Source organism: Nonomuraea sp. NPDC003709 (genome assembly GCF_040610775.1).
Lineage (GTDB): Bacteria > Actinomycetota > Actinomycetes > Streptosporangiales > Streptosporangiaceae > Nonomuraea > Nonomuraea angiospora_A.
Genome location: NZ_JBEXMW010000034.1, coordinates 1 through 112,642 on the forward strand (window position 1 = coordinate 1; position 112,642 = coordinate 112,642).

At 71.2% G+C, this 112,642-nt stretch carries 102 protein-coding genes (1 of these 102 cut by a window edge); 59 read left to right on the plus strand and 43 right to left on the minus strand.

Annotated features, from left to right (window positions below; all coding sequences use genetic code 11):
• Positions 1-288: 288 nt before the first annotated feature.
• Positions 289-528, plus strand: a complete 240-nt coding sequence (locus ABZX61_RS57275; RefSeq protein ID WP_355209487.1) for a hypothetical protein — start codon at positions 289-291, stop codon at positions 526-528.
• A gap of 146 nt (positions 529-674) precedes the next feature.
• Here ABZX61_RS57275 and ABZX61_RS57280 read toward each other — a convergent pair whose 3' ends face one another.
• Positions 675-1,205, minus strand: a complete 531-nt coding sequence (locus tag ABZX61_RS57280; protein ID WP_355209490.1) for a YbhB/YbcL family Raf kinase inhibitor-like protein — start codon at positions 1,203-1,205, stop codon at positions 675-677.
• Positions 1,206-1,269: 64 nt separating this feature from the next.
• A complete protein-coding gene (locus ABZX61_RS57285; RefSeq protein ID WP_355209493.1) occupies positions 1,270-3,270 on the minus strand; it encodes an AAA family ATPase in 2,001 nt (666 codons plus the stop codon).
• A 488-nt stretch (positions 3,271-3,758) separates the two neighbouring features.
• On the opposite strand from ABZX61_RS57285, the gene ABZX61_RS57290 reads away from it, so the two are divergent.
• Positions 3,759-4,094, plus strand: coding sequence for a hypothetical protein (locus ABZX61_RS57290; protein WP_350738530.1), 336 nt, complete (start codon positions 3,759-3,761; stop codon positions 4,092-4,094).
• Between the two features lie 217 nt (positions 4,095-4,311).
• On the opposite strand, the gene ABZX61_RS57295 is transcribed toward ABZX61_RS57290, so the two are convergent.
• The 3 genes from ABZX61_RS57295 to ABZX61_RS57305 form a co-directional block, all read right to left on the minus strand.
• A complete protein-coding gene (locus ABZX61_RS57295; RefSeq protein WP_355209496.1) occupies positions 4,312-5,958 on the minus strand; it encodes a DNA repair helicase XPB in 1,647 nt (548 codons plus the stop codon).
• A gap of 136 nt (positions 5,959-6,094) precedes the next feature.
• Positions 6,095-6,445 carry a hypothetical protein gene (locus ABZX61_RS57300; RefSeq protein WP_355209499.1) on the minus strand — a complete coding sequence of 117 codons (351 nt, stop codon included), beginning with the start codon at positions 6,443-6,445 and terminating at the stop codon, positions 6,095-6,097.
• 93 nt (positions 6,446-6,538) lie between these two features.
• The gene (locus ABZX61_RS57305) at positions 6,539-8,017 is read right to left on the minus strand and encodes an AMP-binding protein (protein WP_355209502.1); all 1,479 of its coding nucleotides are present in this window, start codon (positions 8,015-8,017) and stop codon (positions 6,539-6,541) included.
• A gap of 352 nt (positions 8,018-8,369) precedes the next feature.
• Between ABZX61_RS57305 and ABZX61_RS57310 the strand changes: the two genes are divergently transcribed.
• On the plus strand, positions 8,370-9,797 hold the full coding sequence (locus tag ABZX61_RS57310; protein ID WP_355209505.1) for a hypothetical protein: 1,428 nt from the start codon (positions 8,370-8,372) through the stop codon (positions 9,795-9,797).
• Positions 9,798-9,955: 158 nt separating this feature from the next.
• On the opposite strand, the gene ABZX61_RS57315 is transcribed toward ABZX61_RS57310, so the two are convergent.
• Positions 9,956-12,307, minus strand: coding sequence for a helicase-associated domain-containing protein (locus ABZX61_RS57315; protein ID WP_355209508.1), 2,352 nt, complete (start codon positions 12,305-12,307; stop codon positions 9,956-9,958).
• 45 nt (positions 12,308-12,352) lie between these two features.
• On the opposite strand from ABZX61_RS57315, the gene ABZX61_RS57320 reads away from it, so the two are divergent.
• Positions 12,353-13,192 (plus strand): hypothetical protein, encoded by an 840-nt coding sequence (locus ABZX61_RS57320; RefSeq protein ID WP_355209511.1) that lies wholly within the window; start codon positions 12,353-12,355, stop codon positions 13,190-13,192.
• Here the strand turns inward: ABZX61_RS57320 and ABZX61_RS57325 are convergent.
• Positions 13,185-13,802: a helix-turn-helix domain-containing protein gene (locus ABZX61_RS57325; RefSeq protein ID WP_350738510.1), complete on the minus strand. Its 618-nt coding sequence runs from the start codon at positions 13,800-13,802 to the stop codon at positions 13,185-13,187. The two genes, ABZX61_RS57320 and ABZX61_RS57325, sit on opposite strands and share 8 nt — an antisense overlap.
• A gap of 55 nt (positions 13,803-13,857) precedes the next feature.
• The gene (locus ABZX61_RS57330) at positions 13,858-14,253 is read right to left on the minus strand and encodes a hypothetical protein (protein ID WP_350738507.1); all 396 of its coding nucleotides are present in this window, start codon (positions 14,251-14,253) and stop codon (positions 13,858-13,860) included.
• A gap of 101 nt (positions 14,254-14,354) precedes the next feature.
• Between ABZX61_RS57330 and ABZX61_RS57335 the strand changes: the two genes are divergently transcribed.
• Positions 14,355-14,975, plus strand: coding sequence for an HAD family hydrolase (locus ABZX61_RS57335; protein ID WP_350738505.1), 621 nt, complete (start codon positions 14,355-14,357; stop codon positions 14,973-14,975).
• Positions 14,976-15,064: 89 nt separating this feature from the next.
• Positions 15,065-15,460, plus strand: a complete 396-nt coding sequence (locus tag ABZX61_RS57340; protein WP_185068960.1) for a cold-shock protein — start codon at positions 15,065-15,067, stop codon at positions 15,458-15,460.
• A gap of 11 nt (positions 15,461-15,471) precedes the next feature.
• Here ABZX61_RS57340 and ABZX61_RS57345 read toward each other — a convergent pair whose 3' ends face one another.
• The gene (locus ABZX61_RS57345; RefSeq protein WP_355209516.1) at positions 15,472-16,986 is read right to left on the minus strand and encodes an MFS transporter; all 1,515 of its coding nucleotides are present in this window, start codon (positions 16,984-16,986) and stop codon (positions 15,472-15,474) included.
• A 125-nt stretch (positions 16,987-17,111) separates the two neighbouring features.
• Here ABZX61_RS57345 and ABZX61_RS57350 point away from each other — a divergent pair, with 125 nt between their 5' ends.
• Together ABZX61_RS57350 and ABZX61_RS57355 are read left to right on the plus strand one after the other, a co-directional pair.
• Complete coding sequence (locus ABZX61_RS57350) at positions 17,112-17,915, plus strand: DUF3027 domain-containing protein (RefSeq protein WP_350738500.1); 804 nt, start codon at positions 17,112-17,114, stop codon at positions 17,913-17,915.
• Between the two features lie 56 nt (positions 17,916-17,971).
• The gene (locus ABZX61_RS57355; RefSeq protein WP_355209519.1) at positions 17,972-21,004 is read left to right on the plus strand and encodes a hypothetical protein; all 3,033 of its coding nucleotides are present in this window, start codon (positions 17,972-17,974) and stop codon (positions 21,002-21,004) included.
• Positions 21,005-21,068: 64 nt separating this feature from the next.
• Here the strand turns inward: ABZX61_RS57355 and ABZX61_RS57360 are convergent, their stop codons facing one another.
• Together ABZX61_RS57360 and ABZX61_RS57365 are read right to left on the minus strand one after the other, a co-directional pair.
• On the minus strand, positions 21,069-22,517 hold the full coding sequence (locus tag ABZX61_RS57360; protein WP_355209522.1) for an alpha/beta hydrolase: 1,449 nt from the start codon (positions 22,515-22,517) through the stop codon (positions 21,069-21,071).
• Between the two features lie 93 nt (positions 22,518-22,610).
• The gene (locus tag ABZX61_RS57365; protein WP_350738492.1) at positions 22,611-22,820 is read right to left on the minus strand and encodes a DUF2530 domain-containing protein; all 210 of its coding nucleotides are present in this window, start codon (positions 22,818-22,820) and stop codon (positions 22,611-22,613) included.
• A gap of 83 nt (positions 22,821-22,903) precedes the next feature.
• Between ABZX61_RS57365 and ABZX61_RS57370 the strand changes: the two genes are divergently transcribed.
• The 4 genes from ABZX61_RS57370 (at position 22,904) to thpR (ending at position 26,773) form a co-directional block, all read left to right on the plus strand.
• Positions 22,904-24,346, plus strand: a complete 1,443-nt coding sequence (locus ABZX61_RS57370; RefSeq protein WP_350738489.1) for an NCS2 family permease — start codon at positions 22,904-22,906, stop codon at positions 24,344-24,346.
• Between the two features lie 117 nt (positions 24,347-24,463).
• Positions 24,464-24,916 (plus strand): MarR family transcriptional regulator, encoded by a 453-nt coding sequence (locus ABZX61_RS57375; RefSeq protein ID WP_355209525.1) that lies wholly within the window; start codon positions 24,464-24,466, stop codon positions 24,914-24,916.
• A gap of 23 nt (positions 24,917-24,939) precedes the next feature.
• Complete coding sequence (locus ABZX61_RS57380) at positions 24,940-26,163, plus strand: MFS transporter (RefSeq protein WP_350738484.1); 1,224 nt, start codon at positions 24,940-24,942, stop codon at positions 26,161-26,163.
• A gap of 52 nt (positions 26,164-26,215) precedes the next feature.
• A complete protein-coding gene (thpR, locus tag ABZX61_RS57385) occupies positions 26,216-26,773 on the plus strand; it encodes an RNA 2',3'-cyclic phosphodiesterase (protein WP_350738481.1) in 558 nt (185 codons plus the stop codon).
• 95 nt (positions 26,774-26,868) lie between these two features.
• Here the strand turns inward: thpR and ABZX61_RS57390 are convergent, their stop codons facing one another.
• The gene (locus ABZX61_RS57390) at positions 26,869-27,837 is read right to left on the minus strand and encodes an aldo/keto reductase (RefSeq protein ID WP_350738478.1); all 969 of its coding nucleotides are present in this window, start codon (positions 27,835-27,837) and stop codon (positions 26,869-26,871) included.
• Positions 27,838-27,925: 88 nt separating this feature from the next.
• Between ABZX61_RS57390 and ABZX61_RS57395 the strand changes: the two genes are divergently transcribed.
• Positions 27,926-29,194, plus strand: coding sequence for an MATE family efflux transporter (locus ABZX61_RS57395; protein WP_355209530.1), 1,269 nt, complete (start codon positions 27,926-27,928; stop codon positions 29,192-29,194).
• Here the strand turns inward: ABZX61_RS57395 and ABZX61_RS57400 are convergent.
• Together ABZX61_RS57400 and ABZX61_RS57405 are read right to left on the minus strand one after the other, a co-directional pair.
• Complete coding sequence (locus ABZX61_RS57400; RefSeq protein ID WP_355209532.1) at positions 29,191-30,339, minus strand: hypothetical protein; 1,149 nt, start codon at positions 30,337-30,339, stop codon at positions 29,191-29,193. The two genes, ABZX61_RS57395 and ABZX61_RS57400, sit on opposite strands and share 4 nt — an antisense overlap.
• Entirely contained in the window at positions 30,336-30,863 is a 528-nt protein-coding gene (locus tag ABZX61_RS57405; RefSeq protein ID WP_355209535.1) for a SigE family RNA polymerase sigma factor, read from the minus strand. The genes ABZX61_RS57400 and ABZX61_RS57405 overlap by 4 nt, the downstream gene beginning before the upstream one ends.
• An 89-nt stretch (positions 30,864-30,952) precedes the next feature.
• On the opposite strand from ABZX61_RS57405, the gene ABZX61_RS57410 reads away from it, so the two are divergent.
• The 4 genes from ABZX61_RS57410 (at position 30,953) to ABZX61_RS57425 (ending at position 35,183) form a co-directional block, all read left to right on the plus strand.
• Positions 30,953-32,002 (plus strand): hypothetical protein, encoded by a 1,050-nt coding sequence (locus ABZX61_RS57410; protein WP_355209537.1) that lies wholly within the window; start codon positions 30,953-30,955, stop codon positions 32,000-32,002.
• A gap of 123 nt (positions 32,003-32,125) precedes the next feature.
• Entirely contained in the window at positions 32,126-33,364 is a 1,239-nt protein-coding gene (locus tag ABZX61_RS57415; RefSeq protein WP_355209540.1) for an MFS transporter, read from the plus strand.
• Between the two features lie 2 nt (positions 33,365-33,366).
• Entirely contained in the window at positions 33,367-34,254 is an 888-nt protein-coding gene (locus tag ABZX61_RS57420) for an SDR family oxidoreductase (RefSeq protein WP_355209543.1), read from the plus strand.
• Positions 34,251-35,183 (plus strand): superoxide dismutase, encoded by a 933-nt coding sequence (locus tag ABZX61_RS57425; RefSeq protein WP_355209546.1) that lies wholly within the window; start codon positions 34,251-34,253, stop codon positions 35,181-35,183. Before ABZX61_RS57420 ends, ABZX61_RS57425 begins: the two co-directional genes overlap by 4 nt.
• A 6-nt stretch (positions 35,184-35,189) precedes the next feature.
• Here the strand turns inward: ABZX61_RS57425 and ABZX61_RS57430 are convergent, their stop codons facing one another.
• Positions 35,190-35,588 carry a hypothetical protein gene (locus ABZX61_RS57430; RefSeq protein ID WP_355209549.1) on the minus strand — a complete coding sequence of 133 codons (399 nt, stop codon included), beginning with the start codon at positions 35,586-35,588 and terminating at the stop codon, positions 35,190-35,192.
• A gap of 117 nt (positions 35,589-35,705) precedes the next feature.
• Here ABZX61_RS57430 and lhgO point away from each other — a divergent pair, with 117 nt between their 5' ends.
• The 6 genes from lhgO (at position 35,706) to ABZX61_RS57460 (ending at position 43,342) form a co-directional block, all read left to right on the plus strand.
• Positions 35,706-36,896 carry an L-2-hydroxyglutarate oxidase gene (lhgO, locus tag ABZX61_RS57435; protein ID WP_355209551.1) on the plus strand — a complete coding sequence of 397 codons (1,191 nt, stop codon included), beginning with the start codon at positions 35,706-35,708 and terminating at the stop codon, positions 36,894-36,896.
• Positions 36,897-36,913: 17 nt separating this feature from the next.
• The gene (locus ABZX61_RS57440) at positions 36,914-37,606 is read left to right on the plus strand and encodes a response regulator transcription factor (protein WP_225963761.1); all 693 of its coding nucleotides are present in this window, start codon (positions 36,914-36,916) and stop codon (positions 37,604-37,606) included.
• Positions 37,606-39,018 carry a HAMP domain-containing sensor histidine kinase gene (locus ABZX61_RS57445; protein WP_355209554.1) on the plus strand — a complete coding sequence of 471 codons (1,413 nt, stop codon included), beginning with the start codon at positions 37,606-37,608 and terminating at the stop codon, positions 39,016-39,018. Before ABZX61_RS57440 ends, ABZX61_RS57445 begins: the two co-directional genes overlap by 1 nt.
• 65 nt (positions 39,019-39,083) lie before the next feature.
• Positions 39,084-39,737 carry a response regulator transcription factor gene (locus ABZX61_RS57450; RefSeq protein WP_350738546.1) on the plus strand — a complete coding sequence of 218 codons (654 nt, stop codon included), beginning with the start codon at positions 39,084-39,086 and terminating at the stop codon, positions 39,735-39,737.
• Positions 39,738-39,836: 99 nt separating this feature from the next.
• Complete coding sequence (locus ABZX61_RS57455; protein WP_355209557.1) at positions 39,837-41,678, plus strand: ABC transporter; 1,842 nt, start codon at positions 39,837-39,839, stop codon at positions 41,676-41,678.
• Positions 41,675-43,342, plus strand: a complete 1,668-nt coding sequence (locus ABZX61_RS57460) for a YfjP family GTPase (protein ID WP_355209560.1) — start codon at positions 41,675-41,677, stop codon at positions 43,340-43,342. Before ABZX61_RS57455 ends, ABZX61_RS57460 begins: the two co-directional genes overlap by 4 nt.
• A 121-nt stretch (positions 43,343-43,463) precedes the next feature.
• Here ABZX61_RS57460 and ABZX61_RS57465 read toward each other — a convergent pair whose 3' ends face one another.
• The 4 genes from ABZX61_RS57465 to tdh all read right to left on the minus strand — a co-directional run bounded on the left by ABZX61_RS57465 (position 43,464) and on the right by tdh (position 47,956).
• The gene (locus tag ABZX61_RS57465; RefSeq protein ID WP_355209563.1) at positions 43,464-44,630 is read right to left on the minus strand and encodes an MFS transporter; all 1,167 of its coding nucleotides are present in this window, start codon (positions 44,628-44,630) and stop codon (positions 43,464-43,466) included.
• A gap of 42 nt (positions 44,631-44,672) precedes the next feature.
• Entirely contained in the window at positions 44,673-45,575 is a 903-nt protein-coding gene (locus tag ABZX61_RS57470) for a LysR family transcriptional regulator (RefSeq protein ID WP_355209565.1), read from the minus strand.
• A gap of 182 nt (positions 45,576-45,757) precedes the next feature.
• Positions 45,758-46,927 carry a glycine C-acetyltransferase gene (locus tag ABZX61_RS57475; RefSeq protein WP_350738437.1) on the minus strand — a complete coding sequence of 390 codons (1,170 nt, stop codon included), beginning with the start codon at positions 46,925-46,927 and terminating at the stop codon, positions 45,758-45,760.
• Positions 46,928-47,956 carry an L-threonine 3-dehydrogenase gene (gene tdh, locus ABZX61_RS57480; protein ID WP_350738434.1) on the minus strand — a complete coding sequence of 343 codons (1,029 nt, stop codon included), beginning with the start codon at positions 47,954-47,956 and terminating at the stop codon, positions 46,928-46,930.
• A gap of 231 nt (positions 47,957-48,187) precedes the next feature.
• On the opposite strand from tdh, the gene ABZX61_RS57485 reads away from it, so the two are divergent.
• Genes ABZX61_RS57485 through ABZX61_RS57495 form a run of 3 tightly spaced genes read left to right on the plus strand, consistent with a single transcriptional unit; the run spans position 48,188 to position 50,588 of the window.
• The gene (locus ABZX61_RS57485) at positions 48,188-49,357 is read left to right on the plus strand and encodes a Gfo/Idh/MocA family oxidoreductase (protein WP_355209569.1); all 1,170 of its coding nucleotides are present in this window, start codon (positions 48,188-48,190) and stop codon (positions 49,355-49,357) included.
• 53 nt (positions 49,358-49,410) lie between these two features.
• The gene (locus ABZX61_RS57490; RefSeq protein WP_350738430.1) at positions 49,411-49,992 is read left to right on the plus strand and encodes an RNA polymerase sigma factor; all 582 of its coding nucleotides are present in this window, start codon (positions 49,411-49,413) and stop codon (positions 49,990-49,992) included.
• Positions 49,989-50,588: a hypothetical protein gene (locus ABZX61_RS57495; RefSeq protein ID WP_355209571.1), complete on the plus strand. Its 600-nt coding sequence runs from the start codon at positions 49,989-49,991 to the stop codon at positions 50,586-50,588. The genes ABZX61_RS57490 and ABZX61_RS57495 overlap by 4 nt, the downstream gene beginning before the upstream one ends.
• Before the next feature lie 13 nt (positions 50,589-50,601).
• Here ABZX61_RS57495 and ABZX61_RS57500 read toward each other — a convergent pair whose 3' ends face one another.
• The 4 genes from ABZX61_RS57500 to ABZX61_RS57515 all read right to left on the minus strand — a co-directional run bounded on the left by ABZX61_RS57500 (position 50,602) and on the right by ABZX61_RS57515 (position 54,657).
• Positions 50,602-52,263 (minus strand): alpha-amylase family protein, encoded by a 1,662-nt coding sequence (locus tag ABZX61_RS57500; RefSeq protein ID WP_355209574.1) that lies wholly within the window; start codon positions 52,261-52,263, stop codon positions 50,602-50,604.
• 53 nt (positions 52,264-52,316) lie between these two features.
• Positions 52,317-53,480: a helix-turn-helix domain-containing protein gene (locus ABZX61_RS57505; protein ID WP_355209577.1), complete on the minus strand. Its 1,164-nt coding sequence runs from the start codon at positions 53,478-53,480 to the stop codon at positions 52,317-52,319.
• 63 nt (positions 53,481-53,543) lie between these two features.
• Positions 53,544-53,744 (minus strand): EF-hand domain-containing protein, encoded by a 201-nt coding sequence (locus ABZX61_RS57510; protein WP_192788314.1) that lies wholly within the window; start codon positions 53,742-53,744, stop codon positions 53,544-53,546.
• Positions 53,745-53,778: 34 nt separating this feature from the next.
• Complete coding sequence (locus ABZX61_RS57515; RefSeq protein WP_355209580.1) at positions 53,779-54,657, minus strand: LysR substrate-binding domain-containing protein; 879 nt, start codon at positions 54,655-54,657, stop codon at positions 53,779-53,781.
• A gap of 62 nt (positions 54,658-54,719) precedes the next feature.
• On the opposite strand from ABZX61_RS57515, the gene ABZX61_RS57520 reads away from it, so the two are divergent.
• Complete coding sequence (locus ABZX61_RS57520; protein WP_355209583.1) at positions 54,720-55,700, plus strand: aldo/keto reductase; 981 nt, start codon at positions 54,720-54,722, stop codon at positions 55,698-55,700.
• A gap of 60 nt (positions 55,701-55,760) precedes the next feature.
• On the opposite strand, the gene ABZX61_RS57525 is transcribed toward ABZX61_RS57520, so the two are convergent.
• A complete protein-coding gene (locus tag ABZX61_RS57525; protein ID WP_355209586.1) occupies positions 55,761-57,056 on the minus strand; it encodes a hypothetical protein in 1,296 nt (431 codons plus the stop codon).
• Between the two features lie 129 nt (positions 57,057-57,185).
• Complete coding sequence (locus ABZX61_RS57530; RefSeq protein ID WP_355209589.1) at positions 57,186-59,396, minus strand: MMPL family transporter; 2,211 nt, start codon at positions 59,394-59,396, stop codon at positions 57,186-57,188.
• A gap of 229 nt (positions 59,397-59,625) precedes the next feature.
• Here ABZX61_RS57530 and ABZX61_RS57535 point away from each other — a divergent pair, with 229 nt between their 5' ends.
• Positions 59,626-60,891, plus strand: a complete 1,266-nt coding sequence (locus ABZX61_RS57535; protein WP_355209591.1) for an MFS transporter — start codon at positions 59,626-59,628, stop codon at positions 60,889-60,891.
• On the opposite strand, the gene ABZX61_RS57540 is transcribed toward ABZX61_RS57535, so the two are convergent.
• Together ABZX61_RS57540 and ABZX61_RS57545 are read right to left on the minus strand one after the other, a co-directional pair.
• The gene (locus tag ABZX61_RS57540) at positions 60,883-61,350 is read right to left on the minus strand and encodes a hypothetical protein (protein WP_355209594.1); all 468 of its coding nucleotides are present in this window, start codon (positions 61,348-61,350) and stop codon (positions 60,883-60,885) included. The genes ABZX61_RS57535 and ABZX61_RS57540 overlap by 9 nt on opposite strands.
• A gap of 125 nt (positions 61,351-61,475) precedes the next feature.
• A complete protein-coding gene (locus tag ABZX61_RS57545; RefSeq protein WP_355209597.1) occupies positions 61,476-62,102 on the minus strand; it encodes a hypothetical protein in 627 nt (208 codons plus the stop codon).
• 62 nt (positions 62,103-62,164) lie between these two features.
• Here ABZX61_RS57545 and ABZX61_RS57550 point away from each other — a divergent pair, with 62 nt between their 5' ends.
• From ABZX61_RS57550 to ABZX61_RS57580, 7 genes are all read left to right on the plus strand, one after another.
• A complete protein-coding gene (locus ABZX61_RS57550) occupies positions 62,165-62,794 on the plus strand; it encodes a helix-turn-helix domain-containing protein (RefSeq protein ID WP_350738401.1) in 630 nt (209 codons plus the stop codon).
• Positions 62,795-62,873: 79 nt separating this feature from the next.
• Complete coding sequence (locus ABZX61_RS57555) at positions 62,874-64,043, plus strand: homogentisate 1,2-dioxygenase domain-containing protein (RefSeq protein ID WP_350738398.1); 1,170 nt, start codon at positions 62,874-62,876, stop codon at positions 64,041-64,043.
• Positions 64,025-64,798 (plus strand): hypothetical protein, encoded by a 774-nt coding sequence (locus ABZX61_RS57560; RefSeq protein ID WP_355209600.1) that lies wholly within the window; start codon positions 64,025-64,027, stop codon positions 64,796-64,798. Before ABZX61_RS57555 ends, ABZX61_RS57560 begins: the two co-directional genes overlap by 19 nt.
• Positions 64,799-64,812: 14 nt before the next feature.
• Positions 64,813-65,916 (plus strand): fumarylacetoacetase, encoded by a 1,104-nt coding sequence (gene fahA / locus ABZX61_RS57565; protein ID WP_355209603.1) that lies wholly within the window; start codon positions 64,813-64,815, stop codon positions 65,914-65,916.
• A 75-nt stretch (positions 65,917-65,991) separates the two neighbouring features.
• Entirely contained in the window at positions 65,992-67,164 is a 1,173-nt protein-coding gene (locus ABZX61_RS57570) for an Ig-like domain-containing protein (RefSeq protein ID WP_355209606.1), read from the plus strand.
• A 72-nt stretch (positions 67,165-67,236) separates the two neighbouring features.
• Positions 67,237-67,668, plus strand: coding sequence for an NfeD family protein (locus tag ABZX61_RS57575; protein ID WP_350738386.1), 432 nt, complete (start codon positions 67,237-67,239; stop codon positions 67,666-67,668).
• Positions 67,669-67,671: 3 nt separating this feature from the next.
• The gene (locus tag ABZX61_RS57580) at positions 67,672-68,748 is read left to right on the plus strand and encodes an SPFH domain-containing protein (RefSeq protein ID WP_355209609.1); all 1,077 of its coding nucleotides are present in this window, start codon (positions 67,672-67,674) and stop codon (positions 68,746-68,748) included.
• A 120-nt stretch (positions 68,749-68,868) separates the two neighbouring features.
• On the opposite strand, the gene ABZX61_RS57585 is transcribed toward ABZX61_RS57580, so the two are convergent.
• Positions 68,869-69,399 carry a hypothetical protein gene (locus ABZX61_RS57585; RefSeq protein WP_355209612.1) on the minus strand — a complete coding sequence of 177 codons (531 nt, stop codon included), beginning with the start codon at positions 69,397-69,399 and terminating at the stop codon, positions 68,869-68,871.
• Between the two features lie 37 nt (positions 69,400-69,436).
• Positions 69,437-70,030, minus strand: coding sequence for a TetR/AcrR family transcriptional regulator (locus ABZX61_RS57590; RefSeq protein WP_355209614.1), 594 nt, complete (start codon positions 70,028-70,030; stop codon positions 69,437-69,439).
• Between the two features lie 71 nt (positions 70,031-70,101).
• Here ABZX61_RS57590 and ABZX61_RS57595 point away from each other — a divergent pair, with 71 nt between their 5' ends.
• Genes ABZX61_RS57595 through ABZX61_RS57605 form a run of 3 tightly spaced genes read left to right on the plus strand, consistent with a single transcriptional unit; the run spans position 70,102 to position 73,380 of the window.
• Positions 70,102-70,830: an SDR family oxidoreductase gene (locus ABZX61_RS57595; RefSeq protein WP_350738376.1), complete on the plus strand. Its 729-nt coding sequence runs from the start codon at positions 70,102-70,104 to the stop codon at positions 70,828-70,830.
• Positions 70,831-70,839: 9 nt separating this feature from the next.
• Positions 70,840-71,607, plus strand: coding sequence for an alpha/beta hydrolase (locus ABZX61_RS57600; RefSeq protein WP_355209618.1), 768 nt, complete (start codon positions 70,840-70,842; stop codon positions 71,605-71,607).
• Between the two features lie 24 nt (positions 71,608-71,631).
• Positions 71,632-73,380: a 5'-nucleotidase C-terminal domain-containing protein gene (locus ABZX61_RS57605; RefSeq protein WP_355209621.1), complete on the plus strand. Its 1,749-nt coding sequence runs from the start codon at positions 71,632-71,634 to the stop codon at positions 73,378-73,380.
• A gap of 22 nt (positions 73,381-73,402) precedes the next feature.
• Here ABZX61_RS57605 and ABZX61_RS57610 read toward each other — a convergent pair whose 3' ends face one another.
• From ABZX61_RS57610 to ABZX61_RS57625, 4 genes are all read right to left on the minus strand, one after another.
• Complete coding sequence (locus ABZX61_RS57610; RefSeq protein WP_355209624.1) at positions 73,403-74,140, minus strand: cytochrome d ubiquinol oxidase subunit II; 738 nt, start codon at positions 74,138-74,140, stop codon at positions 73,403-73,405.
• A gap of 9 nt (positions 74,141-74,149) precedes the next feature.
• Positions 74,150-75,388, minus strand: a complete 1,239-nt coding sequence (locus tag ABZX61_RS57615) for a cytochrome ubiquinol oxidase subunit I (RefSeq protein WP_355209627.1) — start codon at positions 75,386-75,388, stop codon at positions 74,150-74,152.
• Positions 75,389-75,485: 97 nt separating this feature from the next.
• Complete coding sequence (locus tag ABZX61_RS57620) at positions 75,486-76,154, minus strand: response regulator transcription factor (protein WP_355209630.1); 669 nt, start codon at positions 76,152-76,154, stop codon at positions 75,486-75,488.
• Positions 76,151-77,278 (minus strand): sensor histidine kinase, encoded by a 1,128-nt coding sequence (locus tag ABZX61_RS57625; protein WP_355209634.1) that lies wholly within the window; start codon positions 77,276-77,278, stop codon positions 76,151-76,153. Before ABZX61_RS57625 ends, ABZX61_RS57620 begins: the two co-directional genes overlap by 4 nt.
• 51 nt (positions 77,279-77,329) lie before the next feature.
• On the opposite strand from ABZX61_RS57625, the gene ABZX61_RS57630 reads away from it, so the two are divergent.
• Entirely contained in the window at positions 77,330-77,551 is a 222-nt protein-coding gene (locus ABZX61_RS57630; RefSeq protein ID WP_350738358.1) for a hypothetical protein, read from the plus strand.
• On the opposite strand, the gene ABZX61_RS57635 is transcribed toward ABZX61_RS57630, so the two are convergent.
• A complete protein-coding gene (locus ABZX61_RS57635) occupies positions 77,520-78,446 on the minus strand; it encodes an acyl-CoA desaturase (RefSeq protein ID WP_350738355.1) in 927 nt (308 codons plus the stop codon). The genes ABZX61_RS57630 and ABZX61_RS57635 overlap by 32 nt on opposite strands.
• Before the next feature lie 189 nt (positions 78,447-78,635).
• Between ABZX61_RS57635 and ABZX61_RS57640 the strand changes: the two genes are divergently transcribed.
• On the plus strand, positions 78,636-79,520 hold the full coding sequence (locus ABZX61_RS57640) for a phosphotransferase (protein WP_355209636.1): 885 nt from the start codon (positions 78,636-78,638) through the stop codon (positions 79,518-79,520).
• A gap of 69 nt (positions 79,521-79,589) precedes the next feature.
• Entirely contained in the window at positions 79,590-80,906 is a 1,317-nt protein-coding gene (locus ABZX61_RS57645; protein ID WP_355209639.1) for an FAD-dependent monooxygenase, read from the plus strand.
• On the opposite strand, the gene ABZX61_RS57650 is transcribed toward ABZX61_RS57645, so the two are convergent.
• The 3 genes from ABZX61_RS57650 to ABZX61_RS57660 all read right to left on the minus strand — a co-directional run bounded on the left by ABZX61_RS57650 (position 80,828) and on the right by ABZX61_RS57660 (position 86,116).
• On the minus strand, positions 80,828-83,764 hold the full coding sequence (locus tag ABZX61_RS57650) for a BTAD domain-containing putative transcriptional regulator (protein WP_355209642.1): 2,937 nt from the start codon (positions 83,762-83,764) through the stop codon (positions 80,828-80,830). The two genes, ABZX61_RS57645 and ABZX61_RS57650, sit on opposite strands and share 79 nt — an antisense overlap.
• A 316-nt stretch (positions 83,765-84,080) precedes the next feature.
• Positions 84,081-84,818, minus strand: a complete 738-nt coding sequence (locus ABZX61_RS57655) for a hypothetical protein (protein ID WP_355209645.1) — start codon at positions 84,816-84,818, stop codon at positions 84,081-84,083.
• A gap of 44 nt (positions 84,819-84,862) precedes the next feature.
• A complete protein-coding gene (locus ABZX61_RS57660; RefSeq protein WP_355209648.1) occupies positions 84,863-86,116 on the minus strand; it encodes an NAD(P)/FAD-dependent oxidoreductase in 1,254 nt (417 codons plus the stop codon).
• A gap of 64 nt (positions 86,117-86,180) precedes the next feature.
• On the opposite strand from ABZX61_RS57660, the gene ABZX61_RS57665 reads away from it, so the two are divergent.
• The 5 genes from ABZX61_RS57665 to ABZX61_RS57685 all read left to right on the plus strand — a co-directional run bounded on the left by ABZX61_RS57665 (position 86,181) and on the right by ABZX61_RS57685 (position 89,038).
• The gene (locus tag ABZX61_RS57665; protein ID WP_355209650.1) at positions 86,181-86,774 is read left to right on the plus strand and encodes a TetR family transcriptional regulator; all 594 of its coding nucleotides are present in this window, start codon (positions 86,181-86,183) and stop codon (positions 86,772-86,774) included.
• Between the two features lie 35 nt (positions 86,775-86,809).
• Entirely contained in the window at positions 86,810-87,079 is a 270-nt protein-coding gene (locus tag ABZX61_RS57670) for a sulfurtransferase TusA family protein (protein WP_319707263.1), read from the plus strand.
• Between the two features lie 68 nt (positions 87,080-87,147).
• Positions 87,148-88,161 (plus strand): LacI family DNA-binding transcriptional regulator, encoded by a 1,014-nt coding sequence (locus ABZX61_RS57675; protein ID WP_355209653.1) that lies wholly within the window; start codon positions 87,148-87,150, stop codon positions 88,159-88,161.
• Between the two features lie 273 nt (positions 88,162-88,434).
• On the plus strand, positions 88,435-88,785 hold the full coding sequence (locus tag ABZX61_RS57680; protein WP_355209656.1) for a nuclear transport factor 2 family protein: 351 nt from the start codon (positions 88,435-88,437) through the stop codon (positions 88,783-88,785).
• Positions 88,786-88,822: 37 nt separating this feature from the next.
• On the plus strand, positions 88,823-89,038 hold the full coding sequence (locus ABZX61_RS57685; RefSeq protein WP_319707265.1) for a hypothetical protein: 216 nt from the start codon (positions 88,823-88,825) through the stop codon (positions 89,036-89,038).
• An 87-nt stretch (positions 89,039-89,125) separates the two neighbouring features.
• On the opposite strand, the gene ABZX61_RS57690 is transcribed toward ABZX61_RS57685, so the two are convergent.
• Positions 89,126-89,725, minus strand: a complete 600-nt coding sequence (locus tag ABZX61_RS57690; protein ID WP_355209659.1) for a TetR/AcrR family transcriptional regulator — start codon at positions 89,723-89,725, stop codon at positions 89,126-89,128.
• Positions 89,726-89,771: 46 nt separating this feature from the next.
• On the opposite strand from ABZX61_RS57690, the gene ABZX61_RS57695 reads away from it, so the two are divergent.
• Positions 89,772-90,710, plus strand: coding sequence for a beta-ketoacyl-ACP synthase III (locus tag ABZX61_RS57695; RefSeq protein ID WP_355209662.1), 939 nt, complete (start codon positions 89,772-89,774; stop codon positions 90,708-90,710).
• Between the two features lie 10 nt (positions 90,711-90,720).
• Here ABZX61_RS57695 and ABZX61_RS57700 read toward each other — a convergent pair whose 3' ends face one another.
• Positions 90,721-91,734, minus strand: coding sequence for a LacI family DNA-binding transcriptional regulator (locus ABZX61_RS57700; protein ID WP_350738322.1), 1,014 nt, complete (start codon positions 91,732-91,734; stop codon positions 90,721-90,723).
• 110 nt (positions 91,735-91,844) lie between these two features.
• Between ABZX61_RS57700 and ABZX61_RS57705 the strand changes: the two genes are divergently transcribed.
• The 11 genes from ABZX61_RS57705 (at position 91,845) to ABZX61_RS57755 (ending at position 107,858) form a co-directional block, all read left to right on the plus strand.
• Positions 91,845-93,122 (plus strand): sugar ABC transporter substrate-binding protein, encoded by a 1,278-nt coding sequence (locus tag ABZX61_RS57705; RefSeq protein ID WP_355209665.1) that lies wholly within the window; start codon positions 91,845-91,847, stop codon positions 93,120-93,122.
• Between the two features lie 8 nt (positions 93,123-93,130).
• Positions 93,131-94,033 (plus strand): sugar ABC transporter permease, encoded by a 903-nt coding sequence (locus tag ABZX61_RS57710; protein ID WP_350738316.1) that lies wholly within the window; start codon positions 93,131-93,133, stop codon positions 94,031-94,033.
• Positions 94,030-94,794, plus strand: a complete 765-nt coding sequence (locus ABZX61_RS57715) for a carbohydrate ABC transporter permease (RefSeq protein ID WP_350738313.1) — start codon at positions 94,030-94,032, stop codon at positions 94,792-94,794. Before ABZX61_RS57710 ends, ABZX61_RS57715 begins: the two co-directional genes overlap by 4 nt.
• Positions 94,787-96,622: a beta-L-arabinofuranosidase domain-containing protein gene (locus ABZX61_RS57720; RefSeq protein ID WP_355209670.1), complete on the plus strand. Its 1,836-nt coding sequence runs from the start codon at positions 94,787-94,789 to the stop codon at positions 96,620-96,622. Before ABZX61_RS57715 ends, ABZX61_RS57720 begins: the two co-directional genes overlap by 8 nt.
• A gap of 99 nt (positions 96,623-96,721) precedes the next feature.
• Positions 96,722-100,633: an Ig-like domain-containing protein gene (locus ABZX61_RS57725; protein WP_355209673.1), complete on the plus strand. Its 3,912-nt coding sequence runs from the start codon at positions 96,722-96,724 to the stop codon at positions 100,631-100,633.
• Positions 100,634-100,789: 156 nt separating this feature from the next.
• The gene (locus tag ABZX61_RS57730) at positions 100,790-102,841 is read left to right on the plus strand and encodes a sensor histidine kinase (protein WP_355209676.1); all 2,052 of its coding nucleotides are present in this window, start codon (positions 100,790-100,792) and stop codon (positions 102,839-102,841) included.
• Between the two features lie 54 nt (positions 102,842-102,895).
• Positions 102,896-103,591, plus strand: coding sequence for a hypothetical protein (locus ABZX61_RS57735; RefSeq protein WP_355209679.1), 696 nt, complete (start codon positions 102,896-102,898; stop codon positions 103,589-103,591).
• Entirely contained in the window at positions 103,588-104,475 is an 888-nt protein-coding gene (locus ABZX61_RS57740) for a LysR substrate-binding domain-containing protein (protein WP_355209682.1), read from the plus strand. Before ABZX61_RS57735 ends, ABZX61_RS57740 begins: the two co-directional genes overlap by 4 nt.
• Positions 104,476-104,546: 71 nt before the next feature.
• Positions 104,547-105,731 carry a site-2 protease family protein gene (locus tag ABZX61_RS57745; protein ID WP_355209683.1) on the plus strand — a complete coding sequence of 395 codons (1,185 nt, stop codon included), beginning with the start codon at positions 104,547-104,549 and terminating at the stop codon, positions 105,729-105,731.
• A gap of 105 nt (positions 105,732-105,836) precedes the next feature.
• Positions 105,837-106,445 (plus strand): dihydrofolate reductase family protein, encoded by a 609-nt coding sequence (locus ABZX61_RS57750; RefSeq protein WP_355209686.1) that lies wholly within the window; start codon positions 105,837-105,839, stop codon positions 106,443-106,445.
• Between the two features lie 120 nt (positions 106,446-106,565).
• Positions 106,566-107,858 carry an ArsB/NhaD family transporter gene (locus ABZX61_RS57755; RefSeq protein ID WP_355209689.1) on the plus strand — a complete coding sequence of 431 codons (1,293 nt, stop codon included), beginning with the start codon at positions 106,566-106,568 and terminating at the stop codon, positions 107,856-107,858.
• Here the strand turns inward: ABZX61_RS57755 and ABZX61_RS57760 are convergent.
• The 4 genes from ABZX61_RS57760 to ABZX61_RS57775 form a co-directional block, all read right to left on the minus strand.
• On the minus strand, positions 107,851-108,309 hold the full coding sequence (locus ABZX61_RS57760; protein WP_355209691.1) for a nuclear transport factor 2 family protein: 459 nt from the start codon (positions 108,307-108,309) through the stop codon (positions 107,851-107,853). The two genes, ABZX61_RS57755 and ABZX61_RS57760, sit on opposite strands and share 8 nt — an antisense overlap.
• A gap of 94 nt (positions 108,310-108,403) precedes the next feature.
• Positions 108,404-110,638 (minus strand): xanthine dehydrogenase family protein molybdopterin-binding subunit, encoded by a 2,235-nt coding sequence (locus ABZX61_RS57765; protein WP_355209694.1) that lies wholly within the window; start codon positions 110,636-110,638, stop codon positions 108,404-108,406.
• A 54-nt stretch (positions 110,639-110,692) separates the two neighbouring features.
• Positions 110,693-111,664, minus strand: coding sequence for a xanthine dehydrogenase family protein subunit M (locus ABZX61_RS57770; RefSeq protein WP_355209696.1), 972 nt, complete (start codon positions 111,662-111,664; stop codon positions 110,693-110,695).
• Positions 111,661-112,158 carry a 2Fe-2S iron-sulfur cluster-binding protein gene (locus ABZX61_RS57775; protein ID WP_355209710.1) on the minus strand — a complete coding sequence of 166 codons (498 nt, stop codon included), beginning with the start codon at positions 112,156-112,158 and terminating at the stop codon, positions 111,661-111,663. The genes ABZX61_RS57770 and ABZX61_RS57775 overlap by 4 nt, the downstream gene beginning before the upstream one ends.
• 116 nt (positions 112,159-112,274) lie before the next feature.
• On the opposite strand from ABZX61_RS57775, the gene ABZX61_RS57780 reads away from it, so the two are divergent.
• Positions 112,275-112,642 carry the 5' end (the start) of a TetR family transcriptional regulator gene (locus ABZX61_RS57780; protein WP_355209699.1) on the plus strand. 370 nt of this gene lie beyond the right edge of the window, so only the first 368 of its 738 coding nucleotides appear in the window; the start codon lies at positions 112,275-112,277; its stop codon lies beyond the right edge, outside the window.

Sequence of the window (112,642 nt, forward strand, 5' to 3'; positions counted from 1 at the left end):
CGGCCAAGGTGACGCGCTCGGCGCTGCAGAACGCCGCTTCCATCGCGGCGCTCTTCCTCACCACCGAGGCCGTCATCGCCGAGAAGCCCGAGAAGAACGCTGCTGCTCCGGCCATGCCGGGCGGCGGCGACATGGACTTCTAGGTCTTTTCTTCGCTGTTCATAACAAGAGCGGCCCGGTTTTCCGGGTCGCTCTTGTTTTCGTTTATCAGCCATTACGTTTCATAATTGATCCGCTACTCCGAGTGAGGAAAGGTGGTGATCACACACCTCAACGAAGGAGTAGAGGATGCTTTCCCGCAGCAAGCGTATTTTCGGCATCGCCATTCTGAGCGCGGCCGCCGCGGCCGCCGTCGCCGTCCCTGCCCATGCGTCCAGCACCCCGGTCATCACCGGTGCGCTCATGAAGGTGGTGCAGGCGCCGCTCTGCCTGACCACGGGGACGCTGGCCGGCGACTCCAAGCTGGGAGTCCCGCTCGTCGAGGAGCTGCTGCCGCAGCTCGGGGCCTCTTGCGCAGTGTTCGCCTGACGCCTGCCGCGCTCTCGGTCTCTCGGACGCCCTGCCCTTCGCGGTGGGGCGTCTCCCTTTTCCGGCCCGCCCGTTACGGGTGGAGCGGCTCCCCTTTTCGCGCCTGCCGCACCGCCCTCGGGAGGGCGGTGCGGCCGTGGGCGCGGTCAGGTGCTGTAGGTCGGGACGACGTGGCCGCGGGCCAGGGTGTTGGCGGTGATGTTGAAGCCCACCACCGCCGGGCTGGCGTCGCTGTCCACGCCCAGCTTGTCGACCCCGAGGGCGTGCACCGTGAAGACGTAGCGGTGCGGGGTGCCGGGGGGCGGGGCCGCGCCGCCGTACTCCTTGGTGCCGTAGTCGTTGCGGGCGTGGACCGCCTCCGCGGGCAGGCCCTTGAGCTCCGGGCCGGTGCCCGCGCCCGCCGACAGCTCCGTCACCGAGGCCGGGAGGTCGAACAGCACCCAGTGCCAGAAGCCGCTGCCCGTGGGGGCGTCGGGGTCATAGCAGGTGACGGCGTAGCTGCGGGTCTCGGCGGGCGCGCCGGACCAGCGGAGGTGAGGCGACTGGTTACCGCCCTTCATGCCCCAGTCGTTGAAGACGTGGAGGTCGTTCAGCCGCTCGCCGTCCTGGATGTCGTCGCTCTCGACCACGAGCGCGGGAACCGACGGCAGGTGTTCATGTGGAAGCGGTGCTGGCACGGCATCCTCCTAGGTTGAGAGCTCCTTGCCCAGCCATCCTAGAAGCGGCCGTGCCCGCCGACGATCAGCCCGTCAGCTCGGCCGGCAGCGGCTTGTCGTGCAGGACCGTCAGGGACGTCACCGCACGGGTCAGCACCACGTACAGCCTGGCCAGGCCCCTGGGTTCGGCCGCGACGATGTCCGCGGGCTCCACGACGACGACGTGGTCGTACTCCAGACCCTTGGCCAGGGTCGCGGGCACGATCAGGAGGCGGTGCTCCTCGTCCGAGTCGGGGCCGAGCACGGCGTGGGAGAGGCCGGTCAGCGCGCGGGAGACGTCGGCGACCAGGGCGTCCGGGGCGATGACGCCGATGGAGCCCTCCCTGGTGAGGACCTCCGCGGCGGCCTCCGCGATCGAGCCTCCGGGGCGTACCGCGAGCGAGCCGAGGCCGGGGCGCAGCGACCGCGGCGCGGCCAGGTCGGGGGCGATGGAGGGCAGCAGCCGGGCGGCGTAGTCGAGGACCTCCCGCGGCACGCGGAAGCCGAGCGTCAGCTCCGTCACCTCGCCTTCGCGCTGGCCCAGGTGCTGGAGTACCGACTCCCATGAGCTGGTCGACCACGGGGTCGTGCCCTGGGCCAGGTCGCCGAGGACGGTGGCCGAGCCGTTGCGGCAGCGGCGGCCGAGCGCTCTCAGCTGCATCTCGGAGAGGTCCTGGGCCTCGTCCACCACGAGGTGGCCCAGGGACGGGGTGCGCTCCATGAAGTCGCGCAGCTCGTCCAGGAGCGCGGCGTCCGCGGCGGACCATTTCGCGGACTTCCAGCTCCGGTACGGTTTCCGCCATATAAGCATTTCCTGCTCATCCGGCGACAAATCGGATTTAGCGGCCTTTGTCAGGAATTCTGGGTCGGAGAGGAGGCGATAAAGGACTTGCTCCGGCGTTAGTTTGGGCCAGACCGTATCGACGAGCTGTTTCACCGGTTTCGACCTGGCCACGGCGTCCTGCACCCGGTCGTCGGGCGATTCGCCGCGCTGCTCCATTCGTACGAGCACCATGTGGGCCAGCCGCTGCGCGAGTGCCGCCCGGCCGGGGTTGTATCGCGTGGTGCCGCGCAAGGAGGCCACGATCTCGCGTACCTCGTAGTCCGCCACCCGGTAGCGGTAGGCGCCCTTGGAGAAGACCACGCCGTCCTCGGGCTTGACGATGTGCAGCCAGAGCGCGCGTTCGAGCACCGCCGCCATCCTGGCGTCGCCCTTCAGCGCCGCCACCATCGGGTCCTCTTCTGCGGCGTACTCGCCGAGCAGCCCGCCCACCGTGGTCTGGTCGACCTTGACCTCGCCGAGCGCGGGGAGCACCGAGGAGATGTACGACAGGAAGGCGCGGTTCGGGCCGACGATCATCACACCGGCCCTGGCGAGCCGCTCGCGGTGGGTGTACAGGAGATACGCGGCCCGGTGCAGGCCCACGGCGGTCTTCCCGGTGCCGGGGGCACCCTGGACGCACACCGTCTGGGCCAGGGTGGATCGGACGATCTCGTCCTGGTCCGGCTGGATGGTGGCGACGATGTCACGCATCGGGCCGGTGCGCGGGCGCTCGATCTCGTCGGTGAGGATCTGCGACGGGCCGATCTCGCCGCCCTCGCCCAGCGGCTCGTCCTCGAACGCGGTCAGCGCGCCGCCGTGGTACCCGAAGCGGCGCCTCCGTACGACTCCCATGGGGTCGGCGGGGCTGGCCTGGTAGAACGCCTGGGACACCGGCGCGCGCCAGTCGATGACCAGGGGCTTGCTGCCGCCGTCGTGCACGTGGCGGCGGCCGACGTAGATCGTGCCGGGGAGGTCGTCGCCCGCCTGCCGGTCGAGGCGGCCGAAGAACAGCGGGGTGTCGGGGTGGTCGGCCAGCGCGGCGACGCGCTGGTCGAGGAGGGACTGGAGGATCTGCTGCGACACCCAGTCACCCGCCGCGTCCGCGGACAGCGACTGGGCGTGGGCGCGCATCGCCTTGAGCGCGGCCCTGGACTCGGCCAGGTGAGCTTGCTCGGAGGCCAGTACGTCGGAGGGTATGTCGGGGGCCAATTGGTGTCCGGGCATGCGAAAGCGCCTCCCTGGGTCGGAAACGAAGGTGGTAAGGCAGCGAATCGGCCAGTCTAATGGCGACGCGGGGCGGCCTCCAAAGCATTTACCCCTCCGGCCACCCACGCGCCGCGCCACCCACCGTCCTCGCCGTTCGCCCGCCGCTGCTCTCAGCCGCGCCAGCCACCGTCCTCGCCGTTCGCCTGCCGCTGCTCTCAGCCTCGGCGCCCAACCGGCGTCCTCTGCAGGGCTCCTCGGAGGGCAGGCACGGCGGCGGGTCGGGCGAGCGGTCATGAGGGTGATGGGCGGGGCGGATGGGCGTCGCGTCCGCTCGCCCGGCCCGGGTCCGGCGCGCGGCGGGGGAGGGCTGCTCGACTGGGCGAAACGACGTCGCGCTGGGCCGGGGAGTCCAAGCGTGGCGGTGGGGTGATGATCGGAAGGTGAGGGCGGCGGTGGGGTGATGATCGGGGCGAGTAGCGGTCTGCGGGGAGGGGTAGGGACAGGTGATGGCGCGGATTCAGCTGCGTTTTTCGCCGATCATTCCCACGATCGCCAGCTTCCTGCTCGCCGCCCTCTGGGCGTTGTCCGTCTTCGCGGGCTGGGGGTCGGAGGCGTTCTGCCAAGGCGGCGAGTCCGCTTCGACCTGCTCCCAACGTCTTGGTACGGTCTCCACGGTATCGGGGCTGTTCGCCGCGCTCGCCGCCTGCTGCACGGCGGCCGCCTGGCTCATCCCGTGGTCCAGGCAGGACCCGCGCACGTTCGGGCGGGTCATGGGCGCGGGAGTGGGCGCCTGGGTGGTCGCGGAGGGCGTGCTGTTCCTCGGCGGCCTGATGGCGCGGTAGGGCACTCCGCCGGCTCGAAGCTTCTCATCGGTAACAACCGGGAAATACCGAAAAATTCGGGCATATCAGGTGCGTTTGTCGGATCATGGGGGTATGTCGGAGGCGGCGTGATAGTACGCAGGTGAGGGGGGTGGTTCGATTGTCTTCGGCCCGCGGAGTTTCGTGGACGTGACAGCACGCTGAACATGCCTGGCCGCTCGTGACGAGCGGCCGGGCGTCACACCTCGCCGTGCACGTCGTCGGCGTCGATGATCTGGTACGCGTACCCCTGCTCGGCCAGGAACCGCTGCCGGTGCGCGGCGAACTCCTGGTCCACCGTGTCCCTGCTGACCACCGTGTAGAACCGGGCGCCCCCGCCGTCGGCCTTGGGCCGCAGCACCCGGCCGAGCCGCTGGGCCTCCTCCTGGCGTGAGCCGAACGTGCCCGACACCTGGATCGCGATCGCGGCCTCCGGCAGGTCGATGGAGAAGTTCGCCACCTTCGACACCACCAGCACCTGGATCTCCTTGTCGCGGAAGGCCTGGTAGAGCCGCTCCCGCTCCTTGACCCTGGTCTCGCCCTTGATGACCGGCGCGTTGAGGTGCTCGCCGAGCTCGTCGAGCTGGTCGATGTACTGGCCGATGACCAGCACCTGCTCGCCCAGGTGGCGGCGGACCAGCGCCTCGGTGACGTGGGTCTTGGACGGCGTGGTGGCGCAGAAGCGGTAGCGCTCCTCGGACTCGGCCATCGCGTACGCCAGCCGCTCCTCGTCCGTCAGCGTGACGCGCACCTCCACGCAGTCGGCGGGCGCGATCCAGCCCTGGTTCTCCATCTCCTTCCAGGGCGCGTCGTACCGCTTGGGACCGATCAGCGAGAACACGTCGCCCTCGCGCCCGTCCTCGCGCACCAGCGTCGCGGTCAGCCCCACGCGCCGGCGGGCCTGAAGGTCGGCGGTCATCCGGAAGATCGGCGCGGGCAGCAGGTGCACCTCGTCGTAGACGACCAGGCCCCAGTCGCGGGCGTCGAACAGCTCCAGGTGCGAGTAGACACCCTTCCGCCTGGTGGTCATCACCTGGTACGTGGCGATGGTGACCGGGCGGATCTCCTTCTTCGAGCCGGAGTATTCGCCGATCTCGTCCTCGGTCAGCGACGTGCGCTTGATCAGCTCGGTCTTCCACTGGTGGGCCGAGACCGTGTTCGTCACGAGGATGAGCGTGGTGGCCTGCGCGTGCGCCATGGCGGCCGCGCCGACGATGGTCTTGCCCGCGCCACATGGCAGCACGACCACGCCGGAGCCGCCGTGCCAGAACGCGTCCGCCGCCTCCTGCTGGTACGGCCGCAGCGCCCAGCCGTCCTGCAGCAGCTTGATCGGGTGGGCCTCGCCGTCCACGTAGCCGGCCAGGTCCTCCGCCGGCCAGCCCAGCTTGAGCAGGGCCTGCTTGACGTTGCCGCGGTCGCTGGGGTGGACGATGACCGAGTCGGGGCCGAGCCGCTCGCCCAGCATCGGCTGGATCTTCTTGGAGCGCAGCACCTCCTCCAGCACCGCCCGGTCGGTGGAGGTCAGGACCAGGCCGTTGACCGGGTCCTTCTCCAGCCGCAGCCGGCCGTACCTGGCCATGGTCTCGGCGATGTCCACGAGCAGGGCGTGCGGCACGGGGTAGCGGCTGAAACCGATCAGCGCGTCGATGACCTGCTCGGCGTCGTGTCCGGCGGCGCGGGCGTTCCACAGGGCCAGGGGGGTGACGCGGTAGGTGTGCACGTGTTCGGGAGCTCGCTCGAGCTCGGCGAACGGCGCGATCGCCTTACGGCAGTCGTTCGCTCGTTCGTGGTCGACCTCGAGCAGCAGTGTCTTGTCCGACTGGACGATCAGCGGTCCATCGCTCACTGGCTTTTCTCCGTGGGGTTCCGTACGGGGCCTCGCGCAACAGGACCATCGTCTCCCGATCCTGGCTCTCCCGCTCCGAGACTCCAACAACCCGCGCGCCCGGATTAGTCCTCGGACGGGCCAAGAGCCGCGGCCGTCAGTCGTCGAGATAGCCGGACAGGCCCAGGAAAAGGATGATGCCGGCGCTGAGCACGAAGCCGAGCCCGAACATGATCCAGCTCCAGATCACCATCGTGCGGGCGGTCTGCGGCTCCGTGCGGCCCTTGCTGAGTGCCAGGCCGGCCAGGATCGCGCCGGGCAGGCCGAGGAAGTTGCAGCAACCGACGAGCGCGAGGAGGTTGAGCACGAGGGAGACGATCGCGTTGGCGCTGGGCCCGTCGTCGCGCCGCGGCGGGGGATAACCGTAGCCATACGGCGGCGGGGGCTGCTCGCCGTAGGGGGCGCCATAAGGCTGGTACGGGTAGCCCGACGGATCTTCCTGGGTCATGTTCACCTCCAGACACGTCAACACTTATCACGGAAAGGAGGCACGCCTGACCGCGCTGTGAGATCCCACCATGGATCGCCAGGCCCAAGGCGGTCAGTCGAGGCGGGCCCGCAGCGCCTTGCGATCGAGCTTGAGCACGCTCGTCACCGGCACCGAGTCCACGAACCTCACCTCGCGCGGATACTTCACCCGCCCCACGCGCTCGCGGGCCCACTCGATCAGCTCCTCGGCCGTCACCGTCGCGTCCTGCCTGAGCTGGACGAACGCCACGACCTCCTCGCCGATCCGCGGCTCCGGGCGGCCCACGACGCCCGAGACCACCACGTCGGGGTGGCGGTTGAGGGCGTCCTCGACGTCGCGGGGGAACACGTTGAAGCCGCCCCGGATGATCAGGTCCTTCTTCCTGTCCACGACATAGAGGTAGCCGTCGTCGTCCACGCAGCCGATGTCGCCGGTGCGCAGCTCCCTTCCGATCAGCGCGGTCCCCTCGGGGTCGGGTTCGTGCTCGCCCCAGTAGCCGAGCATCAGCGCCTCGCCCGAGACGCAGATCTCGCCGACGTCCCCGGTCTCCAGCTCCTCGCCCTCGCCGTCGCGGATGGCGATCGTGTAGCCGGGCAGCGGGAGGCCGACGCTGCCGGCCCTGCGCCTGCCCGGCGGGTTGAACGTGGTGACCGCGCTCGTCTCGGTCAGTCCGTAACCCTCGAGGATCTGCACGCCCGGCACCCTGCGCTCGAACTCCTCCAGCACGTCCCTGCCGAGCGGCGCCGCGCCGCAGGTGAGGAAGGACAGGTCGGGCAGCGGGTGCGACTCCAGCGGCTCGGCGAGGAGCAGCTGGATCATGGAGGGTACGACGGTGCCGTACTGGACGTGCTGCTCGGCGGCCAGCGCGAGGAACGTCTTCGGCTCGAACCAGCGCATCAGCACCGCCTGCTGCGGCTCCGTCGCGTGCATCGAGGCGACCGAGATGATCAGCCCGTACGCGTGCGAGAGCGGCACCGGCACCAAAGCACGATTTTTCCCTTCTTGGTGGGACATGTCCCAGACGTCCTTGGCCACCCGCCAGAGGCCACCGTGGCTCAGCATGACGCCCTTGGCCCGGCCCGTGGTACCGCCGGTGTACATCAGAGCGGCCAGATCGCCGGGGTCCCTGGTCACCGGGCCGCGTTCGGGTGCCCGTTCCAGCTCAGCCGTGTCCACAAAAATCGGGATATCGACGGCGGTGGCCCGTACGGTCTCCACCAGTTCGGGCGAGGTGACGATCGCGGACGCGCCGCTGTCGAGCAGGATGTGCCGCAGCTCGTCGGCGCCCACCAGGAACACCGCCGGAGTGACCACCGCGCCCGCCGCCCACAGCGCCTGGTAGATCAGCGGTACTTCGGGGGAGTTCGCCATCATCACGACCACCCGGTCGCCGGGCCCGATCCCGCCCTCGGCGAACCCGCCGCACATCCGGCGCGCCCGCTCGGCGAGCGCGTGGCTGCGGTGCCAGACGCCCTCGTAGAACGTCGCGTCGTGATCGTCGAAGCGGCCCCAGGACTCCTCGGCCAACTGGCCCAGCGTTTGCTCGGTCACATGCCCAACCTGATGCGATCGTGGTCACGCCGTCAACCCTTGACTAGTCATGGTGGACGGGGCCCAGTTGACCGGTAAATGACAACATATCTCCCTCTATAGTCGTTCGTGTTTTCTTGTTGGCCTAGATCGTGTAATGGTGGAAGATCTAGGGGCCATGGGGCCTGCCGAGGCAAGGGAAGTCATGATCGACATGTCCGCGTCAAGTGGCCCCCGAACGCGAACGTCACGCGAAAGGCCAGGTCAGGGTGGCTTTGGTGACGCTCTGCGAGCTCTTCGTAGTAAAAGAAGAAACTTGTTAGGCGTAGTTATTTTCTGTAGAAAACTTTCCAGTCAACCCTGAGGTGAATTCGTGACCGAAACGCCTGAATCGGGCGAGATCGACCTCGATGACATAACGCTCGGCCAGAGCTTCTTAACGGTGTACGAGCACCTGCGGCCGCTCGCCGCGCCGGTCACCAGGGATCTGAAGCGACGGGACGCCGACGCGCTCCTGCGCTCCTATCTGGAGCCCGGCTGCTTCCCCGAGGCCGTACGCCGGCTCAGCGTCCGCCACCTGCTCGTCCTCGTGGGCGAGGAGGAGACGGGCAAACGACTGGGCGCCATCGCCCTGCTCTCCCGGATGTCCCTGGCCGAGAGCACGATCACCGTGCTGTCGCCCGCCGGCAGCGCCGCCGACCTGCTGTCCAGGACCGAGTACGAGCCGGGGCGGGCGTACCTGCTGCACGACTGGATCGCCGAGAGCACCGACAGGATCGAGCTGCTCAACCTGGCGCGCAAGCTGGCCGAGCTGGGCTCGTACCTGGTCATCACCAGGAACGGCGTCCCCTCCCAGGCGGCCGAGGTGGAGCAGCCGTGGGGCGTGCCGGAGCCGGGGGAGCTGTTCGACCTGTGCCTCAGGGCGTACGGACTGCGCGCGGGCCACAGCCCCGAGGAGCTCACCCGGGCCCGGGACCTGGCACTGACCCTGCCGACGCCGGCCGAGGTCGTGCGCCTGGCCGGACGGCTGGTGGGGGACGACGAGCCCTCGGGGGAGGACGTGGCGGCCTGGTTCGACACCAAGCCGCTGCTGCACGAGGTGCGGGAGGTGGCCGCGCTCGCGTTCCTGGATGGGGTGGGCGGGCCGGTGTTCGAGCGGCAGTTCGCCAGGCTTGAGAGGATCTGCCAGGCGCAGGAACGGCGGGTGCCGCGCGTGTCCCATCCGCTGGTCGCCCATGAGGAGGGCCGCGTCGTCTTCCGGGTGCCGCACCACCGCGGGCAGGTGCTCGCGGAGCTGGTCGGACGGTACGGGTTCTGGCTGTGGCAGCCGCTGCGCGAATGGGTGCGGTCGCTGGCCTGGGAGGGGGCCGACGTCCGGACGCGGGCCGCCGAGGGGGTGGCGTTGCTGGCGGCGTACTCGCTGAAGGACGCCCAGCTGGAGTTCCTGGATGTGTGGGCGCGGGGCGGGAACGCGGAGCGGCTGGCGGCGGGGGACGCGCTGTCGTACATGTGCGCCGACGACACGCTCGCCACCGAGGCGCTCAGGATCGCGCTCGCCTGGACGGCCGATCCCCTGGACCCGCGGGCCACGGCGGCGGTCGTGGCGCTGGGCGGCGGGCTGTCCGTGCGGTATCCGGCCGACGCGGTGCGGCGGTTGCGGCGGCTGGAATCCGGCGGCGGGCCCTCGGCGGGTGTGGCGGGACGGGCGTCGGCGCTGCTGGCCGAGCACGCGGGCCGGTGCCATGACGCCCGGGCCCGGACGGTCACCGCGCTGTCCGCGCCTCTCGCCACGGACGCCTGACCGCACCCCGATGACGCTCGCCGGGGCCGCGGGACCCCGGCGAGCCCCCGCACGCCGGAACCCCGCGCATCGAGACCTCAACGCTCCGGGACCCCCGTGCCGGGACCCCCGTGCCGGGACCCCCGCGCGCCGGGACTTCGGCGCGGCGGAGGCCGGGGTCAGAGGCCGGCGACGCCGGTGATGCGGTGGAGGGCGAAGCGGTGGACGGCGGCCCGGGTCTCGTCGTAGGCGGTCAGGTAGCCGCCCTCCATCCGAGCCGGCTCCAGGATGCGCGAGGTCGCGTTCCCCTGAGAGTCGAGGTACCCGATCCACACGCGTACCCCCTGCTTGATCGCCTCCTGCAGGGCCGAGATCGTGGCCGTCGCGGGCCCGCGCGGCACCTGCCCGCCCGGGGCGTCCACGGGCTCGCGCCGCGCCAGGTGCGCCGCGTCACCGGCCCGCAGCGCGCGCACGGCCGCCGTCGCCACCTCCGGGTCCAGGCCGTTGGGCGACGCCACGGCGCGGACCGGGGCCAGCCCCTCGGTACGGCGGCTGTCGAGCTGCGAGATGATCACGTCGCCGTCGAGCGACTCGGCGACGGGCGCGTACCCCATCGCACGCAGCGAGTCGACCAGCGCCGCCCTGGACGAGCGGGAGGCGATCACGGTGGGGGCCAGCCTGCGCAGCCGCAGCGCGGTGGAGCGCCGGTCGGCGGTGATCTGGTCGAGCAGCGCCGGGTCGTCGCAGCGGATGTACGCGCTGGCCGTGCCCACCCGGATGCGCCCGTGGCGCCTGGCCACGTCGGTCACCAGGTACGACAGCGCCTGCGGCACCGGCGTGGCCGAGTGGCGGGTCAACATCGACACCAGCTCCTCGCCCCCGTGCCCCGCGTCGAGCGCCCGCCGGATCGAGCTCTCGCTGAACCGGTAGACGGTGGCCCCGCCCTTCGACTCCACGTCGGCGGTGAGCGTCATCCAGCGGTTGAGCTCGCTCGTCAGCGGCCCCGGCGCGACGGCGGTGAGGTCGGCCTGGAGCAGCACGTGGTCGACGGGCTCGGGCAGCAGCGGCGCGAGCACCCCCGCGGGCTCGCCGCCTTCGAGCAGTGCCCGCCCGTGCGCCGACAGCGCGCCCAGACCCGTCACGCCGACCTGCTCGGCCTCCCGCAGCGCGAACTCGGTGAGCTGCTCGCGCAGCGGCCCCCGGCGGCGCGGCTGCTCCCAAGCCAGGCGTTCGAGGACCGAGTCGCGCGAAGGCGCGAGGCCGGGCGCGGCGGCGAGCACGCCCAGCGTGGCCGCCCTGACCCCGGGCGCGGAGGAGCGGCGCAGATCGGTGTGCAGGGCGTTGAACGGCCTGTCGCGCTCATCCCGGTCACCGACCAGGCCGGGTACGCGGTCCATGTGCAGCCAGGTGAGCGCGAGGGTGACCCACCGGTCGGCGGTCGCCCTGACCCGCCAGAGGTCGTAGCCGGAGGTCGGCAGCCACTCGCCGTCCACGCCGCCGCCCGCCGCGATCAGCCCGGCCGCGTGCGCCACCTCGATGACCAGCGCCGCCGCCCACTCGGGCAGGTCCAGCTCGCTCGTCGCGCGCTTGAGGTCGCGCACGCCCAGGCCGCCGGTACGCAGCACGCCGGGTGGCTCGACGCTCCACCGCTCGCACAGCTCCTCGACCGACCTGACGAACGCGAACGCCTGCCCGGCCGCCGTACGATCGGCCAGCTTCCGGTCGCGCGCCGTCCCTTCGAGCGGCGGCGGGAGGGCCAGCAGGCCGCGGTGCACCCGGCCGCCACGCAGGTAGAGGCCGACCTCGCGGGGGAGGGTCACGCTCTCCTCGCCGGTGGCCGCCAGCAGCCCTCTGGCCAGCAGCTCCTCGATGGGCGAACGGGCGGAGGCCACGCTCACCTCGCGCCTGGCGTTGGGCACGCGCCCGGTCGGCGGCCCCCAGGCGAGCTGGTCGAGCGCGCCCCTGGCCTCGGGTGAGACGGACCCGACCAGGGCGGCGGGCTCCGCCAGCGCGGCAGCCAGCCGTTCCTTGCCCGAGCCCTCGGTGCCCGGCGCGACCTCGTCGGCCATCTCGTCGAGCTGCTCGGGCGCGTGATGCCGGAACGCGTCGACCGCCTTCGGCCCGAGCCCGGCCGGGTCCTCGAGCACCTTGCGCACGCCGGGCCCCAGGTCGAGCGCGTCGTCGGGCCCGAAGACCAGCGCCAGCTCGAACAGCCGGTCCAGCGCGGCCGACAGCGCGGGCTCGGCGTCGCGCGCGCCGCTCTCCGCGTCATCGTCCGCCAGGGCCGCGGCCACGAGCTCGCGCAGCCGCTCCTTGGGCATCGGCCCGTCCCGTACGGCCAGCGTCTCGACGACGGCCAGCGTGAAACGGTCGAGCCGGTCGAGCACCCTGGCGATCGCCGACGGGCTGCCCGCCCGCGACGCCAGGCCTTCCAGATGCGCGGGCACCGGAGTGATCAGCTCGGGCCGCGCGGAGACGAGCGCCCGCAGCTGTTCGTCGGTGCGCCCCCTGATCCACTCCGTGAACTCCATCGTTGCCATGGTATGTCCCACCTGATTGGGGCAGCATTGCTTGACGTGATAGAGCGCGCGGACCAGCTCGTCCTGAACTACGTCTCCAAGGCGGCCGATGCCGCCCACGGCGTGCTCAGGGCCGACCAGCGGCTCGACTTCGCCAAGCGATTGCGCGCCAGGATCGAGGAGGAGCGGCACGGCAGCCAGAACGCGCGCGAGGTGTCGAAGGTGCTGGCCAGGTTCGGCGACCCGGTGGCGCTGGTGGAGCGCGAGGCACGCCGGCTCGTCGAGGCGGGCGTCCCCACCATGCGCACCCCCATGGGCTCCGCCGAGGAGGGTAAGCCGTCCGGGGACGAGAGCTCCACGCGGCGCTTCCCCACGATCGTGGACGACGCCGACGCGCCCCCTGGCGTCCAGACGTACCGGAGGATCGCCAGGGAGAGCCTCGGCAGGGGCCGGGGCCTGCCGTTCGCCGGGCTGCGCAGGATGGCCATGTCCAGCGCGAACCCCATGGCGACCGGCGGCAGGGACGCCAGGACCCTGGTCAAGGAGCATCCGCGCGACGCCGCCGCGATGGTCGTCCTCGTGGTGGCCGCGCTGCTGCTGCCGTTCGACCTGCCGCCGGTGGCGATCTTCGAGATCCCCGTGCTGGTGTGGGCGGCCGGGGCGGTGCTCGTGCTGTTCAGCGAGAGCTGGAGCCTGCGCGACAAGCTGCTCGGGATCGGGGCGCCGCTGCTCGGCTACTCGGCGGGCGGTGTGCTCGTCGGTGGCCTGCGGGTGGGGAGCGAGCCGGGGTTACAGGCGTTCTTCGCGCAGTTCTACAGCGTCAGCGGCACCATGTTCATGATCGGTACGGGGTTGGGCGTGGTGTGGCTGACCTACCGGCTGCTCGACGTCAGCTGACCGGCGCGGGGCTGGGCAGCAGGCCGACCGCCAGGCGCACCCACCCGGCGACGAACTGGTCCTTGTCCGCGTAGCCCGGCAGCTCGCCCACCGTCTCCTGGAACAGCCGGTAGTGCACCACGGAGCCGCCCAGCACCACGGAGATGCCGGCCCAGTCGACCTCGACGTCCTTGTACTCGGGCTGCGCCCTGAACCAGGTGACGATCGCGTCGAACATGGGCTGCAGCAGCCCTTCCCTGACCACGGCGACCAGCTCGGGGAACTGGCTCAGGTCGCGGAAGAACACCCGCGTCAGCTCGGACTCCTCGCGGACCTTGGCCAGCCCGGCGCGGCACAGGTGGGACAGGCGATCTTCGAGCGCCGCCGACGCCTCCATGCTGCTCAGCTCGGCCAGGCTCTCCGCCACCTGGCTCCTGGTGCGGGTGGCGTGCTCGTTGATCGCCGCGGCGAGCACTTCGTACTTGGACTTGAAGTGCCGGTAGAGCCCGCCGGCTCCGGGCGAGAGCCCTGAGGCGGCCTCGATCTCCGCCACGGAGGTGGCGGAGTAGCCCCGCTCCGCGAACAGCCGCAGGGCCTCATCGATGATCCGCGCACGGGTCGATCTGGTCATATCTATCCTGTTACCTCCGCCTTGAGAGTAGTCGCAGTGTGTGGCGGGACCGCACTTACGGAGCGGCGCGCCGGATCAGGCCCGCCAGCGCCGAGCCGATGATCAGCCAGACGATCGCGGCCAGGCCGTAGTTGACCAGCGCGGTCCAGCGCGGGTCGGCGAGCTGGAACAGGTTGGCCAGGCCCAGCGACAGCCAGCCTGCGAGCGACTCGACGAACTGGTACCAGACGTTGGCCGGGTTGGCCTTGAACACCGTGAAGACCGCGTACAGGATCACGACCAGCGCCGCCATCCGCGAGGCGACCTTGACCAGATAGGCCAGGGCCGACACGGTCCGGGTCCAGACCGTCACGGTCGGGCCGCCGGGCCGGGCGGGTCTGTGCGGGCGCGGCGGGGCGGAGGAGGCGACGAGCCGGTCTCCGGCGTGCGGCGGTTGGGGGGCGTTGGTCACGGCCGGTCCTCTCCGATAAGTAATTCCTTTCTTCCCATTCCCACGGTCCCACAACAAGAGGCCGTTACGGGTCGTTGGACGGCGTTTGGCATCCTGCACATGTGACGACTTCCGTTGGATTCGACCTTGACATGACATTGGCGGACACGCGAGAGGGCATCGCGGCCGTTTACGACGAGCTGTCCGTGCGTTTGGGCGTGCCCATTGACTCGGCCGCGGTGGTGACCCGGCTGGGGCCGCCGCTGGAGGTGGAGCTGGCCAACTGGCTGCCCGCCACGGAGGTCGCCGCGGCCGCCGACCTTTATAGGGAGATATATCCGCAAATAGGGGTGCCGGTGCACACGGCCATGGCAGGCGCGTACGACGCCATCGAGGCCGTACGCGCAGGCGGCGGCCGGGTGATCGTGGTGACCGGCAAGAACCTGCGTGACGCCATCGGCACGGTCAAGGTGCTCGGTCTCGCCGTGGACGAAGTGGTCGGTTCCGTTTTCGGAGCTGCCAAGGGATCGGCACTCGCGCGGTTCGGCGCGGCGGCTTATGTTGGTGACCATGTCGCGGACATCGAGGCGGCGCGCGCGGGCGGCGCCGTGAGCGTGGCGGTCGCGACCGGTCCATACACGGCAGGAGAGCTGCGTGAACACGGAGCCGATGTGGCGCTGGCCAACCTGACCGAATTCGCCACCTGGTTCGCAGGTTGGCGCAAGCATGATGAACTCCGGTAATTGCCCGGGATTTACCCGGTCGCCCTGGCGCGCTCCGGGGCATAACCTACATCCATCCATCTTTTCGACTGTTTGAACGAGGTCCTCCTGTGCCGAGTGGCAAGGTCAAGTGGTACGACGCCGACAAGGGGTTCGGCTTCCTCACCCGCGACGACGGCGGTGAGGTCTTCGTGCATTCCTCCGCGCTTCCCACAGGTGCGGCCCCGCTCAAGCCCGGCCAGAAGGTCGAGTTCGGCGTGGCCGAAGGGCGCCGCGGCCAGCAGGCGCTCTCGGTGCGGATTCTCGAGCAGCCGCCGACACTGGCCAAGCCCAAGCCCAAGGCCAAGCGGAAGAAGCCGGATGAGATGGTCGTCATCGTCGAGGACCTGATCAAGCTGCTCGACGACGTCTCGACGTCCTACCAGCGGGGCAAGCATCCGGAGGCGGCCCACGCCAAGAAGATCGCGCAGGTGCTCAGGGCCGTCGCCGACGACCTCGACGCCTGAGACCCCCGGCGTCAGGTGTTCGGATTGGTGAGCGGTTTGGTCGGGTCGAGCGTGTCGGTCAGCTGGAGCTCCTGACCGCCCGCCTCGGCCCGCTGCCTGCGCAGCTTGTCGTCGGTCGCCCGCACGCGCCGCCGCCTGGCGATCAGCAGCCAGCCGAGCGTGGCCGTCAGCGCGACGGCCAGCGTGACCAGCCCGGCCACGCTGCTCTCCGACAGTGACAGCACCAGCCCGACCAGGCCGCCGAACACCCAGGCGAGCTGGAGCATCGCCTCGACCACGCCGAACGTGGACGAGCGCACCTCCTCGCCGATCTCCCGCTGCACGATCGCGTCGAGCGCGAGTTTGCCCAGCTCCTGTGCGAAGGCCGTGACCAGCGAGATGGCCAGCGCGGTCCACAGGCCGAAGAAGATCGCGGTCGCGATGCTGGTCACGACGGTCACGGCCAGCGTGACCAGCACGATCAGCTGCGGCGAGTGATTACGCGTCCAGTTGGCCACGACGGCGCCGGCCAGGCCCCCCAGCCCGGCCGCGGCCGCCAGCAGCGCGATCGTCTTGGGAATGTCGAAGAACGGATCCTGCAACTGCCCGGCCGCGAGCCAGGGCACCGCCTTGTCCTGCACCAGGAACAGCAGGAAGAACAGCAGGAACCCGGAGAAGACGCGCAGCGCCACGTTGGCCCAGACGGCCTCGGCCACCGCGGGGCCCACCTTGAGCAGGGTGCGCCAGCGCGGCGCGGCTCCCTCCTCCTCCAGGTCGGGCGAGTCGATGTGGCGCGGCAGGCGTACGGCGGCGACTCCCAGCAGCAGGAAGGCCACCATCGCGACGCGCAGCACCAGCGCGCTGCCCAGCCAGGCGGTCAGCCCGGCGCCGAGCGGCACCGCGACCCCCGCGGAGACTAACGTGAACAGCGCCACCCGCGCGTTCGCCGACACCAGCGTGATGTCCGCGGGCAGCACGCTCGGCATGATCGCGGCCCGCGACACGTTGTACGCCTTCGACAGCACGAGCACGCCCAGCGCCCCGATGAACAGCGTGGGAAGGTCGCCGGGGCCCACCGCGGCCGCCATCGCGAAGCAGAGCAGCCCCCGCCCGAACAGCGTGCCCGCCATCACATAGCGCCGCCCCGACCTGAACCGGTCGAGGATCGGCCCCACGAACGGCGCCAGCAGCCCGAACGGGAGCATCGTGATGACCAGGTAGAGGGCCACCGAGCCGCGGGCCTCGCCCACAGGCACGCCGAAGAACACCGTGCTCGCCAGTGCCACCGTGACCAGCGCGTCACTCGCGCTGTTGCCCGCCGACAGCTCGATCAGCCGGCCGAGCCCGGTGCGGCCGGCGCCGTTGGCGTACGTGAGGCGCCGGGTGGCCTTGCCGACTTTTCGCGCGCCCTTTGCCGTGGCCTTGCCCGCCCTGGCCGTGCCGCCGGCCGTGGCCCTGCCCGCGCGCACGGTGGCGCGTCCCGCGTCGGCGGCCCCGCGTGCCACCCGCCGCGAGATGTCGCGTGCCCGGCCCCAGCCTCCCTCCACGCATACCAGTCTTACCTGATTCGTCCGCGATCTCGGTGCGGGATCCCCCGTTGTGGGACTCTCAGGTCCGCCCATGGGTGAGAATGAAGTGTGAGCGAACAGCACCTTTCGGCGGAGGGCCCCCGATGAGCCGCACCAGGGCCCGCGTCTCCGCTCCCGACCAGGCCTGTGTCGCCGCGGTCGATCTGGCGCGCAGCGCGGCCGAGGAGCTCGCGTGGCCGGGCGAGCCCGGTGAGCACCTCGGGTTCGAGGGCGAGGGCGACCGGATCGTCACCCATTACTTCGCCTGTCTCGACCGGGCATATCGCGGCTGGCGCTGGGCCGTCACCGTCACGCGTGCCTCGCGGGCCAAGAAGGTCACGGTCAGCGAGGCCGTCCTGCTACCCGGCTCGGGCGCGCTGCTCGCGCCCGAGTGGCTGCCGTGGAGCGAGCGCCTGCGCCCCGGCGACCTCGGCGTGGGCGACCTGCTGCCGACCTCTGAGGACGACGACAGGCTCGCGCCGGGCTTCACCGAGACCGACGACGACAGCGGCGACCATCAGGCGGTTTTCGAGTACGGCCTGGGCCGGGCACGTGTGCTCTCGGCCATCGGCAAGGACCTGGCGGCCAGACGCTGGCACTCGGGCGAGCACGGGCCGCACACGCCGATCGCACACGCCGCTCCCGCGCAATGCTCCACCTGCGGCTTCTACTGGCCGCTGGCGGGTGGCTTGCGGCAGACGTTCGGGGTCTGCGCCAATGAGTACGCTCCTGACGACGGCAAGGTCGTCGCCGCCGACCACGGCTGCGGCGCCCACTCCGAGGCCGCCGTCCTGCCGCCGACCGTCGAGCAGGCCACGCCGATCCTCGACGACCTGGGTTATGACCTGATGGAGGAGGAGGCGGGCTCGGTCGACGAGTCGGCCTCCGAAGAACTCGGCCATTCCTGACAGAGCAGGCCGCTAACCTACGCGTGGCCGTTACCCCTCTACCAGGATCGTGATCGATGACCGACACCTATGGCACTGACCGGATGCGAGCCGCCGTCCTCTCCGCGTGGACGGCCTCGCCCGCGAGGTTCCGCGAAGACGCCAACGCCGAAGAGGACTTCGCGCTCGGCGGCTACCGGGACCGGCTGATCGTCGAGCTCGCCCAGAACGCCGCCGACGCGGCCTTGCGCGCGGGTGTGCCGGGGGTGCTGCGGCTGACGCTCAGGGGCGACGTGCTGACGGCCGCCAACACCGGCGCCCCGCTCGACGCGACCGGTGTCGAGGGTCTGTCGACGCTGCGCGTCTCCGGCAAACGCGACGAGGTGGGCGCGGCCGGGCGGTTCGGCGTCGGGTTCGCCGCGGTGGTCTCGGTCTGCGACGAGCCCGCCATCTGCTCGCGCGGCAGCGGCGCGGTCCGCTGGTCGCGTTCGGAGACCACGGCCGCGGTGGCGGAGATCCCCGCGCTCGCGGGCGAGCTGGCCGACCGTTCGGGGCATGTTCCGCTGCTCAGGCTGCCGTTCGACGCGCCGCCGCTCGACGTGCCCGAGGGTTTCGACACCGTCGTACACCTGCCGCTGCGCGACCCGGTCTGCGTGGACGCGGTCCGGGTCATGCTCGCCGAGACCAGCCCGGCGCTGCTGCTCGGCATGCCCGCGCTGGAGGCCATCGAGATCGACCTCGACGGGTCGGTCCGCACCGTGGCCGCCGACGGCTGGCACGTGGTCTCGGAGTCGGGGGAGTTCACGGCCGAGGAGGTGAGCCGGCTCTTCGCCGACCGGCCCACCGAGGAGCGCGCCCGCCCCTACTGGTCGCTGCGCTGGGCGGTGCCGCTCACCGGCACCGGCGAGCCGGGGCCGCTGCCCGCCGCGGTGCCGCCGGTGGTGCACGCGCCGACGCCCAGCGACGAGCCGCTCGACCTGCCCGCGCTGTTGATCGCGTCGTTCCCGATGGCCACCGACCGGCGCCACTTCGCCAAGGGGCCGCTGACCGACTTCCTGGTCGAGCGGGTGGCCGACGCCTACGTCCGCCTGCTCCAGGAGCTGCCGCGCACGCCCAAGCTGCTCGACCTGGTGCCGTCGCTGATGGGCAAGGGCGAGCTGGACGCCAGGATCCGCCGGGCCGTGCTGGCCAGGCTGCCCTCGACGCCGCTGCTGCCGGCGCTGTCCGCGCCCGCGCCCGCCGTGCAGACCCCGTCCTTCGCCGACGCGGAGGTCTACGAGCCCGACGCGCAGTGGCAGGTCGAGCACCCCGCCCGTGAGCCCGGCGACGACGGATGGGTGGTCGCGGGCCAGGAGGCCGCCGTGGTGGCCGCCGGCTCCGCCGAGCTGCTCGCGGCGGTCGCCGACTTCGTGCCGGGGCTGCTGCCCGCCGGATGGCCCGCCAGGCATCCGGCGATGGCCGCGCTGGGCGTGCGCAGGGTCGAGCTGGCCGACGTGATCGATCTGCTGTCGGGCGAGGCCGTGGAGGCGCGCGAGCCGTCGTGGTGGCGCTCGCTCTACGAGGTGCTGCCCGCCGACGATCCCGAGTCGCTGGGCGCCCTGCCGGTGCCGCTGACCGACGGCCGGCTGGTGCGCGGGCCGCGCGGCACGCTGATCCTCACCGACGGCGGGGCCGAGCTGGACCTCAGCCCGCTGGGGCTGCGCATCGTGCACCCCGAGGCGGCCCACCCCGCGCTGCTCAGGCTGGGCGCGGCCGAGGCCACGCCGCGCACGATTCTCGAAGACCCGCTGACCAAGGCCGCCGTCGCGCAGTCGCTCGACAGCCCCGACCCGGAGCCGGTGGCGCGGGCCGTGCTGTCGCTGGTGGAGGCCTCGGCGCTGGCGCCCGGCGAGGCTCCGTGGCTGGCCGAGCTGGCCCTGCGCGGCACCGACGGCGAGCTCTACCCCGCCGGTGAGCTCATGCTGGCCGACGGGGCGCTGGCGGGGCTCCTGGAGCCCGGCACGCACCTCGGAGTGGCCGCCTCCGAGCTGGAGGAGGAGTACGGCGCGCGGGTGCTCGCCGCGGCCGGGGTGCTCGACGGGTTCGCGACGGTCCACGAGGCGGACGTGCTGCTCGACCAGGACGACTGCGACCACGATCTCGACGGCGAGGACGACTGGCTCGACCACGTGCTCGACCTGCTGCCCGAGCTGGGCGTGCCGCCGATGGTGCCGGAGTTCCTGGCGGTGCGCGACCTGGAGCTGGTGGCCGACTGGCCGGCCGCCCTCGCGCTGCTGAGCCGCCCGCCGCTGCGGGCCGCCCTCCACCCGCTGCGGGTGGCCGGCGTGGAGGTCCCGTCCTACACGGCGTGGTGGCTGGCCAACCACCCGGTGCTCGACGGCCGCAAGCCGCTGGAGCTGCGGCTGCCCGGGGCCGACCCGCTGCTCCAGGGCCTCTACGCGGACGCGCCCGCAGGGCTCGACGAGGCCGCGCTGTCGATGCTCGGGGTGCGCACGACGCTGTCCGAGCTGCTCGCCTCCCACGGAGGCCCGGAGGAGCTTCTTGACCTGATGGCCGACCCGGCCGTCGAGGTGGACCGGGCGCAGCTGCGGGCCCTGTGGATCGCGCTGGCGGGCGTGGATCCGTCCCGGGTGGCCCCGCCGTCCCGGGTCCGCGCGGTCCAGGCGGGCTCCATCGTGGTGGCCGCCGCGGAGGACGCGGTGGTGGTGGAGGCGCCCGACCTGCTGCAGCTCGTGGTGGACCGGCCGCTCGTGCTGGCCCCGTACGACCTGGCGGAGTCGCTGTCCGAGCTGCTCGACCTGCCGCTGGCCGGGGAGCTGACCTCCGGGGAGGTCACCTCGCAGGGCCAGGTGCGCCCGGTGCCCCAGGAGGTGCAGGCGCTGCTGCCCACGGCGCCCACCAGCTACGTGGAGCACGAGAAGCTGCTGGTGGACGGGGTGGAGTGCACGTGGCGCTTCTTCGAGGGCATGGTCCACTGCACGGGCCTCGACGGGCTCGCCCGCGGCCTGGCCTGGGCGACGGGCCAGTGGAACGACCGGCTGGCGGTGGCCGCGCTGCTGCGTGACCCGGAGTCGGTGCCCCTCCTGCTCGCCGAGTCCGACCTGTCCTGACCTGTCCTGACCTCGGCCTGACCGGCTCGGTGGGGAGGCGCCCCCGTGGTGCCTCCCCGGAGCGTCAGGCCGCGCAGGCGGTGGACCTGGCGGGCACCTTGCCCTCCAGCACGTACGCGTCCACCGTCCGCATGACGCACGCGTTGCCCGTCAGGTAGGCCCCGTGGCCCTCGCCCTCGTACGTGACCAGGACGCCCGTCTTGAGCTGGTCCGTGAGCCGGGTGGCCCACTGGTAGGGCGTGGCGGGGTCGCCCTTGCCGCCGATGACCACGATGGGCCCGGAGCCGGTCGCGTCGATGCGCTTGGCCGCGTCGTCGCCCGGCACCGGCCAGTGGGCGCAGGGAGCGCCCGAGCCCTCCACCGACAGGACTGGGAAGATCTTCTCCACCCGGTCGTTGACCTTGGCGACGTCGGCGGCGGTGGGCCGCTCGGCGGTGTCGGCGCAGCTGATCGCCTGCAGGCTCGTCATCATCGTCGTGTACGTCCCGTCGGCCCTGCGCCCCGTGTACGCGTCCGCCAGCATGAGCAGCGCCGTGCCGTTGCCCTTGATCGCCGCCGCGGCGGCCTGCTCCAGCACCTGCCAGGTCGCCTTGGCGTAGAGCGGGGTGATGACGCCGAGCTGGCCCAGCCCGTATGTGAGCTCCCGGTCCCCCACCTTGAGTGGCTTGTCCTTGAGCCCGTCGAGCAGGCCCACGACCGCCTTCTCGACGGCGGCGGGGTCGGCGCCCAGCTCGCAGCTCTGCGCCACGCAGTCCTCGGCGAACGCCTGGAACGCGTGGTCGAAGCCCTCCGCCTGCGTCACCGCCCGCTGCTCCCACGTGACCGTGGGGTCGAAGGCGCTGTCCAGGACGAAACGGCCGACGTTCTTGGGGAACTGGGTGGCGTACACGGCGCCGAGGTGCGTGCCGTACGAGAGGCCGAAATAGTTGAGCTGCTTGTCGCCGAGCGCGGCCCTGAGCAGGTCGAGGTCCTTGGCGGCGTGCACGGTGCCGACGTACGGCAGGAGCTTGCCCGAGTCCTGCCGGCACGCCGCGGCGAACTCCCCGGCCAGCCGGTCGCCGTCGGCCTCGGTCGTCGACGCGAGCAGCTTGGCGATCTGGCCGCCGCACCTGACGCCGGAGCTGCGGTCGACGCCGCGCGGGTCGAAGCTGACCAGGTCATAGCGGGTGCCCAGGCTCCCGAACGCCCTGGCGGCCTGCGCCATCGTGTCCACGCCGGAGGCGCCGGGGCCGCCGAAGTTGAAGACCAGCGAGCCGAGGCGGTCGCCGGTGGCCTTGACGCGGATGAGCGCGAGGCCGATCTTCTCACCGTCCGGTCTGGCGTGGTCGAGCGGGACCTGGAGCTTGCCGCACTCGACGCCGGCGGCGGGGGGCGCCGGATTGCCGTCCGGGCCCATGAGGTCGGTGCAGGTGCTCCACGCGACCGTACCCGGCTCCTGGGCGGGCCGGTCGGCCGTGCCGCAACCGGCGAGCACCACCGCGCTCAGGAGGACTGTCCCTATGGCCTTCTTCATGCTGACAAGCATGCTGAAGCCGGGATAAGCCGAGGTAGTGGGTGAAAACACCACATCCGGATGACTTCAGCGAAGCGCCGGAGATGACGAATGTCAGTTTCGCTGCCGACGGCGTACGAACCACATGCCGAAGAGCCCGAAGCCGATCCCGGTCACGCAGGTCCAGATCCACCAGGTGTTCTCGGGGGCGGGACGGAAGATCAACAGGGCGACCAGCACAACGGCCCAGACCGCGGTGCCGATGGCGACGGCGGCCGTGTCGTTGGTCTTGATCGGCTCCGGATCGGGATGCCACTGCTTCACGTTGTCCAGCCTAGCTTGCAATAGGGTCTCGATCTCATTACCGACTCTTTCCGCAGCTCATCCTGCCTGTCACTGTTCGCGTCGTGAGCGACACTCGTAACGCTATCGACCGTTTCTTCCAAATCTCCCAACGAGGCTCGACCGTCTCCCGTGAGGTGCGGGGCGGCCTGGCCACGTTCTTCACCATGGCCTACATCGTGGTGCTGAACCCCATCATCATTGCCAACGGCACGGACGTGCAGAAGCAGGTCATCGGCGACGGCACGACGCCCAACGTGGCGCTCGTCGCCGCCGGGACGGCTTTCGTGGCGGGCGTGCTGACGATCCTCATGGGCGTCGTCGGCCGGGTGCCCTTCGCGATGGCGGCGGGCCTGGGCCTGAACGCCTTCGTCACCTTCAACATCGCCTCGGTGATGACCTGGGAAGAGGCCATGGGCCTGGTCTTCCTCGAAGGCGTCATCATCGCCATCCTGGTGCTGACCGGGCTTCGGACGGCGGTCTTCCACGCCATCCCGGCCCAGCTCAAGACCGCCATCAGCGTGGGCATCGGCCTGTTCATCGCGTTGATCGGCTTCGTGGACGCCGGCTTCGTGCGGCGCGTGCCCGCCGGGCCGCCTCTGGAGATGGGCATCGGGGGCAGCCTGACCTCGTGGCCGATCTTCGTGTTCGTGGTCGGCCTGCTCGTCACGGCCGTGATGGTGGCGCGCAAGGTCAAGGGCGCCATCCTGATCGGCATCGTCGGCACCACCGTGCTGGCCATCGTCGTGGAGCTGATCACCAAGTCCGGTCAGTTCTCGGCCAAGAACCCCGGCGGCTGGCAGCTGAACGTCCCGACGGTCCCCGACCAGATCTTCGGCTTCCACAACCCGCTCACGCTGTTCACGGAGTTCGACCCGTTCGGCGCGTTCAGCAGGATCTCCGTGCTGCTGGCCGTGCTGTTCGTCTTCACCCTGCTCATCACGGACTTCTTCGACACCATGGGCACCATCGTGGGCGTCGGCCGCCAGGCGGGCCTGGTGCAGGAGGACGGGACGCTGCCGCGTACCAGGGAGATCCTGCTCGTCGACTCGATCGGCGCGGCGGCCGGCGGCGCCGGGTCCGTCTCCTCCAACACCACCTACATCGAGTCGGCCGCCGGAGTCGGCGAGGGCGCCCGCACCGGTCTGGCCAGCGTGGTCACCGGGTTGCTGTTCCTCGTGGCGATCTTCTTCGCGCCGCTCGTCACGGTCGTCCCGTACGAGGCCGCCGCGCCCGCGCTGATCGTGGTCGGCTTCCTGATGATGACCTCGATCCGCGACATCGACTGGGATGACTTCGAGATCGCGATCCCGGCGTTCCTCACCGTCGTGATCATGCCGTTCACGTACTCGATCTCCAACGGCATCGGCGCCGGCTTCATCAGCTACGTGCTGATCAAGGTCGTGCGGGGCAAGGCGCGCGAGATCCACCCGTTGCTGTGGGGGGTCACGGCGCTGTTCGTCCTGTACTTCGCGATCGGGCCGATCCGGGTGCTCTTCGGCGTCTGAGCACGCCCTCGAAGCCGCCCTGCGCGTGCGGGGCGGCTTCGAGGTACCAAGGAGGTACCAGATATTTGCTTTCGGAAATTTCTCGACATGCCGTATAGTTAGCAAAGGTAATGACACATGCTAACCAAACCCCAGCCCAAGACGGACCTGCGCAGCGACGCAGGCCTGGCTTCAGCCCTGCGCGTCTCAATGGCAAGGCTGACCAGGCGCCTACGACGACAGGCGGCAGCTCACTCGCTGACTCCCACACAGTTCGCGACGCTCGCCGCGGTGGAACGGCATTCCGGGATAACCCCCGGCGAATTGGCCGAGCTCGAGAAGGTTCAGCCACCCTCGATGACGCGCGTGATCGCCGCCCTCGAGGAGCGCGGCCTGGTCTCGCGCAGCCCGCACCCGACCGACCGGCGCCAGGTGACCGTGACGGTAACCGAGGCCGCCGAGAAGCTGCTGAAGGAGGAGCGACGCCGCAAGGAGGCGTGGCTGACGCAGCGGCTGAAGGAGCTCTCGCCGGAGGAACGGTCGGTGCTCCGCCAGGCGGCGCCGATTCTGGAGAAGCTCAGCAGGATATAGAGCCTGAAGAACCCAAGACCGGGATGTTCCGGTCGCTCAGGATTCCTAACTACCGCATGTTCGCGGCAGGTGGCATCGTCTCCAACGTCGGCACCTGGCTGCAGCGCACCGCCCAGGACTGGCTGGTGCTCGACCTCACCCACGGCAGCGCGGCGGCGCTCGGTACGGCGACCGCGCTGCAGTTCCTGCCGATGCTGATCTTCGGGATGTTCGGCGGCGTGCTCGCCGACCGCTACCCCAAGCGGCCCATCCTCATCGCCGCCCAGTCGCTCATGGCCACCCTGGCGCTGACCATCGGTGTGCTCACCATGACGGGCTCGGCCCAGGTCTGGCACGTGTACGTGATGGCGTTCCTGCTCGGCCTGATCTCCTGCGTCGAGGTGCCCACGCGGCAGGCGTTCGTGGTCGAGATGGTCGGCCGGCGCGACCTGTCCAACGCCATCGCGCTGAACAGCTCCATCTTCAACCTCGCCCGCGTGGTCGGCCCGGCGCTCGCCGGTGTGCTGATCTACGTGCTCGGCGGCACGGGGCCCATCTTCCTGATCAACGCGACGACCTTCGGCGCGGTGATCTCCAGCCTGGTCTTCATGCGCAGGTCCGAGCTGAACCCCGCCGCGCCCGTGCCCAGGGCCAAGGGCCAGCTCCGCGAGGGGCTCCGGTACGTGATCGAGCGCGAAGAGCTGCTCATGCCGGTGCTGCTGATCGGGTTCGTGTCGATGTTCTCGCAGTCGTTCTCGATGTCGATCGCGCTCATGGCGCGCGAGGTGTTCAAGGCCGGGGCGTCCTCGTTCGGGCTGGCCTCCAGCATGTTCGCGGTGGGGGCGCTCGGGGGCGCGCTGCTCGCGGCGCGCCGGGCGCGCCTGTCACGCAAGGTGCTGGTGGCCGGGGCGCTCGGGTTCGGGCTCTTCCAGATCGCCACCGGGCTGGCCCCGTTCTACCCCGTCTACCTGCTGCTGCTGATCCCGACCGGGATCGCGCTGATCACCATCAACACGGCCGCCAACGCCAGCGTCCAGATCGCCACGTCCCCGGACATGCGGGGCCGGGTCATGGGGATCTACATGCTGGTGTTCACCGGCGGGGCTCCCGTGGGCGCGCCGCTCATCGGCTGGCTGTCGGAGCTGGGCGGGCCGCGGGCGGGCGTGATCCTGTCCGGCGTGCTGGTGCTGGTCGGCACCGGGCTGGCGATGCTGGTGACGCGCCTGATCACCGCCCGCGTCGCGAGGCCGGCGCTCGCCGTCGCCTGAGCCCCCACCCCTGGGGCCCAGGCGGCAGGTGGGCAAGAGACAATCAGGTGGTATGAGGCTGTTCGCGGCGCTGGTGCCGCCCGACGAGATCCTGGACGAGATCTCGCGCGCCATCGCGCCGCACGTCGGGCAGGTGCCGGGGCTGCGCTGGCCCGACCGTGCCACCTGGCACATCACGCTGGGCTTCTTCGGCGAGGTGCCCGAGCAGGTGCTGCCCGAGCTGGAGGAGCGCCTGGCCCGCGCCGTACACCGCTACAGCGTCCTCGACCTGGCCTTCACCGGCTTCGGCGCCTTCTCCTCCGCCCGCCGGGCCAGGGTCTTCTGGGTGGGCGTCACGGGCGACTCCATGACGAGGCTGGCGGACTCGGTCAAGGCGGGCGCCCGGCGGGCCGGTGCCGTACAGACCGATGAGAAACGGTTCCACCCGCACCTCACGCTGGCCCGCGCCAAGACGGAGACGGACCTGCGCCCGCTGGTCGAGTCGCTGTCCGGGTTCAGCGGCTCGCCGTGGCGGGCGGAGCAGGTCCGTCTCGTCCGCAGTCACACAGGGCCCCAGGTGAGGTACGAGTCACTCGCCGAATGGGCGCTCGCACCCTCCGGGCAGAGCTAGGCTCCAGACCGTGGATCGTCCTCGCATGTGGCTGCTGCCGATTGTGCTCGGCCTGCTCCTGCTCATCGTCGTCGTCGGCGCTCTGGTGAGCTGACTTACCAGGCGTAGTCCTCGGGGGCCGTCTTGTGACCGGGGAAGATCTCGTCGAGACGGGCCAGCGTGGCCTCGTCAAGGTCGATCTCCAGGGTGCGCAGGCTGCCCTCGAGCTGCTCCAGGGTGCGCGGGCCGATGATCGGCGCGACCACCGCCCGCTGCTTGAGCAGCCAGGCCAGGGCCACGTACGCCGGGTCCTCGCCCAGCTCGTCGCAGAGCTTCTCGTACTGCTCGATCTTGTCGCGGTGCTTCTCGAGCTGCTTGACCATGTGCTCGGAGGCCGAGCGGCCCTTGTCGATCTTGCGCAGCACGCCGCCGAGCAGGCCGCCGGCCAGCGGGCTCCACGGGATCACACCGAGCCCGTAGTCCTCGCACGCGGGCAGCACCTCGAGCTCGACCGCGCGGGTGAGCAGGTTGTAGTGGGACTGCTCGCTGATGAGGCCGTTGACGTTACGCCGGGCGGCCGCCTCCTGGGCCTTGGCGATGTGCCAGCCGGCGAAGTTGGACGACCCCACGTAGATGATCTTGCCCTGCTGGCGCAGGACGTCCATCGCCTCCCAGAACTCCTCGTACGGGGTGTCCCGGTCGACGTGGTGCGCCTGGTAGATGTCGATGTAGTCGGTCTGCAGCCGCTTCAGCGAGGCGTCGCAGGCCCTGCGGATGTTGAGGGCGGACAGCTTCTGGTCGTTGGGCCAGTCGCTCATCTTGCCGTTGAGCTTGGTCGCGATGACGGTCTTCTCCCGGCGCCCGCCGCCCTGGGCGAACCACCGGCCGACGATCTGCTCGGTGATGCCCTCGCCCAGCTTCCAGCCGTACACGTTGGCCGTGTCGAAGAAGTTGATCCCCAGCTCCAACGCCCGGTCCATGATCGCGAAGGAGTCTTCCTCCGTGGTCAGGGGGCCGAAGTTCATGGTGCCGAGGCAGAGCGGGCTCACCTGCAGGCCACTGCGTCCGAGGTTGACGTAATCCATGACTTCAACCCTAAAGACCTGGAGCGCACTCCAGGCCATACACTAGGTCCATGATCTCCAATGGAGCGCCGGCGGACCTCCGCGCTTCATGATCGCTTTACTCCGCGCCGCCGTGCCGCTGTTCCTGGCGATGGTCGCGGGCATGGTCGGCTCCCTGGTGGTCACCTCGGTGCTCGGCAAGCATGACACAGTGACGCTGGCCGCGTTCGCGGTCGTGACCGCCGTGCTCAACCCCGCCGGCGCCGCGGTGCAGGGCGCGCTGCGCGGGCTCGGGCCGTTCGTGGCCCCGTACCGGGACGACCCGGCGGCGGCCGTGCCGATCGTGCGGGACGCGCGCTGGCTCAGCCTGGCCACCGGCCTGGTCGGCGCGCTCGCCGTGATCTGCGTGCCGCTGATCGCGAGCGCCACCGGGGTGCCCGGCGAGGTGGTGCGCGAGATGGGCCTGCTGCCGTACTTCCTCGCGGTGTCCCTGCTGGTCTTCGCCTCCACCGGAGGTTCGAGCACCATCCTGATCGCGCTCGGGCACACCCGCAGCGTGCTCTGGCCGACCCTGGTCTCCGGCGTGGTGCTGGGCGGGCTCACCGTCGTGCTGGTGCCGCCGCTCGGGCTCACCGGCGTGGGCCTGGCCTGGCTGATCTCGGGCACGGCGGCGGCGCTCGTGGCGACCTACGGCGTGCGGCGCGCGCTCAGGCGGCCCGTCGGGCAGGCCCGGCCGAGGACCGGCGAGATCGTCGCCCTGGCGAAGGTCAGCATCCCGCTGGCCGGGACCGTGCTCATCAAGTTCGGCGTGCTCGGGGTCGTCACCTTCGCGGCCGGCACCACCAGCACGCGCGACACCGCCGCCCACGCGGTGCTGACCACCCTCACCGGCTTCATCATGATGGCCTCGCTCTCCGTCGCCCAGGCCGCGATGCCGGACGTGGCCCGCGCCCCCGACCCCGCGGGTGCGCGCCGGGCCAACCGCACCGCGGCCCTGCTCGCCGTCATGGGGACGCTCACCGGGGCGGGCCTGCTGCTCGGGCTCGGGGAGCAGCTGCTGAGGCTGTTCAGCGACGACGTGGCGGTGCGGGAGCGCGTGCTGGGGCTGCTGCCGCTGATGTTGCTGGCGTCGCTGCTGGACGCGGCCCAGGCGGTGCAGGGCTTCGGCCTCACCGCGCTCAAACGCTCCGCCGCCAGCCTGTCCTACTTCGCGATCGGGTACGGGCTGCTGGTCGTGGCCGCCGTACCCGTGGCCAGGGCCTGGGGGATCACCGGCCTCTGGGTGGCCATGGCGGTGGCCAACGGGCTCCTGGTGGTGCTCCAGGGCACCGGTTTCCACCGCCACAGCGCCAAGGTCGGGCGGGTCCTCGTCGGCTAGAAACCCGGAAGGGACAGGTCGCCCGCCCAGGCCTTGTACGTGTGCTCGGCGAGCTTGCGGATCCGGCCGGTGTTGACGTCGATCGCGTACGTGACCTCGCCCAGCGTGGGCACGCCGCCCTCCTTGCCTCCCCAGGTGCCGCTGCTCGGCTTGTCACTGATCACCACTTCCGTGGAGCTGTGCCAGCCGCCGATGCGCGGGCCGCGAACGTTCTTCGGGACGTCGGTGAACTCGGCCCTGGAAAGGATCTTGCCGGTAGTGACGTCGAGGGTGACGACCGTGTCGACGGGGCGGGTCACGAGATGGTCCTTGATCTCCTCGCCGTCGAGGTAGGCCACCGTGCGCCCGTCCGCGGACAGCTCGCTGACCTGCCGCGAGGTCTTGTTCAACGGCGTCACCTTCCCGCCGTCGAACACCCCCAGCCGGTCCTCGTCGTCGCTGACCACGACCGGGGTCCCGCCGTTGCCGATCCGCCGCACGCGCCACCCCTCGGGGATCTCGGTCACCTGGCCTGTTTCCATGTCCACCACGGAGCTCGTCGCGCCCAGCAGGCCGAGGAAACGCCCGTCGGGGGAGAGCACCAGCACCATCCCGTTCTTCACCATCGTCTCCCGCGTGACGGTCTGCGGGGTGAGCCAGATGCGGCCGTCGGCCAGGTCCCGGACCGCGAACTTCTGGTCCTTCTCGCTGTAGTACGCCACCCGCTTCCCGTCCGAGGAGATCTCCAGGGGGCCGCCGGTGTTCATGTAGTTGTCGGGGGTCTGTTCGGTGTACACGCTGAGCGCCTCGGGCATCCGGAAGCTCCCGCCGGTGCGGGTCACCAGCCGCCACTGGGCGCATTCCTTGCCGAAGGTTTTGGTGTTCTTCCGGTAGTCCCACTCCCTGCCGCAGAAGTCGTAGTACGCGTACGCGGCCGGGTCCACGCCGGAGGCGGGCAGCACGTTCGCGATCTCGCCGCTCATCGTGGCGCCGCCCGGGGTGGTGATCAGGACGGTGGCCGCGAGCGCGGTCGCGACCAGCGACGCCAGCGCCGAGCCGAACGTCGCCGCCTTCCACCTGCGCGCCCCCCGCACCGCCCGCTCGGCCAGGTCGACCTCGGGCGCCTGGGCGGCGATCAGCTGGAGCTCGTCACGGAACCGGGTCATCGGTAGACCTCCTCGGGATCGACGTCGTGAAGCAGTTCGGCCAGCTCGGGGGCGAGGGCGCGTAAGCGGCCGAGCGCGTGGCTGGTCTGGCTCTTGACCGTGCCGGGCGAGCAGCCGAGCAGGTCGGCGGTCTCGTCGATGCTGCGGTCCTCGTAGTACCGCAGCACCAGCACGGCCCGCTGCCGTGGCGTCAGGCGCAGGAGAGCCCGCTGCAGCGTCATGCGGTGCAGGCTCACGTCCTCGGGGCCGGCCCCGTGCACGATCTCCGGCGGGTGCGCGGTGAGCGTCTCCTTGGCACGCCTGCGCCGCCGCCAGGAGATGTGCTCGTTGACGAGCGCCCTGCGGACGTACGCCTCCGGATTGCCGTCTTTCATCAGCTTCCGCCAGTGCCTGGCCGTCCGCATCAGAACGGTCTGCAGCAGGTCCTCGGCCTGCTGGGCGTCGCCGGTGAGCAGGTACGCGGTACGCATCAGCGCGTGCTGGCGTCCGCGGACGAACTCCCTGAAGCCCTCATATGGGTCCATGCGTCTCCTTCCACCCGCTATCAACGCGGACACGAGCGGCGGCGTTGGAGGTCGGTCTTGGGCGGCGACTCGTGGGGCATGATGTCGGAGTGGGGGATGGAGTGATGCGGGCGCTGGCCGCCGCGGGGGCTGTGGCGATGGCCACCAGTGTGCTGTTCACCGTTCCCGCCCGTGCGGCGGTGGCGGACGAGGGGATGGAGAAGCTTTTCACCTTCAAGGACCCCAAGATCACGGAGTCCAGCGGCCTGGCCGTCTCGCCGACGCACGCGGACACCTACTACACGCACAACGACAGCTCCGCCAGCCCCACCTTCTACGCCGTGGACGGCAAGGGGCGGACGCGGGCCACCTTCCAGGTGAAGGGCGCCCAGGCGAGAGACTGGGAGGCCATGGCCGCGACCAAGGACCCGGCCACGGGGCAGGCCACGCTGTGGTTCGCGGACATCGGCGACAACCTCAACGGGGCCTGGCCGGACGTCTCCATCTACCGCGTGGTGGAGCCCCAGACCATCAAGGACGCCACCCTGCCCGCGACCCGCTACCGCTTCCGCTACGCCGACGGCGGCCGCAACGCGGAAGGCATCATGATCAACCCCAAGACGGGGCGGCTCTACGTGGTGTCCAAGGAGTTCTCGGGGTCCGTCTACGCCGCGCCGAAGAAGCTCCGTACCGACAGGACGAACGTCCTGCGCAAGGTGGCCACCGCGCCTCTCATGGCCACGGACGCCGCCTACGCCCCCGACGGCTCCTCGTACGTCATCCGCACGTACTTCTCGGCCACCCTCTACCGCCCGCCGGGCGAGATGATCACCAGGGTGTCGATGCCGGAGCTGAAGCAGGCGGAGTCGATCACGTACACGGCTGACGGCAAGTCCCTGCTCACGGGCACGGAGGGGCCCCGAAGCCCGGTCTACCGCGTCACGATCCCCGGCACCGCCCAACCCGCCGCCACCGCCGCCGCCACCCCCAGCCCGACCGCGGCCGCGCGGCAGGCCCCCGCGAAGGACGCGGGCACGACCTCCCAGGCGGCCGTCGACGCGGGCGCGACCGGCTTAACGGCCAAGGACATCCTGATCTGGATCGCCGCCGCCGCGACCGCCCTGGGCACCATCACCTTCATCGCCCGCCGTACCCGCTGACCCCACCCCGTCCGGCCCCCGTCCGCCGCTCGGAATGATCGATCGTGAAACGCGATCGTTCCGATGAAAAACATGCGTTGGACTCATAGATGCTCCATCGCCCAGGCTGTCCGCATGACGGCGATGAGACCTCAAACGGACGGCCGCCTGTCGCGCGGGATGCTCCTGCTCATGTCAGTGGCGACCGGGTTGGCGGTCGCCGGCAACTACTTCGCGCAGCCGCTGCTCGACCTGATCGGCCGGGAGCTGGGCGTCGGGCCGTCGCAGGCGGCGCTGGTGGTGACGGCCGCGCAGGGCGGGTACGCGCTGGGGCTGATCCTGCTGGTGCCGCTCGGCGATCTGGTGGAGCGGCGGCGGCTGGCGGTGGCGCTCTACGCGGCGACCGCGGTGTTCCTGCTGGTGTCGGCCACCGCTCCCAACGGCACGGTGCTCCTGGCCGGTACCGCCCTGACCGCGCTGTCCTCGGTGGGAGCGCAGGTCGTGGTGCCGTTCGCGGCGACGCTGGCGGACCCGGCCGAGCGCGGCCGGGTGGTCGGCACCGTGATGACCGGCCTGATGCTCGGGCTGTTGCTGGCGCGCACCGCGTCCGGAGCCCTGTCGGAGGTGGGCGGGTGGCGGACGGTCTACTGGGTGAACGCGGCCCTGATGGCGCTGATGGCCGTGCTGCTGCGTACGTTCCTGCCCCGGCTCGGCGGGGACGGCGGCCGCCTGACCTACCTCGGCCTGCTGCGCTCGACGGTGGCGATGTTCCGGCACGAGCCGCTGCTGCGGTGGCGGGCGGGGATCGGCGCGTTGAGCCTCGCCTCGTTCAGCGTGCTGTGGACGGCGCTGACCTTCCTGCTGTCGGGGTCGCCGTACGACTGGCCGGAGTCGGCCATCGGCCTGTTCGGGCTGGTCGGCGTCGTGGGCGCGCTGACCGCCACGGTGGCGGGGCGGCTGGCCGACCGCGGATACGTACAGGTCGTGACCGGCGCAGGGACGGTGCTGCTGGTGGCGTCCTGGCTGGCGCTCGCGGCGGGGGCGCGGTCCCTGATCTGGCTGGTCGCCGGCGTGGTCGTGCTCGATCTGGCGCATCAGGCGGTGCTCAACAGCAGCCAGAACGTCCTGTTCGCGCTGCGGCCCGAGGCCCGCAACCGGATCAACTCGGCCTTCCTCACCGTCTTCTTCGCCGGGGGAGCGGTGGGGTCCGCGCTGGCGTCCGTGGTCTGGGTGCACGGGGGCTGGACCGGCGTGTTCGTCCTGGGCGCCGCCCTTTCGGCCGGGACCGTCGTGCTCTGGGCCCTGGAACGCATCACCGTCAAGCGGTCGGCGGGCTCCCCGAAGACCGTGCTCCGTACCCCCGCCACTGCCAAAGGAGAATGAACGTGTCACGCACCGTACTGATCACCGGGGCCACCGGAACCGTGTCCACCGCGCTGATCGACGTGCTGAAAGGAGCCGAGGTCGACCTCCGCGCGCTCGTCCGCGACGAGTCCGGCGCGGGCGGCCTGTCCGAGCAGGGGGCCGAGGTCTTCGTCGGTGACCTCGACGACGCCCGGTCGCTGCCGCCCGCCTTCGAGGGCGTGCAGGACGTGTGGCTGCTCACCCCGAACGGCCCGCGCGCCCCGGAGCACAGCATGAACGCCGGGTGGGCCGCCCGCCAGGCGGGGGTGGAGCGCGTCGTCCGCCTGTCCGTCGTCGGCGCGGCGCACGACGCGCCGAACCGCAGCGGCAGGCTGCACGCGCTGTCCGACCAGGAGCTCGAACGGTGGGGCATGCGCTGGACGATCCTGCGCCCGCACTGGTTCATGCAGAACCTGCTGAACGAGGCGGGCGACATCGCCGCCAGCGGCACGTTCTCGCTGAACCTGGCCTCGGCGCGGATCGGCATGATCGACGTGCGGGACATCGCCGGGTGCGCCGCCCGCGTGCTCCTCGACGACCCCGACCGTCACCACGGCGAGACGTACACGCTCACCGGCCCGCGCTCGCTGACGTTCGACGAGGTCGCCGAGCAATTGAGGCTCGCTCTCGGCAGGCCGGTCACGTACCTGCCGGTCGGCGACGACGCCAAGCGCAAGACGCTGCTCGGCTACGGCGTCCCGGCCTGGATCGTCGACATGCTGGAGGAGTACGCGCAGGCGTACGCCTCCGGCTGGGGCGACTTCACCACCGACACGGTCGCCGCCCTTCTCGGCCGCCCCCCGCGCGACATCGCCGACTTCGCCCGCGACCACGCCGCGGCGTTCACCTCGACCGGAGGCGGCAAGTGACGCGATCGATCAGGGCCCTCGGCGCGATCCTCGCCGCGCTCGCGCTGGCCGTCACCATGGGCGGCCCCGCCGGAGCGGCCGCGGACCGGCGGGCCGGGGATCTTCCGGCCTCGATCTCGCTGCCCGACGGCTTCCAGCCCGAGGGCATCGCCACCGGCACCGGACCCTTCGCCTTCATCAGCTCCATGGCCGACGGCTCCATCTACCGCGCCGACCTGCGCACCGGGCGCGGCGCGATCATCAGCCGCGGACCCGGCACGCCGTCGCTCGGCATGAAGCTCGACTCGCGGGGGCGGCTGTTCGTGGCGGGCGGCACGGGCGGTGACGCGCGGGTCGTCGACTCTCGCACCGGCCGGGTGCTGGCCTCCTACCGGCTGGTCACCGGCCCGGCGTTCGTCAACGACGTCATCCTCACCCGGAACGCCGCGTGGTTCACCGACTCCACCAACCCGGTGCTCTACAAGCTGCCGCTGCGCGGCGGACGGCTGCCCGCCACCGCGGTGCGGATCCCGCTCACCGGGGACCTGGAGTACGGCGACGGCTTCAACGCCAACGGCATCACGCCCACCCCGGACGGCCGGGGCCTGATCGTCGTGCAGTCGAACACCGGCGGGCTGTTCCGCGTCGACCCGACCGGCGCGACCCGCCGGGTGGACCTGCACGGCGAGTCGCTGCGGGAGGGCGACGGCCTGTTGCTGCGCGGCCGGACGTTGTACGCGGTGCAGAACCGGCTCAACGCCGTGGCCGTCCTGCGGTTGAACGCGACGGGGACCGAGGGCCGCGTCGTGCGGCGGGTGAGCGATCCCAGGTTCGACGTGCCGGCGACCGTGGCCGCCTTCGGGGCCCGGTTGTACCTCCCCAACGCCCGCTTCGACACGACGCCGACCCCGGACACGCCGTACGACGCCGTCGCCATCCCCCGGCCCTGACCTGCGTCAGGACGGCGAGGGACCCGCCCGCCGCCCCTGCCCGCGCATGGTCGCGGTGAAGAACTCTCCGCGCAGGGCCTGCCCGACCACCTCGATCGAGCGGGCCAGCCGGACCAGGCGCGGGCCCTCGTGCCGGTAGACGTCGAGCACGGCCTCGATCGCGGGCGGCGGGAGGTGCCCCTTCAGGTCGACGGCGGCCTTCCGGTAACCGGTCCTGGCCGCCTCCACGGCGGCGTCGACGTGATAGCGCGCCATGCTGACCAGCGCGATCGGATGGCGCCGGAGGACCTCGTGCTGCCGGTAGTCCGGCGGGAGCGCGTCCAGGAGCCAGGTCGTGGCGGACAACTCCCAGTCGGGGACGCTGGGTGGCCGGACCTCGGGTGGCCACTCCGGCGGAAGATACATGCCGCCATCGTACTCATGTTCGACTGAATGTCCTGGAAAGACCCACTGTGCTCACCGGCTCAAGTGCTGGATCGCCCGGATATAGCGGGGACGGCCAGTTAGCCGGAAAATCGTCGTGTGACGGAGAAGATCGGAGTCGTGGGGGCGGGCATAGTCGGCCTGGCCGTGGCGCGCGAGCTGGCCAAGGTCAGGGGCGCCGAGGTGACCGTGCTGGACAAGGAGCCGCACGTCGGCGCCCACCAGACCGGCCACAACAGCGGCGTCGTCCACGCGGGCATCTACTACCCGCCGGGCTCGCTCAAGGCCCGGCTGTGCCGCGAGGGTGTGGCACTGCTCAAGGAGTACTGCGCCGCCAACGCGCTGCCGTACGACGAGGTCGGCAAGCTGGTCGTCGCGAGCACCCGTGCCGAGCGGCCGCTGCTGAGCGCGCTGGCCGAGCGGGCGCGCGCCAACGGCGTGCCGGGCATCGCCGAGCTCGACGGGCTGGCGCTGCGCGAGATCGAGCCGCACACGGTCGGCGTCGGCGCGATCCACTCGCCGCACACCGCGATCTGCGACTTCCCCGCGGTCGCGCGGCGGCTCGCGCTGGACGTGGAGGAGATGGGCGGGTCCGTACGGCTCTCGCATCCGGTCAGGGCGATCAGGGAGCGGTCCGGGGGCGTGGACGTGCTCGCGGCCAAGCGGAAGTTCACCTTCGACCGGCTGGTGGTCTGCGGCGGCCTGGGCACCGACACGGTGGCCGGGATGGCGGGACATCCGGGGGATGTGCGGATCGTCCCGTTCCGAGGGGAGTTCTACGCGCTCCAGGGCGCGGCCAAGGATCTCGTCCGCGGGCTGATCTATCCGGTGCCGGATCCGCGCTACCCGTTCCTGGGGGTGCATCTGACGCGCCAGATCGACGGCGGGGTGCTGGTGGGGCCGAACGCGGTGCTCGCCTTGGCCTACGAAGGCTACACCTGGCGAAATATCCGAAATTTCGGTCAAATTCTTGGCTGGCCGGGGACGCTGCGCATGGCCAGGAGCCACTGGCGCACGGGGATCAAGGAGGTCTACGGGTCCCTCGTCAAAGGCGCGTTCGTCCGGGGCGCCCGCCGCTACGTCCCCGAGCTCACCGCCGCCGACCTCGTACGGGCCCCCGGCGGCGTACGCGCCCAGGCCCTCGCCAGGGACGGCCGCCTGGTCGACGACTTCGTGGTGGACGTGCACGGCAACATCGTCCTGGTGCGCAACGCGCCCTCGCCCGCCGCCACCTCCAGCCTGGCGATTGCCCGGCACATTGCCGGAATTGTCCCAGCACTCGTCCGATGAGGGCATCCTTGGATGTGATGGAATCACGCCTGCTGATCGTCGAGGACGATCCCAACATCCTCGAGCTCCTGGCCGCGAGTCTGAGGTTCGCGGGTTTCGACGTGACCACCGCGAAGAGCGGCCACGACGCCGTCGCCGCCGTGCAACGGCACCGGCCCGACCTCGTCGTGCTCGACGTCATGCTGCCCGACCTGGACGGATTCGAGATCGTCCGGCGGCTGCGCGGCGGCGGGCTGCACACGCCCGTGGTGTTCCTGACCGCCCGTGACGAGACCGAGGACAAGATCCGCGGGCTCACGATCGGCGGCGACGACTATGTGACCAAGCCGTTCAGCCTGGAGGAGGTGGTCGCCAGGATCCACGCGGTCCTGCGCCGTACGAACGGCGACCTCCCGGCCGCCCCGCCGCGGCTGACGTTCGCCGACATCGAGCTGGACGAGGAGAGCCACGAGGTGTGGCGCGGGGGCAACGCGGTGGCGCTGTCGCCGACCGAGTTCAAGCTGCTGCGCTACTTCATGACGAACGCCGGCCGCGTCCTATCCAAGCCGCAGATCCTCGACCACGTGTGGGACTACGACTTCCGGGGCGAGGTGGGCATCGTCGAGTCGTACGTGTCCGTGCTCCGCCGGAAGATCGACAACCGCAGCCCCCGGCTCATCCACACCCTGCGCGGTGTCGGATACGTCCTACGCCTGCCACCGAGTCCCTGATGCGCGGCCTGCCGCTCCGGATCAAGCTCATCGCGTCGATGCTGGCCCTGCTGGGGTTCGGCATGACCTTCATCGGCCTGGTGAGCGTCTCGGTGCTGCACGGCTACCTCATCGACCGGGTGGACAGCCAGCTCGGCCTGCTCAACGCCCGCATGCACAAGAAGGTCGTGAGCGACTGGCGCAAGGACAGGGAGACCTCCGAGCGGCCGATCATCATCGAGTCCGACGCGATCGTCCTGGTCAAGGAGCCGGGCGGCGATTTCCTGCCGATGCTCACCGACCGCGACGTGGATCTGAAGCCCAAGCCGGTGCTGTCGCCCTCGCCGGGTGCGGAGGCGTACACGGCGCCGGCGATCAAGGGGGACGGCGAGTGGCGGGTGCTGGAGCGCGTGGTCCAGCGGCAGACGCTCGTGGTCGCGGTGGACCTGGAGGAGGTCGACGCGATCACCAGGCGGCTCGTGCTCATCGAGCTGCTGGGCGGCGGCGGCATACTGCTCCTCCTGACCGTCGCGGGCATCACGATCGTGCGGCGGAGCATGCGCCCGCTCGGCCAGATCGAGCGCACGGCCGAGGCCATCGCCGGCGGTGAGCTGGGCCGCCGGGTGCCGGACGCCGACCCGCGTACCGAGGTCGGGAGCCTGGCCAACTCGCTGAACGGGATGCTCGCCCAGATCGAGGCCGCCTTCGCGGCGCGGTCGGCGTCGGAGGCGGCGGCCCGCCGCTCCGAGGACCGCATGCGCCAGTTCGTCGGCGACGCCTCCCACGAGCTGCGCACCCCGCTGACCTCCATCCGCGGCTTCGCCGAGTACGCCAGGCAGAACCCCGGCGCCGACCCCGCCGAGCTGATGCAGCGCGTGGAGAAGGCCGCGGGCCGGATGAGCCTGCTGGTGGACGACCTGCTTTTACTGGCCAGGGTGGACCAGCAGCGGCCGCTGAAGATGCGCCCGGTGGACATGCTGGCGCTGGCCGCGGACGCCGTGCAGGACGCCAGGATCCTCGCGCCCGACCGGATCATCAAGCTGGACGTGGTCGGCGGCGCGGCCCTGATCGTCTCGGGCGACGAGGTACGCCTGCGCCAGGTCATCAGCAACCTCGTCACCAACGCGATCATCCACACCGAGGCCGGCTCGCCGATCATCGTGCGCATCGGGGCGGGCTCGGAGACGCTGTTCCTCGAGGTCGTCGACAACGGCCCCGGACTCACGCCCGAGCAGGTCGAGCACGTCTTCGAACGCTTCTACCGCGCCGACTCCGCAAGATCGCGCCGCCGTTCCGGCGAGGACCGGGGCAGCGGGCTCGGCCTGGCCATCGTGCGGGCGCTCGTCCAGGCCCACGCCGGCACGGTCACGCTGGACAGCTCGCCGGAGGCCGGCTCCACCTTCCGGGTCGAACTCCCACTCGCCTTGGAGTGAGCCTTCAGCTAACCCTCAGGTCGCTGGGTCACTCTAAGTAGGTGACGAAACCCGAGGCGCTGATCATGGTGGTGGACGACGAGCCCAGCATCAGGGACCTCCTGTCCGCCAGCCTGCGCTTCTCCGGGTTCGAGGTGCTGACCGCCGCCGACGGGCAGGAAGCCGTGGAGGTGGCCGACCGGGCCTCGCCCGACCTCGTGGTGCTCGACGTGATGCTGCCGGACCTCGACGGGTTCGAGGTGGCCAAGCGGATCGACGCCCCGGTGCTGTTCCTGACCGCGCGCGGCGACACCGAGGACAAGATCGCGGGCCTGCGGGTGGGCGACGACTACGTGACCAAGCCGTTCAGCCTGGAAGAGGTGCAGGCCAGGATCCGGGCGGTGCTGCGGCGCACGCGCGGGGAGGGCGCGCCGGCGAGCAAGCTCAAGGTGGCCGACCTGGAGCTGGACGAGGACGCCCGCGAGGTGTGGCGGGCCGGCCGGCAGGTGCGGCTGTCGCCGACGGAGTTCAAGCTGCTGCACTACTTCATGGTCAACGCGGGGCGGGTCCTGTCGAAGGCCCAGATCCTCGACCACGTCTGGAACTACGACTTCGGCGGCGACGCCGGCGTCGTCGAGTCGTACGTGTCCTACCTCAGGCGCAAGGTGGACGACGTCGAGCCGCGCCTCATCCACACCCTCCGCAGTGTCGGCTACGTGCTGCGGGAGCCGCCAGGCTAGGCGCGACACCTCACCACCTGCGGTGGACCGCCGGACGCGGCTCACCGTAGCGTGGGTCGTATGGAGCCGCTGGCCGCGCCGGAGACTAGCGTGGGCCGTATGGATCTGCTGGCCGCGTTGGAGGCGCTGCGCCGGCCGCTGGATCGCGAGCTGTTCCCGCTGGCGGTCGGTGAGGCGGCGCGAGACCGGCGTGCGCTGCGCGAGCTGGCCGGGCAGCTCGACGACTACCTGCTGCCCCGGCTGCGCGCGCTCGACGCGCCGCTGCTGGCCGTCGTCGGCGGGTCCACGGGGGCGGGCAAGTCCACGCTGGTCAACTCGCTGGTCGGGGCCGACGTCAGCGAGCCGGGGGTGCTGCGGCCCACCACGCTCGTTCCCACGCTCGTGGTCAGCCCGGCCGACCAGACCTGGTTCATGGGCCAGAACGTGCTGCCCGGCCTGTCCCGCGCCACCGGCACCGGTCCGGGAGCGCTGCGGGTGGTCACCTCCGACGCGCTGGGCGCCGGCCTCGCGCTGCTCGACGCGCCCGACATCGACTCCGTGGTGGTCGCGAACCGGGAGCTCGCCGCCCAGCTGCTGGCCGCCGCCGACCTGTGGCTGTTCGTCACGACGGCCGCCCGTTACGCGGACGAGGTGCCGTGGAGCTTCCTGCGCTCCGCCCGCGAACGCAGCACCGCCCTGGCCCTCGTACTCGACCGGGTGCCCCCGGACGCGGTCGAGCCCATCTCGCGCGACCTGACCCGCCTCCTGGCCGAGAACGGCCTCGACGGCACGCTGCTGTTCACCGTCCCCGAGGCGGCGCTGCCCTCGGAGAAGGCCAGGCTGCCGGAGGAGACCGTGCGGCCCATCACCTCCTGGCTCACGGGGCTGGCCACCGACGCGGCGGAGAGATCCCGCGTCGTACGCCAGACGCTGTCCGGGGCGCTCGACAGCCTGGCCACCCGGGTGCCCGCGCTGGCCGTGGCCGTCGAACGCCAGCAGGCCGCCTTCGACACCCTGCGCTCCGTCGTGGCGGGCGCCTACGCGGGCGGCATCGCCGACTTCGACGCGGGCATGCGTGACGGGTCGCTGCTGCGGGGCGAGGTGCTGGCCCGCTGGCAGGACTTCATCGGCACCGGCGACCTCATGCGCTCCCTGGAGAGCCGGGTCGGGTGGTTGCGCGACAGGATCGTCGGCTTCTTCACCGGACAGATGCCGGAGGGCCAGCTCAGGGACGCCTTGGAGAGCGGGGTGGGGGCGCTCATCAGGGGCGCCGCCGACGGGTCCGCCGAACGCGCCCTGGAAGGCTGGTCGGCCGCGCCCGGCGGGCCCGGTCTGCTGGAGCGGCTCGGGCCGATGGAGTCCGCCCGCCTCGGCCGCGCCGCTCCCGACGTGGGCAAGCGCGCGGAGGCGACGGTCCGGGGGTGGCAGGAGTTCGTCCTGGACCTCGTACGAGAGGAAGGGCGCGAACGGCGGACGGCCGCCCGCGTGGCCTCGTTCGGGGTGAACGGGGCGGGGCTGCTGCTCATGCTGGGCGTGTTCGCCTCCACAGGAGGGCTGACCGGGATCGAGGTGGGGATCGCGGGCGGCACGAGCCTGCTGTCGCAGAAGCTGCTGGAGGCCGTCTTCGGCGACCAGGCCGTGCGGACGCTGACCGTGCGGGCGCGGGACGACCTGCGGGATCGGGTGCGGCTGCTGCTGGAGGAGGAGTCGTACCGGTTCACGGCCCAGCTGGAGGCGATGGAGCCGCCCCGGGGGACGGCGAACGCGCTGCGCGGCGCGGCCGAGCGCATCCATGCCCACCGCGCGGAGCTCCCGGCGACGGCGGCGGGCGGACAGGACGCGACCGTGGGTGGACAGGACGCGACCGCAGGCGGAGAAGGCGCGACCACGGGTGGACAGGACGCGACCGCAGGTGGAGAAGGCGCGACCGGGGACGGACAGGACGCGGGGGACACGCCGTGAAGCTGCTGCGCCGCAAGGAGGGCCCATCCCTCGACTCCCGCCTGGCCGCCCTGCTGGAGGCCGCCGAGCTGGCTGAGGGGCGGCTGCCGGAGGAGGCGGTGTCCGGCGCGCGGACGGTCGCCGAACGGGCCGGCGTGCGCCGTACCCTCTCGATCGACCACACCGTGGCCGCGCTGGCGGGCGCGACGGGCAGCGGCAAGTCGTCGCTCTACAACGCACTCGCCGGCACGGACCTGGCGGCGGTGGGCGTCGTACGTCCCACCACCTCGGCAGCCCAGGCGGCGCTGTGGGACGGGGAGGGCTCGGGCCCGCTGCTGGACTGGCTGGACATTCCCCAGCGCCACCCCGCCACCTCCGCCTCCGACCTGTCCGGACTCGTCCTCCTCGACCTGCCCGACCACGACTCCATCCAGGTGTCCCACCGCCTGGAGGTGGACCGGCTGGTGGAGCTGGTGGACCTCCTGGTCTGGGTGGTGGATCCGCAGAAGTACGCCGACGCCGCCCTCCACGACCGCTACCTGCGCCGGCTGGCCGCCCACCGAGGCGTCATGCTGGTGGTGCTCAACCAGGTCGACCGCCTGCCGGACAGCGCCGTCGACCGCTGTCTCCGAGACCTGCGCCGCCTCCTGGACGAGGACGGCCTGGCGGGCGTGCCGGTCCTGGCCGTCTCCGCCCGCACCGGCGCCGGGCTCGCGGAGCTCCGCGCGCTCCTGAACGACCGCGTCGCGGAACGCAAGTCCTGGTCCACCCGCCTGGCGGCCGACATCACCACCGCCGCCGCCCGCCTCGGCGCGCCGGAGGAGGCCCCGGCGGGTCAGGCGATGGACCGGGCGCTCACGGCCGCGCTCTGTGAGGCGGCCGGGGTGCCGCTGGTCGTGGAGGCGGTGGCCAAGGGGCACCGGCACCGCGCCGTCGTCGCCACCGGCTGGCCCGTCACCCGCTGGATCCGCAAGCTCAGGCCCGACCCGCTCCGCAGGCTCCGCATCGGCACCATGGCCCCGGTGGGCGGGCCGGTGGGCGAGCTGCCCGCGGGCGGGTCCTCGGGGAAGTCGGCCGCGTCTTCGGGGCAGGGGCCTGGGGCCGAAGTAGTCGGCCGTACGTCCGTCCCGGCGGCCTCGGCCGTACAGCGGGCCAGGGTCGAGACGGCGATCAGGGACGTCGGCGAGGCGGCCGCGGCGGACCTGCCCGGCCCGTGGGCGGCGGCGGTGCGGCAGGCGGCGCGCTCCCGCTCCCAGGAGTTGACCGACGCGGTGGACCGGGTGGTGGCCACGACGTCCGCCGGCGCGACGCGGCGGCCCAGGTGGTGGCGGGCCGTGAACGTCCTGCAGTGGCTGGTGTTCGCGGCCATGCTGGCCGGTGCTCTGTGGCTGGGCGGGCTGTTCGGGATGGACTACCTGCGCCTGCCCCAGCCGCCGCTCCCGACCGTGGGCGTGGTGCCGTGGCCGACGGTGCTGCTGGTGGGCGGGGCGCTGGCGGGTGTGCTGATCGCGCTGCTGTCACGGCTGGCCGCCTGGGCGGGCGGCAGGCGACGGGCCCGGCGTACGGCCAGAGCCCTGCGCACGGCGGTGGGCCGGGTCGGCGACGATCTCGTGCTGGCCCCCGTGCGGGGGGAGCTCGACCGGTACGCCCGCTTCACCGAGGCACTCACCCGAGCCCGCGCCTGACCCACCCGGCTCACCCGGAACGCGCGATGCCGTCGCGCCGGGAGCAGTACGGCTCAGAGCGTGCCACCGTGCTGGGAGCAGTGCGGCTCACCCCGTGCCGTCGCGCCGGGAGCAGCGCGGCTCAGCGCGTGCCGTCGCGCCGGAGGAGGACGGTCGCCAGGGTCGCGCCCGCCAGCGCGAGGCCGGAGGCCGCCAGGAAGGGCGCCGAGGCCCCTAATCGTTCCCCGGTCACCCCGGCCACCCCCGACCCCAGCGCACTCCCCACGCCGATGGCCGTGGAGACCCACCCGAACGCCTCCGCCTGCGCCCCCGGCGCGAACTCGTCCACCAGCAGCGACGACGTCGTCAGCGCCGGATTGAGCGCCAGCCCCCCGCCGAACAGCACCATCCAGAACACCGGCCACGACTCCACCAGCGCCAGCGGCGCCAGCACCGCCCCGAGCGCCAGCATCAGCGCCACCAGCCGCACCCCGACCCGGGACCGCCAGGATCGGGCGCCGTAGGCGGCGGCCCCCGCGATGCCGCCCACGGACAGCGCCGCCACCAGCACCCCGGTGGCCGCGGGCGCCTGGCGGGCGGTGGCCAGCGCGGGCACGCCCACCTGCAGCGCCCCCAGAGTCCCGCCGAGCAGCAGCACCACGGCCAGCAGCACCGCCATCCGCCGGTCCGCGAACACCCGCCCGCGCTCCCGCTCGGGCCCGCGAGCCCCCGACCGCAGCGCCCGGGCGAAGCCCAGCGTCGCGGCCCCCGCGGCGACGGCCACCAGAGCCAGCCCCAGCGAGGTCGTGCTCAGCGCGATCACCACCCCGAACGCCAGCGGCCCCACCAGCATGGCCAGCTCCTGCACCAGGTAGACCAGGCTGTAGGCGGTGGTACGCCCCTCGTCCGGCACGCGTCGCCCCCATTCGAGCCGCATGCTCACGGAGACCGGCGGCAGCCCGGCCCCGGCCACCCAGGCCAGCGCCACCACGGCCCACCAGAGCTGGCCCCCGGCGGACGCGACCAGCGCGACGAGCGCGGCCACGTGCAGCAGCGCGGTGACGGCCAGCACCGGCCTGGACCCGCGCCGGTCCATGAGCCGCCCCTGCACCGGCCGCCCCATGCCCACCCCCATGGCGAACGCCGCCGCGGTCACCCCCGCCAGCGTCAGCGAGCCGCTCGCGCCCTGCACCACCAGCACCGTCCCGATGGGCGCCACCTGCTGCGTGAGCTGCGCCAGAAACCCCAGCACGGCCTGCGCGGCCACGCCGGGCAGGCCGAGCAGGGTTCGATGACGCGGGCCTTCCATGGGCCGCACGCTATCCCGAAGATCGGGATAATCGGGGTTGTTTCACCCCGCGTCGAGAGAGCGGCCGATCGTGCGCAGCGCCGACAGGAGCGGGCGCAGGAGGGGATGGGCGTCGGAGCCGCGGCGTACGGCGGCGAAGACGCGGCGTTCGGGCCCCGGCGTCCGCCGGACCGCCACCCCCGTCAGCGCCATGTCGCGCAGGGCCAGCCGCGGCACCAGGGCCACCCCCGCCCCCGCCCCGACCAGGGCGACGACGGCGCGGAAGTCGTCGGAGCAGTGGGCGAGGTTCGGCGTGAAACCCGCCTGCTGGCAGGCGAACGTGATCACGTCGTGTACCGGGTTGCCCGGGTAGGGGCCGATCCAGGTCTCGGAGGCGAGCGAGGTCAGGGTCGCCTCCGACGCCAAGGGGTGGTCGTGGGGGAGCACCAGGTCGAACGGCTCGGCGTAGAGGGGCAGCCGGGACAGGCGCCGGTCGGCCGCGTCGGGGGCGCCCCGGTACTCGACCGTGATGGCCAGGTCGGCCTCGCCGTCCAGCAGCATGGCCAGGCTGTGGTCGCCCTCGGCGTCCAGCACGCGTACGTGCAGCCCGGGGGAGGTGGCGCGCAGGGCGGCGATGGCGGGGGAGAGCACGGCGCCGATCGCGGTGGCGAAGCAGGCCACGGTGACCTCGCCGGCCTCGCCCGTGGCGTACGCGGCCACCTCGGCCTTGGCGCGTTCGAGCTGGGAGAGCACCTCGTTGGCGTGGCCCAGCATGATCTTGCCGACGGCGGTGAGGTGGACGCCGCGGCCGTCACGGGTGAACAGCCGGTGGCCCACCTCGTGCTCCAGCGCGACGAGCTGCTGGGACACCGCGGAGGGGGTGAGGTGCAGCGCGGCCGCCGCGGCGGTCACCGTGCCGTGGTCGGCCACCGCCCGCAGCGTGCGCAACCGCCGCGTGTCTATCACCCGTGCTCCTTGGCCTCACTCCGTGAGGCGCGCCCGATCGCTGGGATCCGTCGCAGCGAGAATACTCACCCGCCGGTCATGACCACGCACGACCGGGTCAGGACGGCCGGGCCAGGGCGGGATGGCCGGGGCTCTGCGGCGCTCAAGGCCCCGGCGGTCGGCTGTGATCGGCGGGCGGGGTGTCAGCCGCGGGCCTGGATGAACGCCTGGACCGCGCGGTCGACGTCCTCCGCGGAGTGGGCGGCGGAGAGCTGGACGCGGATCCTGGCCTGACCGTGCGGCACGACCGGGTACGAGAAGCCGATGACGTAGATGCCGAGGTCGAGCAGGCGTTCGGCCATCGCCGCGGCCTCGGAGGCATCGCCGATCATCACGGGCACGATCGGGTGGTCGCCGGGCAGGATGTCGAACCCGGCCTCGGCCATCTCCCCCCGGAAGCGCGCCGTGTTGGAGCGGAGCTGCTCGCGGGCCTCGTTCGAGGTCTCCAGCAGGTCGAGGATGCGCAGCGACGCCGAGGCGATGACGGGGGCGAGCGAGTTGGAGAACAGGTACGGGCGCGAGCGCTGGCGCAGCAGCTCGCAGATCTCCTTGCGGGCCGAGACGTAGCCGCCGCTGGCGCCGCCGAGCGCCTTGCCCAGGGTGCCGGTGATGATGTCGATCCGGTCGGTGACGCCGTGCAGCTCCGGCGTGCCGCGGCCGGTCGGCCCGACGAAGCCGACGGCGTGGGAGTCGTCGACCATCACCATGGCGTCGTACCGCTCGGCCAGGTCGCAGATCTCCCGCAACGGCGCGAGATATCCGTCCATGGAGAACACGCCGTCGGTCACGATCAGCCGCCGCCGCGCCTCCGACGCCTCCTTGAGCCGGGCCTCCAGCTCGGCCATGTCGCGGTTGGCGTAGCGGAAGCGCTGGGCCTTGGAGAGCCTGATGCCGTCGATGATGCTGGCGTGGTTGAGCGCGTCGGAGATCACCGCGTCCTGGGCGTCGAGCAGGGTCTCGAACACGCCGCCGTTCGCGTCGAAGCACGAGCTGTAGAGGACGGTGTCCTCCATGCCGAGGAAGTCCGACAGGCGAGCTTCGAGCTCCTTGTGCACCTCCTGGGTGCCGCAGATGAACCGTACGGACGCCATGCCGAACCCCCACCGGTCCAGCGCCTCCTTGGCCGCCTCGATCACGGTGGGGTTGTCGGCCAGGCCGAGGTAGTTGTTGGCGCAGAAGTTCAGGACCTCGCGCCCGGCGACGCTCACCGACGAGCTCTGCGGGGAGCCGATCACGCGCTCGGGCTTGAGCAGCCCGGCCTCGGTGATCTCGTCGAGCGTCGTACGCAGCTGCTCGCGCACGTTCGTGAACATTCAGGCGCTCCAATCGAGAATGACCTTGCCCGTCCGGCCACTGGCAGCAGTGTCGAAGGCGGCGTCGAAGTCTTGGTACGGGAACCGGTCGGTGATGACGGGGGTGAGGTCGAGGCCCTTCTCCAGCAGGACCGACATGTTGTACCAGGTCTCGAACATCTCCCGCCCGTACACCCCCTTGATCGTGATCATGGAGGTCACGACGGTCGCCCAGTCGACGGCGAACTCCTCGGCGGGCAGCCCGAGCATGGCGATCTTCCCGCCGTGGGTCATGTTCGCGATCATGTCGCGCATGGCCCGCGGGTTGCCGGACATCTCCAGCCCCACGTCGAAGCCCTCGCGCATGTGGAGCTGGCGCATGCCCTCGGTGATCGAGGTCCTGGAGACGTTGAGGGCGAGGGAGACGCCGAGCTTGCCGGCCAGGGCGAGCCGCTCGTCGCTGACGTCGGTGATCATCACGTTGCGCGCGCCGACGTGCGTGGCCACGGCCGCGGCCATCAGCCCGATGGGGCCCGCCCCGGTGATCAGCACGTCCTCGCCGACCAGGGGGAAGGACAGTGCGGTGTGTACGGCGTTCCCGAACGGGTCGAAGATGGCCGCCACGTCGGGATGGACGGGGGCCCGGTGCACCCAGACGTTGGAGGCGGGCAGCGTGACGTATTCGGCGAAGGCGCCGTCCCTGTTGACGCCGAGGCCCACCGTGTTGCGGCACAGGTGCCTGCGGCCCGCCATGCAGTTGCGGCACTTGCCGCACACGAGGTGGCCCTCGCCGCTGACGAGGTCGCCGACGGCGACGTCCTCCACGCCCGGCGCCACCTCGACCACGTGGCCGGAGAACTCGTGCCCGACGATCAGCGGGAGCTTCAGAGTATGCCGCGCCCAGTCATCAAATTTCCGGATATGCAGGTCGGTGCCGCAGATGCCGGTCCGCAGGACCCGGATCTTCACCTCGCCGGGACCCACCTCGGGCTCGGGCACGTCCACAAGCCAGAGGCCGGCCTCGGCCTTCTCTTTGACCAGCGCTTTCATGGCTCCATTCCCCCCAGTCCGAACCTAACGCACTGTGCCCTCTCCCCTCCCGGGATGTCCATCGAGGCTTTCTTAAGTGCCCCCACAGCTCCGCTTCACGCCCCAGCAAAGGCATGGCGCGCGGACTCGCCGACCCTACGTATTGCTCAGAGCTGCATGATTCAAGCTGTTTATCTGCACAAATGAGTACTAGCCTGGCGTCTGCTGCGGCTGATTCGGGAAGGGACATCAGTGGAAGACCTGCGTATCGGAGTCATCGGCCTCGGGCTGCGGACGAGCCTCTCCCTGCACGCGCACCGGCCGGGCAAGGGTGCGGTCGTGACCGCGCTGTGCGACTCCGACCCGGCGGTGCTCAAGAGCCAGGCGGGGCGGTTCGAGGCGGAGTTCCTGACCGGGGACTACCGCGAGCTGCTCGACCGGCCCGACCTCGACGCGATCATCGTCAACACCCCCGACGACACCCACGAGCGCATCGCCATCGACTGCCTCCAGGCCGGCAAGGCCGTCTACCTGGAGAAGCCGATGGCGATCACCGTCGAGGGCTGCGACAACGTCCTGCGCGCCGCCCGCGACACCGGCACCCGCCTGTACGTGGGCCACAACATGCGGCACATGGGCGTGGTCCGGCTCATGCGCGACATCATCCGCAAGGGCGACATCGGCGAGCCGAAGACCGTCTGGGTGCGCCACTTCGTCTCCTACGGCGGCGACTACTACTTCAAGGACTGGCACGCCGACCGCACCCGCACCACGGGCCTGCTGCTGCAGAAGGCGGCCCACGACCTGGACGTCATCCACTGGCTCGCCGGCGGCTACACGACCAGGGTGAACGCGTTCGGCGACCTCATGGTCTACGGCGACCTGCCGCGCCGCGAGCCCGGCACGCCGCGGCCCGACGGGTGGCTGGAGGAGTACGAGTGGCCGCCGACCTCGCGCGCCGGCCTGCACCACGTCGTGGACGTCGAGGACGTCTCGGTGATGAACATGCGGCTCGACAACGGCGTCATCGCCGCCTACCAGCAGTGCCACTTCACACCCGACTATGTGCGCAACTACACGGTCATCGGCACGGAGGGCCGCCTGGAGAACTTCGGCGACGAGCCCGGGGACACGGTCAAGGTCTGGAACCGAGGCCCCACGGCCTACCGGGACGACTGCGACATCGCGTACAAGGTGCCTCCGGCGGAGGGCTCGCACGGGGGAGCGGACGCGCAGATCGTGGCGGAGTTCTGCCGGTTCGTCCGGGACGGCGGCGCGACGGACACCTCGCCGGTGGCGGCCAGGATGAGCGTGGCGGCGGGCTACATGGCCACGATGTCGCTGCGCAACGGGGGAATGCCGTACGACGTGCCGCCACTTGACGCGGAGCTGGCCGCGTACTTCGACAACGGCCAGAGCTGATCCCGCGGGAACCCGGCGCGTCGCGCGGACAGTAGACAGATGTGGATATGTCGATGCGTGCCCGCATACGCGACGGGGACCAGGCGGCGTTCGGCGAGCTCTTCGACGACTGCGCGAAATCCGTCTACAACCACGCCTTCCGCCTGACCGCCAACTGGTCCACGGCCGAGGACGTGATGGCGCTGACGTTCCTCGAAGCCTGGCGGTTACGGGGCCGGATCGACCCCGAGGGCGGCTCGCTGCGCCCCTGGCTGCTCGGCATCGCCACCAACGTGGCCCGCAACGTGCGCCGGGCCGCCCGCAGGCACGACGACGCGCTGGCCCGGCTGCCCAGGGGCGAGCAGGTGCCCGACTTCGCCGACGAGGTCGTGGGCCGCATCGACGACGCCGGGCGGCTGGCGGCGGTGCGGCAGGCGTACGGGCGGCTGCGCCGCCAGGAGCAGGACGTGTTCGCGCTGTGCGTCTGGGCCGGGCTCGACTACGCCCAGGCGGCCGAGGCGCTCGGCATTCCCGTCGGCACCGTGCGCTCCCGGCTCTCGCGGGCCAGGAAGAAACTCGCGGCCGCCGGGGAACCGCCGCCGGCGACCCGACAGGTAGTAGGTGAACCCGGCCCCGAGAAGGAGGAGATCCGATGAGCCGGCCGACCGAACGCGATCTTCCCGAGGGCTGTCACCGACTGCTCAAGGAGTTCGTGATGACCGAGATCGACCGCAGGCCCGCCCGCAGGCGGTTTCCGCGCCCGGCCCTCCTGGCCCCCGTCGCGGGGCTGGCGGCCGCCGCCGCGGTGGCGGTCCCGCTGCTCCTCGGCGGTGCCCCGGCGTACGCCGTGACCAAGGGGCCGGACGGCTTCATCCGCGTCACCATCAACGAGGCCAAGGACGCGAAGAAGCTCCAGGAGGACCTGCGGGCCATGGGGGCGAACGTGGTGGTGGACTACATCCCCCGCGGCAAGAAGTGCAGCCCGCAGCCGCGCAGCAGCCACTTCCTCAGCAACGACGAGGCGCCGCTGTCGGTGTTCCCGGCCCCCAAGGGCTGGGAGCCGAGAGAGGGCATGGAACCGGGTTTCGTCATCGACCCGAAGGTCATCGGGCCCGGCCAGACGGGGGTGCTGGAATTCAGCGTCGGGGAGGTCGGGGGCGGCGTCGTGGCGGGCATCTGGGCAGCCGTCGGCGAGGGCCCCATCGCGGACTGCGAGCTGGTGGACACCACGGACGCCCCCCTCTCTCACTGACCCGGGAGCCGGGTCAGCGGGCCTTGACCGAGGCGTCCTCCGGTGGGAGCTCCCGAGGGGAGGCGCGGAGCCAGCGGGAGCCGTACGGGTCCAGCGGGAGCCGTACGGAGCCCTCGGCCGAGACCTCCAGCGTGCCGTCCACCAGGAGGTCCGTGAGCTGGTGGCCCCCGAGCCCCTCCAGGGTCAGCTCCACGTCCCTGACCGTGTCGCAGAGGTTGTGCGCGACCACCACCGTGGCCCCGTCGGCGTCGCAGCGGTGGGCGAGGACCGCCCGGTCGCCGGTCTCCAGCACCGTGTAGTCGCCCCACGCCAGCTCGGGGCACTCCCGGTAGCGCTCGATGAGCAGCTGGAACCAGCGCAGCAGCGAGTCCACGTCCCGCTTCTGGTCGGCCACGTTGACGCGGTCGGGGGCGAAGGAGCCGTCCGGGATCTCGCGTACCGGCTCGGCCTGGGTGAAGCCGCCGTCCGCGGACCACTGCATCGGGACGCGGACCGCCATGCGGCCCTCCGCGTCGAGGTTCTCGCCCATGCCGATCTCCTCGCCGTAGAAGATCACTGGCGTGCCCGGCAGCGAGAACAGCAGGCTGTAGGCCATCTTCATGCGCCGCAGGTCCCCGCCGAGCATCGTCGGCAGCCGGCGGCGCAGGCCGCGGCCGAAGATCTGCATGTCCTCGCGCGGGCCGAACGCCTCGAAGACGTCCTGCCGTTCCTCGTCCGTGAGCTTGTCTAAGGTGAGCTCGTCGTGGTTGCGCAGGAACACGGCCCACTGGCAGTCCTTCGGCGGTTCGGGGCGCTCGCGCAGGGCGTCGGCGAGGGGCGTGGCGTCGTTGCGCGCCAGCGACAGCCAGGCGTTCTGCATGCCGATGAAGTCGAAGCACATGGTGAGCTGGTCGCCCAGACCCTCTCCGAAGAACCGGGTCAGGTCCTTGTACGGGACGTTGACCTCGCCCAGCAGGATCGACCCGCCCTTGCGCCGCGTCATGAACGCCCGCAGGTCCGCCAGGAACTCGTGGGGGTTCGCCAGCTTCGGATCGACGTTCTCGATGAGGAACGGCACCGCGTCGACCCTGAACCCGGACAGCCCGAGCTCCATCCAGAAGCCGAGTATGCGCGCGATCTCGTCCCTGACCTCGGGGTTGCCGACGTTCAGATCCGGCTGGTGCCGGTAGAAGCTGTGCAGGTAGTACTGTCCGGACCCCTCGTCGTACTGCCAGACGCTGTTCTCCTTGTCGGGGAAGACGATCTGCGAGGGGTCGTCGGGCTCCGGGGAGTCGGACCAGACGTACCAGTCGCGCATGGGCGAGTCCCGGCTCGACCGGGCCTCCACGAACCAGGGGTGCCGGTCGGAGGTGTGGTTGACGACGAGGTCCGCGATCACCCGCAGCCCCCTGTCATTGGCGGTGCGCATGAACTCCACGAAGTCGCCCAGCGTGCCCAGCCGCGGGTCGATGCGGTAGAAGTCGGTGATGTCGTATCCGTCGTCCCGGTTGGGGGTGGGGAAGAACGGCATGAGCCAGAGACACGTCACGCCGAGCCCCGCGAGGTAGTCGACCTGCTGCGTCAGCCCGCGGAAGTCGCCCACGCCGTCGTCGTTCCCGTCCTTGAACGTCTCCACGTCGAGGCAGTAGATGACGGCGTTCTTCCACCAGACGTCGGAGGTGTACGTCAGTCGCATGGGTGGCCGCTACCCGCCACGCGCGCGCTCAGACCGCCGTATCCGCAGGAGGTTCAGGTACGGGTGCTCGCCTGGACGGCCTGCCTGGCCCGCAACGCGATCTCCAGCTCGAAGCGGATGTCCGGATCGGCCAGCTGGTCGCCGAACAGCTCCTCGAGCTGCCGCAGCCGGTAGCGCACGGTCTGCGGGTGCACGTGCAGCGTGGCGGCCACCTCGCCCGCGCCCCGGCCGTGCCGCAGCCAGGCCAGCAGCGTCTCCGCGAGCCGGTCCTGCTGGGCGGGCCGCAGGTCGGCCAGGGGCGCCAGCCGCGCTTCCGCCAGCGTGCCGACCAGCTCCTCGTCCTTGAACACCACCAGCGTCGCCATGTGGTCCGCGCACCGCAGCGGCCCCCGGGGCAGGATGCCGCGCCGCGACAGCTCCAGGGCCTCTCCGGCCCAGCGCAGCGAGGTCGCGGCGGCCGAGAGGGGCACGGCGGGGCCGATCGCGGCCTGGCGTCCGCGCAACGCCTGGTCGAGCAGCTGGGCCTGGCCGGGACCGGTGGGGTCGGGCGCGAGCAGGCAGGGCACGGGCCTGTCCAGCCCGGTGAGCACGTCGGGCGGCAGCGCGGGGGCGCGGTAGGCGCCGTGCCGGTCGTCGAACGCCACACAGGCGACCGTCCTGGGCTGCCGCCACCCGGCGGCCTTGGCCAGCTCGGCGATGGCCTCCGCGCTGGCGGGCGGGCGGCTGAGCAGCAGGTCGAGCAGGCGGCCGCGGCGGCGTTCGGTCTCGCCCGCGGCGTGCGCCCTGGCCTCCTCGAAGCCCTCGGCCGCCGCGTCGGCGAGCTGGTCGAGGTAGACGAAGATGGCCTCGCCCAGGTCGTACAGGGTCTGCGGGGACAGCCGCAGCGGCTCGGCGAGCTCGGTCAGCCGCCGCCAGCAGACCCGGGCGCCGAGCCGCATCGCGGTCTGCAGCGGCTCGAGGTTGCGGCCCTCGGCCGCCTCGCCCCTGCCGATCATGCGGAACGGCTCGGGGTCCCAGGGGGCGCCCGGGTTCTCGACGCGGTCGAGGAAGCCCTCGATGGCCTGCTCGGCCGCCATCCTGACGACCTTGATGTAGAGCTCGTCCGATGGCCTGGCGTACTCGGGGATCCGGGTCTGGATCTCCTCGATCACCTCTGCCGAGACCCTGCCGATGCCCGCCCTGAGCGCCTGCACGGGGATTTCACTCGTGATGACCATCGTCCCTCCCGTCGCCATTGTGACCCAGGCAACAGGAGAATGGGTAGCAAGAGCTTGTTTTTGTCACTTCTGGAGGAAAGCGGCGAACTCCTCCAGGTCGATCAGGCCGTCGCCGTCCTTGTCGAGCTTCAGCACGCCTTCCTGGGCGGCCTCCAGGGTCACCGGCTGGCCGAGCACCTCCATCAGCTTCACGAGCTCGACGGCGGAGATGCGGCCGTCCTTGTCGGCGTCGATGAGGTCGAAGGTGATGGCGTAATCGCTCATTGGGGGTCACCCTTCCATGTGAATGGATGTCGCGTCAGACCTTAGCCGCGACCTGTCGCAGCGCGTCGACGAATGCCATGACTTGTGGGCTGACATCACCTTCTCGCCACGCGATGGCGAGCTGCCCCGGAGGCAGCCCGCTAACCGGGCGGTAGGCCATCCCGGGCCGGTTGTAGAGCGCGGCGTTCCCCTCGGCGACCAGCACCACCCCGAGCCCGCTGGTCACGGCCTCGAACACCTCCTCCGGCGTGTTCGCGGTGAACCCGACGACCGGCTCGTCGTCGCGGGCGTCCCGCGCGAGCCAGAAGTCCCGCAGCGGCCCGGCCTCCGGCGGCAGGGCGATGAACGGCTCGTCGCGCAGCGCCTCGAACGGGATCTCCGCCAGCTCCGCGAGCGGATGGCCGTCCGGCATGGCCACCCCTCTGCCCTCGGTGGCCAGCACGTACGTCCGCAGCCCCGGCGGCACCGGCAGCCAGATGAACGCCACGTCGGAGGATCCGTCGGCCAGCCCGCCGCTGGGGTCGTCCCAGCCCACCAGCCTGAGCGACACCTCCCATCCCGGCATCGCCGTACGGAACCCCCGCAGCGCCTCCTGCTGCAGCCCCCTGCCCACGGCCGTCTGCATCCCGATCACCAGCGTCCCGGCGGGCGCCGCGGCCCGCGCGGACTCGACCCCGCTCGTCCACCGTTCGAGCAGGTCGCGGACGATCGGCAGGAGCGCCTCGCCCTGCCTGGTGAGCACCACGCCGCTGTGGACCCGGTCGAACAGCCGGAAGCCGAGCTGCCGCTCCAACACCCTGAGCTGCTTGGACAGCGCCGGTTGGGACACGAAGAGCCGCTCCGAGGCCCGCGTCACGTTCAGCTCCTCGGCCACGGCCATGAAGTAGCGCAGCTCACGCAGGTGCACGTCCATAACCAATGGTTATACCAAGGGGTCTTGGACGCGGCAGAGGCGCGCGCAGCAGGATCGAGGCCATGAAGACACGTACTCTTGGCAGCTTGCGGGTTTCCGCCATCGGCTTCGGCGCCATGGTCCTGTCGCCGGGCGTCTACGGGGACGTCGACGACGCCCGCGCCGAGGTGGCGCTCAAGGCCGCGCTCGACGGGGGCGCGACCCACGTGGACACCAGCGACGCGTACGGCGTGGACGGCCACAACGAGCGCCTCGTGGGCCGGGCGATCAAGGGCCGCAGGGACGAGGTGGTGGTCGCGACCAAGTTCGGGCTCGCGATCCCCGAGGGTGAGCCGGGCAGGTCGCACCCGGTCGGTTACGCGTTCAACGAGCTACGGGTGAACGCCGACCCCCGCCTGATCCGGCGCTACGCGGAGCGCAGCCTGCGCAACCTCGACACCGACGTGATCGACCTTTACTACTCGCACTATCCCGACCCCGGCGTCCCGATCGAGGACATGACCGGCGCGCTGGCCGAGCTGGTGCGGGACGGGCTGGTCAAGCACATCGGCCTGTCCAACGTGACGGCCGCCCAGCTCAGGGCCGCGCACGCGGTCCACCCCGTGACGGCCGTGCAGAACGAGTGGTCGATGTGGCGCCCCCTGGATCCCGGCCTGCTGGCCGCCGCGCGGGAGCTCGGCGTGGGGATCGTGGCGTGGAGCCCGCTCGGCACCGGCTTCCTGACGGGCACCGTGGAGGCGCTCGCCGAGGGCGACTTCCGGCACAACGCGCCCCGCTTCTCGGCGGAGAACCTGGCGGGCAACAACGACCGCTACGCCCCGATCAGGGCCCTGGCGGCGCAGCTCGGCATCACGCCCGCCCAGCTCGCCCTGGCCTGGCTGCTGCAACAGGACGAGCACGTGGTGACCATTCCCGGCAGCCGCACTCCCGCCCACATCGAGGAGAACCTGGCGGCGGCCGACCTCACCCTCCACGACGACACGCTGGCCAGGGTCGACGAGGCCCTCGCCAAGTTCGAGGTGACAGGCGGGACGCTCCTGTGAACGCGGCCGGCCAGGGCGCGCATCGCGCTCCTGGCCGGTCTCGTACGTCTTCGGTATGTCTCAGGCGGCGTGCAGGTAGACCTGGCCGAAGACCTCCGACAGGTTCTTCAGGTCGGTGGCCACGTCGACCTCGGGGTTGGCCGGGTCGTAGATGGTCGCCAGGCGGGGGCGGACCGCGTCGAGCTTCTTGAGCTGGTCCCAGGTGACGTTGGCGGCCCACTTCTCGCCGTACACCCGGCTGACCTGGCCCTGGTCGTTCTGCCAGCGGGTCCACAGGGTGACCGTCTCGGCGGCGTCGTCCTGGAGCGGGGAGGCGATGCGCTCGGTGATCGCCTTGGTGGCCTGCTCCTCGTTGAGGTTGGAGGTGCCGGCGGTGGCGAAGGAGGCGTCCTCGCTGGCGATCTGCGCATAGGCGTCCCAGGCGCGGGCGCGGACCTGGATCCACTGGTTGCGCTGGGCCTCGGTGGCGTCGATCTTCCAGGTGGCGTACTCGGTGCCCAGGTGGCCGTCGTCCAGGGAGAGCTGGTCGATCAGGCCCTTGGAGAGCCAGGCGCCGATGCGGTCGGGGTCGAGCAGCGGGTACTTCTTGGTCATCTCGGTCTTGCAGGCGTCGTTCGCGCCGCAGCCGAACAGCGGCACCACCGTGTGCGCCGACAGCTTCTTGCCCGGCACCGCGGTACGCAGCGCGACCGTGGCCTCGTTCACGAACTTGTCCAGCTCGTCCGCCGTCGCGAACGTCTTGTTGTAGCCGAGCTGCGAGGTGAACCGGATGCCGATCACCCCGGGTTGCGTGGCGACCAGCGCGGCGATCTTCTTGACGCCCTCGGCCAGCTTGCCGGCCTTGTAGTCGTCGGCCAGCTCGGTCTCGATCCACAGGCGCATGGTCGTCTGGACGGCGGCCTGCGCGGCCTTGCCGGCCGGGGTCTCCTGCGCGGACTCCTTCTCGGCGGCGCTGATGCCGGTGGGGTCGACGTAGCCGCACTGGTCGCTGTTCTGGCACTCAGGCGTGCCGCCGTCCTCGGCGCCGGGGACGTCCGGGGAGTCGACGTCGTGCATCTCGCCGTCGCCCTCGGAGTCGGTCGGGCAGGAGTTGCCCTCCTCGGTGCAGTCCACCAGGATCGAGTTCGAGGGACCGGCTTCCTGCATGTGCTCGCCGTCGTTGTCCAGCCAGAACTTCGCGATGTCCGCGGCCTCCTCGGGGGTGGCCAGCCATCGGCAGACGACGTACGCCGGGGTGTCGGCCGACATCAGGTCGTTGCAGCCTCGGGGGTCGTCCTCCGACCACGCCGGGACGCCGACACCCAGGAGCGAGAGGGCTAATCCGATGACGAAGATCTGCCGCAGCCGCTTTCGCATGGCACCTTTACTTCCAGGGGATGATCGTGGGCATATCGCACACTATCCGGACGATCAATAACGTTCAATGAGATCTATGGCTTCTTCACGCACTATTCGACGCGAAGTAGCCGCGCTTGTTACGAGAACTCAGTCGTCCACCTCGACCCACGTCCAGCCGGCGCCGCCGGGGTCGGCGCGTACCGCCCGGGTGCGCCCCGCCGCCACCTTCACCCATCCCGGCTGCGGAGGCTCGGCGGGCACCGGCACCGGATCGGTGTCCGCGCCGAAGACGGCCGGCCGTCCCTTGACGGTGATCGCGGGCCGCCCGCCCGTCAACGGGCGCCGATCGCCCTGAGGAGCGGGCGGGAGTGAGGGCCTCTCGCGGGGCGGCTCGACTTCGTGAACGCTCGGGGACGCGGCGGGAGATCGGGCGCGCAGCGGCCACCAGTTCGCCGGGCCCAGCAGCCGCAGGGCGGCGGGCACCAGCAGCAGCCGCACCAGCACGGCGTCCACCGCCACCGCCACGCACAGACCCACCCCGAGCAGCCTCACCACCGCGATCCCGGCCGTCGCGAACGCCCCGCCGGCCGCCACCATCAGCAGCGCCGCACCGATGATCACCGCCCGCGGCTCCGCCACCGCGGAGTCCCCCGTACGCGCCTCCGAGACCAGGAACACCTGGTGGACGACCGACAGCCCGAACGCCACGACCCCGATCAGCAGCGCGACGGAGACGTCCAGGGGGCCGGCGAAATCCAGGAAGCCGCTCCGGAACACCCACCCGATCACCCCGAACGACGCAGCCGCGGACAGCAGGCTCGCGACCACCGCCGGAACGGGCAGCACCAGCGACCCGAAGGCGAGCGACAGCACCGCCGCCATCGCCGAGCACACCACCACCGCCAGCCATGGCAGCGTGCCGGAGAGCCCGGCCAGGAGGTCCAGCCGCGCCGCGACGGGCCCGCCGACCACGACCTGCCGGACGTCCGGCCCCTGGGCCGCGGATCTGATCGCGGCGACCAGGTCCCCGGCCTGCGCCGACAGGGGATCGAGGTCGTGGCGGACGGCCAGCCGCACGGCGCGGTTCGGCCGCGAGAGGCCCGCCGTCTCGACCCCGGTGACGTGCGGCAGCCGCTCCAGCCGCTCCGTGATGGGGCGGACGTCGAGCGCGGTGACGGCGGTGCCGTCCAGCGGCTCCACCACGACGTGCACGTCGATCGGCGACAGCGCGTTCCTGGCGAAGTCGCGGTCGATCGTCTCGGCCACCCGGCGGCCCTCGGAGGCGGCGGGCAGCGCCCGGTGGTCCGCGTTCCCGAACTCGACGCGCAGCAGCGGTCCCGCCAGCGCGACCAGCACGATCGTCACCGCCACCAGGTACACGACCGGCCGGCGCGCCACGCCGTCCCACAGCCCGCCGTCCCGCCGTACGGACATGGGCCTGACGCGCAGCGCGTCCACGCGCCGCCCGAGCACCCCCAGCAGGGCGGGCGCCACGAGCACCGCGACCACCGAGGCGACCAGCGCCACGGCCGCCGCCGCCAGCCCGAGCGAGCCCAGGAACGGCTGCGGGAACAGCGTCAGCCCCAGCAGCGACGCGGCCACGCTCACCCCGGCCACGCCCACGGTCCGCCCGGCCGTGGCCACCGTGCCCGCCACGGCCTGCTCGTTCGACGCCCCGCCCCCGATCTCCTCCCTGAACGCCCTGAGCAGGAGCAGCGAGTACGCCGCCGCCAGCCCGAGCCCGAGGAGCACGACGGCATAGAAGGAGTAGACGGACACCCCGGGCAGCAGCGCCAGCGCGCCGAGCACCGCGAGCAGCCCCACGACCAGCGGCAACAGGGCCGCCACCAGGCTCCCGAACACCACCACGAGCAGCACCAGCAGTACCGGCGCCGCGACGGCAGCCGCGCGGGCCAGGTCGGCGGCGGCCTCGCCGTCGAGCTCGGCCTGCACCGGCACCGGCCCGCCGACCGCGACGCGCAGGTTCTTGACGGCCCTGAGCCGCGCCGCGACCGCCGCGTAGCTCGCCCGCTTGGCGCCCTTCAGCGTGACGATCGCGTACGTCGAATGCCCGTCCCCGGACACCATCGCCTTCGACCCGGTCGTCCAGTACGTGACCATCCCGCGCACGTACTGGGTCGGCAGCCCGCGCAGCGAGTCGTGCACCGCCTTCTTGTAGCGCGGGTCGCGCACCTTGACCGCCGGGTGCCGGTAGAGGACGACCACGTCGGGGCTCTGGCCGGCGTACCACTCCGCGCTCCAGCGCGCGGCGGTCGCCGAGTCGGCGCGCGGGTCCTCGAAGCCGCCGCCCACCGCCTGCCCGGACAGCGCCAGCGGCGCGATGAGCAGGGCCGCCACCAGGCTGAGCGCCAGCAGCGTCCATCTACCGCGATAGACCAGCCGCCCCAATGGAGTCCCCTCGCCGACAGCAGGGTCCTAGCAAATTACGGGAGATCGAGGCTGGATTCTTGCCAAACGCGCACATATTCCGCTTCCGGTCTTGTCAGCGGGACCCAATATTCAGGCGACATCGGCGAGAGAACTCGGCAGAATGGTGGGGTTTGACTGTTTTCAGGGGGGCGTGCCGGTGCACAGTTATCTCAGCGATCTCGGGTTGCTCCGGGATCGCCGTTTCGCGCTGCTGCTGTCGGCGCGGACCCTGTCGGTCCTGGGCAGCGCGTTCGCCCCGGTGGCCCTGGCGTTCGGCGTGCTCGGCCTGCCCGGCGCCACCGCCGCGACCCTGTCCGTCGTGCTCACCGCCGAGTCGGTGCCCATGATCGTGTTTATCCTGTTCGGCGGGGTGCTCGCGGACCGGCTGCCGCGCAAGTGGGTGATGATGGCCGGTGAGTCCCTGATGGCGATGGGGTTCTTCGCGCTGGGCGCGATGCTGCTCGCCGGCTGGACCCCGCTGCCCGCGCTGTCCGCGGCGGCGGCGGTGACCGGGGTGGGTATTGCGATCATGTTCCCGGCGCTGACCGGGATCATCCCCGAGGTCGTGCCGCCCGACCGACTGCAGGCCGGCAACGCCCTGCTCGGCCTGGGCCAGAACGCCTCGCGGGTGGCGGGCGCGGTGCTGGGCGGCGGCACGGTGGTGCTACTCGGCGGAGACGAGGGATGGGCCCGGGGCGGGGGCTGGGCGCTGGTCATGAGCGGCGCGATGTTCGCGGTGGCGGGCGTGCTGCTGGCGCTGCTGCGGCTGGAGCCGGTCGCGAACCGGCGGGAGCGGCACTCGGTGCTGGCCGACCTGCGGGACGGCTGGCGGGAGTTCAGCTCGCGGCAGTGGATCTGGGTGGTGGTCGCGCAGTTCTCGCTGATGGTCATGGCCATCCAGGCCGGTCACGGGGTGCTCGGCCCGCTGATCGCGAAGGAGACGCTGGGCGGGCCCGCGGCCTGGTCGGCGTTCCTGGCGGGCGAGGCGGTCGGCACGATCGTCGGCGTGCTGGTCGCGATGCGGCTGCGGCCGCGCCGGCCGATCCTGGTGGCCGTGCTGCTCTGCCTGCCGCCCGCGCTGCCGTACGTGCTGCTGGGGCTGGACGCGCCGCTCTGGGCGATCGTGGCCGGGGCGTTCGTGCTGGGCGTGTGCTTCGACGTGTTCGGCGTCCTGTGGCAGACCACGATGCAGCGCGAGGTCCCGTCCGAGTCGCTGTCGCGGGTGAGCTCGTACGACATGCTCGGGTCGATGATGTTCGGGCCGATCGGGCTGCTGGTGGCGGGGCAGGCAGCCGACCTGTTCGGCACGGAGGAGACGCTGCTCGCCTGTGCCGTCATCATCGTGCTGTCCACCCTCGCCGCCCTGCTGGCTCCCGGGGTGCGCAACCTGCGCGCCCCGGAGCGGGAGCCGATCTCAAGCTGACCTGAAGTAGGCGTTGGCCCTGGGCTGGAACATCAGCGTCACCGCCCCCAGCACGGCCACCACGTGCAGGATCCGGCTGCCCGCGAAGATCAGCCCCATCGCGGCCGTCCCGGCGACGGCCTCGGCGATCGAGCCGCCGGCCAGCAGCCACTGGACGGGGCCGATCACGAGCGAGAGCGTGCCGAAGACGCCGAGGGTCACGCCGAGGGTCCAGCGCGCCCAGTTCGCCCCGGCCTTGAGCCGCAGCGCCAGGAAGGCGGCCCCCGCGAACACCGCCAGCCGGATCCCGACCTGCGGCAGCAGTTCGGCGACCGTGGAGGCGCCCGTGTACAGCTGCTCGGAGACCACCAGCACGGTCTCCAGCGCCCCGAAGGCGACGGCGACCAGCCAGAGCATGGCGGCGGTGTGGACGACGGGCGGCGGGTCGGTTCTGCGGGGGTTGTCGAGGACGGTGGTCATGGCGTGGCCTCCAAAGGTGAATGACTACGCCTGAAGTGTCCGCTTTCGGGCGGGGTGAGAGCATGCCCGCTGGCCGCCGAGTTCCGGTGAGGCGAGCCCTACCACGCGTGCGCCGGAGGGCAGGCTCAGGCGATGATCAGCCGTACCACGACGCCCGCGCAGTTTCCCGCCACGCAGATCCGCACCGGCACCTCGGAGATGCCCGCGGCCGCGGGCACGCCGCTCACGTGGCCGTCGGGCCCGATGATCACGTCGCGGGGCAGCGTGGCGCGGTCGGTCACGGTGAACGTCGGCAGCACGCCGGACGGGCCGCCGTTGATGCCGATCTCCCCGTTCAGCGGGGTGCCGGCCCGGCCGGGGAAGGTCAGCTCGCGCGGCTCCCATGGCACGTTGCCGAGCACGACGAAGGTGAGCCGCTGGTCCTGGCACGACTGTCCCTCGCACATCCGGACGGCGGCGAGGTACGTGCCGGAGCGCTGCGGCTTGCCGTACAGCCGGCCGCTCTGGTCGACCCTGATCCCGACCGCGAGGTAGCCGGGGCGGAACGTGACGCCCTTCGCGGCGGGCAGGAGCTGCTGGTGCACCTCGATGCCCTCGGTGACGTAGAAGGTGTCCTCGACCAGGCTCCCGTGCACGGGGTCGAGGGGGAGTTGCCGGGACATCGGCGTCATGGTGAGCGTGGGCACGGCGGCGGACAACGCGCACACGGCGAAGCCCGCGAGCAGGAACACCCACCACTGCCGCATAGCCACCCCCCCGACCTCTCCCGGTAAGTACCCTCACCAGCGCGAACAGTCACTGGATAATCGATCGCATGGCCGCTGAATCCGCTCAGACCCTGGAACGCGGGCTTCGCCTGCTGAGACTGCTCGCCGACGGGAGGGGCGGCCGGACGCCGACCGAGCTGAGCGCCGAGCTGTCGCTGAGCCGTCCCGTGGTGTACCGGCTGCTGACGACGCTGATGAACGAGGGGTTCGTGCGGCGGGACGCCGAGGGGCGGGTGCACCTCGGGTTCGGGGTGCTGGTGCTGGCGCAGGCCGTGCAGCCGCTGCTGCGGGCCGCGGCGGTGCCGACGCTGCGGCGGCTGGCCGAGGCCGTGGGCGCGACCGCGCACCTGACCGTGGCCGAGGGCGACGACGGGCTGGCCGTGGCGGTGGTGGAGCCGTCCTGGACCGACATGCACGTGGCCTACCGCGAGGGCTCGCGCCATCCGCTGACGAAAGGCGCGGCGGGGCAGGCGATCCTGGCGCTGCGCGAGGGGCGTGACGATTACTTCGCGACGGAGGGGCAGTTGCAGGAAGGTGCGCGGGGCGTCGCCGCGCCTGTCACCGGGCTGCCCTGGTTGGAGGCGTCGGTGGGGGTGGTGACGTTCGGGCCGCTCGAGGAGTCCACGGGCCCTCGGGTGGCCGCCGCCGCCGCCGAGCTGGCCGCCGCGCTGGGTTGACATCTCCAGGCCGATGGCGGACGGTTGTTACATATAAAGGACATATCCGTCCGATAAACGGACATCATGGAGGCAGCGGATGCCGTACTACCGCGTCGTTGGGGAGGTGCCGCGCAAGCGGCACGTGCAGTTCAGACGGCCGGACGGTGGTCTCTACGCCGAGGAGCTGATGGGTGAGGAAGGCTTCTCGTCCGACTCCTCGCTGCTCTACCACCGCTACCTGCCGACCGCGATCGTCAAGGCGGAGGCGGTCACGCCGACGGTGGAGACCCGGCTGGAGCCCAACCTGCCGCTCTCGCCACGCCATTTCCGCACGCAGGAGCTGTCCAGCGCGGGCGACCTGGTCACGGGACGCATGCTGCTGGCGGGCAACGGCGACGTCCGATTGTCGTACGCCGTCAGCGACCGGCCGAGCGAGCTCTACCGCGACTCGATGGGTGACGAGTGCGTCTACGTGCAGGGCGGCCGGGTCCGCTTCGAGTCCACGTACGGCGTGATCGAGGCCGGTGAGGGCGACTACATCGTCATCCCGACCGGAACGATCCACCGCTGGGTGCCGGACGGCCAGGTCAGCGTGCTGGCCATCGAGGCGGCCGGGCACATCAGGCCGCCCAAGCGCTACCTGTCGCAGTACGGGCAGTTCCTGGAGCACGCCCCCTACTGCGAGCGCGACCTGCGCAGCCCCGCCGAGCCGTTCACGGTCGAGGGGGAGGAGGTGCCGGTGCTGGTGCGCACGCGGGGCGGGCTGAGCCGGCTGGTCTACCGCAACCACCCGTTCGACGTGGTGGGCTGGGACGGCTACCTCTACCCGTACGCGTTCAACATCAATGACTTCGAGCCGATCGTGAAGAAGACGCACGCGCCGCCGCCCGTCCACCAGACGTTCGAGGGGCCGGGGTTCGTGGTGTGCTCCTTCTGCCCGAGGCCGCTCGACTTCCACCCGGAGTCCGTGCCGATCCCGTACAACCACCACAATGTGGACTCCGACGAGTTCATGTTCTACGTGGGCGGCGACTACTCCGCGCGCAAGGGCTCGGGCATCGACATCGGCTCGATCTCGCTGCATCCTGCCGGGTTCACGCACGGGCCGCAGCCCGGTGCGGTCGAGGCGGTGATCGACGCGGTCTCCCGAGGCATCACGACGACGAGCGAGAAGGCCGTCATGGTGGACACGTTCCGCCCGCTCGACCTCGGGCAGGGCGCGCTGTCCTGCGAGGACACCGGCTACGCGTGGACCTGGTCACGATGAGCGTCTACACCGAACTCGTGGACGACGCGGGCCTGTTCCCGCCGACGTCCCTGCACATGGACGAGGCGCTGGCCCGCAACCGGCGCGACCAGGAGCGCGGCAGCTCCGTGCTCACGCACCGGTTCCTGTGCCCGGCCAGCCGGCTGCACCGGCTGCGCGACATGGAGTACCTGCCGCGGCGGATCGGGCTGATCCTCGATCAGGAGGAGGTGCCCCCCTTCGACGACCTGCCCGTGGACTTCGTCGAGGCCGTGCTACCGCCGGGCTCGACGATCGAGGCGCTGGCCGGCCGGCTCCGGCTGCCGGCGGGCGTGCGGCTCTTCGTGGAGGTGGCGGCGGGGAAGGTGAGCGTCGAGGTGCCCGACGGGGTCGGGCTGAAGGTGCGCTGCGGCGGGCTGACGGCCGACACGTTCCCGTCGGCGGAGCATCTCGCGGCGTTCATCGGGTTCTGCGTCGAGCACGACATCCCGTTCAAGGCCACGGCCGGGCTGCACCACGCCGTACGCCACTTCGACCCCGCGCTGGGCGTCGACCGGCACGGCTTCCTGAACCTGGTGCTCGCGGTCTGCGAGGCCGTGGACGGGCGCGACCCGGTGCCCGTGCTGCGGGCCACCGACGTCGGGCATCTCGTACGGCTCGCGCAGTCCGTACCGAGTGAGACCGCGAAACGGGCGCGGCGGCTGCTGGTGAGCTACGGCTCGTGCAGCACCAGCATCCCCGTCGAGGATCTGCGCACCCTGGGACTGATCGCGTGACGGAGGGAAATTTCGTGAGCTGGGGAGTGGACAACCTGCCCTACGGCGTGTTCTCGCGTCCGGGCCAGGCGCCCCGCGTGGGCGTCCGGTACGGCGACAAGGTGCTCGATCTGGCGCCCGCCCTGCACGACGAGGTCTTCGACGCGCCCTCGCTCAACCCGTTCATGGCCCGCGGGCGGACGGCCTGGCACGACACCAGGACGCTGATCCGCAACAAGCTCACCGGCGACCTCGCCGTGACCGAGCGGCACCTGGTGCCACTGGAGCAGGTGCGGCTGCACATGCCGTTCGAGGTGGCCGACTACGTCGACTTCTACTGCTCGATCGACCACGCGAGCAACATCGGCCAGATCTTCCGGCCCGGCACCGAGCCGCTGCAGCCCAACTGGCGGCACCTGCCCGTCGGTTACCACGGCAGGGCCGGGACGGTCGTGGTGTCGGGCACGCCGGTCAGGCGCCCGCACGGGCAGCTCGGACGCGGGGCGTTCGGGCCGTGCGCGAAGCTGGACATCGAGGCGGAGCTGGGGTTCGTGGTGGGTGTGCCCACCGAGCTCGGCTCGCCCGCCGGGGCCTTCGAGGACCACGTGTTCGGGGTGACGCTGGTCAACGACTGGAGCGCGCGTGACATCCAGTCGTGGGAGTACGTGCCGCTCGGGCCGTTCCTGGCCAAGTCGTTCGCCACGTCGATCTCGCCGTGGATCACGCCGCTGGAGGCGCTGCCCCGCGTCCCCGGCCGTGCCCAGGACCCGGAGCCGGCCGACTACCTGCGCAGGCGGGCGGACTGGGGGCTGGACATCTCCCTTGAGGTCCTGCTCAACGGGGAGGTCGTGTCGCGGCCCCCGTACGCGAGCATGTACTGGACGCCCGACCAGATGCTCGCGCACATGACGGTGAACGGGGCCTCCCTGCGGACCGGAGACCTGTTCGCCAGCGGCACAATCTCGGGGCCCTCGCGCGGCGAGCGCGGCTCGTTCATCGAGCTGACCTGGAACGGGACCGACCCGCTCAAGCTCGCGAACGGCGAGACGCGCTCGTTCCTGGAGGACGGGGACACGGTGACGATCCGGGCCACCGCCGGCGCCGTGACATTGGGGGAGGTCTCCGGAAATATCGTATAGGTGACTCAACGTGCTTGACCGCTGACTCGCCGCTACCCTGATGTCACCCCCCTTCCCTCGGACAGCAGGAGTGACATGCGGCGGGCCGTGCTGACTTGTGTCGCCTTCCTCCTCCTGGTCTGCGGCTGCTCCTCGGCGCCGGCCAGGGCCCCGTCCGCGCCCCCGGTCGTGCGGGTCTCGCCCGCGTTCGACTCCACGCGGGCCCGCACCGACCGCGGCCTGGTGGTCAGGGCCCGCGGCGGCACGCTCAGCCGGGTGCTGGTCTCGGAGGGCGGGGAGCAGGTGCCCGGCCGGCTCGACGGCTCCCACACGATGTGGCGCTCCGCCTGGACGCTCAAGCCCGCGGCCGAATACTCGGTGGCGGTCACGGCGACCGGCGCCGGCGGTCCGGCCACGGTCGCCGTCGGCCGCTTCCACACCCGGGCCGCGGTCAGGTCGTTCCAGGTGGCCGCGACGGCGCCGCTGCCGGGCGAGACGGTCGGCGCCGGCATGCCGGTCGTCATCGACTTCGACACTCCGGTGGAGGACAAGGCGGCCGTCGAGCGGGCGCTGGAGGTCCAGGCGGAGACGCCGGTCGAGGGTGCGTGGCGGTGGATCAGCGACACCCAGGTGGTCTACCGCACCCGCCGGTTCTGGCCGCCCCACCAGCAGGTCACGGTCACCGCGCATCTGGCCGGCGTACGCGCGGGCAGCGGCCTCTACGGCACCACCGACTCCACCTTCGCCTTCACCGTCGGGCGCAGGCAGACCAGCACGATCGACACCAGGACCCACCAGATGGTCGTCCGCCGCGACGGGGCGATCGCGCAGCGGATGGCCATCAGTGCGGGCATGGCCACCACCCCCGAATACACCACGACCAGCGGCATCCACCTGACCATGGACAAGGGCAACCCGGTCCGCATGGTCTCCCCGGGGCGAGTCAAGGGCGACCCCGGCTTCTACGACATGCTGATCGACCACGCCGTGCGCATCTCCAACAGCGGCGAATACGTGCACGCGAAGGACAACGTGTGGGCGCAGGGCCGGGCCAACGTCAGCCACGGCTGCATCAACGCCAGGCCCGACCAGGCGGCCTGGTTCTACGACACCTCCCTGCGCGGCGACCCGGTCACGATCGTCGGCACCGACCGGGAGCTCGGCTGGGACAACGGATGGGGTTTCTGGCAGCTCCCGTGGGAGAAGTGGCGCGAGGGAAGCGCCCTGGTCGAAGCCGGTCCCGCGGGCGCACGGGTGCCACCGGGATGATTCCGGGATTACGGTAGAGAGGGGGGAACCGATCGCGAACTCAGGCCCGTTGTCCCATCAGGAGGGCCGGACATGGATGAATGGATCATCTGGGTAATCCTCGCGGTAGTCCTCGGCGTGGCCGAAATATTCACCCTCACGGCCTCGCTCGGGCTTTTGGGTGCGGCGGCTCTGCTCACCGCCGTCACCGCCGCCATCGGGCTGCCCGTCCCCCTGCAGTTGCTCTGCTTCGCCCTGTCGTCCGCCGCCGGTCTGATGGTGCTCAGACCGATCGCGATGCGCCACATCAAGCAGCCTCCGCTGCAGCGGTTCGGCGTGGAAGCACTCGTCGGCAAGCCCGCCTACGTGGTCTCGGAGGTGACGGGCCGCGACGGTCGTGTGCGCATCGGGGGCGAGGAGTGGTCGGCGCGCGCCTACGACGAGACGCTGGTGATCCCCACGGGGGCGACCGTCGACATCATCGAGATCGAAGGGGCGACAGCCCTCGTATATCCCCGGGAGTGACTCATGGATCCGCTGTTGCTGGTCGGACTGCTCGTCATACTCTTCGCGGTGTTCACCGTGCTCAAGGCGGTGCGGATCGTCCCGCAGGCGCGGGCCCGCAACGTCGAGCGCCTCGGCCGCTACCACCGCACGCTCAAGCCGGGTCTCAACTTCGTCATCCCTTACGTCGACCGCGTCTACCCCATGATCGACCTGCGCGAACAGGTCGTCTCCTTCCGGCCGCAGCCCGTCATCACCGAGGACAACCTGGTCGTCGAGATCGACACCGTCCTCTACTTCCAGGTCACCGACCCGCGGGCGGCGGCGTACGAGATCGCCAACTACATCCAGGCCGTCGAGCAGCTCACCGTCACCACGCTGCGTAACGTCGTCGGCTCCATGGACCTGGAGAAGACCCTCACCTCGCGCGACACCATCAACAGCCAGCTCCGTGGCGTGCTCGACGAGGCCACCGGCAAGTGGGGCATCCGCGTCAACCGCGTCGAGATCAAGGCCATCGACCCGCCCAAGACCATCAAGGACGCGATGGAGAAGCAGATGCGGGCCGAACGCGACAAGCGCGCCGCGATCCTCAACGCCGAGGGCCAGCGGCAGTCGCAGATCCTCACGGCGGAGGGCGACAAGCAGAGCCGCATCCTGCGCGCCGAGGGCCAGCGCACCGCCGCCATCCTGGAGGCCGAGGGCCAGTCGCGCGCCATCGACCAGGTCTTCCAGGCCGTGCACCGCAACGACCCCGACCCGAAGCTGCTGGCCTACCAGTACCTCCAGGTGCTGCCGCAGCTCGCGCAGGGCGACGGCAACACGTTCTGGATGATCCCGAGCGAGGTCACCTCGGCGCTGCAGGGGGTCTCCCGGGCGTTCACGGAGGCCCTGCCCCGGTCGGCGGCTACGCGGGAGGAGGCGCCGGAGACGTCGGAGTTCGACGAGGAGGTGGCCAAGGCCTCGGAGGCTGCGGCGGAGGCGGTGGCGGACGCCCAGGACGCCGAGAGCCCCGACGGCCCGCGCCAGCTCACCCAGGGCGTCGAGGAGCCGTCCCCGTTCCCCGACCTGGACCGCAAGCACACCGAGGCCGAGCGCTGACACCCCGGACGGGCGCCCGCCGCGAGCCGGTGGGCGCCCCCGGTTGAGGGTCGAGGAGTGAGGCTTCGCGCTCGAGGGTGAGGTGAAGTGGTCGAGGAGTGAGGTCTGAGTCAGACGGGTTCAGGCGATGACTTCGAACAGGTGGCGAAGCCCGTCTTCCCGATGCGCGGCCCGCGCCCGGCAGTTGAGTCTCACGAGCGCGTCCGCCAGAGCGACATCCGGGTTTTCCGGCGGGATGTCATCCCCCATCCGCGTGCGCAGCCACTCGGAGATCTCGGCCCACGAGTAGAGGCGGATGTTGTCGGCCTCGATGAGGGGAGCCGGGAAACCGCCCGGACCCCGCTGCCCCGCGGCAAGCTGGCGCAGGCTGGCCTGCGTGCGCCCGCCGTGCCGACGGGCGGCGTCTCCCAGCGTCACACCGTCGTCCTCCCCGATGGCGATGGGCCAGAGACCGGGAACCGTTTTGATCTGGGCGATCACGGAGGCGATCGCATCCAGCATGTTGTCCGCCTCGCGGTCGCACATCATGTGGACGCTGCCGTCCGTGCCTCCGGAGACCGTGCAGTCATCCAGGCCGGCCTCGAACAGAGCATCCAGTTCTTCGCCGGTAGGTGCCCGATTCAGGGTGACGTGGAAATTCCAAGTAATCATGACCCCTCAACCTAGCAACGACCCCTACGTTCTGTAGTCACTCGAGTGCAATGGGCCAGGCGGACATGGCGAGGGTGGCGATGTGGCGGAGGTCGGCGTGGGTGGCGCCGTCGCGGGACTGGGTGGACATGCCCTGGATGATGGCCGCGTAGAAGGTCGCCAGTCCCGCCGTGTCCGTGCCGGCGGGAAGGCGACCGGCCGCCAGGTCGTCGTCGATGCGTGCCTTGAGCGCCGCCTTGCTGCCTTCCCTGAAGCCCCGTAGCAGCTCCTCGACCTCGGCGGACTCCGGCCCGCAGTTCACCGCCGCCGTGATGATCAGGCACCCCGTCGGATGCGAGCGGCTCGAATACTCGTCGGCGGCCTCGCGCAGCACGCGCTCGATGGCCTGGCGGCCGGTCGGTTCCTCGGCGAGGGCCCGGGTCGTGAAGGCGCCGTACGTCTCCTGGTAGCGCCGCACCGCCTCCTCGAACAGCCGTCGCTTGTCGCCGAAGGCCGCGTACAGGCTGGGTGGGCGGATCCCCATGGCGGCGGTCAGCTCGGCGATCGAGGTCGCCTCGTAGCCGTGCCGCCAGAACGCGAGCAGCGCGGTCTCCAGCGCTGCCTCCCTGTCGAACGCCCGTTGTCTGGCCATACCCACATTCTATAGCGATCGCTATGTTATGGTTTCTGTATCGATCGCTAAAGAAAGGTGGGGTGCCGGGGATGAAGACCGCGCTCGTGACGGGAGCCAGCAGGGGCATTGGCCGCGCCATCGCGCTGCGCCTGGCCAGGGACGGCTTCCGCGTGGCCGTCAACTACGCCAGGGACGAGGCGGCGGCCGAGGAGGTCGTCGGCCTGATCGAGAAGGACGGCGGCAGCGCGTTCGCCGTGAAGGCCGATCTGGGCGAGGGGAGCCGGGCGCTGGCGGAGCGGCTGAAGGACGAGACGGACGTCCTCGACGTGCTGGTCAACAACGCCGGAATCGGGATGTCCCGGCCCATCGGCGAGGAGACCCCCGAGGCGTACGACCGGTTGTTCGACGTCAACGTCAAGGGGCTGTTCTTCCTCACCCAGCAGCTGCTGCCGCTGATCCCCGACGGCGGGCGGATCGTCAACATCACCTCGGGGGTGGCCCGCATCGCCTTCCCGGAGGGGATCGCGTACGCGATGACGAAGGGCGCGGTGCAGGTGTTCACGCTGGCCCTGGCCAAGGAGCTGGGCCCGCGCGGCATCACGGTCAACAACGTCGCCCCCGGCATCATCGACACCGACACCAACGCGGGCTGGTTGCGCGGCGACCCGCAGGCGCAGGCGTACGCGGCGAGCAGGCACGCCCTCAACCGGATCGGCCACGTGGACGAGATCGCGAACGCGGTGGCCTTCGTCGCCTCGCCGGAGGCGAGCTTCATCACCGGCAGCACCATCGACGCCACCGGCGGCGGAAACCTCTAGGAGCCTCGCATGCCCACGGTCACCCACAGCTCAGGCCCCGTCCACTACCTGCGGGCGGGCAGCGGGCCCGGCCTCGTCATGGTGCACGGCACCGGCGGCGACGCCGTCAGCAACTACGCCCACCTCGTGCCGGAGTTCACCGGCCTGCGCACGGTCATCACCCCTGACTACGCGGGCAGCGGCCAGACCGCCGACCCGGGCGGCGACCTCACGCTCGACCTGCTCGCCGGGCAGGTCGCGGCCACGTTCGAGGGCCCGTCCGACCTCGTCGGCTTCTCGCTGGGCGCGGCCGTGGCCGTGGCGGTCGCCGCCGAGCACCCGGAGCTGGTCAGGCGGCTGGTGCTGATCGCCGGCTGGACGCACGCGGAGGACTCCCGGCTGGAGCTGGGCCTGCGCACGTGGGCCAGACTGGCGGAGACGGACCCGGAGAGCTTCGCCGCGTTCGGGCCGCTGGTGGCGTTCGGCCCGGAGTACGTCAGCGCGGTCGGCGCGCAGGCCCTCACCGCCGGAGAGCCGCCGCACGGCGTCCGCCGCCAGATCGAGCTGGACCTGCGCCTCGACATCAGGGACCTGCTGCCGAAGATCACCGCGCCCACGCTGGTCGTCGGCAACACCCGGGACTACCTGATCCCGGTCGAGCACGCCCGCGCGCTGCACGCCGCCCTGCCCGGCAGCGAGTACGCCGAGCTGGACAGCGGCCACGTCGTCCTGCACGAGAAACCGGCCGAAGTGACGACCCTTGTCCGAGAGTTCATCACCCGCGTATCCGCCGATTGACCGTCCTGGTTACGCTCCAGCCTCATGCAGACCAAGAATCTCGCCCTCACCGGGGCCGCCGCGTTGTGCGCGCTGGTCCTGGTGGCACCCCCCGCGCAAGCCGGCGCCGCCTCGGTCACCGTCACCGTCATGGGCACGTCCGACCTCCACAGCAACGTCCTCAACTGGGACTACTTCAAGGACGCCGCGTACGCCGACAGCGCGGGCAACAGCGTCGGCCTGGCCAAGGTCTCCTCGCTGGTCAACCGGATCAGGGCCGAGCGCGGGGCGGACCGCACGCTGCTGTTCGACTCGGGTGACACCATCCAGGGCACCCCGCTGGCGTACTACTACGCCAAGGTCGAGCCGATCACCCGGACCGGCCAGATCCACCCGATGGCCAAGGCCATGAACGCCATCGGGTACGACGCCGTGACGCTGGGCAACCACGAGTTCAACTACGGTCTGCCGCTGCTGGCCACCTGGATCAAGCAGATGCGGGCACCGGTGCTCGGCGCGAACGCGGTCTACGACCGGACGGGGCTGCCCGCGTACAAGCCGTTCGTGATCAAGACCATGAAGGTCAACGGCGACAAGCCGGTCAAGGTCGGCGTGCTCGGGCTGACCAACCCCGGTGTGGCCATCTGGGACAAGGCGAACGTCGAGGGCAAGCTCCGCTTCACCGACCTGGTCGAGTCGGCGAAGAAGTGGGTGCCGGTCATCCGCGGGCTGGGGGCGGACGTGGTCGTGGTGACCGCGCACGCGGGCGACAGCGGCCTGTCGTCCTACGGCGGCGACCTGCCGGTCGAGAACGCCTCCGCGATGGTGGCCGAGCAGGTGCCGGGCATCGACGCGGTGCTGTTCGGGCACGCCCACAACGACGTGCCGCAGCGGTTCGTCACGAACAAGGTCACCGGTCAGCAGGTGCTGCTGACCGAGCCGGGCAGGTGGGGCCAGCGCCTGTCGAGGCTGGACTTCCAGCTCACCAAGCAGCACGGCAGGTGGGTGGTCACCGGCAAGTCCGCCGCCACGATCAACACCAACACGGTCCAGGAGGACCCGAAGATCGTCCAGCTGCTCAAGCCGCAGCACGACACGACCGTGGGCTACGTGAACAAGGTCGTGGCCAAGTCGGCGCAGGCGCTGTCGGCCGCGGAGTCGCCGTACAAGGACACGCCGATCCTGGACTACATCCAGCAGGTGCAGGTGGAGACGGTCAAGCAGGCGCTGCCGGACAACACGCTGCCGGTGCTGTCGATCGCGGCGCCGTTCAGCCGCAGCGCCGTCTTCCCCGCCGGGGACATCCGCGTCAGGGACGTGGCCGGCCTGTACGTCTACGACAACACGCTGCTGGCGGTGAAGCTGACCGGCGCGCAGATCAAGGACTACCTGGAGTACTCCGCCAAGTACTTCAACCAGCTCGCTCCCGGCGACCCGGTGGACGTGACCAAGCTGACGAACGCCGGCAACACCCCCGACTACAACTATGACCAGCTCTCCGGGGTGTCGTACGACATCGACATCTCCAAGCCGGTGGGCCAGCGGATCGCCAACCTGTCCTACGACGGCGCGCCGGTCCCGGCCGGCAAGGAGTTCGTGGTCGCGATCAACAACTACCGGCAGTCGGGCGGCGGCGGCTTCCCGCACGTCACCGGCGCGCCGGTGCTCTACAACGCGCAGGTGGAGATCCGGCAGGCGCTGATCGAGTACGCCACCGCGAAGGGCACCATCGACCCGAGCGGGTTCGCCATCCAGAACTGGAAGCTGACCAGGGACGGGGTTCCCGTCTTCTGACCCGCCGTTCACAGATAGGCCGTCACAGATAGGACGGCCCCGTGACCCGATGCCTGAACGTCCACCACACCCAGCCCTGGGCGGCCACCAGCAGCGGGATCAGGGTCAGGATCACCGGCACCAGCACGGGGCCGGAGGTGCCGGGCTCCAGCGGCAGCCGGAGCCCGGCCAAAATCCCCACCGCCGTCAGCGCGGCGGCCGTCACCAGGTAGGTGCGGGCCTCGCCGGCACCGCCCGACAGCACGGCCGCCCGCTCCCGCAGCGTCCCGCGCAGCCGCAGGGCCGCGAACGCCAGCCCGTGCGTGGCGAACAGCACGGCCACCACCAGCACGGCCACCACCAGGGCGGGCGGCAGGCCGACCAGCACGTGGCTCAGCAGCGTCCCCCAGCCCAGCGCCAGCCCCCAGCTCCCGGCCACGATCGCGCCGTCCCAGAACGTCTGCCACCGCGGCCCCGGCATCCGCCCCCGCAACCACAGCCCCATGTCACGCACGACCCACGACAGGACCAGCGTCACGACGACCGTGTAGTTGCCGCTCAGCAGCTCGCCCTCCAGCTCGGGGAACAGCCCGGCCAGCACCCCCGCCGTGGCGACCAGCCACACCTCGTTACCCAGGAAGAACGGCGCGATGGCGGCGATCACCTCGCGGCGCTCTGCCGCCGTCCGGCCCAGGTACGGCAGCACCATGCCGACCCCGATGTCGGCCCCGGCCAGCACGAGGTAGCCGAGCGCGAAGAAGGCCAAGACGAAGATCTCCATGACGGCTCCTCAGAAGCTCAGTGCGGGAGTGGCGGGGGCGCCCAGCGACTCCGCGCCGGGCCCGCGGCGGGCGTGCCTGGCCAGCAGCCAGTAGTTGATCGCGATCAGCACCGCGAACACCGTGGCGAAGGCGATGATCGAGAAGCGCATCTGGGCCGCGGTCACCGGTGACATCGCGTCGGCCGTCCTCAGCAGCCCGAACACGGCCCACGGCTGGCGCCCCAGCTCCCGGAAGATCCAGCCGGCCAGCATGGTCACGAACGGGACCGGGATCATCAGGGTCAGCAGCCAGTGCCACGGCCTGAACCCGCGTACGACGGGCCGGATGAGCATCAGCACGCAGCTCAGCGCCGCGACCGCGGTCATCACCAGCCAGAGCGTCATCATCGTGATGCCCGCCGCCTGCACGGGACCGGCGGGCGGCAGGTAGTCGCCGGGACCGTACGCCGCCACCATCTGGGCCTGCGCCTCGGCCAGCCGGTCCGGATCGCCCGTCCACGCCGCCGATTTGGTCGGCTGCAGGGTCTGGAACGAGATCCCGCCGAAGGTCACGGTGAAGAACAGCGCGGGCAGCGCCACCCCGATCCCGATGCGCAGCGACTTGCGGAAGAAGTCCTGCTCGGCGGTGCGCTTACGCAGGTGGTACGCGCTCACCCCGGCCATGAAGAACCCGCCGGTGATCATCGCCCCGCCCATCACGTGCCCGAACGCGATCAGCGCGGCCGGATTGCCCACCATGGCCCCGAGGTCCGCCAGTCGCAGCACGCCGCCGTCCAGCACGTGGCCGACCGGGTGCTGCAGGAAGCCGTTCGCGACCATGATCCAGAACGCCGACGCGTACGCGGTCAGCGTCACGACCCAGATCACCGCCAGGTGGGCCCACCGGTTCAGCTTGTCCCAGCCGAAGATCCACAGGCCCAGGAACGTGGACTCGACGAAGAACGCCACCAGCGTCTCGATGGCCAGCGCCGACCCGAAGACGTTGCCCGCGTACTCCGTGAGCCCGCTCCACGACAGCCCGAGCTGGAACTCCATGACCAGCCCCGTGACGATGCCCATCGCGTAGTTGATGATGTAGAGCTGGCCCCAGAACCGCGTCATCCGCAGATGCACGGGATCGCCGCTGAAGGTGGCCCGGGTCTGGATGACGGCGACCAGCGTCGCCAGGCCGAGCGTCAGCGCCACGAACAGGAAGTGCGCGCCCGCCGTGAGCGCGAACTGCAGGCGGGCCAGGTCCACGGTGTCCATGCCCCAGAGCGTCCCGGTACGGCTTCGCCCGCCGCGTCATGCCAGGGCGGCAACCCGGCGTACATCCCGGGTCGCACGAGGGCTCCCGGGCTACGACTCAGGGAGTAGCCCAGCCCGGGATGATCACACCGGCCTCGTACGCGATGATCACGAGCTGGGCCCGGTCGCGGACCGACAGCTTGGTCATGATGCGGCTGACGTGCGTCTTCGCCGTGGCGGGGCTGAGCACGAGCCGGGCCGCGATCTCGTCGTTCGACAGGCCGCACGCGACCAGCGCCATGACCTCGCGCTCGCGTTCGGTGAGCGCGTTCAGCTCGGGGCCGGGCTCGGGGCGCTTGACCCGGCCGGCGAACTCGGCGATCAGCCGCCGCGTGATCGACGGCGCGATCAACGCGTCGCCCCTGGCCACGACCCTGACGGCGTGGATCAGCTCGGCCGGCTCGGTGTCCTTGACCAGGAAGCCGCTCGCGCCGGCGCGCAGCGCGCCGTACACGTAGTCGTCCAGGTCGAACGTGGTCAGGATGATCACCTTGACGTTCTCGAGCCGGGGGTCGCCGGAGATCTGCCGGGTGGCCTCCAGGCCGTCGAGCTCCGGCATGCGGATGTCCATGAGCACCACGTCGGGGCGGTGCTCGCGGGCTCCGGCTACGGCCGCCGCGCCGTTGGCGGCCTCGGCGACGACCTCGAAGTCGTCCTCGTCGCTGAGTATGGACCGGAACCCGGCCCGTACCAGGGTCTGGTCGTCGGCGAGCAGTACGCGGATCATCGAGCCCCATTCCCGAGCGGCAGCCGGGCGACGACGCTGAAACCGCCCTCGGGACGCGGGCCCGCCTCCAGGGTGCCGCCGAGCGCGGTGGCGCGCTCGCGCATGCCCTGCAGGCCGAAGCCGCTGCCCCCGTCGTACGTGGCGCCCGGCCCGTCATCCTCCACACGGATCATGATATTTCCGGACGTGTTGTTGATGGTGAGGGTGGCCTGCTTCGCACCGGAATGGCGGGAGACGTTGGTCAGCGCCTCCCTCACGATGCGGGCGGCGGCCAGGTCCACCTCGGTCGGCACGGCGTCGAGCGGCCCCGACAGATCCGTGCGCACCTCCAGCCCCGACGCCGCGACCAGCGCGTCCACCCGGGACAGGCTGTCGGCGGGGGCGGTCGGCGCGTCCTCGTCCACCTGACGCAGCACGCCCAGCGTGGTCCGCAGCTCGCGCAGCGTCTCCTTGCTGGTGTCCTTGATCGTCCGCAATGCCGTCTCGGCGTCTTCCGGCCGCTTCCTGAGCCCGTGCAGCGCCGCCGCGGCCTGCACGTTGATCATGGAGACGTTGTGCCCGAGCACGTCGTGCAGCTCGCGCGCGATCCGCAGCCGCTCCTCGCTCGCCCGCCGCCTGGCCTCCTCCTCCTTGCTGTGCTCGGCTTCGAGCGCGCGCTGCTCGACCGCCTGCAGGTAGAGGCGGCGGCTGCGGGTGACGCTGCCGAACGCGACCGCCGCCACCTCCCAGCCGGCGATCATGAGGAACAGGCTGTTCTCGACGTGCCTGACGCCGCTGGTCTCGCCGAGCCCCATGCCCAGCAGCGACGCCGCCCCGATGGCGATGGCCGCGGTGAGGTGGCCCTTCTCGGCCGCCGTGTAGAGGTTGACGAACGGCAGGATGACGACGGGCCCGTCGAGCCCCGCGTACCGGTAGTAGGCGGCGACGCAGACCATCACCAGGAGCAGCGCCCCGACGGGATAGCGCTCCCGCAGCAGCAGGCCGCAGCAGGCGATGATCGGCAGCACCACGTCGAGGACGTTGGTCTGCGTCTGGCCCCTGGTCGCGTAGGCGATGGCCATGCCGACCAGCAGGCCCGCGATCACCACGAGTGACACGATCATGCTGGTCGACGGCTTGCGCATGCTCCCATTCTGGGGGGTAATCGCCGGGGCGCATCTGGGTAGAGCACGTAAATGAGCACAAAGGACGACCTGCGGCAGGTCGAAGAGGACCTGGCCCGGCTGAGGGCCGAGAACCAGGACCTCCGCAACCAGAGTCGCGACATGGGCGCGACCGACCAGGTGGAGATCTCGGCGTTGATCAGCCAGGCGGACGAGCAGGAGGAGCTGATCGCTCAGCTCGAGGGCCGCCGCGACTCGCTGCTCAGGCGCCTTGAGTCGGAAGGGGGCGCCTGAGCGCGGCGCCGACCTCGTGCAGGTGGCGTAGTGCCTGCCCGTACGACTCGATCAGGCCGGTCTGGAGGTAGTCGACGCCGATCTCCGCGCAGTACCGCTCGACGATCGGCTGCGCCCTGCGCAGGTTGGGGGCCGGCATGTTGGGGAAGAGATGATGCTCGATCTGGTAGTTGAGCTGGCCGAGCGCCACGTCCGCGAACAGGCCGCCCCGTACGTTCCGCGAGGTCAGCACCTGCTTGCGGAGGAAGTCCAGCTTGTCCTCCGCGGTCAGGATCGGCATGCCCTTGTGGTTGGGCGCGAACGTGCACCCCAGGTAGATCCCGAACACTCCCTGGTGCACGATCAGGAACAGCAGTGCCTTGCCGACCGGCAGGATGGTGAAGACCAGGCCGAAGTAGAGCACGAAGTGCGTGAGGAGCATCGTCAGCTCCGACCCGCGCCGCTTGGCCTCGGGCTGGAACAGGGCCTTGACGCTGGCGATGTGAAGGTGCCAGGCCTCGAGCGTCAGCAGCGGGAAGAACCAGTAAGCCTGATATTTCGCGACAAATCGCGGTAGGCCGATGCTCCTGGCGACCTGCTCCTCCGACCAGACGATCACGGCGGGGGAGACGTCGGGGTCGTGGTCCTCGTGGTTGGGGTTGGCGTGGTGGCGGTTGTGCTTGGTGGTCCACCAGCCCCAGCCGAGCCCGATGGCGAGGTTGCCGATGATCAGGCCCGCGACGTCACTGGGCCGCCGCGTCCTGAAGACCTGCCGGTGCCCGAGATCGTGGGCCAGGAACCCGAGCTGCGCGAAGACGACCGCCAGCGCGACGGCCACGAGAAGCTGCAGCCACGAGTCGCCGAGCCAGACGAACAGCGCCCAGCCGCCGAGGTAGACGGCGGCCATGATGGTCATCCGGATCGCGTAATAAAAGGGACGCCGGTCAAGAAGACCGGCGTCCGTGATCTGACGGGCTAGTCGGGCGAAGTCGCTGCCTCTGGTGTCGAGCCTGCCGGGACTGGCCACGGGTCTCCTTACAAGTGCGAGGTAGGTGACCCTAACCTTTGCGCATCAGGGACGGATCCGGAAGATAGGCTTTCCGGAGTGATCTATGCCGATATCCCGCTTACCCCTGAAATCCGTGCGGCCATGGCGCTGACCTGGGACGTCACGGGGAACGGCGAACGATTGCACGGTGGCGAGGAATCCGCCGCGTACCTGCTTGACGGCCATGTTATCCGCGTCGGACCGGTGGGGCGCACAGCCGCCGAGTGCGAGTGGTGTCACGCGATCGCCCGCCACGCCGCCGGCACGCTCCCCGAGGCCGTCGCACCCGTGCCGGCCCCCGACGGGGCGACGGTCGTCATGGTGGCGGGCCGCCCGATCTCCTGCTGGCCGTACGTCGAGGGCGAGTGGCCGGACTCCGACGTGCCCGCCCAGCGCGCGGCGGGCGCCCGCCTGCTGGCCAGGCTGCACGAGTCGCTGGCCACGTTCCGCCCGCCGCCGCGTCCGGTGCCCGCCTTCCAGGAGTCCGGCCTGTACGGCGACCCGCCCCAGGACGCCCTCGAACTGGACGACCCGGCCCTCGACCGCTGGCTGGCGGAGTTCCACACCCGCCACCCGCTGCGCCACCCCCTCCACGGCGACTACTACACCGGCAACACCCTCGCCAGGGACGGCGGGATCGTGGCGGTGCTCGACTGGGACGAGACCTTCGTCGGCGCCCCGGAGGTGGAGCTGGCCGCCGCCGCGCTCGAATGGGGGGACGACGAGCTGGGGCCGAGCCGGGCGTTCGTGGAGGCGTACCACGAGGCCGGGGGCACCGCCGGAGAGCTGGACGAGGAGGCGCTGGCCCAGCTCATCAGGCACAAGCTCCGCAGGGAGTACGCCTACTTCCGTAAAGCGGTGGGCGCGGGGGTGCGACACGATGAGGACGACCTCGAATACCACCGCGACCGCGTGGCGCTGTTCCACAAATTGCGTCCGTGAACGGGCCCGGAAAAGGGCATGGCAGCGGCTGACAGAGATCTGACAGTGCCCCCAGGCATCGTCCTCGGCATGACACACGTGCTGATCGTCGGCTCCGGGCCGACCGGACTGACCCTGGCCATCGAGCTGGCCCGCAGAGGCGTCGACCTCCGCATCGTCGAGAAGTCGCCGCAGCCGCCCGCGGGCGTGCGCGGCAAGGGCCTGCAGCCGCGCACGCTGGAGGTCTTCGACGACCTCGGTGTGGTCGACGCTATCCTCGCCACCGGCCGCGAGTACCCGAGCCTGCGCAGCTACCAGGGCGACCAGGTGGTCTGGGAGGGCCGGATGGACGAGATCCGCGAGCCGTCCGCCGACGTGCCGTACCCCAACCTGATCATGCAGCCGCAGTGGCGGACCGAGCAGATCCTGCGCGACCGGCTGGCCGAGCTGGGGCACGAGGTCGAGTTCGGGGCCGAGGTGACCGGCTTCGAGCAGGACGAGAACGGCGTGACCGTCACCCTGGGCAGCGGCGAGCAGGCCCGCTGCGCGTACCTGGTGGGCGCGGACGGCGGTCGCAGCGTCGTACGCAAGCAGCTGGGCGTCGGCTTCGTCGGCGACACGTTCGAGAGCGAGCGCATGCTGCTGGCCGACGTCAGGACCGGTGACCTGGACCGCGAGCACTGGCACGTGTGGGGCTCGCCGGCCGAGCAGAAGGTCCACTTCACGGTCTGCCCGCTGCCGAACACCGACGTCTTCCAGCTCGTCGCCCCGTACGCCGGTGACGACGACCTGATCGCGCTCGTCGCCGAGCACGCGCCGCACGTGCGGATCGAGGAGATCCTGTGGCGGTCCGAGTACCGCGTCAACATCCGCATGGCCGACCGGTTCCGGGTCGGCCGGGTGTTCCTGGCCGGTGACGCGGCCCACGTGCACACGCCGGCGGGCGGCCAGGGGCTCAACACCGGCGTCCAGGACGCCTACAACCTGGGCTGGAAGCTGGCCGTCGGCACCGAGGCGCTGCTGGACACGTACGAGGACGAGCGGATGGCGGTGGCCGCGCACGTGCTGGGCCTCAGCACCCGCCTGTACCGGGAGCAGGACCACAAGCGTGGCGACGACACCAACCAGCTCGGCCTGGCCTACCTCGGCAGCCCGCTGTCCGTGGGCGAGCGCGGCGGCGAACGGCTCGGCGCGCTCTTCGCCGAGCAGCGCGGCACCGGCTTCCTGCTGCTGGCCGACACGGAGACGGCGTACCCGTTCACGGTGCTCCCGCCGCTCGACGGCCAGGAGGGCGTCATCCTCGTCCGCCCCGACGGCTACATCGGCTATCACGGGGACGAGAGCGGCCTCAGCGCGTACCTCTCCGGGTTCGGGATCGACGCGCCCCTCGCCGACGCCTCGCGGTAGCCGTGCTCGCCCAGCGCGGCCCGGCACTTGGCGGCCAGCTCGTTGACGTGGGGATCGGCGGACTCGCCGATCCCTCTCAGCGCCCGCGCGGCGCCGAGCAACTCGGCGGCCGCCTCCGGCTCCAGGTGCTCGGCCACCCCTTCCAGCACGGTCGCCCGCGCGGTCCTGTCGGAGCACGTGGCCATCAGCTCCAGGGCCCGGCGCAGCGGCGCGCGAGGCTCGCGGACCCGGGCGAGCTCGACGTTCATGTACGCCCTGAGCTGGGCTGACACTTCGACGTCGAGCGCCAGTGCCGTCTCCAGCAGCCGGGCGGCCTCCTCCGGGTGGCCGGTGCGCCTGGCCAGCTCGGCCCTGGCGTGCATGACCCTGGCCACGATCGCCTGGTCGTCGGACCGCACGGCCGACTCCCACGCCTGTTCGAGCGCGCGGGCCGCTCCGGCATGATCGCCCGCCCGCCCTTTGAGCTGGCCGACCCGGATCAGGAACGTCATCGGCCCGAGCGGCGTGTCGAGCCCGGACAGCTCGGTGGCCAGCCGCTCCGGCTCCTCGGCCAGGGTCACCGCCGTGGCGAAGTCCCCGTGGTTCTCCGCGACCAGCGACAACCAGAAGAGCCCGGCCCACTGCCCCCACCGGTCCCCGACGGCCCTGAACCCGTCGACCGCCGGCACCAGCAGGTCCTCGGCCCCGGCCACCGCCCCGTACTCGAACCGCACGATGCCGGTGGCCAGCAGCGCCGCCGACCTCGTCCACAGGTCGGGATGGTCGCGCAGCCGCCCCGACTGCCGCTCGGTGAGGCTCACCACGTCGGCGGGCGTCCCGACCCCGGCCAGCGCCCACGAGTTCAGGGCGGCGGGATGGTCGGACTCCAGCACCGCCTCGGTCGGCGCGAACCCCGCCAGCACCCGGCAGATCCCGTGCGCCAGCTCCCGCCCCGGCGGCGGCGTGTCGCCCACTCTTCGCAGCACCGACGCGGCCTGCTCGTTGATCTCGCGATGCCGGCCGCGGATGATCCACGACCAGAGCCGCGGCAGGATCACCCGGAGCGGGTCGTCGGAGTGGCGCAGCGCCACGTCCAGGTTGCCCTGCTCGGCGTCCAGCACGGCCAGCCACTTGAGCTGTTCGCCGGTCCGCAGGTGGGGGTCGGCGGTCTCGGCCAGCTCGGTGTAGTAGCGGGCGTGGGCCTGGCGCAGCTCGGGGAGGTCGGCGGCGGCGTACTGCCTGATGGTCTCCAGCATCGTGTAGCGGTCGCCGGAGACCGCGATGAGTGACTTGTCCACCAGCGAGGAGAGCAGGTCGAGGTCGCCGCCGCAGACCTGGGAGATCGCCTCGTACGTGGCGCCGCCCGAGAACACTGTCAGGCCCCTGAGCAGCTCGCGCTCGCGGTCGGAGAGCAGGTTCCAGCTCCAGTCGATGACCGCGCGCATGGTGCGGTGGCGCGGCTCCGCCGTACGGCCGCCGCGGAAGGCCAGCCGGTCGCCGAGCTGCCGCACCAGGACGGACAGCGGCATCGTACGCAGGCGCGCGGCGGCCAGCTCGATGGCCAGCGGGATGCCGTCCAGCTCGCGGCAGATCCGCGCTGCCTCTTCTGGTGCTACCCGCAGGTCGGGCCGGGCGGCGGCGGCCCGTTCCGCGAACAGCTCGGCCGCCTTCCCCTCGGGCAGCGGCAGCACGTGGTGCAGGGTCTCGCCGGGGATGTCGAGCGGCTCCCTGCTGGTGGCGAGGATCCGCAGGCCCGCCACCTCGGACAGCAGCGCACGGGCCGTCGTGGCGGCCTCCTCGATCACGTGCTCGCAGTTGTCCAGCACGATCAGCGGCGCGGTGCCGCGCAGGGCCCTGACCGGGTCGGTCGTCCTGAGCACGCCCTCCAGGGCGGCCCGTACGCCGGTGGCGGTGGCGAGCTCGACCAGCCACACGCCGTCCGGCACGTGCAGGCCCGCGGCCACCTCCACGGCCAGCCGCGTCTTCCCCGCGCCGCCCGGCCCGACGAGCGTGACCAGCCTGGCCCTGCCTAGCCGGCCCTTCAGCCGGGACATGTCCTCCGAGCGGCCCACGAAACTCGTGAGGCGGGCGGGCAGGTTGCTCTTCGGCTCGGCGTCCCGCAGCGCCTCCAGGTGGGCTTCCCGCAGCTCGGGCCCCGGGTCCACGCCCAGCTCCTCGGCCAGGGCCGCCTTGATCCGCTCGAAGAGCGCGAGCGCTTCGGCGCGCCGGGCCTGGGTGGTGAGGGCGCGCATGAGCAGGGCGTGGAACGGCTCCCGTAAGGGATGCGCGGCAACCAACCCCTCCAACTCCGCCACCAGCCCAGCCCTCCGTTCGGGGTGGTCGGCGGTCGCCGCGGTCGAGGCGGTCGAGGCGAGGGCCAGGTCGTCGGCGGGTGTGGCGCTCGGGGCAGCGGCGGGGTCGGTGGTGATCGTCGTGCTCAGGTCGGCGGCGATCCTCGTGGCCAGGGCGGTCAGGCGCAGCTCCTCCAGGCGGGCCGCCGGGGCCGTGGCGAAGGGCAGATCAGCCGCGTCGGCCAGCGCCGGACCTCGCCACAACGCCAGCGCCCGGTGCACGTCACCGGCCCGTACGAGCCGCTCGAACGCCCACGCGTCCACCTCACCCGGCGGCACATCCAGCACGTATCCGGCGGGATGGGACGAGATCACGCCCGGCGCCTCCCTGCGCGCCCTGGACACCAGCGACTGCAGCGCCGCCATCGGATGCGCCGGCGCCTCACCCGGCCACAGGTCGTCGATCAGCCTGTCCGTGGTCACGACGCGTCCGGGGTCGAGCGCCAGCCGCACCAACAGCGCCCGCACCCGGGCACCGCCGACCGCGCACCCCGCCACCTGAAGCGGCCCCAGAATCCCGACCCGCATCCACCCTCCCCGCCCGGACTCCAGCGTACGCACCCCACACCCTCCCGCCGCAGCCCCATCCCCATCCGCACTTCGGCCGAGGTCCTTGAGGGAGGGATGGGGTGGCCCGGCCTCGCCTCGCGCCCGGCCTCGCCTCGGCCGCGCTCGTGCCCGCCTTGCGCTCGCGTTGCGCCCGTCCTGTGTCCGGCTCCGGCATACGCGCGTTGCCGTGCGTACTTCGGCCGGGGTCCTTGAGGGGAGTGGTGGTGTGGCCCGGCTCGCGCCTCCGCACCTCGCGCTTGGCGGTCTGTCGACTGGGCTTCGGGTGGGGTGGGGGTCAGGGGGTGAGGTGGGAGTCGAGGAGGTCGGCGGGGAGGTGGGGGACGGTGGCTTCGGTGAACTCGGGGAGTCCCACCACCAGCCCGTCCTCCCCGACCCCCAGCCCCGCCTTGGCCGGGTGCTTGCGGATGTGCCGGGGCTCGAAGTTGTAGAAGCTGCCCGTCCCGTAGTCGATCCGTACGCTCTCCAGCGACGGCCGCGCGCTGGCCAGGCACGCCCCCATCGGCAGGCCCAGGTCGGTCGGGGAGGTCAGGGTGTGGAGGTTGCCGGCCACGACCAGCGCGGGTTCGGCGTGGGCCGCCAGCACCCGCTGCGCCATCAAGGCGTCGCGCTGCGACCAGTCGCCCGCGTGCGTCCACCCGTCGAACAACGTGACCCGCAGCCCCGGCACGGCTCGCATCACCGCGAGGTGGCCGGCGGTGATGGCGCCGCTGCCGAGCCACCAGAGCGGGTGGTCCAGCCCGGTCCCGTCGGTGAGGTAGCGGTCGAGCTGCGGCTTCAGCTCCTCGGGCCATTCCAGGGCCAGGCTGGTCAGGCCGAGCAGCCGCATGAGCCCGAGGATGACGAGCGGGTTCTCCCTGACCCCGTGCACCTCGCCGAGGAGCAGCAGCCCGCACGCGTCGAGCGACCGCCTGGCCCGGTCGAGCGCCGTCGCCTCGACGGGCAGCTCGTACGCGTCCGGATCGAACTCCGCGACCGCCAGCAGGAGGCCGTCCATCGTGTCGACGCCTGGCATGCCTCCACACTCTTCGCCCGGCCCCTCCCGCGCAACAGGCCGGGTCAGGAGAACACCTTGGCCTTCAGCGCGGGGAAGCGCTGGACCACCCGGAGGAAGACCTTGAACCCCGTCCGGCTCACCCTGCTGCCGCCGACGAACTGCTCGGCCGCGCGCATCGAGTCGCGGACGGCGGCGAAGCCGTACTCGCGCATCCGGGCCTCGTAGCCCGCGATGGCCTCAACAGGGTCGCCTCCGCTGGTGAGGGCGGCGCAGAGCAGGCGCGCGTCGCGCAGCGCGGTGTTCGCGCCGATGCCGCGCATCGGCGTCATGCTGTGGATGGCGTCGCCGAGCAGGGTGATGTTCGTGGCGGGCCAGGGGTCGATGGGGATCGAGGTACGGATCGGCAGCAGCGTGATCGTGTCGGGGTCGGACCCGCCGACCACCGTGCGCAGGTCGGGGTGCCAGGATTCGATCTTCCGGGCCACGGTGGCCTGGAGCTGCTCGCCCGACATTTCGGAAATGTTGGTGGGGAAGGCGGCGCCGGGCGCGCCGAACGCCCACAGGATGTAGCTGCTGGAGTTGTCCATCAGCGCGCCCTCCTGCTCCGTCACCCCGAACTCGCCGTACGCCACCCCGTCGCCCAGGTCGTGCGGCGCGGTGAAGAACCCCATGCCGCTGGGCGGGATGACGCTGTTAGGCCCGTCGAGCAGCCGCGGCGCCACGAGCTTCCTGGTCTCGGCGGTGATCGGGAACTTGCCCGCCACCGTCGTGATCCCCGTGTCCACCCGCTCGGCGTGCGGCAGGTACTGCTTACGCACCCGCGAGTTCCCGCCGTCGGCGGCGACCACGATGTCCGCGGTCGCGCTCGTGCCGTCCGCGAAGAACAGCTCGACCCGCCCGTCGGGGAGCCGCTCGTACCTCTCGTACGTCTTCCCGAACCGTACGACGTCGTCGAGCCCCGACAGCAGCACCTGCCTGAGCGTGATGCGGCTGGCCGAGTGGTGGTCGTCGGCCGGGTCTGCCGCCGTGGGCGCCTCGATCAGCGCGAGCCGACTCAACCGCTCGGTGATGAAGCCGAAGTCCTGCCCGCCGTGCCGCCCGGTCGTGTCGAGGAACGCCTGCCACAGATGCGCGGGCAGGCAGTCGTGCAGGGCGCGGGCGCCGTTCGGGTCGATGTGCACGCGGTAGCCCTGCAGCCGGTCGGCCGGGGTCCTGTCCCGCTCGTAGACGGTCACGTCGAGCCCTGCCTTGCGCAGCCCCTGGGTCAGGCATAGCCCGCCGATGCCGCCACCGATGATCGCGATGTTCCGTGTCATGGCTCGACTATCATCCATTCGGATGATTCTGTCAACCATCCGGATGGATGATAGAGTGCGGACCATGAGACGAGCGCCCGAAGAGAAACAGCGCGACCCCGAGCGCACGAAGGCCCGCATCCTTCAGGCGGCGCTGGAGGAGTTCGCGGCGAAGGGGTTCGCGGGGGCGCGTGTCAGCGAGATCGCCACCAGGGCCGGGGTGAACAAGCAGCTGATCTCGTACTATTTCGGCGGAAAGGAGGGCCTCTACGAGGCCCTGACCGCGCGCTGGCAGGCCGAGGAGAGCGGGTTCGCCGACCGGTCGGCCTCGCTCGGCACGCTCGCCGCCGAATACGTGCGGGCCAACGCCGCCCGCCGCGACTACGGCCGGCTGATGCTCTGGCGGAGCCTCACCGACGACGGGCCGCCCGATCCTTCCTTCGTCGAGGACGTACGCCGGGATCTGGAGCTCCTGCGCGAGCGCCAGCGGGACGGGGAGTTCCCCGCGGACCTCGACCCGGCGGCGGTGCTGGTGGCGCTGTTCTCGATGGCGGCGGCCGGCATCGCGTTCCCACAGCTCGTCCAGGCGGTGTGGGGGCGGGATCCGGCGTCGCCAGAGTTCGCCGAGCACTATGCGCGGGAGGTCGAGAAGCTCGTGGGCCACCTGCGGGGTTCGTGATGGTCCGGGGTCCGGGCGGTGGTTTCCTTGTACTCATGCCTGATCTCGTGGTGGACGGCAGCGGCAAGCTCTGCGTGCAACTGCTCATCGAACTGCGCGGTCACGTGCGCCAGGCCGGTCCCGGAGCGGTGATCCATCTCATCGCCACCGATCCCGCCGCGCCCGTCGACCTGCCTGCCTGGTGTCATCTGACCGGGCACACGTACCTGGGGCCGGTGCCGGGGGCGGAGCCGCCGACGTACGCGCTGCGCGTGGCCGGGGCCGCCAAGGAGACCGAGGACGCCAAACCCTGGCACGTGGCTTAAGCGGTTAATTCCCTTACCGAATGGGGTGGCCTAGAGTATGAGGGTTATCCGGTTCAGAGAGGGAGTCCGTGAAGCGACCCACGATCGCCGACATCGCCGGCCGGGCGGGAGTGTCCAAAGTGGCGGTCTCCTATGCGCTCAACGGGCAACCGGGCGTATCGGACGCGACGCGGGCCAGGATCGTCGCCATCGCCGAGGAGATCGGCTGGCGGCCCAACAGCGCGGCGCGAGCGCTCAACGGCGCCAGGGCCAACTGCGTGGGCCTCGCGCTCTGCCGTCCCGCCCGCATCCTGGGCGTGGAGCCGTTCTTCATGGAGCTGATCAGCGGCATCGAGGGCGTGCTCGCAGACCGCTCGTACGCGCTGCTGCTCCAGGTCGTCACGAGCCATGAGCAGGAGAGCGAGGTCTACCGGCGTTGGTGGGGCGAGAGCCGCATCGACGGCGTGTTCCTGGTCGACCTGCACTATTCGGACTCCAGAGTGGTCGAGCTGGAGCGGCTGGGGATGCCGGTCGTCGTCATCGGACATCCCACCGAGTCGGGCTCGCTGTCGGCGGTCTGGTCGGACGACGGCGAGGCCGTGCGCGAGACCGTCGGCTACCTGGTGGCGCTGGGCCACCGCCGGGTCGCGCGGGTGGCAGGGCTGCCGGAGCTGGTCCACACGACCGTCCGCGACCAGGCGTTCGAGCAGGCGTGCGAGGGCGTGGCCGAGCACGTGACCGTGCACACCGACTACACCGGCGAGGAGGGCGCCAGGGCCACCCGGCGGCTGCTCAGTTCGCCCAACCGGCCCACGGCGATCATCTACGACAACGACATCATGGCCGTGGCGGGCATGTCCGTGGCCCAGGAGATGCGGGTCGAGGTGCCGCGCGACCTGTCCATCGTGGCCTGGGACGACTCGCCGCTGTCCCAGGTCGTCCGGCCGCCGCTGACCGCGCTCACCCGCGACATCCCCGCGTACGGGGCGCACGCCGCCCAGCGGCTGCTCGCGCTGATCGCGGGCGAGACCGTGCCCCCGTACGAGGACCAGGCGGCCGTGCTCACGCCGCGCGGCAGCACCGGTCCCGCTCACTCCGTGTAGCGGCGGCCTCGGCGCGTGCCGCGGGCGGGGCGGGCGGCTGGCAGACCGCCGTGTCCCGACCCGCGGCACGTGCCGTCCCCTCCTCCGCGGCACAGCCCGGAGCCGCCATGAACTCCCCCCGGCTCCAACCCTGACGGAGTACGCGGAAGAGCGCCTGAGTACCCCTATACCTAAACGAGATGAGACCGTGACCAAGCGTAGTGCCCATGATCGGGGCTTAACGGCTGGTCAGGCGGGTAGGCGGGCGATATGACCCGCTGAGGGGGTAACACAATGGTCGAGCCGGGCCCATGGATCGAGGGGTACGTACGTGCTTGGAACTCCAATGACCCCGACGACATCGCCGCGTTGTTCACCGAGGACGCCGTCTACTACACCGAGCCGTACAGCTCTCCGTGGCAGGGGCGGGACGAGATCGTCTCGCAGTGGCTCGGGCGGCAGGACAAGCCTGGTGAGACCGAGTTCGAGTGGCATCCGGTGAACGTTGCCGACGACGTCAGTGTTATCCAGGGGGTCACGACATATCCCGACAAAACGTACAGTAATCTATGGGTGATCAGGTTTGTGCCCGATGGCCGGTGTCGTGAATTCACCGAATGGTGGATGCGGCATGATGCCAAATGATGCAATGGGCCGAGCCGTCTTCATCCGAGGAGATCCGTTGAGAGACAACCTCGACCTCGCCGCGAGCGCCCAGGAACTGGCAGACGCCGCCCCGACGGGATCGATCGACCACGCCGCAGCGTCGTCCGTGGCCATCACGCTCGCCACCACTCGTGACATCACCGATGCCAGGAAGACGCTGGACGGGGTCTCCCCGGAAGAGGTCCGGGAGGCGGCCCTGGCCCTCTTCGAACAACTGTCGACCGACGACTGACGCCTGGAACCCGGGCTCGGGCGCCGCATCCGCCGCGCCCGAGCTTTCGCATGCCCTGGGACCGGTGGGAGCCGAGCGCGCCAGAGGTCAGGTGGTGAGGCGGGTCTGGATGGCGCGGCGGGCTCGGGAGGGGGCCGCCGGGTCGTGGTGGAGCTGGAGGGCGTGGTTCAGGGCCATGACCGCGCCGAGCAGCTCGAACGCGAGCTGATCCGGATCCGTCCCCGCGGGCAGCTCGCCCGCGTCCGCCGCGCGCCCGGCCTCCTTGCGCAGCCGCCCGCGCCAGGCGTCGAACCTGGCCTTCACCGCGTCCCGCACCGGCCCCGGCCGGCCGTCGAACTCGTGGGCCGCGGCCACGAAGAAGCACCCGCCGGGGAAGACCCCGCGCTCCAGGTACGAGATCCACGCCTCGCACAGCACCCGCAGGCGGGTCAGCCCGGGTGCGGCGGGCCGGGCGGGCTCCCAGACCTCGGCGCGGAAGATCTCCCCGGCCCGGTCGAGGACGGCGAGCTGCAGCGCCTCCTTGGAACCGAAGTGCCCGAGCACTCCTGACTTGCTCATGCCCAGCTCGCCGGCGAGGCGGCCGATGGTCAGCCCTTCGAGCCCCTCCGCGGAGGCGATGGCGACCGAGCGCTCCAGGATGGCCGCACGCGTGCCGAGGGCCTCGGCGACGGATCTGCGGGGACTCATGCGGGTCAGCTTAGCGTCCGAACGGTCGGTTGCTATAGTCCGCCTCATGACAGGATCACGACTTGTCGCCACAGGTCACTATCAACCAGCAAAAATCATGACAAATGATGAGCTGGCTGCCATGGTGGACACCAGCGACGAGTGGATTACCAAGCGGGTAGGCATCCGTACCCGGCATGTGGCCGAGCCCGACGAGACCGTGACCGACCTGGCCCGGCACGCCGCCGCGAAAGCCCTGTCGGCGAGCGGCCTGGATGCCGCCGACATCGACCTCCTCCTGATCGCCACCTGCACCCAGACCGAGCGCGCCCCGAACATCGCCTCCCGCGTCGCCGCCCGGCTCGGCGTGCCCGGCGCGGGGCTGATGGACGTCGGCGTGTCGTGCTCCGGCTTCACCCACGCCCTGGCCCTCGCCGACCACGCCATCCGCGTCGGCGCGGCCACGAACGCCCTGGTCGTGGGGGCGGACAAGATGACGGCCGTCACCGACTGGACCGACCGGACCACGTGCGTGCTGACCGGCGACGGCGCTGGGGCGGCCGTGATCAGCGCGGCCCCGGAGGCCGAGATCGGTCCCGTGGTGTGGGGCTCCGCGCCGGAGCTGGGCACCGCCGTACGCATCGAGGGCACCCCGACCCGCTTCTCCCAGGACGGCCAGACCGTCTACCGCTGGGCCACCACCCAGCTCCCCGACATCGCCAGAAAGGCGTGCGAGCGCGGCGGCGTACGGCCGGAGGACCTGGCGGCGGTGGTCTTCCACCAGGCGAACCTGCGCATCATCGAGCCCGTCGCGGCCAAGCTCGGCGCGGTCAACGCGATCGTGGCGCGCGACGTGGTGGAGTCGGGCAACACCTCGGCCGCGAGCGTGCCGCTGGCGCTGTCGAAGCTGCTGGAGCGGGGTGAGGTCCGGCGCGGGGCGCCGATGCTGCTGTTCGGGTTCGGGGGGAACCTGTCGTACGCGGGCATGATCGTCCGCTGCCCCTGACGGGCCCGCCTCAGGAGACGCCCGGCGGGGAGGTGGAGTCGCGGATCACGAGCTGGCAGGGCATCTTGTGCACCCCGGGCGTCGCCTTCCCGTCGATGGCGGCGAACAGGTGCTGGGCCGCGGTGCGCCCCAGCTGCTCCAGGTTCATGTCCACGGTGGTCAGGGCGGGCCGGGTCTCCGTGGACAGCACCTCCCAGTTGTCGTAGCCGACCACCGCGATGTCCTCCGGCACCCGCCGCCCGCGTTCCCTGGCCGTCTCCACGAAGCCGGCCGCGATCTGGTCGCTGCCGCAGAACACCGCGTCGACCTCCGGCTCGGCCATCAGCAGCATCTCGGCCGCGTGCCGCCCCCACCGCTGCGACCACGGGCCCGACAGCGTCTGCCCCGCCTGCGGCAGCCCTGCCTGCGCGAGCGCCTGGCGCAGGCCCTCCTCGCGGTCGCGGGACGCCTTGTAGTGCGTGGGCCCCGTGATGTGCGCGATCCTGCGCCGGCCCATCGCCAGCAGGTGGTTGACGGCCATGGCGGCCGCGCCGACGTCGTCCGGCACGAAGGACACGTCCGACGGGTCGTCCGAGGGGCCGTAGGCGTACACGACCGGCACCGGCAGGTCCTTGCTCACCGACGGCCGCGGGCTCGTGCTCTCGCCCACCACGATCAGCCCGTCCACCCGGCGCGACAGCAGCGCCCGTACGTGGTGCTGCTCCCTGATCGCGTCGCCGCGCGCGTCGCAGAGCAGCACGGCCATCTCGCCGGCCCCGAACGCGTCCTCCGCCCCGAGGAGCACCGGAATGCCGAACCGGCCGACGCTGTCGGAGGTCAGCAGGCCGACCGTGCGCGTCTGTCCTGAGATCAGCCCCCTGGCCAGGGCGTTCGGCTGGAAGGAGAGCTCCGCCGCGGCGGCGAGCACCCGCTCGCGCGTCGCGGCCCGCACGTCCTGGCGCCCGTTGAGTGCTTTGGACGCCGTGGCGATCGAGACCCCCGCCAGCGAGGCCACATCGGAGATGGTCGCCCGCTTACTCGCCATGTTTCGAAACCCTTTTCGTCACCTGTGAACTGCATAGAACCCTAGCACCCATTGACATGGACTCTTGTTTCTTCTACGTTTCCGAAAACCTTTAAGTCCAGGAGCACAACATGAGACGAAGGCTGGCCGGGATCTCCCTCCTCGGTGTGTTAGCGCTCACAGCGGCGGCCTGCGGCAGCGGCGGCGGTGGTGGTGGGGGCAGCACGCCGTCGGCGGAGAGTCCCGTGACGATCACCATGTGGACCCGTGCGGCCACCCAGACGCAGAGCGAGCGGCTGGTCAAGGCCTACAACAGCAGTCACAAGAACATTCAGGTCAAGCTCACCGTCATCCCGACCGACAACTACCAGCCGCGCATCGCCGCGGCGGCCGGTGCCAAGCAGCTCCCCGACGTGTTCGCGGCCGACGTCATCTTCGTCCCGAACTACACCTCTCAGGGTCTGTTCATGGACATCACGGACAGGGTCGCGAAGCTGCCGTTCAAGGACGGCCTGGCCCCCTCTCACATGAAGCTCGGAACGCTCGACGGGAAGATGTACACGCTCCCGCACACGCTCGACCTGTCGGTCTGGTTCTGGAACAAGGACCTCTACCAGAAGGCCGGGCTCGACCCGGAGCAGGGGCCGAAGTCGCTGAAGGAGTTCGCCCAGCAGGCGACCACGATCCAGGAGAAGCTCGGCAAGGACGGCAAGGTCCATGGCACCTTCTTCGGCGGCAACTGCGGCGGCTGCTACGTCTTCACATTCTGGCCCTCCGTCTGGGCCGGCGGCGGCCAGGTCATGAACGCCGAGGGCACCCAGTCGCTCAACGACCAGGCCGCGATGACCGACGTGTTCAAGATCTGGCGCGACCTGTACGACAAGAAGGTCACCGGGCCGTCCGCCAAGGAGGAGCAGGGCCCGACCTGGACCGGTTTCTTCCCCAAGGGCGAGATCGGCGTCATGCCGATGCCCTCCACCACGCTCGGTCTCATGCCCAAGGACATGAAGATCGGCGTCGCCCCGATCGCCGGGCCCGACGGCGGCGAGTCCACGTTCGTGGGCGGCGACTCCGTCGGCATCTCCGCCACGTCCAAGAACCCGGACGCGGCCTGGGACTTCCTGTCCTGGACGGTCTCCGACGACGCCCAGGTCGAGGTCATGGCCAAGAACAAGGACGTGCTCGCGCGTACCGACCTGGCCAGCAACAAGTACTCCGCTGAGGACCCGCGCGTGGTGCTGATCAACTCGCTGGTGGCCAAGGGCCAGACGCCGTACGCGCTGCGCTTCGGCCAGACCTTCAACGACCCGCAGGGTCCGTGGCTGCGCTACGCGCGCGAGGCCGTGTTCGGTGACGCCTCGAAGCTCCCGCAGCTCAACGCCGAGATCACGAAGTCACTTCAACAATGACTCTGACGATGAACCGAACCGGGCGGCGGGCGGCGCACTCCGCGCCTTCCGCCCGGTGGCGGAGCAGGAAGGTACAGGGCTGGCTGTACACGGCTCCGACGGCCGTCATCGTGGGCGTGCTCTTCATCGCGCCCCTCGTGCTGGTCGTCTGGATGTCACTGAACCGCTGGCCCCTGCTCGGTCAGGCCACGTTCAACGCCCCCGACAACTACCTCAAGATCGGCGACAACCCGCTCTTCATCGACGCGATCCTCTTCACGCTCAAGTACACGGCCATCACGACCGTCCTGCTGTCGGCCGTGGCGCTCGGACTCGCCATGCTGGTGCAGGACCGCAAGCCGGGCATCGGCTTCTTCAGGACCGCGTTCTTCCTGCCCGGCGCCGTGGGTTTCGCCGCCGCCGGTCTGCTCTTCTACGGGATGCTGAACAACGACTTCGGCCCCATCGACCCCCTGCTCCAGGCGCTGCACATCACCAGCGAGCCGGTCAAGTGGATCGGCACGCCGAACATGGCGCTGTTCTCCACGATCACCCTGGTGCTGTGGCGCTTCGCCGGGTTCAACATGCTCATCCTGCTGACCGGCCTGCAGGCCATCCCGACCGAGGTGTACGAGGCCGCGAGGAGCGACGGCGCCAACCGCTGGCAGATCTTCACCAAGATCACGCTCCCGCTGCTGCGCCCGACGCTGGCGCTGATGCTGATCCTCAGCGTCACCGGCTCGCTGCTGGCCTTCGACCAGTTCTTCGTCTTCACCAACGGCGGCCCCGACAACAGCACGGTCTCGATGGTCATGGTCGTCTACCGCGACGCGTTCTTCCGCTTCGACCTCGGCGGCGCGGCGGCGCTCTCGGTCGTCCTGCTGGTCGCCCTCGTCGGGCTCAACACGCTGATGATGCGGAGGCTGCGATGAGCCGTTACCTCACGCTGTCCGCCCTGGCGGTGCTGTTCCTGTTTCCCCTGGTGTGGAGCGGCTACGCCTCGTTCGAGGAGCCGGGCAACTACCTGGAGATGGCCCGCTTCGGCGAGGGGCTCGGCACGTACGCGACCAACAGCGTGCTCGTCTCGGTGATGACGGTGGCGGGCACGCTGGTCGTCTCCGCGCTCGGCGGCTACGGTTTCGCCCGTTTCGACTTCCCCGGCAAGAACCTGCTGTTCCTGGCCACGCTGGCGATCCTCATGGTGCCGTACGCGACGATCCTGATCCCGCTCTACGTGCTGCTCGGCTACCTCGGCCTGCAGAACTCCCTGGTCGGGCTCTCGCTGGTGTTCGTCATGTTCCAGCTGCCGTTCGCGCTGTTCATGATGCGCAACGCGTTCGAGGCGCTGCCGCGCGAGCTGGAGGAGGCCGCGCTGGTGGACGGCTGCGGCACGTTCAGGGCGTTCGCCAGGATCCTGCTGCACGCCGTGCGGCCCGCGCTGATCACGGTGGGCCTGTTCGCCTTCCTGGCGTCGTGGAACGACTTCTTCGCGCCGCTCATCCTGCTCAACGACGGCGCGTCGTTCACCCTGCCGGTGGCCGTGGTCAGCATGACGCAGCAGACGTTCGGCGCCATCGACTACGGCATGCTCCAGGCCGGCGTCATGGTCATGGCCTTCCCCTGTCTCATCCTCTTCATCGTGCTGCAGCGCCACTACGTGCGCGGATTCATGTCAGGAGCTCTGCGTGGCTAACCCTGTCCTGCCCTCATCGGGCGCCCTGTCCCCCCTCGGCCTCGACGCGGTACGGCTGCTCCCCGGCTTCTGGGGCGACCGGGCCGCGCTCAACCGCGAGGTCACGATCGCCCACTGCCAGGAATGGGAAGAGCGAGAAGGCTGGATCGGCAACTTCCGGGGCGAGCGGCCCCGCCGGGGGCGGGAGTTCAGCGACTCCGAGATCTACAAGCTGCTGGAGGCCATGGCCTGGGCCGACCACCCGGCGCTGCCCGAGCTGGCCGCGATCGTGGCCCAGGCCCAGGAGGGCGACGGCTACATCAACACCCGCTGGTCCGGCAGCCGCTACACCGACTTCGAGTGGGGCCACGAGCTCTACTGCTACGGGCACCTGATCCAGGCCGGGGTCGCCCGCCTGCGCATGCACGGCGAGGACCAGCTCACCCGGGTCGTGATCAAGGCCGCCGACCACGTGTGCCGCCGCTTCATGGAGGGCACCCAGACCTGCGGCCACCCGGTGATCGAGATGGCCCTCGTCGAGCTCTACCGCGTGACCGGCACCGAGCGCTATCTGGAGATGGCCCGCCGCTTCGTCGAGCGCCGCGGCCTGCCCGCGCTCGCCGACATCCCCTTCGGCCGCATCTACTACCAGGACGACATCCCGGTCAGGCAGGCCCAGGTGTTCCGCGGGCACGCGGTGCGCGCGCTCTATCTCGCCTCCGGCGTGGTGGACGTGGCGGTCGAGACCGGCGACCAGGAGCTGCTGAAGGCGATCGAGTCCCAGTGGGAGCGCACGGTGGCCCGGCGTACCCACCTGACCGGCGGCATGGGCTCGAGGCATGCCGACGAGTCGTACGGCGAGGACTACGAGCTGCCGCCGGACCGGGCCTACAACGAGACCTGCGCGAGCATCGCCTCCGTCATGCTGGCGCACCGGCTGCTGCTGGCCACGGGCGATGCCCGCTACGCCGACCTCGCCGAGCGCACCCTGTACAACATGCTCGCCACGGGGGTGGCGCTGGACGGCAAGTCGTTCTTCTACGCCAACCCGCTGCAGGTGCGGGTGCCGGCGGTGCCGTTGGAGGGGGTCAACCACGCCGCGGAGGGCGGGCTGCGCTCGCCCTGGTTCGACGTGTCCTGCTGCCCGAACAACATCGCCCGCACGATGGCCTCGCTGGCCGCGTACGTGGCCACGACCACCGCGGACGGGATCCAGATCCACCACCACACGCCGTCGGAGATCCGGCACGACGGCCTGGCGGTACGCGTGGAGACCGGCTACCCGTGGACCGGCTCGGTGAGCGTGCGGGTGCTGGAGGGCGGCGAGGGCCGGATCGGGCTGCGCGTCCCCGCCTGGGCCACGGACGCCACGCTCGCCCACGTCCCGGCGTCCTCGCCGGAGGCGCCGCTGGCGGAGAGCCCGGCGGTGCGCCCGGTGGATCCCGGTTACGCCTACGTCGAGGGGCCGTGGCGGGCCGGTGACGAGATCCGGCTGGAGCTGCCGATGGCGCCCAGGTGGACGTTGCCCGATCGGCGGATCGACGCGCTGCGGGGGAGCGCGGCGGTGGAGCGGGGGCCGCTGGTCTACTGCGCCGAGTCGGTGGCCGACGAGCCGGCGCTGGGGGACCTGACCGCGCGGGTCCAGCCGCCCGTGGAGCACCACGAGGCGGACGGCGTGGTGGAGCTGGAGGTGGAGGCGTCGCTGGGCGCCGGCGCCGGCAACGGCTGGCCGTACGCGCCCGCCTCCGACGGGCAGGCGGGTGGCGCCGACGTCAGGCTCCGGCTCGTGCCCTACCACCGGTGGGGCAACCGCGGCCCCGCGACCATGCGTGTCTGGCTACCGATCTAGGAGAGGCAAGTGCGTAAACCGTTGGTGTGCTTGGCTGTGTTAACGCTCACAGCTTCGCTTGCCGCGTCACCTTCGTACGCCGCCCAGGACGACCTGGGGATGCCGGTGTTCACGGGCGCAGACCCGGTGCCCGCCGAACCCGTGGCGTACCACCCCCGCAAGATGATGGAGGAGATCTACAAGAAGGAGAAGGGCGGCGACTCGTACTGGATCGACCGCATGCTGGCCCGCCCCGGCGACGATCCGGCGGGCCCGTGGTTGATGACGCGCGGGCGGGCGCTGTTCATGAAGGAGCACGATCCCTCGGTCATCGGCTTCGGTGGGTTCGTGGCGTATTGGGAGAGCATCGACAACCGCGGCGCGTACGAGGTCTCGCTGGGCACCCAGCTCGCCGAGGACGTCTCCAAGCGCCTGCAGATGCCCAGCCACTGGACCGGGCAGTACACGGGTGACGGCCTGTCGGTCGGGGTGAAGAAGTTCATCACCCACGAGAACGTGGCCGTGACGACGCTGGAGATCACCAACACCGGGTCCGCGGCGCGCTCCGTGCCGATCACCGTGACCTCGCCGTACACCAGGACGCCCGACGGCGACCGCGAGCTGACCGGGACCGTCTGGGCCAAGAACAAGCTGACCACGATCTTCCCCCGGCTCAGCGGTGACGGGCTGAAGGTCTCCGACGGCACGCTCAAGGGCTCGCTGACGGTCGAGCCGGGCAAGACCGTGCGGACCAAGGTGCAGATGGGCTTCGTCACCGACGAGCTGCCCGGGTCGCGGGCCGAGTACGACGGCTACAAGGGCCGCTCGCCGCAGGACGCGCTGCGGCGCCAGCTCCAGGACTACAACGCCTGGTGGGCCGAGAACCTGCCCTACATCGACGTGCCCGACGAGAACATCAAGAAGTTCGTGTACTACCGCTGGTGGCTCATGCGCTTCAACTTCCTCGACGCCGACATCCCCGGGAACGACTTCCAGTTCCCCACGTCGGTCGAGGGGGCGCTGGGCTACAACAACGCGATCGTGCTGACCGTGCCGATGTTCGTGCAGGACCTGAAGTACCTGCGGGACCCGATCTACTCGTACGGGCCGTGGGTGTCGGCGGGCGAGGTCTCGCGCAACTCCAAGTACACCGACAACCCGGGCGACCCCGAGAACTGGTCGAACAGCTACACGCAGTACATCTCGGCCTCGGCCCTGGAGAGCTACCAGATCCACGGCGGCCAGCCGTCGATCCTGCGCAACCTGGCCCGCTACGCCGAGAAGGACGTGTACGGGCAGCTCGACGCCTATGACTCCAACAAGAACGGGGTCATCGAGTACGACCGGGAGTACATGACCGGCAACGACGCCGACGCGGTGTCGTTCCACTACTACGGGCGGGCGAACGAGCGGCTCGAAGGCGCGTACGTGTACGCCAACGCGATGGCGGCGGCGCAGGCGTACGAGCTGACCGGCGACCTCGCCAAGGCGGCCGAGATGCGCGGGGTGGCCGACAAGGTCAAGAACGGCATCCTCACGCTGCTCTGGGACGAGCAGAACAAGCTGTTCAAGCACCGCGACCTCCAGACGGGCAACCTGATCCCGTGGAAGGAGTCCAACAACTACATCCCGTACGCCACCGGGCTCGTGCCGACGGACGACCCGAAGTACCGGGAGGCGCTGCGCCTGTGGACCGACCCGGCGGAATATCCGATCTTCCCGGCGTACACCGCCAACCAGAAGGACAAGGCGGAGGCCGCGGCAGCCGGTAACCCCGGCTCCAACAACTTCTCGCAGATCAACTCCACCCGGAACTTCGCGCTGTTCTCCAAGGCGCTGCGGCAGTACGCCTCGCCGTACATCACCGCCGACCAGTACAAGCAGCTCCTGTACTGGAACGCCTGGTCGCAGTACGTCGGCGGCGACACCCGCTACCCCGACGCCAACGAGTTCTGGGCCGACTGGAACCAGAGCACCAAGTCCATCGGTTACCGCTCCTGGATCCACCACACGATCCTGGGCAGCAGCAACTGGACCGTCATCGAGGACGTCATGGGCCTGCGCCCGCGTTCGGACGGCAAGGTCGAGCTCTGGCCGGTGGACATCGGCTGGGACCACTTCAGCGTCAACGGCATCAACTACCGGGGCCGTGACCTGACCATCGTCTGGGACAAGCCGGGCGACGGCACCAAGCACTACGCCGGGGTGCCCGAGGGGTACTCGATCCTGATCGACGGCAAGCGCAAGGTCACCCTGTCGGGGCTGGCGCACGCCGTCTGGGACCCGGCCACGGGCAAGGTCGAGGGCGGTCAGGTCGTGTACGCCGAGAAGGCCACCTCCATGAAGGCCCCCGCCCAGGTCGAGCTGACGGGCGACCGCGTCGAGGACCTGTTCCAGAAGGCCGGCGTGGACCTGCGCTCCACCCGCCCGAACCTGGTCAAGTCCGCCACCGCCTCCCACGGCGACCCGGCCGGCGCGGTGGACGGCTTCACGATCAACGAGCCGTACTGGGGCAGCAAGGGCTCCGGCGACGCTCAGGACTGGCTGGCGGCGGACCTCGGCTCGGCCCAGAAGGTCGACCAGGTCAAGCTGTACTTCTCCAACGACCGCAAGGCGGGCGGCTACCGCGAGCCCGCCTTCTACACGGTGCAGTACCAGGACGGCGACACCTGGAAGGACGTGCCGGGCCAGGCCAGGAAACCGGCCCACCCGCGGGCGAACCTCAACGTGGTCCGCTTCCCGGCGGTCACGACGCAGAAGCTGCGGGTGCTGGTCACGCACCAGCCCGGTTACGCGACGGGGCTGAAGGAGGTGCAGGCGTACCTGACGGGCGCCGGCGCCGGCCCGGTCGCGAACAAGGCGCCGTCCGTGGTGGTCGTGCCCGATCCCACGTTCAGCCGCCCGGGCCAGGCCAGGTTCGACGCGGTGGTCAAGGACGACGCGTTGCCGTCGGGCAAGCTCACGACCCAGTGGACCAAGGTCGACGGGCCGGGCGAAGCGTTCTTCACCAACCCGACGGGCACCGACACGGTGGTCTCGTTCTCCGAGGCGGGCGCGTACCGGCTGAAGCTCACGGCCACGGACGGCGAGAAGAGCAGCTCCACGACCGTGACCGTGACCGCGACGCCCCAGGCCGCGCAGGTGAACGTGGCGCCCAAGGCCACGCCCACGGCCTCCTACACCTCGCCGTGGGAGAAGGTCACCGCGATCAACGACGGCATCGACCCGCCGCGCTCCAACGACGGCGCCAACCCGCGCTGGGGCACCTGGCCGCAGCAGGGCACGCAGTGGGTGCAGCTCGAATGGCCGTCGGCGGTGCGGGTCAACAAGAGCGACGTGTACTTCTTCGACGACGGCGGCGGCGTGCGCGTCCCCGCCTCGTGGAAGATCCAGTACTGGGACGGCGACTCGTTCGAGGACGTCACCGGCGCAGCCTCCTACCCGACGGCGGCGGACGCCTACAACACGGTCGCGTTCGACACCGTGACGACCTCGAAGCTGCGCGTCCAGCTCGAGGCCGGCGGGGCGTCGGTCGGCCTGCTGGAGGTCAAGGCGTACGAGGTCCCGCCGGACTCCGTGCGCCCCGTGCACATCCCCACCCTGGCCGGCACGCTGCCGAAGCTGCCCGCCACCGTGGAGACCCTCTACGCGGACGGCACCCGCAGCTCGGCCGCCGTCACCTGGCAGCAGGTGACGCCCGACCAGGTCAAGACCGGCGGCACCAGCTTCACGGTCGTCGGCCTGGCCGAGGGCGTGCGCCAGCCCGCCCAGGCCACCGTGTACGTCCGCACGACCGCGGCGGTGACGATCACCTCGATCGCCGAGGAGGCCGTCGCCACCCGGGCCGGGGTCGCTCCCTCGCTGCCCAGGACCGTCGTGGCGACGTACAACGACGGGTCGAAGGACGGCTCCGTCGAGGTCACCTGGGAGGCGATCAGCCCTGACAAGTACGCCCAGCCGGGCACGTTCACGGTGAACGGTCAGGTGGCGGGCACGACGGTCGCCGCCAAGGCCACGGTTACCGTCGGGTAGCACCGATGCTCCCTGCCCTGGCTCAGCGGCGATCGCGGGCCAGGGCAGGGCCCCGCGGATAACGTCCCGGAAACGCCGTACGGATTCATCCCGATTAAGGGGTCATAATCCTCTTCTACGGGAGGCGTGCCGGGGATCGGAGAGGCGGAGCGCGGGATGGCTGGGGGATTCGCCGAGGTCGCCGATGACGAGAAGCCGGGACGGGGGGTGAGAGTCGCCTCCGTGATCATGGCGGTGGTGTCGCCGGCGCTCACCGTGGTCGCGCTGCTGATCTGGGCCGGACTGCCCGAGGCGTGGACGCCCGAGCGGACGGTGTCCCCGCAGACGGCCGCCGCGCTGACGTTCCCCGCGGTCGGCGCGTTCCTCATCTTCCACCGGCCCCGCCTCAACCTGGCGTGGCTGATGTGCGCGGGCGGCCTGGCCGCCGCCGTCAGCGACTTCGCGCAGGCGATGATGTTCCACGCCGCCGCCGGCGGCGACCTCGTCCTCGCGGGCTACCTGCGGCTGCCGGGCCACCTCGGCTGGGCGGTATGCGGAGTGACGCTCACGATGGTGCTGCCGCTGTACTCGCCCGACGGCCGGCTGCCCTCGCCGCGCTGGCGCCTGGCCCTGGCGCTGGGCGCGGCCTCCATCACGGCCGACTTCCTGCGCGCCGTGTTCCGCGTGCCGGGGCCCGTCGAGGCGTACCCGTACCCCCAGGTCATCCCGAACCCGCTGCAGATCCCCGCGCTGGCCCCGTACGCGCCGACGGTCTCGACGATCGCCTGGACGGGCATCTACGTCGCCATGGCGCTGTCGGCGCTGTCGCTGACGGTGCGGTTGCGGCACGCGGACTCCGTCACCAGGCGGCAGATCGGCTGGCCGCTGCTGGCGTTCGCCGGCTACATCGTGTTCCTGGTCGTGGCCGCGTTCGTGCCCGCGCTCACGTGGATCGCGTTCGGCTGGGCGGCGATCATCCCGGTCGCGATGGCGTTCTCGGTGATGCGGTACCGGCTCTACGGCATCGACACGGTGATCAGCCGGGCGTTCGTGGCCGCCGGCGTGGTGGCCGTGGTCAGCGCCGTCTACTTCGGCGCGGGCGCGCTGTCCGGCCTGCTCGTGTCCGGGTACGGCCAGGTGGCCGGGATCGCCGCCGCGCTGTTCGCGGGCGCCTTCTTCCAGCCGCTGCGGCGGGCGCTGCAGCAGGCCGTGGACCGGCTCCTGTACGGCGCCGTCGGCGACCCCGGCGTGCTGGCCGAGCGCCTGACCCAGGCGGTCCGGCGCGGCGACCCGGCCAAGGCGCTGACCTCGGTGGTGAGCGTGCTGCGCGACGGCCTGGCGGTCGAGGGCGTGGCCGTGGAGGTGGCCGACGGCGAGCCCCGCTACGTGGAGAACGGCCGGGTGGGCCCGATTCCCCGCGAGGTGCCGCTGGTCTGGCACGGGGAGCGGGTCGGCCGCCTGCTCGTCGGCCCGCCGGGCCCGCGCCGCTTCCCCGCCGCGCACAACGAGCGGGTGCTGGCCACGCTCACCCCGTACGCCGCGGACGTGGCCCACGCGGTGCGGATGGCGGCGGACCTGCAACGTTCCAGGGAGCGCATCCTGACGACCAGGGAGGAGGAGCGCCGCCGCCTGCGCCGCGACCTGCACGACGGGCTCGGCCAGACGCTCTCGGCCATGGCGATGACCATCAACATGGCCAGGCTCAGCCTCAAGAAGTCCCCGGAGGCCGCCGACGAGCTGCTGCGGGAGCTGCACACGGGCATGGGCGCGGTCACGGGGGACATCCGCGAGCTCGTGTACGGCCTGCGCCCGCCCGCCCTCGACGACCTGGGCCTGGTCCGCGCGATCGGCGACCTGGCCGGGCAGTCTGCGCCGCCGGCGGAGGTCGAGGTGCAGGGCGAGCTGTCGGAGCTGCCCGCGGCCGTCGAGGTGGCGGTCTACCGGATCATCCAGGAGGCGCTCACCAACGTCCGGCGGCACGCCCAGGCGTCCAGCTGCCGGATCGTCCTGCAGCGGGAGCGGTCGGTGCTGCGCGTGCTGATCGCCGACGACGGCAAGGGGCTGCCCGAGGAGCATCGCGCGGGCGTGGGGCTCGGGTCGATGCGCGAGCGGGCGGCGGAGCTGGGCGGGATCTGCGTGGTCGGCGGGGAGCCCGGGGCCGGGACGCGCGTGGAGGTCATGCTGCCGCTCCTGACCGCGCCGCCGGCTGACATGAGCGTTCACTCATGACGTTTGCGCAGCTCAGTATTGGTGTTCATGCCTTGGCCCCCGCATAGTGGGCGCATGAAGTCCTCGCTGAGGGTCGCGGTCGTCGGGGACCGCGACAAGACGTTCGTCCCGCACGTGGCCACCGACGACGCGCTGGGCCACGCCGCCGATCACCTGGGAATCACGGTCGAGGTCCGCTGGCTGGCCACCGAGCCGCTCGAATCCGACCTGTCCGGCGTGCGGGCCGCCGACGTGCTGTGGTGCGCCCCTGGGAGCCCGTACCGCAGCCTGCGCGGCGCGCTGGCCGCGCTCCGGCACGGTCGCGAGCACGGCGTGCCCACCCTGGGGACGTGCGGCGGCAGCCAGCACATGGTGATCGAGTACGCCCGCCACGTGCTCGGGTTCGAGGACGCGCAGCACGCCGAGTACGACCCGTACGCGTCCAACCTGTTCATTTCCGAGCTGACCTGCTCCCTCGCGGGCCGGACCATGCCGGTCACGCTCACGCCGGGCTCCACGGTGGCGGCCCTGTACGGCGAGAGCGAGGTGAAGGAGCAGTACTACTGCAATTTCGGCCTCAACCCGGCCCACCAGAGCGCCCTGCACGAGGGCGGCCTGCGCGTGACGGGCGTGGACGACAGCGGCGAGGCCCGGGTGCTGGAGCTGCCCGGCCACCCGTTCTACCTGGCCACGCTCTTCGTGCCGCAGACGAGATCGCTGCCCGGACGGCCGCACCCGCTGGTCGTGGGGTTGCTGCGCGCGGCGCTATGACGTTCACGCAGCTCAGGATCCTGCTGGCGGTCGCGCGTACCGGCAACATGACCCGCGCGGCCGAGGAGCTCAACACCACGCAATCCGCGGTCAGCCACGCCCTGCGCGGCCTGGAGAGCGAGCTCGGCCTCTCCCTGCTCGTCAGGGGGAGCCACGGGGTGCGCCTGACCAGCGCCGGGCGGGCCGTCCGCCGCCGCGCCACGCTCATCCTCACCCAGCTCGAAGCGCTGGAGCAGGAGGTGGCCGCGGCGCGCGGGGCGGACACCGGCAGCCTGCGCGTGGGCGTCATCCCCAGCGCCAACGCGCGCCTGCTGCCGCGGATCCTGCGGCTTTACGGTGAGTCGCACCCGCGCGTGCGGCTCACCGTGATCGAGGGGTCGGACGGGGAGGTGCTCGACTGGCTCCGGACCGGGGCCGCCGACGTCGGCACCCTCACGGCCGGCGCCGTGCCCGCTGACATGGCCGCCGACGTGGCGGGGCTGGTCACGCGCCCGCTGGCCACCGACCGGATGCTGGCCGTCCTGCCCAGCGGTCACGCGCTGGCCGAACGTGCTTCCGTGCCGGTCGCCGAGTTGGCCAGGCACCCGTTCATCATGTCGACGGGCGGCTGCGAGCCGCTGATCACGGCCCTGGCGCGGGCGGCGGGGACGAGCCTGCGCTGCCACTACCGCGTCCGCGACACCGGCAGCATCCTCGCCATGGTCGCCGAGGGGCTCGGCGTGACCGTCGTCCCCGAGCTGTCGCTGCCCGCCCACCACCCGGGCGTCCACGCGGTCCCTCTCGAACCGGCCTCCGAGCGCACCATCCTGCTGGCCCTCCCGGCCGACCCGCTCCCCGCGGCCACCGCGTTCGCCGAGCTGGCGGGGCTGCTCGGCACTTCCTGAACATGGCTTGAGCTGCGGTTTTGCGGGCAGGTTGCACTTGAGCGAACAAATCAAGCCGCAGGGGAGGCGAGATGCGTTCATCCATCCCTCTGGGCCGCATCGGGGGCGTGCGGGTAGGGCTCAACATCAGCGTGCTGGTGATCGTCGCGATCCTGGTGTTCGGGCTGGGCTTCGGACGGTTCCCCGCGGTCTTCCCCGGCTACCCGCGGGCCGCGTACGTGCTGGCCGGGCTGGCGGCGGCGGTGCTGTTCATGGCCTCGCTGCTCGCGCACGAGCTGGCGCACGCGCTCATGGCCCGGCACGAGGGCGTCGAGGTGTCGCGGATCACGCTCTGGCTGCTGGGCGGGGTCGCGGAGCTGCGCGGCGAGCCCCGGTCGCCGGGCGCCGATCTGAAGATCGCCGTGGTGGGGCCCGCGACGAGCCTGCTGGCCGGCGTGGTGTTCGGGGCGATCGCCTTCCTGGTCTCCGGGGCGGCGCTGCTGGGCGGCATGTTCGCCTACCTGGCCGGGGTGAACGTGCTCCTCGCCATCTTCAACCTGGTCCCGGCCGCCCCGCTGGACGGCGGGCGGGTGCTGCGGGCGATCCTGTGGGCGCGGTGGCACGACCGGGCGCGGGCGGCGATCGCCGCGGCCCGGGCCGGGCGCTGGTTCGGATATGTGCTCATCGCGATCGGCTTCCTGCAGGTGGTCACCGGGCGCAGCTTCGACGGGCTGTGGCTGGCGCTGATCGGCCTCTTCCTGGTGAACGCCGCCAGCGCCGAGGAGCAGCAGACCCGGCTCGGCACCGCGCTGCACGGGGTCCGCGTCGCGGACGCGATGTCGGGGCACCCCGTGGTCGCCTCGCCGGACGAGACCGTGTCCGGCCTCATCGACCGGGTCGTGATGCGGCACCGGCTGTCCACGTATCCGCTGGTCGCCGCGGACGGGACCTTCGCCGGCCTGGTGACGCTCAACCGGATCCGCCGGGTCGAGCCGGAGCACCGGAACACGACCCGGCTCGCCGACATCGCCTGCCCACCGGAGGAGGTGCCGCTGGCCCGGCCCGACGAGCCGCTGACCGACCTGCTGGCCAGGATGGAGGGGAGCGCCGACGGGCGCGCGGTCGTGCTCGACCCGGCCGGGCGGCTGATCGGCCTGCTCACCCCCACCGACATCAGCCGGACCATCCAGATGGCGGACCTGCGCGCCACGCTGTCGGGGCCGCGCGGCGCCGATCTCGCCCCGCCGTACCACGGCCACCACCGCGACGCCGCGTAGGCCTTAGGGAAGCCGTAAGGAATCCTTAAACGCTGTCCGCCAGGCTGAAGCCACAGAAGGACGGCAGGGCCCGCAAGGCCCTCACGGCGAGATGGAGTGGCGACAATGGCGAGCAAGCTGGTGGTTTCGACCTTCCTGTCCCTTGACGGCATCATGCAGGGCCCCGGCGGACCCGGCGAGGACGACTCCAACGACTTCCCGCACGGTGGCTGGCTGCCGCCGTACGTGGACGAGGGGTTCGGCCGCATCATGGGCGAGCAGCTCGATCGGGCGGACGGCATGCTCCTGGGCCGCCGGTCGTACGACATCCTTTCGTCGTACTGGCCGGACGTGCCCGACGAGGAGGGCGGCGCCAAGATCAACGGCATGCCGAAGTACGTCACCACGAGGACGCCGATGACCGCCGAATGGCGCAACACGCGGGTCCTGGTGGGTGAGGCGGCCGAGACGGTGGCCGAGCTCAAGAAGAGCACCGACGGCGAGATCCTCGTCCAGGGCAGCAGCGACCTTCTCCGCACGCTGCAGCGGGCCGAGCTGATCGACGAGTACCGCCTGCTGGTCTTCCCCGTCATCCTCGGCGAGGGCAAGCGGCTCTTCGCCGAGGGGACCGCTCCGGCCGGGCTGAAGCTCACCGGATCGACCGCCACCGACGCCGGCGTCGTGTACGTCACGTACGAGTGGGCCGGCAAGCCCTCCTACGGCGCAGTCGCATAGCGCGGCAACATAGTGCGGCTTTGACGCATTTTGATATGTTCCTGATGGGTGTGCCGGGAAGTCTGGTCGGCGATTGTGCCGTCGTTCCCGGAGGTCGCCCCTCATGCTCATCGAGTCGCCATGACCGCCACCGCCTGGGTGGCGGTGGCCGCCTTCCTCTTCGCGTACACGCTGATCGCCACCGAGAAGGTGCACCGGGTCGCGGCGGCGCTCGGCGGGGCGGGGGTCATGCTGCTGATCCACGCCACCGACGGGAGCGCGGCGTTCTTCGACGAGCACACCGGGATCGACTGGAACGTGATCTTCCTGCTGCTCGGCATGATGGTCATCGTCGGTGTCCTGAAACAGACCGGGATATTCGAATATTTGGCGATCTGGTCGGCCAAGCGGGCCCGTGGGCAGCCGTTCCGGCTCATGGCGCTGCTGATCGTGATCACCGCCTCCGCCTCCGCGCTGCTGGACAACGTCACCACCGTGCTGCTGATCGCCCCCGTGACGTTCCTGGTGTGCGAGCGGCTGGCGCTGCCGGTGGCGCCGTACCTGATCGCCGAGGCCATGGCGTCCAACATCGGCGGCGCGTCCACGCTGGTCGGCGACCCGCCGAACATCATCATCGGCAGCCGCGGCGGCCTGACGTTCAACGACTTCCTCGCGCACATGGCGCCGCTGATCGTCGTGCTGGTGGTGGTGTTCGTCGGGCTGTGCCGCTGGTTGTTCAGGGCGTCGTTCAGCTACGACCCCGAGCGGGTCGCGGAGATCATGTCGCTGAACGAGCGGGAGGCCATCGCCGACCGCAAGCTCCTGTGGCAGTCGCTCGCCGTGCTGGCCCTGGTGCTGGCCGCGTTCGTGCTGCATCCCGTGCTGCACTACGCGCCGTCGGTCGTGGCGCTGCTGGGCGCGGGGGTGCTGGTGGCGGCCACCAGGGTGACGACCGAGGAGGCCATCCGCGAGGTCGAGTGGCCGACGCTGGTGTTCTTCGCGGGGCTGTTCGTCATGGTGGGGGCGCTGGTGGAGACCGGGGTGATCGGCCAGATCTCGAAGGCCGCCTCCGAGGCCACCGGCGGCCGGCTCGGCCTGACCACGATGCTGCTGCTGTGGGTCTCGGCCGGGCTGTCCGCCGTCGTGGACAACATTCCGTACGTCGCCACCATGAGCCCCATCGTGGCCGACCTCGTCCAGGCCAACGGGGGCAACGGCCCCGCCCAGGTGCTGTGGTGGGCGCTGGCCATCGGGGCCGACCTGGGCGGGAACGCCACGGCCGTGGGGGCGGCGGCCAACGTCGTCGTCATCGGCATCGCCGCCCGTAACGGCACCCCGATCAGCTTCTGGCAGTTCACCAAGTACGGGCTGGTCGTCACGCTCGTGACCGTCACGCTGTCGGTGCCGTACCTGTGGCTGCGCTACCTCATCTGAGCGGCAGCACGTCCACGCCTTGCTCGTCGTCGCCGCGCGGCCCGAAGATGCGGCGCTCGCTCTCCTCGATGCGCACGTCGTTGATGCTCGCCTCCCTGCGCCGCATCAGCCCCGACTCGTCGAACTCCCACTGCTCGTTGCCGTAGCTGCGCCACCACTGCCCGGAGGCGTCGCGGCACTCGTACTGGAACCGGACCGCGATGCGGTCGCCCAGCAAGCCCCACAGCTCCTTGCGCAGGGAGTAGTCCAGCTCCCGTTCCCATTTGCGGCGCAGGAAGTCCCTGATCGCGTCGCGGCCGGTCACGAACTCGTCGCGGTTGCGCCACACCGAGTCCTCCGTGTACGCGAGCGCGACGCGGTCGGGGTCGCAGGTGTTCCAGGCGTCCTCGGCGGCCTGCACTTTGACGCGCGCGGTCTCCTCGGTGAACGGCGGGACGGGCGGACGTGACATGGTCGTCTCCTCAGCGTCGATTCCTCGGCGTCGATTCCTCGGCGTCGATCAAGTGGTTCCACCGGTGCCTTCCCGCCGGGGAGACGACGCAAGCTCACAGCGGGAGCAGCTTGTCGAGCGTGATCGGCAGGTCGGTGACGCGTTTGCCGGTGGCGTGGCGCACGGCGTTGGCCACGGCCGCGCCCACGCCCGTGATGCCGACCTCGCCCACCCCGATCAGCCCGAGCGGCATCGTCGGGTCCGGCTCGTCCAGGCAGTGCACGTCGATGCGCGGGACGTCGGCGTGCACGGGCATGTGGTAGTCGGCCAGGCTCGCGTTGACGATCCGCCCGCTGCGCGGATCGACCAGCGTCTCCTCCGACAGCGCCAGGCCGATGCCCATCACGATGCCCCCGCGCAGCTGGCTGGCCACCGTCTTCTCGTTGATCACGGTGCCGACGTCGAACACGCCCGTCCAGCGCGAGACCCGTACCTCGCCCGTGTCGCGATCCACCCGCACCTCGCAGAAGTGCGCCCCGGACGCGGCCTTCACCCACCGGCTGCGGTCGCGCACGGTCTTCGCCATGAACCTCAGCATGCCGCCCCCGGCCGCGGCCTCCAGGTGGTCGCGGCCCGCCCGGGTCAGGATCGCCGCGTACGTCTCGCCCCTGGACCCCTGGTAGAGCCCGCCGTCGCGGGCCTGGGGATCGCGCACGCCGCGCAGCGGGGAGTCCGGCGACTTGCGCGCCAGGTCGAGCGCGGAACGCCGCAGCTTGCGGCAGGCCTCCAGCACGCTGGCCGCCGCGCTCGCCGTCTGCCCGGAACCGCCCGCCATCGGGCCCGCGGGGAGCTCGGAGTCGCCGATCTCGACGCGTACCGACTCCAGCGGCACCCCCAGCTCGTCCGCGGCGATCTGCGCCTGCACGGTCGCCGCGCCCACGCCGATCTCGTGCAGGCCGCACCGCACCACGACCCCGCCGTCCGCGCCCAGCCGTACGGTGACGCTCGCCGGGAGCTGGAACGCCGGGTGGTACGCCGACGCCACCCCCATGCCGACCAGCCACCGCCCGTCGCGCATCGAGCCGGGCCGCGGATCGCGCTCACGCCACCCGAACCGCTCCGCCCCCACCTCGTACGCCTCGCGCAACATCCGGTGCGCGAACCGTTTGCCGTCCATCGGGTTACGCGCCGGCTCGTTGAGCATCCGCAGCTCGATCGGATCCATGCCCAGCTCGCAGGCCAGCTCGTCCATGGCCGATTCCAGGGCATAGGTGCCGATGGACTCGCCCGGGGCCCGCATGAACGTGTTGGAGATCAGGTCGAGCTGGACGAGGCTCTGGCGCAGGCGGATGTTCGGGGAGTCGTACAGGTGCCGGGAGGCCGAGGTGATCTGCTCGCCGCCGCCGCCGACCCGGGCCGTCCTGGCGACGCTGGTGTGGATCAACGCGGTCAGCTTCCCGCCGGAGTCCGCGCCCAGCGCGACCCTCTGGGTGCTCGGGGTCCGGCCGCCGACCGTATGGTAGACGCCCGCCCGGGTGAGCGCCAGCCGTACCGGGCGCTTGGTGGCCCGGGCGGCCAGCACGGCGAGCAGCGTGCCCGCCCACACCGAGCCCTTGCCGCCGAACCCGCCGCCCACGTAAGGGGACAGCACGTGGATGTTCCGCTCGGGAACGCCGAACCGCTGCGCGACATGGGCGCGCAGCCACGTGATGCTCTGCGTGCTCTCGTGCAGGGTCAGGCGGTCGCCGTCCCACACGGCGGTCGTCGCGTGCGGCTCGATCGCGTTGTGGTTGTGCGGCGGCGTGGTGAAGCGCAGGTCCACCGAGACCGCCGCGGCCGCCAGCGCCGCCTCCGCGTCCCCCTTGTCCGCCGCCGCCGGCATCAGCGCGTTGCCCTTCTGCGGGGTGGCGTTCGGCTCCTCGGCCGCGAAGTCCACCACGGCGGGCAGCTCCTCGTACGTGATCCGCACCAGGCCCGCCGCGTGCCGCGCGGCCTCGGGCGACTCGGCCACCACGACCGCCACGGGCTGGCCGTTCCAGTGCACCTCGTCCGTGGCCAGGTAGTTGACCGACGTCCCGATGACCATCGTGCTGAGGTTCAGCAGACTCCGGGAGGGCGGGGGCTTCATCGCGGGGGCGTTCTCGTGGGTGAGGACCTCGATCACGCCCTTCGCCGCGCGGGCCGCGTCCGCGTCGACGGCGGTGATGCGGCCCCGGGCGATCGTGGAGTGCACGAGGGCGGCGTGGGCGAGGTCCGGATAGTCGTGCTCCGCCGCGAAACGGGCCCGGCCGGTGGTCTTGTCCCGGCCGTCGAGCCGGTCGACGGGGCGGCCGACGTACTTGATGCTCATGCCGGCTCCCTCAACGTCTCGATGCTCATGCCGGCTCCCTCAACGTCTTGATGCTCATGCCAGCTCCCTCAGCGTCGCCACGATCGTGGCCCTGGCCAGGGCCACCTTGAACGCGTTGCCCGGCTGGACCGTCGCGGGCGCCAGCTCGGCGTCGGCCGCGCGGCCGAACGCCTCCTCGGTCGCCGGGCCGCCGACCAGGACCCGCTCCGCCTCGAAGGCCCGCCACGGCTTGGTCGCGACGCCGCCCAGCGCCAGGCGGGCCGCCGTCACGGTCCCGTCGCGCACCTCCAGCGCCGCCGCCACCGAGACCAGGGCGAACGCGTACGACGCCCGGTCCCGCACCTTGCGGTAACGGGAGTTGGCCGCGACCGGCGCGGGCGGCAGTTCGACCGCCGTGATCAGCTCGTCTTCGGCCAGCGCGTTCTCGACCTGCGGCGTGTCGCCCGGCAGCAGGTGGAAGTCGGCCAGGGAGATCCGCCGCGTGCCGCGCACGCTCCGCACCTCGACCGTGGCGTCCAGGGCGGCCAGCGCCACGCACATGTCGGACGGATGCGTGGCGATGCAGCTCTCGCTCACGCCCAGGACCGCGTGCCCGCGGGTGAACCCGCCGAGCGCGTCGCAGCCGCTGCCCGGCTCGCGCTTGTTGCAGGCGTGGGCCTGGTCGTAGAAGTAGTTGCAGCGGGTACGTTGCAGCAGGTTGCCGCCGACGGTGGCCATGTTGCGCAGCTGGGGGGAGGCGCCGGCGAGCACGGCCTGCGACAGGACCGGGTAGCGGGCGCGGACGCGGCGGTCGGCGGCGAGCGCGCTGTTGCGTACCAGCGCGCCGATCCGCAGGCCGCCGCCGGGCAGCTCGTCCACCTCGTCGAGCGGCAGGCCGGTGAGGTCGACCAGCGTTTCGGGATGTTCGATGCCCTCGCGCATGAGGTCGATCAGATTCGTCCCTCCGCCCAGGAACTTGACGGCGGGGCCGGCCGCTTGCAGGGCCTCGTCGATGTCGAGCGGCTTCACGTACGTGAACGGCTTCATGGCGCCTCCTGCGCGGCGACGTCCTTGATGGCGTCGAGGATGCCGTTGTAGGCGCCGCACCGGCACAGGTTCCCGCTCATGCGCTCCCTGATCTCGTCATCGGTCAGCTCGATGCGCTCTGTCGTGGGGGTGACGGCACTGGGCATGCCGGCGGCGTGCTCGGTCAGCATGGCGACGGCCGAGCAGATCTGGCCCGAGGTGCAGTAACCGCACTGGAACCCGTCATGGCGCACGAACGCCTCCTGCATCGGGTGCGTGCCGTCCTCGCCCTTCGCGATCCCCTCGATCGTGGTGATCTCCTTGTCCGCGTACTGCACGGCCAGGGCCAGGCAGGCGTTGATCCGCACCCCGTCCGCGAGAACCGTGCACGCGCCGCACGCACCCTGGTCGCAGCCCTTCTTCGGGCCGGTCAGCCCGAGGTGGTCGCGCAGCGCGTCGAGCAGGCTGACCCATGGCTCGATGTCGAGGGTCCGGGTGACGCCGTTCACCCGCATTCGTAGCTCTGTCACACGTTTCTCCCCTCCGTAGGATGCCGACGCTAACAGAACGGTGTTTCCTTAACAAGAGAACGTCGTCCTCTAAAGTCTGGTCACCTATGCTGGAGCGCGACATGAAGCGGGCATTCGTCCGGGCCAGGCGGCCGGAGCACAAGCAGCAGCGGCGCGAGGAGATCCTCGCGGCCGCCCGCGATCTCGCCATGACCTCGGGGGTTCGGAACGTCAGCCTGGGGGCGGTCGCGGAGGCCGTCGGGCTGGCGAAGTCCAACATCATGCGCTATTTCGGGACTCGCGAGGAGATCTACCTCATCCTGGCCGCCGACGAGTGGCACCAGTGGGCGGCGGCCGTCACCGCCCGCCTCGAAGCGCCATCGGACGATGCCGCGGCGCCCGTCACCGCCCGCCTCGAAGCCCCGCCGGATGATGTCGCGGCGCCCGTCGCCACCCGCCTTGAAGCGTCATCGGACCATGTCGTGGCGGC

What these genes read in the sequence shown, in the direction of transcription:
- ABZX61_RS57275 (WP_355209487.1), top strand. Translation starts at nt 289, where the DNA reads ATGCTTTCCCGCAGCAAGCGTATTTTCGGCATCGCCATTCTGAGCGCG.
- ABZX61_RS57285 (WP_355209493.1), bottom strand. Translation starts at nt 3,270, where the DNA reads ATGCCCGGACACCAATTGGCCCCCGACATACCCTCCGACGTACTGGCC.
- ABZX61_RS57290 (WP_350738530.1), top strand. Translation starts at nt 3,759, where the DNA reads ATGGCGCGGATTCAGCTGCGTTTTTCGCCGATCATTCCCACGATCGCC.
- ABZX61_RS57300 (WP_355209499.1), bottom strand. Translation starts at nt 6,445, where the DNA reads ATGACCCAGGAAGATCCGTCGGGCTACCCGTACCAGCCTTATGGCGCC.
- ABZX61_RS57315 (WP_355209508.1), bottom strand. Translation starts at nt 12,307, where the DNA reads ATGGAGTTCACGGAGTGGATCAGGGGGCGCACCGACGAACAGCTGCGG.
- ABZX61_RS57325 (WP_350738510.1), bottom strand. Translation starts at nt 13,802, where the DNA reads ATGACCAGATCGACCCGTGCGCGGATCATCGATGAGGCCCTGCGGCTG.
- ABZX61_RS57350 (WP_350738500.1), top strand. Translation starts at nt 17,112, where the DNA reads ATGAGCCGCACCAGGGCCCGCGTCTCCGCTCCCGACCAGGCCTGTGTC.
- ABZX61_RS57355 (WP_355209519.1), top strand. Translation starts at nt 17,972, where the DNA reads ATGACCGACACCTATGGCACTGACCGGATGCGAGCCGCCGTCCTCTCC.
- ABZX61_RS57360 (WP_355209522.1), bottom strand. Translation starts at nt 22,517, where the DNA reads ATGAAGAAGGCCATAGGGACAGTCCTCCTGAGCGCGGTGGTGCTCGCC.
- ABZX61_RS57375 (WP_355209525.1), top strand. Translation starts at nt 24,464, where the DNA reads ATGCTAACCAAACCCCAGCCCAAGACGGACCTGCGCAGCGACGCAGGC.
- ABZX61_RS57380 (WP_350738484.1), top strand. Translation starts at nt 24,940, where the DNA reads ATGTTCCGGTCGCTCAGGATTCCTAACTACCGCATGTTCGCGGCAGGT.
- thpR (WP_350738481.1), top strand. Translation starts at nt 26,216, where the DNA reads ATGAGGCTGTTCGCGGCGCTGGTGCCGCCCGACGAGATCCTGGACGAG.
- ABZX61_RS57390 (WP_350738478.1), bottom strand. Translation starts at nt 27,837, where the DNA reads ATGGATTACGTCAACCTCGGACGCAGTGGCCTGCAGGTGAGCCCGCTC.
- ABZX61_RS57395 (WP_355209530.1), top strand. Translation starts at nt 27,926, where the DNA reads ATGATCGCTTTACTCCGCGCCGCCGTGCCGCTGTTCCTGGCGATGGTC.
- ABZX61_RS57400 (WP_355209532.1), bottom strand. Translation starts at nt 30,339, where the DNA reads ATGACCCGGTTCCGTGACGAGCTCCAGCTGATCGCCGCCCAGGCGCCC.
- ABZX61_RS57405 (WP_355209535.1), bottom strand. Translation starts at nt 30,863, where the DNA reads ATGGACCCATATGAGGGCTTCAGGGAGTTCGTCCGCGGACGCCAGCAC.
- ABZX61_RS57415 (WP_355209540.1), top strand. Translation starts at nt 32,126, where the DNA reads ATGAGACCTCAAACGGACGGCCGCCTGTCGCGCGGGATGCTCCTGCTC.
- ABZX61_RS57430 (WP_355209549.1), bottom strand. Translation starts at nt 35,588, where the DNA reads ATGTATCTTCCGCCGGAGTGGCCACCCGAGGTCCGGCCACCCAGCGTC.
- ABZX61_RS57440 (WP_225963761.1), top strand. Translation starts at nt 36,914, where the DNA reads ATGGAATCACGCCTGCTGATCGTCGAGGACGATCCCAACATCCTCGAG.
- ABZX61_RS57445 (WP_355209554.1), top strand. Translation starts at nt 37,606, where the DNA reads ATGCGCGGCCTGCCGCTCCGGATCAAGCTCATCGCGTCGATGCTGGCC.
- ABZX61_RS57450 (WP_350738546.1), top strand. Translation starts at nt 39,084, where the DNA reads ATGGTGGTGGACGACGAGCCCAGCATCAGGGACCTCCTGTCCGCCAGC.
- ABZX61_RS57455 (WP_355209557.1), top strand. Translation starts at nt 39,837, where the DNA reads ATGGATCTGCTGGCCGCGTTGGAGGCGCTGCGCCGGCCGCTGGATCGC.
- ABZX61_RS57465 (WP_355209563.1), bottom strand. Translation starts at nt 44,630, where the DNA reads ATGGAAGGCCCGCGTCATCGAACCCTGCTCGGCCTGCCCGGCGTGGCC.
- ABZX61_RS57475 (WP_350738437.1), bottom strand. Translation starts at nt 46,927, where the DNA reads ATGTTCACGAACGTGCGCGAGCAGCTGCGTACGACGCTCGACGAGATC.
- tdh (WP_350738434.1), bottom strand. Translation starts at nt 47,956, where the DNA reads ATGAAAGCGCTGGTCAAAGAGAAGGCCGAGGCCGGCCTCTGGCTTGTG.
- ABZX61_RS57490 (WP_350738430.1), top strand. Translation starts at nt 49,411, where the DNA reads ATGCGTGCCCGCATACGCGACGGGGACCAGGCGGCGTTCGGCGAGCTC.
- ABZX61_RS57495 (WP_355209571.1), top strand. Translation starts at nt 49,989, where the DNA reads ATGAGCCGGCCGACCGAACGCGATCTTCCCGAGGGCTGTCACCGACTG.
- ABZX61_RS57500 (WP_355209574.1), bottom strand. Translation starts at nt 52,263, where the DNA reads ATGCGACTGACGTACACCTCCGACGTCTGGTGGAAGAACGCCGTCATC.
- ABZX61_RS57505 (WP_355209577.1), bottom strand. Translation starts at nt 53,480, where the DNA reads ATGGTCATCACGAGTGAAATCCCCGTGCAGGCGCTCAGGGCGGGCATC.
- ABZX61_RS57510 (WP_192788314.1), bottom strand. Translation starts at nt 53,744, where the DNA reads ATGAGCGATTACGCCATCACCTTCGACCTCATCGACGCCGACAAGGAC.
- ABZX61_RS57515 (WP_355209580.1), bottom strand. Translation starts at nt 54,657, where the DNA reads ATGGACGTGCACCTGCGTGAGCTGCGCTACTTCATGGCCGTGGCCGAG.
- ABZX61_RS57520 (WP_355209583.1), top strand. Translation starts at nt 54,720, where the DNA reads ATGAAGACACGTACTCTTGGCAGCTTGCGGGTTTCCGCCATCGGCTTC.
- ABZX61_RS57525 (WP_355209586.1), bottom strand. Translation starts at nt 57,056, where the DNA reads ATGCGAAAGCGGCTGCGGCAGATCTTCGTCATCGGATTAGCCCTCTCG.
- ABZX61_RS57540 (WP_355209594.1), bottom strand. Translation starts at nt 61,350, where the DNA reads ATGACCACCGTCCTCGACAACCCCCGCAGAACCGACCCGCCGCCCGTC.
- ABZX61_RS57550 (WP_350738401.1), top strand. Translation starts at nt 62,165, where the DNA reads ATGGCCGCTGAATCCGCTCAGACCCTGGAACGCGGGCTTCGCCTGCTG.
- ABZX61_RS57555 (WP_350738398.1), top strand. Translation starts at nt 62,874, where the DNA reads ATGCCGTACTACCGCGTCGTTGGGGAGGTGCCGCGCAAGCGGCACGTG.
- ABZX61_RS57570 (WP_355209606.1), top strand. Translation starts at nt 65,992, where the DNA reads ATGCGGCGGGCCGTGCTGACTTGTGTCGCCTTCCTCCTCCTGGTCTGC.
- ABZX61_RS57575 (WP_350738386.1), top strand. Translation starts at nt 67,237, where the DNA reads ATGGATGAATGGATCATCTGGGTAATCCTCGCGGTAGTCCTCGGCGTG.
- ABZX61_RS57580 (WP_355209609.1), top strand. Translation starts at nt 67,672, where the DNA reads ATGGATCCGCTGTTGCTGGTCGGACTGCTCGTCATACTCTTCGCGGTG.
- ABZX61_RS57585 (WP_355209612.1), bottom strand. Translation starts at nt 69,399, where the DNA reads ATGATTACTTGGAATTTCCACGTCACCCTGAATCGGGCACCTACCGGC.
- ABZX61_RS57590 (WP_355209614.1), bottom strand. Translation starts at nt 70,030, where the DNA reads ATGGCCAGACAACGGGCGTTCGACAGGGAGGCAGCGCTGGAGACCGCG.
- ABZX61_RS57595 (WP_350738376.1), top strand. Translation starts at nt 70,102, where the DNA reads ATGAAGACCGCGCTCGTGACGGGAGCCAGCAGGGGCATTGGCCGCGCC.
- ABZX61_RS57600 (WP_355209618.1), top strand. Translation starts at nt 70,840, where the DNA reads ATGCCCACGGTCACCCACAGCTCAGGCCCCGTCCACTACCTGCGGGCG.
- ABZX61_RS57605 (WP_355209621.1), top strand. Translation starts at nt 71,632, where the DNA reads ATGCAGACCAAGAATCTCGCCCTCACCGGGGCCGCCGCGTTGTGCGCG.
- ABZX61_RS57610 (WP_355209624.1), bottom strand. Translation starts at nt 74,140, where the DNA reads ATGGAGATCTTCGTCTTGGCCTTCTTCGCGCTCGGCTACCTCGTGCTG.
- ABZX61_RS57615 (WP_355209627.1), bottom strand. Translation starts at nt 75,388, where the DNA reads ATGGACACCGTGGACCTGGCCCGCCTGCAGTTCGCGCTCACGGCGGGC.
- ABZX61_RS57620 (WP_355209630.1), bottom strand. Translation starts at nt 76,154, where the DNA reads ATGATCCGCGTACTGCTCGCCGACGACCAGACCCTGGTACGGGCCGGG.
- ABZX61_RS57625 (WP_355209634.1), bottom strand. Translation starts at nt 77,278, where the DNA reads ATGCGCAAGCCGTCGACCAGCATGATCGTGTCACTCGTGGTGATCGCG.
- ABZX61_RS57630 (WP_350738358.1), top strand. Translation starts at nt 77,330, where the DNA reads ATGAGCACAAAGGACGACCTGCGGCAGGTCGAAGAGGACCTGGCCCGG.
- ABZX61_RS57635 (WP_350738355.1), bottom strand. Translation starts at nt 78,446, where the DNA reads ATGACCATCATGGCCGCCGTCTACCTCGGCGGCTGGGCGCTGTTCGTC.
- ABZX61_RS57645 (WP_355209639.1), top strand. Translation starts at nt 79,590, where the DNA reads ATGACACACGTGCTGATCGTCGGCTCCGGGCCGACCGGACTGACCCTG.
- ABZX61_RS57650 (WP_355209642.1), bottom strand. Translation starts at nt 83,764, where the DNA reads ATGCGGGTCGGGATTCTGGGGCCGCTTCAGGTGGCGGGGTGCGCGGTC.
- ABZX61_RS57655 (WP_355209645.1), bottom strand. Translation starts at nt 84,818, where the DNA reads ATGCCAGGCGTCGACACGATGGACGGCCTCCTGCTGGCGGTCGCGGAG.
- ABZX61_RS57660 (WP_355209648.1), bottom strand. Translation starts at nt 86,116, where the DNA reads ATGACACGGAACATCGCGATCATCGGTGGCGGCATCGGCGGGCTATGC.
- ABZX61_RS57665 (WP_355209650.1), top strand. Translation starts at nt 86,181, where the DNA reads ATGAGACGAGCGCCCGAAGAGAAACAGCGCGACCCCGAGCGCACGAAG.
- ABZX61_RS57670 (WP_319707263.1), top strand. Translation starts at nt 86,810, where the DNA reads ATGCCTGATCTCGTGGTGGACGGCAGCGGCAAGCTCTGCGTGCAACTG.
- ABZX61_RS57680 (WP_355209656.1), top strand. Translation starts at nt 88,435, where the DNA reads ATGGTCGAGCCGGGCCCATGGATCGAGGGGTACGTACGTGCTTGGAAC.
- ABZX61_RS57690 (WP_355209659.1), bottom strand. Translation starts at nt 89,725, where the DNA reads ATGAGTCCCCGCAGATCCGTCGCCGAGGCCCTCGGCACGCGTGCGGCC.
- ABZX61_RS57695 (WP_355209662.1), top strand. Translation starts at nt 89,772, where the DNA reads ATGACAGGATCACGACTTGTCGCCACAGGTCACTATCAACCAGCAAAA.
- ABZX61_RS57700 (WP_350738322.1), bottom strand. Translation starts at nt 91,734, where the DNA reads ATGGCGAGTAAGCGGGCGACCATCTCCGATGTGGCCTCGCTGGCGGGG.
- ABZX61_RS57705 (WP_355209665.1), top strand. Translation starts at nt 91,845, where the DNA reads ATGAGACGAAGGCTGGCCGGGATCTCCCTCCTCGGTGTGTTAGCGCTC.
- ABZX61_RS57710 (WP_350738316.1), top strand. Translation starts at nt 93,131, where the DNA reads ATGAACCGAACCGGGCGGCGGGCGGCGCACTCCGCGCCTTCCGCCCGG.
- ABZX61_RS57715 (WP_350738313.1), top strand. Translation starts at nt 94,030, where the DNA reads ATGAGCCGTTACCTCACGCTGTCCGCCCTGGCGGTGCTGTTCCTGTTT.
- ABZX61_RS57725 (WP_355209673.1), top strand. Translation starts at nt 96,722, where the DNA reads ATGCCGGTGTTCACGGGCGCAGACCCGGTGCCCGCCGAACCCGTGGCG.
- ABZX61_RS57730 (WP_355209676.1), top strand. Translation starts at nt 100,790, where the DNA reads ATGGCTGGGGGATTCGCCGAGGTCGCCGATGACGAGAAGCCGGGACGG.
- ABZX61_RS57735 (WP_355209679.1), top strand. Translation starts at nt 102,896, where the DNA reads ATGAAGTCCTCGCTGAGGGTCGCGGTCGTCGGGGACCGCGACAAGACG.
- ABZX61_RS57740 (WP_355209682.1), top strand. Translation starts at nt 103,588, where the DNA reads ATGACGTTCACGCAGCTCAGGATCCTGCTGGCGGTCGCGCGTACCGGC.
- ABZX61_RS57745 (WP_355209683.1), top strand. Translation starts at nt 104,547, where the DNA reads ATGCGTTCATCCATCCCTCTGGGCCGCATCGGGGGCGTGCGGGTAGGG.
- ABZX61_RS57750 (WP_355209686.1), top strand. Translation starts at nt 105,837, where the DNA reads ATGGCGAGCAAGCTGGTGGTTTCGACCTTCCTGTCCCTTGACGGCATC.
- ABZX61_RS57755 (WP_355209689.1), top strand. Translation starts at nt 106,566, where the DNA reads ATGACCGCCACCGCCTGGGTGGCGGTGGCCGCCTTCCTCTTCGCGTAC.
- ABZX61_RS57760 (WP_355209691.1), bottom strand. Translation starts at nt 108,309, where the DNA reads ATGTCACGTCCGCCCGTCCCGCCGTTCACCGAGGAGACCGCGCGCGTC.
- ABZX61_RS57765 (WP_355209694.1), bottom strand. Translation starts at nt 110,638, where the DNA reads ATGAGCATCAAGTACGTCGGCCGCCCCGTCGACCGGCTCGACGGCCGG.
- ABZX61_RS57770 (WP_355209696.1), bottom strand. Translation starts at nt 111,664, where the DNA reads ATGAAGCCGTTCACGTACGTGAAGCCGCTCGACATCGACGAGGCCCTG.
- ABZX61_RS57775 (WP_355209710.1), bottom strand. Translation starts at nt 112,158, where the DNA reads ATGCGGGTGAACGGCGTCACCCGGACCCTCGACATCGAGCCATGGGTC.